The following is a 93,819-nucleotide window of genomic DNA, read 5'->3' as shown; positions in this document are numbered from 1 at the left end:
GCCGCTTGGAGCGGCGAGCCGCCATTGGATGATCTCGCCTGGCCTCCCGGCGGCCGGGCGGCTCCGGCAGGCCACTCTTGGCCTCCGAGCAGGTCAAACGCGGATGAGCCGAGTGTCGTTGAACGTAAAACCAACTGGTCAGTGCCGATCCGTGTTCAGGTGATCTCTGCTCGGTGAATCATCTTGACTTGCGGCAAGAACCTGCCCAAATGTCGCCACAAAGCGCATCTCCGATGGCAAAAGCGCCCAGTTGCGTGGGCTAGTCGTCGCTCTCGGTGACGGGTACGGTCTGCCAACGCCGCCCCCGAGATCACCTAACCCTCGCCGGCGGTTTCTCTCACCCTTTCATCGAGGAGACACTTCGTGCTTCAGCGCCTGCGAGCCGCTCGTAAGAACCAGAACGGCTTCACCCTCATCGAGCTTCTGATCGTCATCGTGATCCTCGGCGTGCTCGCCGGTGTCGTCGTCCTGGCCGTCAGCGGCATCAACGACCGCGGCGTCACTGCGGCCTGCGACGCGGACAAGCGCACCGTGATGACCGCGGTCGAGGCCTACTTCGCCGAGAAGTCCGCCTACCCGGCCGGCGCCACCGACGCCGCCCGCCTGGGCGCGCTGGTGACCGAGGACTTCCTCAAGGAGGCCCCGTCGAACAACAAGAACTACCACATTTCCTTGGACACCAACGGCGACGTGAAGGCTTTCAAGTTTGCCGCCGACGGAGTGACCCCCGATACCGCCGTCGAGGCCTGCTGACGACTTCTCACCCCGGTACCCGGGAAGGCCGCTGGCGCCAGCGGCCTTCCCGCACTGGCTTTCCGCTGAAGGGTTTAACCAATGCATGAGCGACCGGTCACCGGTCCGGGAATCGACGGCCTGCTCGACGCCGTCTGGTCCGCGGGCGCCACCGATCTGCTGCTGACCATGGGCCGGCCGCCTCAAATGCGGTTGCACGGGCAGCTTTGTTCGGTACCAGGCGCGCCTATGCTCACCGGCAGCGAGACCGACGCCCTGCTCGCCGAGTTGCTCACCGAAGCACAGGCCGCCTCGCTGGACGTGCGCCAGGAGTACGACTTCTCGGTGACCTGGCGCAACATGGCCCGGGTCCGCGGCAACGCGTTCAGCCAGCGCGGCTTCACCGCCGTGACATTGCGGATCATCCCGATGGAGATCCCGACCATGGACGAGCTGGGCCTGCCGAAACCGTTGCGCGAGTTCACCTCTATGCACCAGGGCCTGATCCTCGTCACCGGGCCGACCGGCTCGGGCAAATCGACGACGCTCGCCGCGATGATCGACCAGATCAACTCCGAGCGGGCCTGTCACATCATCACCATCGAGGACCCGATCGAGTACCTGCACAAGCACAAGCGGGCCACGATAAGCCAGCGTGAGGTGGGCACCGACACGGTCTCGTTCGCCGACGCGCTGCGCGCCAGCATGCGCAACGACCCCGATGTGGTGCTCGTGGGCGAGATGCGTGACCTGGAGTCGATCCGGTTCGCGCTCACCATCGCCGAGACCGGTCATCTGGTGCTCGCCTCCTTGCACACCAACGACACCGCCCAAGCCCTGGCCCGCATCATCGATGTCTTCCCCGCCGATCAGCAGGCCCAGGTGCGCACCCAGCTGGCCGCCGCGCTCACCGGCATCGTGTACCAGCGCCTGCTCCCCAAGATCGGCGGCGGTCTCGTTGCCGCGCATGAGGTCATGGTGGCCAACACCGCGATCCGCAACCTCATCAAGGAAGGCAAGACGCACCAGCTGCGCAACGCCCTCGTCACCGGCCAGCGGGAAGGCATGATCACGTTCGAGCAGTCGCTCAACGCCCTGATCCGCGCCCGCACGGTCTCCTACGACGACGCGGTGGCCCGCAGCCTCTACCCGCGCGAAGTGGAACCGTCATGAAGCTCGGATCGCGTGGCCGCCAACCGGTTCCAGCCGCGCCGGAGGCGCCGGCCATGGTCGCGCCGCGGCGGCCGGCCGAGATGTCGGTGCACGCGGGCGGGCAGCGGCTGGGCGAGATTCTGGTCGACGCGAAGCTGGCCACGGCCAAGCAGGTGGTCGCGGCGCTGACCGCATCGCAGCGCGGAGTCCCGCGTTTCCTTGGCGAGCAGCTCATCGAGGCCGGGGTGCTCGACGAGCGGGTACTGACGGCGGTGGTGGCGCGGCAGCGCCGCCTGGAGCTGGTCGATCTGCGCGAGGTGACCCCGTCGCCGCAGGCCACCGCGCTGCTGGACGAGGCCGGCGCCCGCGAGCTGCTCGCCATTCCGCTTGCCCTGCGCGGCGACGCGGTCGAGGTGGCGGTGGCGTTCCCGGTGGAGGGCCTGGCGGCGTTGCTGCGCGACGCGCTCGGGCGGCCGGTGCTGATGCGCATGGCCACCCGCTCGGACATCCTGCGCGCGATCGGCAACAGCTACCGCGCATTGACGGGTATCGACTCACAGGTGCGCGCTTTCGAAGCGACGCATACGCTTCGCCGCGACAGCAAGCCCAACGACGACGCCAGTGACGATGCGCCGATCGTGCGGGTGGTACAGATGATCATCACGCAGGCGTTGCGGGACAGGGCATCCGACATCCACATCGAGCCCCACCCGGAGCGGGTGCTGGTGCGCTACCGCATCGACGGCGTGCTGCACGACGTGCTCGACCTGCCGAGCTCGATGGGCCCGGTGGTGGTCAGCCGCGTCAAGATCCTCGCGGGGCTCAACATCGTGGAGCGCCGCCGCGCCCAGGACGGCCAGATCAGCATGGAGATCGAGGGCCGCAGCGTCGACATCCGCGTCTCCACCACCGCGGTCATCGAGGGCGAGAAGGTGGTGATGCGGTTGCTGGACAAGAGCCGGCAGCTGTACCGGCTGCCCCAGCTCGGCATGCCACCGGAGATGGTGGAAAGCTACGCCAGGATTCTGCGCGCGCCCTACGGGATGGTGATTTGCGCCGGGCCGACCGGAAGTGGCAAGACCACCACTCTTTACGGCTCGCTCGGTGAGATCAACAGCCCCGAGCGCAACGTCATGACCATCGAGGACCCGGTCGAGTACCGCATCCCCAACACCAACCAGATTCAGATCCACGAGCAGGCCGGCATCACCTTCGCCGGTGGGCTGCGCTCGATCCTGCGCCAGGATCCGGACGTGATCCTGGTCGGCGAGATCCGCGACGTGGACACCGCCCGCATCGCCGTACAGGCCGCGCTCACCGGTCATTTCGTGCTCTCCTCACTGCACGCCACCGACACCGCCGCCGCCCTGCAACGGTTGCTGGACATGGGAATCGAGGGTTTCCTCATCGCCTCCTCGGTGACCGCGGTGCTCTCCCAGCGCCTTGTCCGCCGGATCTGCGAGCACTGCCGCGAGGTCTACCAGCCACCGGCGGAGGAGCTGGCGCTGCTGCGCGCCATCGACGGCCATGCGCCGATCGGCGGCTTCATGCGCGGGCACGGCTGCAACTTCTGCGCCCAGACCGGTTTCCTTGACCGGGTCGGCGTCTACGAGCTGATGCCGGTCAGCGACCGGATCCGCGAGCTGGTCGTGCAACGTGGCTCGCACGACGAAATCCTGCGGGTCGCCCGGCTGGAAGGCATGCGCACCCTGCAGCAGGAGGCGGCCCGCCTGGTCGAATCCGGCGTCACCACGCCGGCGGAAGTGTTGCGCTCCATCTACGTCTTAGGAACCTAGAGATGACCAACGTGCTCAAATTCGAGATCGTCGCCTCGCGGGTCAAGCGCGACGAGCTCATGCACCTGTCACGCCAGCTCGGCGCCTTCGTGCGGGCCGGTCTGCCGCTCATCGAGGCGGTACGGATCCTTGGCGAGGAGGCAAAGAATCCGACCGTGAAGAAGGTGATGGCCGACGTCGAGGCCGGCCTGCACCGCGGCGAGCGCCTTTCCGACTGCCTGGACCGCCATCCCAAGGTGTTCCCCGACTACTACCGGGGCATCATGCGCTCGGCGGAGCTGACCGGGCAGCTGGATGTGGTGCTGGCTCAGCTGGCCGCCTACCTGGAGCGCGACCTGGAGGCCAGGCGCAAGATCTCCTCTGCGCTCATCTATCCCCTCGTCATCGCCGCCATGTCGATGGTGACCGTGGTCGTCATGGCGGTTTTCGTGCTGCCCAAGTTCCGGGTGTTCTTCGACGGCTTGAACGCGGAGCTGCCGTTGCCGACGCGGATCCTGTTGGGGGTCACCAACTTCTTCGCGCAGTGGTGGTGGGCCGTGCTCGGCGGCGCCGCCCTGCTCTGGCTCATCTCCTTCGTGGCCACGCGCAGCTCCGGCGGCCGCTATGTGCGGGACAGCCTGCTGCTGCGCCTGCCCGTGCTCGGGCCCACCCTCCGCTTCGCTTTGGTGGAAAGGTTCTGCCGGGTCCTCTCCTCGATGGCGTCGGCCGGGGTGGCCCTGCCCGAGGCGCTTCACGTGGCCACGCAATCCTTGCGGAACAGGGTCTTCATGCGGTCTCTCGGCAGTGTCGGCGAGGCGATGATGCAGGGCGAGGGTCTGGCCCGGCCGCTTTCGGCCACCGGTCTGTTCCCGTCCACCGCCGCCCGGATGATCCGCGTCGGCGAGGAGACCGGCACCCTGGACGTGCAGCTCGAGGTGACGGCGCGCTACTACGAGGGCGAGCTCGACTATCGGCTCAAGCGGCTGACCGCCTTCTTCGAACCGGCGGTCATCATCGTGATGGGCCTCATCGTGGGCTTCGTCGCGATCGCCATGGTGTCGGCCATGTACGGCATCTTCGATCAGGTGAAGTAGATGAAGCCTGTGTCCACACACGACGATCGCGGGGAGAGCCTGATCGAGCTGCTGGTGGCATTGACCATCATGGCCACCGCGGTTGTGGCGCTGGTGGGGGCGATCGCCACCAGCATCCGCACCTCCGATCTGCACCGCCGCCAGACGGTCGCCGGGGGCTATGTGAAAGAGTTCGCCGAGGCGATCCAGAGCCGGGTCGCGCAGCGCCCGTCCGGCTACGCGCCGCGCGACTGCGCCTCCGATCCGGCGACGACCTATGGCAACTTTTACGACATACCAATGCCGGACAGGTCGCTCTACGCCCGCTCGGTGACGGTGAAGTATTGGGACAGCGCCCAGTCGAAGTTCGTGGCGGGCTGTTCGGGTACCGACCACGGTGTTCAGTTGCTTTCGTTGGTGGTCAAAGCGAAAGACACCTCCCGCGCCACGGTCGAGGAGAAGCTGGAAATCACCATCCGCCAACCCTGCCGGCCGAAGAACACCACCCCGCTGCTGGACCCGCCGGCCACCCCCGCGGAGGATGCGCCATGCAGCTGAGAAACCCGCTGACGGGCCGCGACGACCGCGGTGTCACCCTCATCGAGCTGCTCATGGCGGTAGTGCTGCTGACCATCATCATGGTGCCGTTGGCCAACGCCCTGATCGTCTTCTTCAAAAACACCGACGCCACCAACGATCGGCTCGCCGCCTCGCACGACGCGCAGATCGCCGCGGCTTACTTCGCCCAGGACGTGCAGAGCATCGGCGCGCACGACTGGTCCGACGCGCCCTATGTCTTCAGGCAGTCGGTGGCCGAGAACTCCAAGACGTTGCTGGGCAATTCCTGCTTTCTGACCGGCGCTGCGGACCCACGGATCCTGCTGGCGGTCGACAACCCCACCACCGCCACCTCGACCCCGCCGGTGGTCGTGGTCGCCTACGTGGTCAAGGGACAGGAGCTGCATCGGCTTCGCTGCGACGCGAGCGATAAGCAAGACATCGTCGTCGCGCACAACCTTGCCGCCAGTCCGGTGACCGTCACCTGTAGAGACTTGGCACGAGCCGTTCAGCAATGCGCCGGGGCCGGGCTGCCGGTGCCGCAATCCATCGAGATGCGGCTCGAAATCCAGGTCTCCGGTAGTGACGACACCCTCACCGTCAACCTCACCGGCCAGCGGAGGCAGACATGACGCTCAGGCAACGTTTTCGGGCCGCCCGCGACAGCGGTGACAGCGGGGCCGCTCTCGTCATCGCGCTCATCTTCATCACCGTCGTGGCGGTGACCATCGCCTCCGTGCTGGCCTACGCGGATGCGAACATCCGGGCCACGGTGGCGCTGCGAAGGCAGGCCTCCACCGCGGCCGCCGCCGAGGCCGCGGCCCAGGTGGCCATCAATGCCCTGCGCAAGGGCGAATACATCGGCGACACCGGGCAATGCTTCGACGCTGGAACCAGGTGGACGCTGGACAACTTCCACCCCGCCGCCGGGACGAAGTCGGACTCGGTGGTGGTGGACTGCCAGCTCGACACCACCACCAGTCAGAGGTATGTCACTGGAAACCCGTCCAGCTGGGCGCTTCTGGCGCTGCAGGACAACTCCGCGGCCGAGACCGCGATCGACATCAAGGCCAATGGCTCGGGACAAGGAGTGAATGTCGCCGGTGATGTCGGCTCGGCCAGCAACCTGGTGATGGACAAAGGCAAGCTCAACGTCACCGGCAAGGTCGAGGCGAAGAGCTGCAGCGGCACCATCGTCGCCACCGTCAGCAAGGTGTGTGGGCCGTCGGCGCCCGCCCAGACCGACCCGGGCTTCGCCTCGCCCGCGACGCCGACCAAAGCCGGGAAAATATCCGCTTGTGCCGCCAAGCGCACCTTCGAGCCGGGCGTCTACACCAGCCTCAAGGACCTCAACGAGGCCTGGTCCAAGTGCTCCGCCGCAACGGTTTTCGAGTTCCTGCCCGGCACCTACTATCTGGCTTTCAATGGCGTTTGGGAGATAGACCGGGCGACCATGGTGGCCGGGTCGGCCACGGCACTGACCGCGACGCCGCCGGCGATTCCCAGCAACTGCGTCAAGCCGGCGAGCCCCAGCACTCCCTACGGCGCACAGTTCGTCTTCGGCGGCGAGGCCCAGCTTAAGGTGACCGGCACCGCCCGGGTCGAAATCTGCGCCCCGCCTTCCGCCGACAGCAACAAACCGGCCATCGCCCTCTACGGTCTGCGATCCACGCTCGCCCCGGGAACCCCGCTTGAGGTGCCCGCGCAGACTGGCTGCGTGACCCGGTTCAGCGGCAGCGGAACCAGATGCAGCGTGATCCTTACCGACAACCACTCCACCAACGTGGTCTTCTACTTCCAGGGCCACGTCTACATGCCGCAAGCGAAGGTGGATCTGGATCTGCGCAAGTCCTCCGACCAGTATTTCAGCCGCGGGCTGACTGTCCGCTCGCTCAGCCTCTTCTCCCCCGCCAGCGCCACGCTGCCCACGCCGTTGAGTTCCGGCGCCATCGTCGAGGAAGTACCCGGACGCACGGTGGTCCTGCTGAACATCTACGTATGTCCGGAGAAGGCCACCTGTGCCGTCGACCCGAAAGCGTTGCGGCTGCGGGTGAAGGTCGGCCTCGACGACCCGGACGGCGAGCCGGTCGCGGGCAAACGCGGCGTGACCATTTACAGCTGGAGCGTGCAACGCTAGCGCCCCAACAGGTCCAGGTACCAAGCCGCGACCGGCTCGCCCACGAAAATGGCGAGCAGGGCACCGGCGATCATGAACGGGCCGAATGGCAACGCGGTCCGGCGGTCACCCCGCCGGGCCGCGATCACCGCCAGACCCGCAACCGCACCAAGCAAGAACCCGGCGAAGGCGCCCACGGCGAAGACCGACCACGACAGGTAGGCGGTAACGCCGCCGACGATCCCGGCCAGGCGGACATCGCCGAAGCCCATTCCGGCCGGATAGATCAGCACGAGCACCAGATAGAGGCCGAACAGGGCCAGGCCGCCAACCACCGCCCACAGCAGCGGCCACCAATCGTGTTGCCACGCCGCCGAAATCGCGAGCAGCCCGGCCAGGACAGGGTAGGACGGCAGCACTATCGCGTTGGGCAGCCGTCGCACATCCAGGTCGATCGCGGCCAGCGCCACCCCGATCGCGGTGAAGTAGAGGTAGGCGGGGATCGCGCTGCCCAGGCTCAACCCAGCCAGCCGCCAGGTGACCGCCGCGAAAAGCACGGCAGTCACCAGCTCCACCAGCGGGTAGCGAACGCTTATTGGCGAGCCGCAGTTGGCGCACCGGCCACGCAACACCAGCCAGCCCAGCACCGGGACGTTGTGCCACGGCTTGATCGGCGTGCCGCAAGCCGGGCAGTGTGACCCGGGGTGGATCAGCGATTCCCCACGCGGTACCCGATGGATGACCACGTTGAGAAACGAGCCGACCACGAGACCGAGCAGGCCCGCCCCGAGCACGACCCAGGTCACGCCGCGAGCGCTCGGACCGCCGGGATGATGGTCTCGCCGTAGGCCTTGAGCGTGTGCTCCTTGTCGTCGTGCTGCAGATAGACCGCAAACTGGTCCACGCCAAGCTCTTTGAGCGTGGTCAGCTTGTCGATGTGAGCCTGGGCCGGACCGAGGATGCAGAACCTGTCCACGATCTCGTCGGGCACGAACTCCGCATGCGTGTTGCCGGCCCGGCCGTGCTCGGAGTAGTCGTATCCCTGCCGGCCTTTGATGTAGTCGGTAAGCGCCTTGGGCACCGCGCCCGAGTCGCCGTAGCGGGCAACGATGTCGGCGATGTGGTTGCCCACCATGCCCCCGAACCACCGGGTCTGTTCCCGGGCGTGATCCAGGTCGTCACCGACCAGAGCCGGGGCCGCGACGCAGAACTTCACCGCGGCGGGGTCGCGCCCGGCCTTGGCGGCCGCGGCGCGCACCGCTTTGATCATCCACTCGGCGATGTCGGGATCGGACAGTTGCAGGATGAACCCGTCGCCCACCTCCCCGGTGAGCTTGAGCGCCTTGGGGCCATAGGCGGCCACCCAGATCTCAAGCTGTGAGTCGGTGACCCACGGGAACTGCAGCTTGGTCCCGCGATAGCTGATCTCGCGGCCGTTGGCCAGCTCGCGGATCACCTCCACCGACTCGCGCACCTCGGCGAGATCCATCGGCGGCAGGCCGAGCGTGCGGCGGGCCGAGTCGCCGCGGCCGATGCCGCAGATGGTGCGGTTGCCGTACATCTCGTTGAGCGTGGCGAAGGTGCTTGCGGTGACGGTGGCGTCCCGGGTGCCGGGATTGGTCACCATCGGGCCGACGATCACCTTCTCGGTGTTGGCGAGGATCAGGCTGTAGATGACGTACGGCTCCTGCCACAGCAGGTGCGAGTCGAACGACCACACGTGACTGAAGCCGGCCGCCTCCGCTTTCTGCGCGAGCTCGACGACCTTCCTGGCCGGTGGGTCAAGCTGGAAAACGACGCCGAAATCCATCGCCGGATCCTTTCGTTTGTTGGTGGTGGGCTAGACCAGGTAGGTGGACAACCCGCGTGGCAGATACCGGCCGTGGCCCTTGCGGCCGTGGTACTGGCCGTCGGCCACCACGACGGATCCACGGGAGATCACAGTGTCGACCTTGCCCGCGATCTCGTACCCCTCGTAGGCGGAGTGGTCCATGTTCATGTGATGCGTGTCGACGCTGATCCTGGTGCGCCCGTTGGGGTCGTAGACCACGATGTCGGCGTCGGAGCCGGGCGCGATGACGCCCTTGCGCGGGTAGAGCCCGAACATCCGCGCCGGGGTGGTGGCGATGGTCTCCACCCAGCGCTGCAGCGAGATCTTCCCGTCGACGACACCTTGGTAGAGCAGATCCACCCGGTGCTCCACGCCGCCGATCCCGTTGGGAATCTTCGAGAAATCACCCAGACCGAGCTCCTTCTGGTCCTTGAAACAGAAGGGGCAGTGGTCAGTGGAGACGATGGCCAGGTCGTTGGTGCGCAGACCGCGCCACAGATCCCGTTGGTGCGGCTCGTGTTTGGTGCGCAACGGGGTGGAGCAGACCCACTTGGCGCCCTCGAAGCCGGGCGCGCCCAGCTGGTCTTCGAGCGTGAGGTAGAGGTATTGCGGGCAGGTCTCGGCGAAGACGTTGCGCCCGTTGTCGCGCGCCTCCGCGACCGCGGCCAGTGCCTCGTAGGCGGACAGGTGCACGATGTAGAGCGGCGTGTCGCCGGCCACCTTCGCCAGCGAGATGGCCCGCCTGGTGGCCTCGGCCTCCAATTCGGACGGCCGGGTCAGCCCGTGGTTGATCGGGTCGGTCTCGCCGCGGGAGAGCGCCTGCTGGATGAGAACGTCGATGGCGATGCCGTTCTCGGCGTGCATCATGATCATCGAGCCGTTCTCGCGCGCCTTCTGCATCGCCCGCAGGATCTGGCCGTCATCGCTGTAGAACACGCCCGGATAGGCCATGAAGAGCTTGAAACTTGAGACACCTTCGTTGTCCACCAACGCATCCATCGCCTTGAGCGAGTCGTCGTCGACTCCCCCAATGATCATATGGAACCCGTAGTCGATGTGGCAGTTGCCATCCGCCTTGGCGTGCCAGGCGGCCAGTCCTTCGTGGACGTTCTTCCCGGTTCGCTGGACCGCGAAGTCGATGATGGTGGTGGTTCCCCCAAAAGCCGCTGCCTTGGTACCGGTGTCGAAAGTGTCCGAGGCGAAAGTGCCCCCGAACGGGAGCTCCATGTGGGTGTGCGCGTCAATGCCACCCGGGATGACGAACTTGCCGGACGCGTCGACGACCGTGGCACCGTCGATCGCCGGGGCGAATCCGGGTGCGAACAACGCGGCGATCGACTCACCTTCGACCAGCACGTCGGCGGCATGGGATCCGGTGGGCGTGATGACGGTGCCGCCGGTGATCAAAATGGACACGAGTGCCTCCTGGATTGGCGGATCAGGCTTGGGTCAGCGGGCCGTAGGCGTCCGGGCGCCGGTCACGGTAGAAGGCCCATCGGTCGCGCACCTCCGCCAGCAGTCCCATGTCCAGATCGCGCACGATCAGCTCCGGGGAGTGCGCGTCGGCCGGCTCGCCGACGAACTTGCCCTCCGGGTCGACGAAATAGGACGTGCCGTAGAAGTCGTTGTCCCCAAGCTCTTCGATGCCCACCCGGTTGATGGCGCCGATGAAGTATTCGTTGGCCACCGCCGAGGCGGGTTGCTCGAGCTTCCACAGGTAGGCCGACAACCCGCGGTGGGTGGCCGACGGGTTGAACACGATCTGGGCGCCCGCCAGCCCGAGCGCGCGCCAGCCTTCTGGAAAGTGCCTGTCGTAGCAGATATAGACACCGATGCGGCCCACCGCGGTGTCGAAGATCGGGTAGCCCAGGTTGCCCGGACGGAAGTAGAACTTCTCCCAGAAGCCTTTCACCTGAGGGATGTGCGTCTTGCGGTACTTGCCGAGATAGCTTCCGTCGGCGTCGACCACGGCCGCGGTGTTGTAGAGGACTCCCGGCTGCTCCTGCTCGTACACAGGCAAAATCATCACCATGCCGAGCTCGGCGGCCAGCGCCTGGAAACGCTCGACGGTCGGCCCGGGGACCGACTCGGCGTAGGAATAGAACTGTGGGTCCTGCACCTGGCAGAAGTACGGGCCGTAGAAGAGCTCCTGGAAGCAGATCACCTTGGCGCCCTGCGCCGCGGCCTGCCGCGCGTACTCCTCGTGGGCCTTGATCATGGACTCCTTGTCCCCTGTCCACGATGTCTGGACCAGGGCAGCGCGAACGATGTTCGCCATGGGCAGCGCCTCCTCTTCGTCGGATCCGGCGTTCTTCCAGATAAACAGAAATAACGGGTCACTGCTTGTTGGGACAGGCATGATGCCGTAGAACATTTAATGACACACGATTAGCCGTACAATGATGGAATTGTCAAGGATCAGTTCTCGAAGGCCGTGCCAATGCTTCAGTTGATCTCGACCGCGGTGACGGACAGGGGCGCGCGCGGCATTGCCGTGGCGGTCAGCCAGCTGATCCACAGCGGCGAGCTGGCACCCGGGGCACGCCTTCCCACGGTCCGCGATCTGGCGCGCGAGCTGGGCACCAGCCCGACGACGGTGAGTGAGGCCTGGAGTTCGCTGACCCGCGCCGGGCTGATCGCGACCCGCGGCCGCTCCGGCACGATCGTGCTTTCCGGCGAGCGGCTGCGCGCCCGCCTGCGCTATTCGCACATGTCCGGGCTGCTGGGCGGCGCGGCGCAGGACCTGTCCACCGGCGTGCCCGACCACGATCTGCTCCCCGACCTGACCGACACCCTGCGCAGGCTCGGCGACATGCGGCTGACCACCAGCTACCTCGACGACCCGGTGCTGCCCGCGCTGGAGGAGCATTTGCGGGCAAGCCTGCCCTACCCCGCCGACCAGCTCATCGTCGTGGACGGGGCGCTGGACGCGCTGGATCGCACCATCGGTGTCGTGGTGCGCTTCGGCGAGCGCGTGCTCGTCGAGAATCCCACCTTCCCACCCATCCTCGACCTGCTGGAACAAACCGGCGCCGACCCGGTCGGGCTGCCGATGGACAGCAGCGGGATCGTGCCCGAGGCGCTCGCGGAAGCGCTGAGACGCGAAGTCCCGGTCGCCGTGGTGCTGCAGCCGCGCGCGCAGAACCCGACCGGGGTGAGCATGAGCGCGCAGCGCGCAGCGCAGCTGGCGGAGGTGCTGTCCGGTTATCCAGACGTGATCATCGTCGAGGACGACCACGCGGCCGGCATCGCGAGCGCGCCCGTTGTCAGCCTCGGTGTCCATTTGCCGCATCGCACCGTTCACATCCGCAGCTTCGCCAAGAGCCTCGGCCCAGACCTGCGCCTGGCCGCGGTCATCGGCCCGGCGCAGGTGATTTCACCACTGGCCGATCGGCGGCTGCTCGGGCCGGGCTGGTCCAGCCGGCTGCTGCAGAACGTGCTGCTCGATCTGCTGACCGCGCCGAGCACGGCGGCACTGCTGGAGCAGGCGCGGTCCGAATATGCGCGCCGCCGCGCCGCATTGCTCCAAATCCTTGCCCAGCAAGGGATAACGGCCACCGCCGACGACGGGATCAACCTGTGGCTAGAGGTGGCCGATCAGCAAGCGGCGTTGGTGAGCCTGGCCGCCAACGCCATCGCCGTGGCACCGGGCACCCCTTTCGAGGTCACCCCGCTTGCCACGGCACACCTTCGGGTCACCGCTGGTCTGGTCCGTGAGGGATTCGACGAATTAGGAAAACTTCTGGCCGACGCCGCCCGGGCTGGGGGCCCGGAACGAGCGTCGAGCCGCCTCAATCGTGGGTTGCCTCGCGGCCCCCGCTGAATAGGAGTGTTGCTGTGAATGATGACCTGCTGGCTCGGCACCGCGCGGTGCTGCCGTCGTGGATCAGTCCGTTGTACGGCGAGCCGATCGAAATCGTGTCGGGCTCAGGATGCCGGGTCACCGATGCGCAAGGCCGCACCTACCTCGACTTCTTCGGCGGGGTGCTGACCAACATGATCGGCTATGACGTCGCCGAGATCTCCGATGCCGTGCGCGCCCAGCTCGACACCGGCATCGCGCACACCTCCACGCTGTACCTGATCCGCAAGCAGGTCGAGCTCGCGGAGAAGATCGCCAAGCTGTCGGGGATAGAAAACGCCAAGGTGTTCCTGGCCAACTCCGGCACCGAGGCCAACGACACCGCGCTGATGCTGGCCACCCAGTTCCGCCGCTCCAACCAGATTTTGGCTATGCGCAACAGCTATCACGGGCGCAGCTTCGCCGCGCTCGGGGTGACCGGCAACCGCGGCTGGTCGGCGACGTCGCTGACCCCGGTTGCGGTGAGCTATCTGCATTCCGGCGACCGGATCCGCGGCGTCTTCGCCGGGCTGTCCGATCGCGACTACATCAACCGCGCGGTCGCCGATCTGCGTGAGGTGCTCGCCACCACCACCGCCGGCGACGTGGCATGCCTTATCGCCGAACCGATCCAGGGCGTGGGCGGATTCGTCGCCCCACCCGACGGCTACTTCAAGGCCGTCAAAGAGGTGCTCGACGAGCACGGCATCCTCTGGGTGAGCGACGAGGTGCAGACCGGCTGGGGCCGCACCGGCAGTCACTTCTGGGGCTATCAAGCCCATGATGTGGTACCAGACATGATCACCTTCGCCAAGGGGGTCGGCAACGGATTCGCCCTGGGCGGTGTCATCGGCCGGCCCGAGGTGATGGACTGCCTGACCGCGACCTCCTTCAACACCTTCGGCGGCAACCCGGTTTCCGCCTCGGCCGGCGCCGCGGTCATCGATTACCTGCTCTCCCACGACCTTCAGGCCAACGCCGCCCACGTCGGCGCGGTTCTGCACCACGGCCTGCGCGACCTGAACGCCCCGAGCATCGCCGAGGTGCGCGGCAAGGGGCTGATGCTCGCCGTCGAGTTCGTCAAACCGGGCACCCTGGAGCCCGACCCGGCCGAAACCCTTCGCGTGGTGGAAGCCTGCAAGACCGCTGGGCTGTTGGTAGGCAAGGGAGGTCTCTACGGAAATGTGATCCGGATGGGCCCGCCGCTGACCCTGACCGAAGCCGAAGCAAAAGAAGGACTGGAGATCCTGTCATGCGCGATCCAGTAACCCATTTCGTCGGGGGCAAGCCCTGGACTCAGGGCGCCGCCCGGCAGGGCCCGCTCTACGATCCGACCACCGGCGAGAACAGCGCGATGGTGGACTTCGCCTCCGCCGCCGATGTGGCGGCCATCGTCGAGGTCGCTTCGGCGGCCTCGGCCTCGTGGAAGAACGCGTCGCTGGCCAAACGCACCACCATCATGTTCGCGTTCCGGCAGCTGCTGCACGAGCGGCGCGACGAGCTGGCCGCCGTGGTCAGCGCCGAGCACGGCAAGGTGCACTCCGACGCGCTCGGGGAGGTGCAGCGGGCGCTTGAGGTCGTCGAGTTCGCGTGCGGGATCCCGTCGGCGATGAAGGGCGGATTCTCCGAAAACGTCTCCACCGACGTGGACTCCTACTCGATCCGCCAGCCGCTCGGGGTGGTGGCGGTGATCTCGCCGTTCAACTTCCCGGCCATGGTGCCGCTGTGGTTCGTGCCGATCGCCATCGCCTGCGGCAACACGGTGGTGCTCAAGCCGAGCGAGAAGGACCCTTCCGCGTCGGTGATGCTGGCGGCCTGGTTCGCCGAAGCCGGGTTGCCCGACGGCGTCTTCAACGTGGTGCACGGCGACAAGGAAGCCGTCGACGCGCTGCTGACCAACCCGACGGTCAAGGCCGTCTCGTTCGTCGGGTCCACCCCGATCGCCCGCTACGTCTACGAAACCGGCACCGCGCACGGCAAGCGGGTACAGGCGCTGGGCGGGGCGAAGAACCACATGGTGGTGCTGCCCGACGCCGACCTCGATCTGGCCGCCGACGCGGCGGTCAACGCCGGGTTCGGCTCGGCCGGCGAGCGGTGCATGGCCATCTCGATGGTGGTGGCCGTCGATCCGATCGGCGACCAGCTCGTCGCGAAGATCGCCGAGCGGGTACGTGAGATCAAGCTGGGTAAGGACATGGGCCCGCTGGTCACCGAGGCGCACCGGGACAAGGTGTCGTCCTATATCGACGCCGGCGTGCAGTCGGGCGCCGCGCTGGTCGTGGACGGCCGCTCGGAACAGGCGCGGGAAGGGTTCTGGCTCGGGCCAACACTTTTCGACCACGTGACGCCGCAGATGTCGATCTACACCGACGAGATCTTCGGGCCGGTGCTCGGGGTGACCCGGGTGGCCGGTTACGACCAGGCGCTGGAGTTAGTGAACTCCACGCCCTACGGCAACGGGACAGCCATCTTCACCAACGACGGTGGCGCGGCACGCCGGTACCAGCATGAGGTCGAAGTCGGGATGGTGGGCGTGAACGTGCCCATCCCGGTGCCGATGGCCTACTACTCCTTCGGCGGCTGGAAGTCCTCGCTCTTCGGCGACACCCATGCCCACGGCGCGGAAGGCGTGCACTTCTTCACCCGCGGCAAGGTCGTCACCAGCCGCTGGCTCGACCCGAGTCACGGCGGAATCAACCTCGGCTTCCCCACCCACACCTGACCGGCGGGTGGCGCTGGCCCGTCGGCTCCACGTATTCTGCCTCGCTGACGTCGAAATCCGGCGATGAGGAGGCCACCGGTGAGGCGACGGGGAATACTGCTGCTCGGAATCGTCGGGCTGCTGTCCGGCATGCTCGCTCTGGGCTCCGGCCTGCAGCTGGCCCGGGATGTGCCCGCGATCGGCATGCAGCTCGCCGCGCCGGCGCTGACCGCCCTGCCCGGCGCCGCGCCTGTCATCCCGTGGCCCACCGAGGGGCAGGCCGTGCTCAACGTGGCCGGCGTTGGGCGTTTCGGTAGCTTCGGCGAGGCCAAGTCCACTCCGATCGGCAGCGTCGCGAAAGTGATGACCGCCTACGTGGTGCTGAAGAAGTATCCGCTCGGGGTCGGCGAGCCGGGGCCCAAGATCACGATTACCCAGGCGGACGTCAACGACTTCAAGGCGCGGATCCCGTCCGGGCAGTCGCTGGTGGAGGTGCGGGTCAACGAGGTGCTCACGCTGCGCCAGGCGTTGCAGGCCCTCATGCTGCCCAGTGCCAACAACATCGCCCAGACCCTGGGCCGTTTCCACTCGGGCACCCCGGCCGCGTTCGTGGCTCAGCTCAACGCGACGGCCACCGAGCTCGGCATGACCAACACCCGTTACGCCGACGCGGCCGGGTTCGACCCCGACACCGTCAGCAGCGCCGCCGATCAGGTGATCCTTGCCGAAAAGGTGATGGCGATGCCCGCCTTCGCCGAAATCGTGGCCCTGAAGTCGGCGAGCATCCCGGTAGTCGGCACGATCAAGAACTACAACGATCTGCTCGGCGTGGACGGCGTGATCGGCATCAAGACCGGCTCGACCGACCAGGCGGGCGGAAACCTCCTCTTCGCCGCGCGCTACCCGGTCGGCACGCGTGAGGTGACCGTTTACGGCGCGGTCTTCAACCAGCCCGGACGGGACACCCCCAGCCAGCTGGCGGCGACCAACACCGCGGTCCGCAAGCTGCTTGGCGCGCTGCGGTCAGCGCTGCAGATCTTCACGGTGGTGGCCGCCGGGACGGACCTCGGCCCGGCTACCTCAGCGTGGAAGCAGTCGACCAGGGTGAAGGTCGCCACGGCGGTCGAGGTGCTCGGCTGGCCGGGCATGCCGGTGACGGTGTCCCTGCAGACCGTCTCGGCGGGCACGCAGCTGACGGCCGGCCAGGTGCTCGGGGTGGTCACGATTACCGCCGGGGAGGCGACCGCCACCGCCGATCTGCACGCCGAAGGCGCCATCGCCGAGGCGACACCGTGGTGGCGGCTCACCCGCACAACCTGACGCTTCGGTCTCAGTCGCGTTCGATGAAGGCTGCCCGGAGCCGTTCCACGACGCTTCTGTCCAGCTGCAACCCGTCGTAGAAATAGCCTTCGATGGAGCCGAACCGTTGCCGCATCTCGTCAACTGTGGTGTCGAGGTACTCGGCTTCCACGCTCAGAATCGGTTTGAGGAGACTGGGGTTGCCGCCGGCGGCGACAAAATCGTCCACGATCGGCTGCAACGCGGGAAGCAGCTGCTTGTTGGTGAGCAGATAGTCGGCGTAGACGTCGTCCTCGGATACGCCCAGGAGCAGCAGCAGAGCCGCCGAGGCCCAGCCGGTGCGGTCCTTGCCCGTGGTGCAGTGGATCACCGAAGACCCGCCTTCGGACTCGGCGAGATCAATGAACAGCTGGCGATATCCGGCTAGAGCACTCGGCAGGCTGATCATGCTGCGGAAGCTCGCCTCTATCCGGGCGGCGGTGTCAGGGCTGCGCAGAATCATCTCGACGGCTTCCGGGTCCGACATCGCGTTGACCAGCCGTGCCGGCCCCGCCGCGCTGTTGAGATCGCTCAGCACATCGATGGAGATGTAATCGACGCCGGGCGGAACCTTGTCTGGTTCCAGTTTGCGCTCGTCGGCCGTGCGCAGATCGTAGATGTAACGGACCCCGAGTCTGGAAAACGCCTCCGCCTGCTCCGCCTGGCGTGCGGTGATGGAAACCGTGCGAAAAAGCACCCCGCTACGGACTTTGCCGCCACGCGCCCGCCAGCCCCCAAGATCGCGCAGATTCGGCGCATCCTTGACGCCCAGATCCGCACCGGGTCGCCGACTGATCGCCACCACAGATGCCTTCTCTCATATATGGCATATCCACTGTTGATCATACGCCGGTACAGGGGGTGTGACCTGCGGACAGAGCACATGTGAACCCGCCAGGCCGGAGCCTGGCGGGCGCGGGGGTGCTAGAGGTGGGGCAGGGTCAGGTCGTAGGTCAGCTCATACTGCGCATCGCCGTTACTGAATTGCCTGGTCTGGTTGGTTCCCGACGGGCCGACGCCGCACAGCAGCTGCTGAGGCTGTGGCGGGACATCGACATTTGGCCGCGGCCAGGGCTCGTCCACGACCACGTTGAGGCCGAAGCTGCGCACGATGATGTTGGCCGACGCGGTGGGATAGTCGAACGCCGCCGCGGTGTGCACGCTGTTGAGGAAGAACTTGATCGACTTACCGCCGCCCGGCCAGTTGCGTCCGTCAGTCTGAAAGTAAACAAAATCGGAGTCGCCGTCGTCCCAAAGATTGATGGCCTTCAGCGATTTGAAGGTGAATTCGCAGTGCGGCAACGGTGGCGGCGGATCGCCGGCGGAATCCGCGTAGGCCGGTGCCGCGGTGGCGATGATGGCTGCGGCCAACACCGCTGCGGCGGCTTTCGTTCTGATGTTCATCGTTTCTCCTTATCTGGTTTCGATATCGGCGGACAGGTAGTAGAACTTCGGGCAGGACACCGGTGAGCGGCCCGTGGGATCGGCCCAGGGACCAACTTTGGCGTATTCGCTGATGTCTTCCGGATCACCGATCCCGGCCCAGAAACACCAGCCGTCGGCTCGGTGCTGATAGCCGGTGCCGGATTGGCATTGCGAATAGCCAGCGTTGTCACGCAGATACACGAACTCACACGACGCCGAAGTGGTGGCTGCCGGCATGTGCAGGCCGGCGGCCAATGTCATCGCTGCGATGAGAAGCTGCATGCCTTCGACGCTATGGGCGTTCCAGCGCCGCCACATCGGAGTGATCTCCTTAGATCCGGGCGATAGCTCCTTAGATCGGCGGTGTCAGGTTCCTTACCCTGTAACGTTTCCGCAGGCCCCGGCTAGCGCATGCGATAGATAATCCGATGATGAGCGCTCTGCTGGTGGCCGGTCAGGCCCGGGTGGCGATGTTGTGGTCCAACCACGGTGAGGCTTTGCGCTTCGGCGGTCAGGCGGTCGCCTCCGGCGTGCCGCTCGCCGTGGTCCAGGGACGCATCGCGGTGGGCATCACCCAGATCAAGATCGGTGACATCGGCGCCGGCCTGGACCAGTTGCGCCAGGCCCGCAACGATTGCGCCGCCTTGGCCGACCCCGACCCGGACCAGCTGCTGGTGTCCTACGTCAACCTCGCCTGCGGGCTGCGCCTGGCGGGCAACCTCGACGAAGCCATCAAGGTGAATCTGGAAGGCCACGAGCTGGCCACCGTCATCGGCGAAAGCCGCGGCCGGGGCGACCTGATGCTTGCCAACGCCGCCGAGGCGGAGTTCGCCCTTGGCCATTGGGACAGGGCGCATTGCCTGGCCGGCCAGATCACCGGACGCGCCAGCGATCCGATCGCGGTGCGCGCCGCACAGCGGCTGCTGGGCCGCATCGCGATTCAGCGCGACCCGCTCTCGGCGCACGCGGCTCTGGGCGCGGCCGCCGACGGGGTGGCCGCCGGACACTCGCGCCCGGCTTCCTCTGTGGACACGCGCATCGCGCAGGCCGAGCTGACGATGTGGGCCGGCGACGTCGCCGCGGCCAGGCGGCTGCTCATCTCGGCCTGGGAAGCCGTGTGTGGTACGGGTGAGGCCGCGCACTCCGGCCACCTGCTGACGCTGCTGGCCCGCACCGGGTCCCATCCGCAGGTTTGCCTGGCCGCGCTTCCCGAACAGCAGGCCTACGCCAGCCAGTGCCAAGCCGAGCTGACCGACGACCCCGACGCGTGGCAGGAGGCAACCCAGCAGTGGACAGCCCTGCGCCGCCCTTACCAGGCAGCCTATTGCGGCTGGCGCTCGGCGGCAGCCCTTGTCGCCCAGGCCACATCGTGGGCGGGTGCGGACGCCGCGGTGCGCCGCAGGGTGCAGGAGATGCTCGCGATCGCGGCGCACCAGGCCTCGGCGCTCGGCGCGCGCACGCTGCTCAACGAGATCGAAGCCGTTGCCCGTCTACACCGGTTGCCGATCTCGGCCCCGTCCGCTCCGGCGCAGGCTCCCGCTTTCGGCTTGACCAGCCGGGAATCCGAGGTGCTCGCCTGGATCACGGCGGGCTGGTCCAACCGTCAGATCGGCGAGAAGCTGTTCATCAGCCCCAAAACCGTGAGCGTGCACATCAGCAACATCCTGCGCAAGCTCGAGGTCACCAGCCGCTACGAAGCGGCGGCGGTGGTGCGCCACCACGGCTTGCCCCGCAACGGTTCGGCCACCGGCGGCTAGCCGCGCCGCACCACCGCCACCCCACGCGGGGCGAGCACGCCCGGCTCGGTGCCGGACAGCGGGTAGAGGACAGTGCCCTCGATCCCTTCGACGCCGGCCGGATCGTCGGTGAGGTTGATGAGGAACCAGAACTCGCCCTGATCGCCCTCGCGGATGGCCAGCTCGACGCGCCCCCGGGCCGAGGCGGGCAGCTCGCTGTGCACGTCGGCGACCGCCAGAAAGCGTTGCAGGAAAAGGGAAAGGCCGTGCGGGCCGAGCCTGGCCGACACGTAGCTGGCGCTACCCCCGGCGACGGGCCGGTGGGTGATCGCCGGGCGGCCCGAGTGCTCACCGGAGGTGTAGCGGGCAAACACCTCGACACCCGGGTCGGTCAGGTCGATCCGATCGGTCCAAAGCGTTGCGGTGCAGCCGTTGTCGAGGTCAGCCGACTCGCCGTCGCGCAGCGGCGAGAACTCCTCGATGCGGATGCCGAGCAGGTCGCGCAGCGCGCCCGGGTAACCGCCGAGAATGATGTGGTCGGATTCGTCGACTATGCCGGAGAAGTAGGTGGTGACCAGGTGGCCGCCGGCGGTGACGTAATCGGTGAGGCGTGTCGCGAGGGCGGGCGGGACGACGTGCAGGATGGGCGCCACCACGACGGCGTAGCCGTCAAGCGCGGCCGACGAGGGGACCACGTCGGCGCGCACACCCAGCTGCTGCAACGCTATATACCAGTCGAGGGCCTCCTGCTTGTAGCGGAGCCGCTCGGTCGGATGGGAGTCCTGTTCACAGGCCCACCAGGAGGGCCAGTCCACCAGGATCGCCACCGACGCGGGCTTGCGGCGGGTGGAGGCGACCGGCGCGAGCGCCCGCAACGCCCGCCCGAGGTCGGCCACGGAACGGAACAGGGCGCTGTCCGTACCCGCATGAGGCACCATCGCTGAGTGATACTTCTCGGCACCGGCGCGGGCGGCCCGCCATTGGAAGAAGCACACCGCATCCGCGCCATGGGCGACGTGGGAAAGTGAATCGCGGGCCAGCTCACCGTCGCGTTTGGACACGTTGATGGGCTGCCAGTTGACCGCGCTGGTGGAGTGCTCCATCAGGAACCACGGCCGCCCCTGGGCGAGGTTGCCGGTGAGGTTGGCGCAGAAGAGCAACTCCGGAAAGCCTTGTGTCACATAGTGATCGTTGGCGAGGAAATCCACCTCCCCGGCCCAATCGGCGTAGTCCATGCCGTTGATGTCGCCGGTCACCATGAAGTTGGTGGTGACCGGGATGTCCGGGGTGATCGCCCGCAGCACTTCACGCTCGGCGCGGAAGTAGTCCTTGAGCGCGTCGGAGGAGAAGCGCTTGAAGTCCAGCTGCTGGGTGGGATTGGGGAAGCTGGCGGCCAGGCGCGGAGGAATGATCTCCTCCCAGTCGCTGTAGCGCTGCGACCAGAAGGCGGTGCCCCAGGCCTCGTTGAGCTGCTCGACGGTGCCGTAGCGCGCTCGCAGCCAGGTGCGAAACGCGGCGGCGGCGTCGTCGGAGTAGTCATAGACGTTGTGACAGCCCAGCTCGTTGGAGACATGCCAGGCGGCCAATGCCGGATGCCCGCCGTAGCGGGTGGCCATCGCCTCGACCAGCCGCAGGGCGTAGCCGCGAAAGACCGGGGAGGTGGGTCGCCAATGCTGGCGGCCGCCGTGCCACAGCGTCTCCCCCCGCGCGGTGACGGGCAGGATCTCGGGATGCAGCCTGGACAGCCAGGGTGGCGGGGAAGCGGTGGCGGTGGCCAGATCCACGGCGATTCCGTTGTCGTGCAACAGATCCATCACCTCGTCGAGCCAGCCGAAAGACCAGGTGCCGGCGGTGGGCTGCAGCTGCGCCCAGGAAAAGACCCCCAGCGTCACGATGTTCACCCCGGCTTCGCGCATCGCGCGAACGTCTTCCGGCCAGGTTTCGCGCGGCCACTGCTCGGGGTTGTAGTCGGCGCCGAACGCCAAGCCCGCCTCTTGCAGGGCGGCCGGCCAGCGCAGCCAGCGTGGGCCGGTCATCGGGCGAGCCAGCCGCCGTCGACCGGCACCACCGCGGCATGCATATAGCGCGCCGCGTCGGAGGCAAGGAAAACCACCACCCCCATAAGCTCCTCGGGGGTACCCCATCGGCCGGCCGGAATTCGCTCCACAATGGACCGGGCACGGTCGGGATCGGAGCGCAGCGCCTGCGTGTTGTCCGTTGCCATGTAGCCGGGGGCGATGGCGTTGACGTTGACTCCCGCCCCGGCCCATTCGTTGGCCAGCGCCTTGGTCAGACCGACGACAGCGTGCTTGGCGGCGGCATAGGCGGGCACCCGGATGCCGCCCTGGAAGGAGAGCATCGAGGCGATGTTTATGATCTTGCCGCTGCCCTGCGCCACCATCACCCGGCCCGCCGCCTGGCACAGGTGGAAGACCGCGTCGAGGTTGACGGTGAGCACCTCGTCCCAGTCGGAGGTTGGGTAGTCGAGGGCGTCGGCGCGCCGGATGATGCCGGCGTTGTTCACCAGAATGTCCAACCGCCCCAAGCCATCCACCACCGAGCCGACCGCTGCCGCGAGATCTGCCGCGGTGGCACCGCTCAGGTCGCATGGCACCCAAAAAGCTCGGCGTCCCAGCGCCTGCACCCGCGCCAGCGTTTCAGCGGGCTCGGTCCGGTCGAGCAGCGCCACGTCAGCGCCCGCCTCGGCGAGCGCGATCGCTCCGGCCTGGCCCAGGCCGCGGTTGCCGCCGGTGACGATGGCCACCCGGTCGTCCAGGCGGAAACTATCCAAGATCATGATCAGAGCCCTAGCTTGCGCAGGGTTGGCACGGTGCCGCCGACCCAGGCCAGGTTGGCGTCCTCCAGCGCGCCCTGGGTGCGCTGAGTCCCGGCCAGGAACCAAAGGTAGTAGGTGGTGTAGCCGGGCGCGCTGACGACCGTGTGGTAGCCCGACGGCATCATCTGCATGCTGTGGTCGCGAGCGGTGAAGTTCTCCTCGTAACCCTCGTCGGTGTAGACCCGGCTGATGCCGAAGCCGCCCGGCGCGCTGACCCGGAAGTAGTACATCTCCTCGTGCGCGGCTTCGCCCGGAAGGTTGTCCTCCTTGTGCCGGTGCGGCGGATAGGTGCTCCAGTTGCCCGACGGGGTATACGTTTCGCCGACGATGAGCCGGCCCGCAGGCAGGCCCGGCTGGGCGACCTCGGTGAGGATCTGGTGGAAGTTGCGCCCGAAGTTGGCCGCGCCCCACCGGCCGGTGGCCACCGCTTCCGGCTCGATGACGTAGGGATCCACGGCCAGATCGCTTGGCGCGCTTGGCAACGCGATTTCCACCGGCTCGAGGGCCTCGACCGTGACCGTGCTGCCCGCCGGGAGGTACACCGAATGCGGCTTGCCGGAGAACACGTCGGCGCGGCCGCCGACGCCTTCGAACCTGTGCTCGCCCACGGTGAAGGTGGCCCGGCCGCCGAGGATGACGGCGAGGATCTCCCGATCGCCCGACTCCCCCGACCAGGACTGCCCCGCGTCGAGCTTGAGCAGCGTGAAGTCGAGCAGCTGGCACGGGTTGACCGGCAACGTGTTGCGGCCGTTGTCCGCTGGGATGGTGCAGTGGTAGCGGTAGGTCATGGCAGGTCTCCTGATCACCAGTGACTGATCCAGTTCGGGCTGACGGCGCGGGTGAGGGCCTCCAGATAGAAGTAGTCGCCCCACAGGCACCCCTCGTCCACGCCGGCCGCCTTTGGCTTGTCGTAGACGCCATGCAGGATAAGCGCATTGGACTGCGGATGGCCCGTTGCGGAGTAGTTCGTCACAAGCGAGTCCAGGATCCGCCTGGCCGCGGCGCGGTAGCCCGCCCCGCGCGCATCGCCGCCCAGCTGCTCGGCCAGCTCGATCAGTCCACATGCGGCGATCGCCGCGGCGGAGCTGTCGCGCTCCTGGTCGCTGCCGTCGGTATAGACGAGATCCCAGTAGGCCACCCGGTCGGCGGGAAGATGGGCCAGAAAGTAGTCGGCGCAACGCATGGCGGCTCGCAGCAGCGACCCGTCGCCGGTGTGCCGGTGGTTGAGGGCGAAACCGTAGATGCCCCAAGCCTGTCCGCGCGCCCAGCAGGAATCGTCGGCGCTGCCCTGCTCGGTCGCGCCGCGCAACGGCTCGCCGGTGGCCGGATCCCAGTAGAAGGTGTGGAAGGTGGTGTCGTCGGGCCGCAGGATGTGGTCGCGCAGCTGTGCGGCATGACGCCGGGCCACCTGCGCGTAGCGGGGATCACCGCTGATCCTGCTCGCCCAGAACAGCAGGGGCGTGTTCATCAGGCTATCGATGATGGTGCGCCCGCGCTGGCTGGGGTCCTGAAGGTCGCCCCAGGCCTGGATGATCCCGGCCGGCTCCAGCACCCGGGTCATCAGGTGATCGGCGGCGGCGAGGGCGGCCTGTTTCGCGGTCTCGTCGCCTGTGCGCTGCCAGGCGGCCACGCAGGACAGAGTGTAAAGGAAACCGAGGTCATGGGTGTCGAGGCCGATCCGGTTCTCGACCCGCCGAGCGAAGCTGTCCACATGCGACGATGCCGCGGCCAGATATCGTTCCTCGCCGGTCAGATCGTGGGCCAGCCAGAGCACGCCCGGCCAGAAACCGGTGGTCCATCCCACGTTGGAGCCCTCGGGGAGATCACCCGCAGCCGGGCGCAGCGGATAGATGTTGCCCGCGGTCGTGTCGTCCGGGTAGAGGCGGCCGAACGCCGAGATGTTCGCGTCGACCGTGCGCAACGCGCGGGCAGCCGCCTTCGCCTCGGCTTCGGAGCTTGGGCCGACGCGGCCCAGGAGTTCACCCGGCGGCCCGCCAACATCGCGGATCTGCCAAGCGCGGGCTCCAAGGCCGTCGATCGCTGTCATGGATGTGCTTCTCCCTTATGAGCTTTGGTGGTGCCACGGGGGTGCGGCTAAGCGTGGTGCGCCAGCGGGCGTGAGTCGGGCAGGGCCGTGCGCAGGGTGAACCGGCTGTTGGCCCACACCACGTACAGCAGCGGGGCCGCGGCGAGCCCGAGGGCGATCGCGGGCCGGGTGACGATGAGCTGGGCGAGCAGGGCTAGCACGGCTAGCGAGACAGCCGTGAGGTACCAGCGCCGCACCGCGAGATAGGCGCCCGCCCGCGCCACGTCGCGCAGCCGTGCCGCCGGGGCCTCGGAAAGCGCGACCAGGCCGAGCAGTGTGGTCGCCACCGTCAGCGCGATCAGGGTGGCGAGCACCGGAATGGCCAGCGCCCCGGCGGTGCGCCCCCACGCGAAGCGAATGTCCACCGCCAGCACCACCACGGCGGCGGAGCTCAACGCGGCCAGGGCTGTCGCGCGCCGCCACGACGCACGCCAAACCCGGCCGAAGGTGGACAGCACCGCGGTGGACCGGCCGCCGGAAAACTCGCTCAGCACGGCGAACACGCCGCACAGCCCCGGCGCGCACAGCGGCGCGATCGCGGCGAGCAGCGGCCAGGACCGCGCCGGGTCGGTCAGCGCCAACCCCGCCAGCAACGGCAGGAATCCGGCGATGAACAGAAGGTTCGCCGCCAGTCCCACGTAGACGGTGTCGAAGATGGTGGCGAAAGTGTTGTGGCGAAAGCGCATCTCAGGTCACCCCTTCAGACCGGTGGACGTGATGCCCTCGACGAAGTAGCGCTGGCCGAACAGGAACACGATGGCGATCGGCAGCACCGACAGCACCGATCCCGCCATGATCAGCGCGTATTCGGCGTTGTACTGGGAGATGAACGTGCGCAGGCCGAGCTGCACTGTCCACAGGTCGGGCTTGCGCAGGTAGATCAGCGGGCCTAGGTAGTCGTTCCAGGTGCTGACGAACGTGAGCAGGGAAAGGCTGGCGATCGCGGGCTTGGACAGCGGCAGGATGATGCGCCAGTAGATGCCGTACTCGCTGAGGCCGTCGAGGCGGGCCGCTTCGCTGAGCTCCTCGGGAATCGTTTCGTAGAACTGTTTCATGAGGAACACCCCGAACGCGCCGAAGGCCTGCAGCGCGATGATCGAGAACAGGGTGTTCGACAGGTGCAGCTTCGACATCAGGATGAACTGCGGGATCATGTAGGACTGCCACGGCACCGCGATCGTCGCGATGTAGGCCAGGAACAGCACATTGCGCCCGCGGAAGCGCACCTTGGAAAAGCCATACGCGGCAAAGCTTCCGGTGAGCACCTGCAGCAGGGTGACCGTGACCGAGAGGGTGAGCGTGTTCGTCAGCCACGTCGTCATCCCCGACTTGGCGAAGATGTCGCCGTAGTTGCGCCACATGAAGGTGTCGGGCACCCACTTGAGCGGGATGGTGAAGACGTCGTTGTTCGCCTTCAGCGACGAGGAGACCATCCAGTAGAACGGCAGCAGCAGGGCGGCGGCGGCGATGATCAGCCCCGCATACAGCAGCACGCGGCCGGCAGTATTGCGTTTCATCAGTCGTTCCACCGCCTGTTGACGAAGTACTGGAAGATGGTGACCAGGCAGCAGATCGCGAACAGCACGATGGAGACGGCCGACGCGTAGCCGAACTGGTTCTCCACGAAGCCCTTCTGATAGATGTACTGCGACAGCACCAGGGTCGACTGGCCCGGACCGCCTTCGGTCATCAGCAGGATCAGATCGAAGACCTTGAAACTGCCGATAGTCATGATCACGACAACGAAGAACGTCGTGTGGCGCAGCCCGGGGAGTGTGACGAAAAGGAAGCGCTGCCAAGGGTTCGCGCCGTCCACCCGGGCGGCTTCGTAGAGCTGCGCGGGGATGGTCTGCAGGCCGGCGAGGAAGAGCAACATGTAGTAGCCCATCTCGCGCCAGGTACCGACGAAGATGACCGCGGGCATCGACCAGTCGGCCGACGTCGTCCACCCCGGCGGGTTGGCGATCCCGATGAAGCGCAGGAAGCTGTTGATGGGCCCGTAATCGGGGCTGAAGAGCATGTTCCACACGTAGGTCAGCGCGACCATCGACGTGATGTAGGGGAAGAAGGCGGCGGTGCGGAAGAAGGCCACTCCGCGCAGCGAACGGTTGAGCAGCAGCGCCAATCCCAGCGAGGCGCTGAGCGTGAGCGGGATGTGCAAAGACGTGTAGTAGAGCGTATTGGTCAGCGCGGTCCAGAAGCTGGCGTCGTGCCACATCCGGATGAAGTTGGCTGTCCCGGTCCAGCGCGCCTTGCCGAAGACGTTCCAGCTGGTGAAGGCGACGTAGAAGAGCACGATGACCGGTGCCAGGGTGAGAGCGGCGAAGCCGGCGAAGTTGGGCAGGATGAAACTCCATCCCACCAACGCGTTGCGCCGCTTCAGCGGTGTCGTTGCCATAACGGCCTCCCGAGCTGGGCGAGCCCGCCGGTGGTTCCGGCGCGGCCGAAGCCGGAGGCCGGAACCACCGTACGGGTCACTGGTTGAGGACCTCGTTCTTGGCCTGGGTCTGCGCCGCGGTGATCGCGTCGTCGATGCCCTTGCTGTTGGAGAGCACCGCCGAGTGCAGGGTGTTCAAGACGTTCTGCAGTCCGGCCGTGTGCTTGGACACCGGGTTCTCCGGCTTGGTGTCGTGCTTGCTCCACGCGAACTTCGACAGCGCGTCTCCCGGTACCCCGTCCAGCGCGAAGAACGTCGCCGCCACCGCGTCGGAGGTGTTGGCGGGGGTGATGCCGATGCCCGCGAGCGCCTTGGCGGCCGCTTCACCGGCGGCGTAGGCGAGGAACTCCTTGGCCACGGTCACCTTGCCGCCGTCGCTGATGGCCGGGTTGATGCCCAGGCCGGTCGGGTCGCCGAAGGTCACCGGAGTCTTGGAGGTGCCGGTGGTGCTGGAGTCGAACTGCGGCGCCGGGGCGATGCCCCAGTTGAACTTGTTGGCGTCGCCGGTGCTGCGCTGCTTGATCAGCGTGGCGATGTACCACGTGCCCATCGGCAGCATCGCCGCCGACTGCTTGCCGAACTGCGCCTGGTAGGTGAGCTTGTTCGTGGTCACGGTGCCGAAGTTCGGCTGCGCGCCCGAGGCCTGAAGGTCGGTCACCCGGTTGTAGTAGGGCTTGACGTAGGAGAAGTTGCCACTCTCCAGGCTGGCGCCCGCGGTCTGGGCAAGCGCGAAGCCCTGCACCGTGGACTGCCACGAGTGCTGGTAGGTGCCGACGGCGGTGGATCCGGCCGCCTTGAGCCCGGTGGTCAGCTCCTTGGCCTTCTTCGCATAGTCGTCCCAGGTCCAGCTGCCGTCTGGGTAGGCGACCTTGGCCTGGTCGAACAGGTCCTTGTCGTAGTACAGCACCCACGAGTCCTGGCGGTAGGGAACCGCATAGGACTTTCCGTTGACCTGATAGCCCGACAGGCCACCGACGGTGTTGCCGAGCTTGCTCGCCACGTCGGAGACGTCGGCCAGCTGACCGCCGTCCTGGTAGGTGGTGAAGTTCTTCAGGTTCTTCAGCACGTAGACATCGGGGGCTGTTCCGGCGGCAAGGTCGGCGGTCATCTGCGTGTCATAGTTGGCCGCGTCGTACTCCTTGAGCTCCACCGTCACATTCGGGTGCAGCGCTTTGAAGCCGTCGGCCAGGGTCTTGAACTCCGGAGTCGTCGACAGGCTCCAGCCGGCCAGCGAGATGGTCACCGGCCCGGTCGGGAAGGGCTTCGCCTCCGGGAGATCCTCCTCGCTGCTGCAACCGGCGAGGACCAGCGTGATTGCCGTTGCGACGCCCAGGGCGGCCGCGAACGTGCGCTTCATCCTTGCTCCTTCTCTTCAATCGGGGCCCGAGGCCGGGCCCGTATGTTGGTGGGCCGCGCCGATGGCGTGCCCTGGGTTATTCGTGTTTTCAAGGCAGGTCAGCGTCTGGACGCCGTCCGGCCAGTCGATGCGGACGTCCAGGTCGTGCTCGCGTTGCGTGAGCACGACTCGGCAGCCCTGCCGGTCCGGAGGCTGATCGCCGCCGGATAACTCGATCAGGCAAGCGATCCAGGCGCCAAGGCGCACCGGATACTCAAGCCAGGGAACCGATACGCGTCCGCCGAGCGGCCCGCCGTCCGCGCGCCGGGTGATTCCGGCGACGCCTTCTCCCGTGGCGCAGTGGGCTCGCGAGGTGAGGCCGTCGCCGGTCGCGGTGACGCTGCCGGTCGCGATCCGCACCTCACCGCGGCCCGCGACCGGCCAGCCGCCCACTCGCAGGCGCAGCGTTTTGGCTTCGACGCCCGCAGCGAGTGTGTCCACTCGCGACAGTCGCAGCTCCCATGCCCCACGGGCGAGGGAGAAGACGGTGAGGCATCCGGCCGCTTGGACGTCGCCCTTGCGGCCGCTGCCGTGGTCGGGCTGACCCGGATGCGGGTCGACCCAATGCGCCTGCGTGGTCGAGCCGACGATGCCCAGACCGTCTTGCAGGCGCGGCGGCACAGTGCTCATGCCCGCCCGATGGGTCGCCCGGCCCGCGTCGTCGACCAGGGTCACCGATTGGTCCAGCGGCGTCACCCAGCCGCTTTCGTCCAGGATCGGGCTGGTCGCGGTCGAGTAGCCAAGCCGTGCATAAAGGGGCGAGTCGCCCCCGGTGGAGCCTTCGACGGCGTGGTCGGTGCCGTGATTGAGCACCCGGACGATGCCGTCGGCGCGGGTGGCGCTGATCAGCCAGCCCGGTGCGCCCACCGTGCGCAGGGTGTCGCCCTCCTCGACCGGCAACGGCAGCTCGGCGGAGGTCCACACCGGATGGTCGGCCGGCAGCGCCAGGCCGAGCAGTCCTTTGCTTGCCCAGTAAGGCGAACCCGGCCCGGAGTAGGACTGGGCCAGCCGTGGCCACGCCCCGTGCCAGCCGAGGGTGAGCAGCCCGCGCTCGTCGGGCACGCTGTGTGCGGTGAAGTGGCTCAGCACGCCGGTGGCGGCCCGCCGCAGCAGACCCGGGCTCAGCGATGGCACCTCGGCAAGGGCGCCCACCCAGAACGGCGCCGCGGCGGCGAACCGGTAGATGAGGCTGCGGCCCTGGATCAGCGGGGAGCCGTCGGCGCCCACCAGCGCCACGGCATCGAGCAGGAAGCGGTCGAGCATCGCGACATCGCGCTCGCGGCGCGGGGCGGCGAAGTCGGCCGCGCCCGCCATCCGTGCCCACAGCGCTGGATAGAGGTGAAGCGCCCAGCCGACGTAATGGTCGTAGGAGCGTTCCGGTCCGTCCGACATCCAGCCGTCGGCGCGCTGGAAGGTGTCATGGGTGGCCAGATCCTCGGCCATCTCCCCGGCCGACCAGGGGCCGCCCACCGAGCGCAGGAAGGTCTGCACGACGAGGCGGAACCACACCCAGTTGATCCGCGGGTAGGTCGGATCGCCGACGGCCGGGGACAGGTACTCGACCACCCGCTCCTGCACCTCGGGCTTGAGCCTGTCCCAGATCCAGGGACGGGTCAGGTCCAGAATCAGGGCGATGGAGGCGGCCTCCACCTTCGCCTGGGGATGTTCGTCGAGGCGCACCCAGCGCTCGGGCGATGCCGGGTCGGTGCCGGCGGCGATGCCCGCCATGTACCGGTCGGCAAGCTCGTCGAGGCCTGCGCCTCGTTCGCCCGCGATGCGGAAACCGGCCAGCAGGAAGGTGCGGGCGAATCCCTCGAGCCCGTCCACGTCATGCCCATAGCCACCTTGCGGGCCGGGGAACGCGATCCGAGCGTGCCCCGGCGACGCGAAGGGCGCGGCCGCGGCCAGCATGCGGTCCGCGAGATCGACCCAGTGCTGCCGGGTAGTCATGAGGGGCCTTCTTCATCCGGGGTGGGGTGGTCCCGAAAGTTAAAACGATCAAAAGCGCTCATGTCAAGACTGTTGCGAAACCGATACGATCACATCCGATCCTGACGCGCGCTCGAAACAACCCACTGCTGGGACTATTCGGACTCTAAACGATCTGATACGTTCACAAACGTTCACGATCGAATACCGCGAGGGAGTCATGGGTACCCAAGAGCAGCGCTTCGCCGGCCCGCTGGCCGCCGCCTGGCCGGCGATCGGCGTGAGCACCCTGCAGGAGTTGCTCCTCGCCCCCGCGCAGGCGTTGCCGGTCTCCCCCGCTTCGCAGCGCCAGGTGTGGGCGGCCCAGCACGTGCACGCCGAGACGCTGCAAGCTTTGCGTGAGCGAGCCGAAGCCGACCTCGCCTCGCCCTGGCCGCAGCCGCTGGCACACGACTACGCCCGCTACTTCCGCGACGGCGACCGCAATACCTACGAGCAAGCCGTTTTCGCCCGCCAGCAACGGCTCAGCCGCGCCACCGTTCTCGCCGCGGTCACCTTGGATCCAATGTGGATAGACGAGGTGACCGACGGCGTCACCTTGCTGTGCGAGCAGAGCAGCTGGTGCTGGCCCGCCCACGACGACACCAAACGGGTTCACGGCGCGGTGGTCCCCACCGTCACCGACCCCTATCTCGACCTCGGCGCGGGCGAGGTGGCCTCGCAGCTGGCCTGGCTCGACTACCTGCTCGCCGAGCAGCTCGACGAGCAGGTGCCAGGGTTGCGCGCCCGCATCCGCCACGAGGTGCGGCGGCGCGTGCTCGCCCCGTTCACAGCCCGCCGGGACTGGCATTGGCTCGGCCTTGACGGCGATGTGCACAACTGGAACCCATGGATCCACGGCAACGTTCTCGTCGCGGCGCTGCGCCTGGAGGACGACCTGAGCCGCCGGGCGGAGCTGGTGGATCTGGTCATCGAGGGACTCGATCGCTACGTGGCGTCGCTGCCGGCCGACGGCGCCATCGACGAGGGCTACTCCTATTGGTGGAACGGGGCTTGCCGCGCCCTGGAAGCCCTTGACGTGCTTGCCCACGCGACCGGGGGCGCGCTGACCGCCGCGCATGTGGTGGCGCTACGGGAAACAGTTGCCTTTCCACACCGGACCTATCTGGGCGGGCCGTGGTATCTCAACCACGCCGACGGCCCGGCGCGGCCCTCCGAGCGCCAGCCATGGGACGCGCTCTACCGGGCGGCGGGACAGGTGGGTGACCCGGCGGCGCGGGCGCACGCCGCCATGCACCGGTTGCCGGGCGAGCCGCTGTCCTACCCGGACCTTGGTCTGGGCCGGCTGCTGCGCGCGCTGACCGATCCAGACTGGGCCGCGGCCGCCTCTTGCCCGCCACCGCTGCCACGCGACGTCTGGTTCGAATCGACCCAGGTCCTGCTCGCCCGGTCACACGAGGGCAGCGCCGCCGGGCTGACCCTGGCCGCCAAGGGCGGACACAACGGCGAACACCACAACCACAACGATGTGGGCAGCGTCGTCGTGGCCCTGGGCGGGGTGCCGGTGCTCGTCGACGCCGGACGCCCCACCTATACCGCGCAGACCTTCGGGCCGGACCGGTATGACATCTGGACCATGCAGAGCGCCTGGCACAACGTGCCGCAGATCCTTGGCAGCGCCCAGGAGCCGGGCCCGGGTTACGCGGCGCGGGGCGTGGCGGCGGTCATCGGTACACAGACGACAATCACCCTCGATATAGCGCAAGCGTATCCACGTAAGGACATTCACGGCTGGAAGCGCGTCGCCTGTCTTGACCGCGAAGCCGAACGGATCGTCGTCACCGACTCCTGGCAGCTGGCGGCGGCCGATGGGCCGACCCGGGTGCAGTTCGTGGCGGCCGGGCAGGTGAGCATCGACTCCGGCCGGGTCGTGATCTCCGCCCTCGACGACGCCGGAGACATCGCCTTGACCTGGGAACCCGCGCACGTGCCGTGTGCGGCAACCGTGCGCGAGCTGGATGACCCTATGCTCAGCAATGTGTGGGGCAACCGATTGACACGCCTTGAGTTTGACGTGACCGCGCTGGGCCCGGCCGGCACGTTCGTCCTGACGGTTCGGGAGGGGCGATGACCACGCCGAACGCGCGCGGGCCGCTTCAGGTCGCCCGCCAGCAACAGCTCCTGGAAGCGCTCCAGCGCGATGGCTCGCTTCGGGTCTCGGATCTGACCGAAGCCCTGGGCGCGGCCGCGGTGACCATCCGCCGCGACATCGCCCAGCTTGCCGCGGAAGGGCTGGTGCGCCGGGTCCACGGTGGAGTGGCGCTGATCGGGCCCGGCGAGACCGCAGATGCCGCGGCCGCTGACGACATTGCGCCCAGCCCGCTGGAAACGTTGCGCGGCTGCACCATCGGCATGCTGGTGCCCTCGCTGGACTACTACTGGCCCGACGTGGCGCGCGGCGCCGAGGAGCTGGCCCGCGAGCTGGAGATGCGGGTCGTGCTGCGCGGCTCCTCCTACGAGACCGAGGACGACCGGCCGCAGCTGACCCGCCTGGTCGAGCAGATGGGCGTCGACGGTCTGGCCATCGCGCCGCGAATGGACGCCCCTACCGCCCGGCGCACCCTGGAATGGCTGGCTTCCACCGGGATTCCGGTGGTGTTGCTCGAACGCACCGCGACGGCCGGGCCGCACCACGCCGTCGTCGAGTCGGTGGTGACCGATCACGCACTGGGCGCGGAGATGGCCGTGCGGCACCTGCTCTCGTTGGGGCACCGCAAGGTGGGCCTGGTGCTCGACGAGCACAGCCCGACCCGGCCGCACGTGCGCCGGGGGTGGCTCGAGGCGGTGACCGATCACGGTATCGACGGCTCAGACACGGTGGATGTCGTCATCCCGGGTGCCCGTTCCCCGTTGCGGGACAAGGCTCTAGACGAGGTGCTCGACCGATGCCTAGCCACCGGCACCACGGCTTTGCTGGTGCACGCCGACGCCGAAGCGGTCGCCCTGGTGCAACATTGTGAAGAACGCCATCTCTCGGTACCGGGTGATCTGTCCATTGTGGCCTATGACGACGAGATCGCCGGCCTGTTCAGCCCGCCGCTGACGGCGGTGCGGCCACCGCGGCGCTCGATCGGGCGGGCCGCCGTGCGGATGCTCGCCGACCGCCTGCTCGAGCCGAACCGGCCCGCCCATCGCGTGGTCATCAGCCCGTCGTTGCGGGTACGCGAGTCGACCGCACCGCCGAGGCTGGCCACCCTCCCCCGCCAAAGCGACGACCGGCGTCGATAGCGGTGTCCGAGTTCGACTACTGTCCTTGGCTCTATTGGGAAAGGGCCACCGACGACGACCGCGCGCAGCAGGCCGCTTGGCAGGAAAAGTTGCGCGGCCACGGGTTGCGCGAAGCGGGCGAGCGCACCTTCCTCTCCCCGCTGGCCGCCATCTTCGACTTCCACCTGAGCATCGGCAGTGATTCCTACATCGCCGGGCACGCGTATGTCACCGGACAGGTGCGGCTCGGCGATCACACCACGCTGAATCCGTACACAGTGGTGCGGGGAAATGTCACGATCGGCGACGGGGTCCGCATCGGCGCGCACGCGTCGCTGCTGGGCTTCAACCACTCAGCCGACCCGGCGCTGCCGATCCACCGCCAACCCGTTGTCAGCAAAGGCATTGTCGTCGGCGACGACGTGTGGATCGGCTCGAACGCGATAATCCTCGACGGCGTCACCGTCGGCGCGCATAGCATCATCGGCGCGGGCGCGGTGGTGACCAAGGATGTGCAGCCGTGGTCGGTAATGGGCGGCAACCCAGCCCGCCTCCTACGCGACCGCCGAAAGCCCCGCCCGTCCAGCGGCTCGACCGACGGCTTGGGCGGCGGCGCGCCCAGCGGCTTGGGTGGCAGCGCGCCCAGCGGCTTGGGCGGCAGCGCGCCCAGCGGCTTGGGGGGCAGCGTCTCCGGCGGCTTGACCGGTGGCGCGTCCGGCGGCGACCTGGACGGGCGGCTGGAAGGCTTTGCGCGGCAGGCTCGCGATCAGGCGCCATCTCTGTTGCAGCGCTATTGGAGCGGTGACGGCTGGTTCCGCAACCTGCCCGGCCTGGCGGCGACGGTCAGGCCCACCTGCGACGCGGTGGAGGTGGCCGACCTGTTGCTGGGCACGGCACCGCCACAGATCCCGGCGCACGAGCTGATCGAGCGGCTCGCCGGTCTGCAGGATCGCACCACCGGGCTCAGTCCCGAGCTTGGCGAAACCGGCGCCACTGTCCACAGTGGATCGGCCTACCATCTCCTGGCCGTCGGCTACGCGCTCGATGTGCTCGGCGCGGCCCTGCCCCATCCGATCGCCGCGATCCAGCAGATCGACGCCGGTCAGCTGCAGAAAATCCTCGGCGATCTCCCGTGGCACAGCCACGCGTGGAGCGCCGGGGCCTGGGTGGACATGTACGCCACCGGCCTGTACTGGAACCGCCGCCTGTTCGCCGTGGACGGCCCGCTGGAAACACTGCTGGGCTGGCTGTTGACAAGGCAGGACAAATGGTCGGGCCTGTGGGGCGGCCCCACCCCGCAGGAGGGCCGCCGGCAGCCGGTCAACGGCTACTACCGGCTGACCCGTGGCACTTTCGCCCAATTCGGAGTTCCGGTTCCGCGGCCGGAGGCGGTCATCGACAGCGTCCTGGCGCACACCCGCGACCCCCGCTGGTTCGCCGACGGCCGGGGCACCGCGTGCGACGTTCTTGACGTGATCCACCCGTTGTGGTTGTGCGGAAAGCAGACCGGCTACCGCCGCGGCGAGGTGCAATCGTGGGCGCGGGAAAGGCTTGCCGACGCGCTGACCAGATGGCACACCGAGGCTGGCTTCGCCTTCAGCCCGATGCCCACCACCGGCCGCGAGCACGAGCCCAGCCTGATGGGCACAGAGATGTGGCTGGCGATCATCTGGCTGCTGGCCGACGTGCTCGGCGAAAGCGGGGCGCTGGGTTACCGCCCGCGCGGCGTGCACCGCCCCGAACCCGCCCTCGATCCAACGTCACTGGCAAATATTTGAATCCTTCGGTTGAATGGCCTACGACCACACTCGCCATTCCACACCAAGGAGGCACCCGTGCGCACCTCACCCCGTGCGTTCACGCGGACAACTGCATTCCTGGTCGCCGGCATCGTCGTGCTCGCCTTCGGATCCGGAGGCCAGGCGGCGCCGCCACAGGCTGGGGTCCGGGTCCAGACCGATACGGCACCCGGGGACCACGTCACCACAAAGATCAAAGACAACCGTCCCAGCAAGATCGAGCCCTCGGCGAGCCAGCGCCAGCGCGCGGGCCAGCTCAGCGCCCGAGTGCGCTGGAATGCGCTTGGCACACCGGCAGTCCTGGCGTCGACCGGCGCACCGCTGGCCACCGGCCTGCCCGCCGATCCGGCTCAGGCCGCCCTGGCCTATGTGGCCGCCAACCGCGATGTTCTTGGGCTGACCGAAAGCGGGGCTGCCGCTCTGGAGGTGCTGACCGTCGCGCCCATGGGGCTCGGCTCGGCCGTCCTGCTGCGCCAGCGTTTCGGCGAGCTGGCCGCCGCCGTCGACGGCATGATGTCGATCGGCGTCCGCGACGGCTCCGTCTGGTACCTCACCTCATCGCTTGCCCCCGACGGAAAAGCACCCGAGCCGGCGACGCTGACCGCCGCCGACGCCGAACGCCTCGCCAAGACCGACGCGCAGGCGCCCGACGCCACGATCGCCTCCACCAAGCTGGTCGCCGTCCCGACCTCAGACCGCGGCGCGCGCGCCGCCTACGAGGTGGTGCTCGCCGCGGACCTCACCGGCGCGGAACCCATCGCCTACTCGACCTATGTCGACGCACGCGACGGCACCGTGCTGGTGCGGGAGAACCTGGTCGACTCCGACAGCGACAACCCCGAGTGGGAAGTCTTCCCGAACACCCCGAAGCTGGACTACTCCTCCCGCGACACCCGCGATCGCTGGTGCCTGACCCGGGCCCGCGGCTGCGACGAGACGATCGGCTCCGCTTGGGATATTGACCCGGCCACCGGCACGACGACCCAGACCACCAAGGGCAACAACGCCATCGCGGTGCACAACTGGTTCAGCAACAACGGTGGCACCGTCGGCACGGAGACCGCCACCGCTCGCCCGGACCGCGACTACAGCTACCCGTGGACCAACCAGTGGCAGACCCAGCGCTGCGACCCGGCGACGTTCACCTCGCCGCAGGCGGCCGACATCGACGCCGCCCGCGCCAACCTTTTCGCCATGCACAACCGCATGCACGACTGGTCCTACCACCTCGGTTTCACCGAGGCGACCTTCAACATGCAGCAGGACAACTTCGGCCGCGGCGGTCTCGGCGGCGACTTCGAGCAGGGCAACGCCCAGGCCGGAGGCGTCAGCGGCGGCCCGCCCACCTTCGCCGCCCGGGACAACGCCAATCAGTTCACCCCGCCGGACGGCCTGCCGGGCATCTCCAACATGTACCTGTGGCAGCCGATCGCGGGCTCCTTCTACGCCCCGTGCGTCGATGGCGACTTCGACATGACCGTGATCGCGCACGAGTACACCCATGCCATCACCAACCGGATGATCGCCGGACCGAACGCGGGCCTCAGCTCGCCCCAGGGCATGAGCGAAAGCTGGTCGGACCTGCTGGCGATGGAATACCTCAACGAGAACGGCTATGCGCCGCGCGGCAAACAGGCCTTCGCCATCGGCCCCTACGTCACCGGCGATCAGGTCACCGGGATCCGCAACTACAACATGAGCGACAGCGACCTCAACTACAGCAGCGTCGACTACGACTTCGTCGGGCTGCAGGTCCACTCCTCCGGCGAGGTGTGGTCGGCGACCAACTTCGACATCCGCCAAGCCATGATTAAGCGGTACGGCGACGGCAACCCGCGGCTGCAGAAGTCCTGTGCCGCAGGCGAAACGCCGGTCACTTCGTGCCCGGGCAACCGCCGCTGGGTGCAGCTGGTGTTCGACTCCTTCCTGCTCATGGCCAACAGCCAGAACAGCCAGGTGGACGCCCGCGACGCCCTGCTCGCCGCCGACATGATCCGCTTCGGGGGCGCGAACCAGGACCTGCTGTGGAACGCCTTCGCCAAGCGCGGCTTGGGCGAGACCGCTTCCAGCAACGGCGCCGGGGACGCCAATCCTGTGCCAGGCTTCACGTCACCGCACGCCACCGAGGCCACGATCACCTTGCGGCCGGCCGGTGACGGAGGCCCGATCGCCAATGCCGAGCTGTTTGTCGGCCGGTACCAGGCCCGCGCCGTCCCGGTGGCCGACACCGACGCGGCCACCCCGCTCACCGACACGGTAAGCCTTGTCCCCGGCGTCTACGAGTTCGTCGTACGCGCCCCCGGCTACGGCCACACCCGGGTCGGCCCGATCGAGGTCAAGGCGGGCCAGCTGCGCGACCTACCGGTCAAGCTGCGGGCCAACTTCGCCTCCGCCGCCGCTGGCGCCACCGCCACCGGCGACGGCATCAACCTCGACAAACTCATCGACGGCGACGAGGTCACCAACTGGGCCTCCCTGGGCGCCCCCGTCGCCGGAAGGCAGATCACCGTCGACCTCGCCGGTGACACCGCCCAACACGTGCGGCGCATCCAGGTCAGCGCAATGCTGCGCCCGCAGATCACCACCGACCCGGACAGCGGCCCGCAGAGCCGTTTCTCGGCCCTGCGCCAATTTCGGTTGTGGGCGTGTGAGGCCAAGGGCACGGTCACCTGCGCCGACCCGGCCGACTTCCACGCCGTCTACACCAGCAAACCCGACGCGTTCCCGTCGGTGGCCCCACGCCCCAGGGCGCCGGAGCTAATCATCGAATCGTTCGATATTCCACGGACGAAGGCCACGCATCTGCGCCTCGAAGTGCTGACCAACCAGTGCACCGGCGGCCCTGGCTACGCCGGTGAGCAGGACAACGACACCCGCGCCAACACCGACTGCGCCACCACGAGCCCGCAAGCGCTCAACGTGCGCATCGCCGAATTCCAGGCCTTCGAACACTAACCGCCATATCAGTGGCCGCCGGCTGATTCGCTTGCCGGCGGCCACTTTCACACCCCGGCTACGCGACCACCTTCACGATGCGCGTCACCCTCAGCGCGCCACGCCGACCTTGCCCGGATCCGGCAGGTAAAGCGCCAGCTTCTTGCGAATGAGCCCGTTGTAGGCATATCCCCACCACCGGGTCCCCCGGAACGTGTGCACCGCCCCCTGCGCGACATCCACGATCGCCGGATGCGCCATAGCCGCGAACCCGCCCATGTTCAGCCGGAACGCCTTCGCCATCAACGCCACCGCGCCCGCATCAACACTCTCCGACACAAGCACCGGCATCGCCAGCACTCCCGACTGCGCCCCGCGCCAGGTCCCCTTACGCACTTTGGCCAGATCCACGACGCTGCTCGTAAACTCCAGAACCGCAGCCTCGTCCACCTTCTCCCGCACCGCCACCACCGTGAACGTGTGCATCCTGGTGGCCGCCTTGGCATTCCCCCTATACCCGACCGTCACGGCGTCGCCGGCCAACAGCTCCTGCGACACCTCACACCCGTCCCCCACCAACGCCCCCCGCACCGCCTCGACATACTGCTCAACCGTCGCCATCGCGCCACACTCCCCGTCGCTCGCCCTGATGCGGACCACCCGTCACCATAAACCGCGACGAGACTACGGTTTCGCCCCAGCCCCACAAGAAGGCCTTCCTTCAATACATTTCGCGGACCCGCCGCGGTTCGCTAGGCATTCCAGCGGCCCGCGATCTGTTCCGGCCTTACGCGAAACTCGCAGATGTCGTCCTCGATCGCCTCGACTTCGGCCCGCACCACCAGAATTTCATTGCCCTGACTATCTAGCCCAGATTGCAGAATTTCGCATCTACCATTGCCCATCACTGGCAATGGCGTGGAACCCGTTGGCTCGTCTTGGTCGAAGAACATCGGCGTCTTCTCGGCAAAATGCCACGTGTTCCCATCAGCATCAACCAAGCGAGCCTTCACCCATGGCGGCCACCCGTCGTCGACGAACTCGTAGCATTCGACCGTCAGCAGGTACAGCGGTTGGGTGTCATGCATTCGCGGCATACGTTGTCCTTCCTGTGACGCTCGCAAGATACGCCACGCCACCGTTCCGGCCAGCAGTGAGCCTTCCCAACTCGGTACCATCACCTGCTCATTTGTCTGAAATATCAGCGCCGTTCATCGGGTCGAACGGCAGCGTCCAAGTGCATCGAGACAACCGCCTCGCAGTACTCAAGAGGAGGGCAGTATTCGTGCACCTCCATGTAATGCGCTACAAGTACGGGCGAGAAATAGCAAACTCCATCGAGCCCCGTCACCAAAATCTCGCCATTGCCGAGAGCGCCTAAGTCGCGAAGTTGGCGCACAAGTGCACGCGAATCGACCTTATGATTCCTGAGGTGATCCACGCAAAATTCGCACGCATGATATCCGCGCGTGAGATTAATCGGGTTCTCCACCAGTACTTTGACTCTTGACATCACTGCGCGCGAGATCGCGCCCATTACAAATGGTGCCGAGAGGGCAAGCCAGCCGACAGCTAATGCTCCTGTGCAGCTCTTCGGCCGCTCCCCGTAGGTATATTCGCTAAGGTCATCGAAGTGCACAAGAAAGGACCTCTTCCTTCCTGGCAGCGCGCCGCTGGCTAACCGGAGAATGCCACTTACTTGCCCTTTGCGCAGGAAATGACTCAACCTCGGCCAGCGCTTCGGACTCCATCGATCACAGCGCAAACGGCTTGTACTCTAAAGCCTTTTCCACCATCTCATCGTCGGACAACTCCGGATCCGAGTTGAACAGCAGGTCGGAAACCCTCGGGTATCCCAGCAGACGTTCGAGTTCGGTGAGTAAGGCGTCAGCCGACTCATCGGGCAAGGTCGGGTCACGTAACTGTCGAATCAGCAGGCGAGCCCTCTCGTTCGCTGCGCTATCTGGAGCCATGATCAGCCGTTCCATACTGGTAACTGAGCTTGAGAATCTGCGAATGATACAACGGGGCTGCCATAACTAAGTTGTCCACATCGTTCGGCACCCGCCAAGCGGGCCAGCCGCGACCAGAAGACTGCGAAATAGACACCTGCCGCCCAGTGTCAGGTCTCATGATCCGGTGACGGATCGTTATCGAGACGTGGGTGACACGTCCCGGCTAGACGACATCGGGCCGGGAGCGTCGAGCCGCGTGGCAGCCTGGGGGTTGTGGCCGAAGCCCCTGTACCGATACCCCCCTGACGGCGGCCAATCAGGTATCGGGATCATGGGTTTGTGCTGGTGATACGAATGAATGATGGTGCCGCGGCTGGTCTGGGAGTGCTAGCGGGCGCCGGCTTCGCGATGCCCTCGGGCGGGCTCTCAGCGGGACTGCGGGCGATGGTCGTGGACGGCATCGAACTCCGTGAGCAAGTGGTGGTGTGGAACGGCGGTGCGCTGTGGGCGGCACCTCCTCCGGGCAACTTTGGCGACCTCACAGGCTGGGAGTGCTTCGTCAACAGCTTCCACCTTGAGGATCTGGTCCCGGTGGATGTGGCGCTCTCTGAGGAGGGAGAACCGTCGATCGGTGAGGTGGACCAGGTTGTGCTCTTGCGACACGGTGTGGCGTTCGCGTTGGAGATCTGCCGGTTGGTAGCTGACATGGAAGACCCGATTCCGGTGCGGTGCATAGTGTCCACGAACCGAACGAACGGCACGTTCCGATTCCACAAGATCCGCGATGGTCAGTCTGGGGTTTATGAGAATCTTGACGTCTACCGGGAAGAGAAAGTGGCGGTCGTTGACTTCCAACCAGCCGGTTGATCAATCGATGTGACTGGATCCCGGTGATCAGGTCCATCTGATCTGGTCCCCTGGTGACCAAGATCCGGGGTCCAGTCAGATGGCTTTGCCTTACGCCGCTGCGCCAGTTGGGTTCGCCTGCCGCGCGGAGTGGCCGGGGCGCAGGTGGGCAGCTTTTGTTTTCTGTGATGAAAAATCAGGGCGACTGGGCAATCCAAGTCGATCATTGTGTGCCCTTTATGGAAGGTACTTGACGGCAACCCAGGCCACCGCCACGACCTTCACCACATTGCGCAATACTCTCGGTACGCAGCGTAGCGCGCAAGCGGACACGCCCTTCCCCCGAGTTGGGTTATGCACAGCGCCGATCGGAGGCTGATCAAAGCTTCAATCGCATCGACTCAAGGAATGCGTTGGGTCGATTGGCGTAGTGGTCTTGGATGCGGCGTTCGATATGAACCGCCGCCCAGACTGCACTCCGCTCCAGCCCAATACATTCCGCCGGACTAGCCTTTCGTGTCACTCCAGATGCCTCGACGATTTCACAGTCGTCTGCGCGCATCACATTCTGGCGATAGAAGGACGGGATCTGCGGCAGATCCCGTTCCCCCAAACGGAATAGGACTGGTCCCCAGCCGCCGCCGGAATAGGCATTCTTCTGCACGGCAACCACAAACAGAGGTCGCCCGCTTGGCGGCTTGTGATCAACCAAACCGTCATCCTCGCCGTAGAATGCCACATACGGGAATGTAGCAAGCATGACAGCGTAGGCGACCTCTTCGCCTGGTAGCGGCACTCTCAGAACACCACCTGACACGAAACGCACTGCCATCTCGTTGCCTTCCGTCCTCGCTCAATCCCTGCGGCCTCACCGGATTCTACCGTCGGCCTGAACCGCCAAACGCTACATTAGCAGCGTTCATGAATGTATCAAGTAATGGGTTGTCTGCCGCAATTCCTCGAATTGCATTTCCAGATGTTCCGCCATCGCTTTGCGATCCCCCAAAGAAGTCTATCAACCCTTGTTCGCGACCTCGAATAGCTTGGTACGCAGGATCGCTGTGACGACTGGCGTGAGGGAGTGTCGCGTCTTGGAATTGATCCAGCACAGCGGGGCCGAAGCCCTTGTCATTCATGTGATGACCAGCGTCGCGCGCCGCCACGATCTGCTCTGGTGTACCCGTTCCATATGAGCGTCCGGTGTACACCTGGCCTGTCTCCGGGTGCGTCTTTGTATAGGTCACATACTTCTCACCGCAGTTGTGCACCAGGACCGGCGTATTCCCTGCGACCACGTAGTACGTGTGCAGAGCGGCGACGGTGAGGTCGCGCATTTGTTTGACGCCGACGACCTCGTGCAAGGCCGTGACGTGCACGGTCTGGCCGTCAGGGCCGACGAGGGTGGAGTTGCCGGGGCGCAGTTGGGCGGCGTTTACCCACTGCTTGGCGGTGCTGTCCCAGAACGGGTGGTGATCGGTGGTGTGCAGCGTCGCGGTGGGGCCGCGAGTGCTGCGGTCGCCGTTGCCGACGCCATTCCTTTCAGAGGCCTCCGGCTGGTCGAGGCTAACTGTGACGTCGATCAGGTCGTTGTCGAGGTTGACGTGCAGAGCGGTGACCAGCTGGGCGGTGGTCTGCTCGGTGGTGGGGTCGGTGGCGGTGACTTCGTCGCCGACTTTGATGTCCTTGAGCGCCTTGGTGGTGCCGTCGGCCATCAGGACTTCAGTGTCGGGACTGAAACTGTGCGCTGTCGCGGCGGCGGAGGCACCGGCGGTGACTGCCTGAGCGGCGGTGGCCACGGTGCACTTGCCGAACTTTTCTTCGGCCTTGGCCACCAGGCCACGGGCAGCGGCGGTGATACGACCCAGTGCGGTGTTGGCCAGTTTGGCGCCGGCGTTGGAGACGCTGGAGCGGATGGCGCCGCTGAACGCCTGCCCAGCCACGGTGCCCAAGCCCTTGCGGATGAGGACACCCAGACCTGCACCCAGGCCGAGGGTGACCAGCCCGACCGCGGCGCCGATGAGACCGTCGATGGCGGCACCAACCCACAGCTCTGCGCCATGTTTGCCTTGCATGGCACCGGTGGTGAGGCTGCCGACGAAACCGCCCACCAAGCCGCCGAGCGCCCCGCAGAATATCGAGCCAGCTCCGGCAGTGACCGCAAGGCACACCGCACCGGCGATGGTTCCCGCTACCGCGCCTACGACGGTACCGACCCAGCCTGCGTTGCGGCAGGCCCAGCTCGCCTGACAATCGGCGGCGGATTTGGCGTCGGTGTTGCGCTGGTCGAGGTCGGCCTGGCGTTGAGCTGCGACGTTGATCGCTTGCTGCAGGACGACGCCCATCAGGATTTGTGCAGTGGTCGGGTCGTCGCCGTAGCCTCCTCGTCTGCCGACCGCGAGGTCGAGTTCAGAGCCGAACAGCACTGGGCTGACTCCGCCCATTTGCTCTTTGGTGAAGCACATCTCCACTTCGTGGGTGACGTCGGCGACACAGCTGAAATTGCCGCCGTTGTAAGTACCGACGCCGGTGCAGTTTTCGAAGATCCAGTCATAGTTGCCGTGGGCACAGCCGTTGACAGTATTGCCGGTGCGCCCCGGGAAACCCGGATTGCCCGTGTTGACATCGCGAGTTGGGCTCGTCACGCAAGGAGGTGCTAGGCCACCACCGTGGCGGTAGTACCAGTCCGCGGACCTCCGACACGGGTCCAGGCCTTCCTCGTTCTCGGCTGGGTCCACGCTCCAGCCGCCACCACCGGTTACGTCGGAGGCGTGTCCGGTGGGGTCGACTCTGGTCAGCGGGTTGGCGTTGGCGTAGGCGAAGCGGTTGGCGTTGATGGAAGCGGGCAGCGGGCTTTGTGAGGTCGTGTCGCGCGAGTCGAATTGGCCGGTGTCGGTGTTGTACCAACGGGCGTGCATGTTGACACGCTTGGTTTGCGGGTCGGTCCACGCTGACTGGTAGCCCAGGTTGCCCTGCGTTCCCCCGGTGGCGGTGACTTTGCCGAAGGGTTCGTAGGTGGTCGACCCGGCCAGGGTGGTGCCGGTGGCGGTGAACTGGGCGACGACGTCGGTGTGCAGGTCGGTCCAGGCGTAGGTGGCGTTCGCTCCGGTCTTCGAACCGAGCAGCTCACCGCCGGGGCCGCGGATGTAGGTGGCGGCTGGATCTGCGGCCAGGTCGTTGCCCGTGCCCGAATAGGCAAAGCCGGCCTGAAAGACCCGGCCGAAACCGTCGTAGCTGTAGTCGCTGTATTGGGTGGCGGTTGAATACTGGCGGGTGACCTGATTGAAGGCGTCGGAGAGAGTGTCCGTCGACACCGTGCCAACTGTCGTGCGGCTCAGAGTGCCGCGGGCCGTGTATTGGTAGGTGGTGCCGTCCGAGGCCGACTGCAGGCGGTTGGCTGCGTCGTAAGTGAAGGTCTTGCCACCGGCCTGGGTGCGGTTGCCCGACTTGTCGTAGGCATAGACGGTCGCGTTCCAGGACACGATGCGGTCAGCCCAGTCGTAGGTATAGGTGTTGGCGCTTGAGCCTGCGAAACCGGTGGTGGTCTTCGAGGTTTCGTTGTCGTTGGCGTCCCAGCCGTAGGTGATTTTCGCGATCGACGTTCCAGCGGCGGTTTTCAGTTCGTCGCTTTCGAGCCGGTGCAGGGTGTCGTAGCCGAGGATTCGGCGGTTTTGGTTGCTGCCATAGGTGATCTGGGACGGCTGGGAGAGGTTGTTGTAGGTCAGGGCGAGATTTAGTCCGGCGGAGGAGTTGGCGGCGGTCGCCAGGCGGCCAGCCGCATCGTAGGTGTAGGAGGTGGTGGCGGCGGCATCGGTGCGAGAGGCCAGAAGGCCATCCGCGGTCCAGCTGAACGACGAGTTGCCCGACGGCCCGGTCACCGAGGTCGGCAGGCCGCGGTCGTCGTAGGTCAGGTTGTTGGACCCGCCGCTGCCCGACACCGAAGTAACCCTGCCAAGGCTGTCGTAGCCGTAGGTCTTGTCCACTGTGGACACCTCGGCGCCGGTGCCGGTGACGCTGGTGAGGTTACTCATCAGGTCGTAGTGGTTGGTGAGTCTGACCCCGCCCGGGGAGAGGGTGTTGTCGACTCGGCCCAGGCTGTCATAGGCGGTGAGGAAGGTGCTGTTGCCGGGGTCGACTTGCGCCTCGGGCAGATTCCAGCTGTTGTATGTGGTGCGGAAGGTGTTGTTGCGACCATCGGTGAATCGAGTGCGGGAGCCGTTGGCGTCATACCCGAAAGAAGCGGTGATTGAATCTGTGGCCGAAATTGGTTGCACGGCTTGGGTTACCCGGCCAAGGGCGTCATAGCTGAATGACTGGACGGTGCCACGGCCATCGGTAGCCGACAGCACATTGCCGTTCGCGTCGTAGGTGACCGAGTTGGTGCGAAGCACCGCATTGGCCGCGCTCAGTTCTTGCTGAGCAATAGGCCGACCGGTGCCAGCATCCACGATCGTTTTGCGTTTGGAGCCGTCGGGAAGTGTGGTGAGCACCTTGCGCCCTGCGAAGTCATAGGCGCATTGGGTCACGTTGGTGACCGCGTCGGTGGTGCTGATGACCTCGCCGACATTGTTGTAGCCGTTGATGGTGGAGCCGCGCGACGGGTCTGGCGAGACCGCCTTGAGTAGCCATCCGCCGGTGGTGTAGAGATACGACTCGGTCAGGCTTTCAGTGGCCTGGCCCGGATGGCGCAGTAGGATTCGCTCCGCTGCCACATGGGATTGGGGTAACGGCGTGAGGACAAGGCTGCGCACGCTACATGCAGCCGGGCGCGCGTTTGTCTGGCGGGCTGAGATTCGTCACGTGCAGGGTGAGGCTGGCTGTCACCGGTGTATCCGGGTGCGGATCTGGGGCGCGGGAAGGACCAGCTGCGCCGCTCAAGCCGATCTGTTGTCAAAGTCATGGCCAGCCCCGTGGGGCGCATGCGCGACGGACAGCGCCTACCCGACACCTTCTGATGTACGGGCCATTATCGAGCGCGCGCTGGCCGCAGGATGGGATCCCGGCATCATCGGCGGAACATTCCAACTCACCGAGGCTACCGGGTGGGAGTTACCCGCGTTCCTGCTCACCGACCGGCTGAACGATCCCACCGCGGCCGACCCCTCCAGAAGAGTGATCGATGCGCATCGGCGAAAAGCTCTGGAGCAAGACAGCTAAGGGCAGTGGCCCGGTTGTGCGAGGTATCCCGTGACGAAGGATCGCACAGACTCGAGCCATTGCGCGCAGTCCCAGCGCGGAGCAATGAAGAGCGACCGTCTCTGCATCACGTGTCGGATGCAGAGATGGAGGTACTCGCGACGAGCAGTCGTGCCTGGGAGAGAGCTTGGAGATGATCTAGCGGCTGCGGGCTGACGGCGTAGCCGCCCGGCGCGGCGAAGCACGCATGGATGTGCAGCACTGAGGAGGTGGTGGCGGCGGCATCGGTGTGAGAGGCCAGGAGGCCGTCCGGCTGAACGATGACGAGTTGCCACCCAGGGAATGAAGGGGCACCCCTCGGCGATCAGCGGTTGAGGTTCCGACGAAAAAATCTTGGTGCGTGATGTCGAAGGAGTGGGGGCTCGTTCGACGTGGGGGTATGAAGATTCTGTTGTGGATAGTGTCGGCGATTGCCGCCTTCTTCTTCGTGACCACGGGACTGTCGAAGCTGGTGGTCTCCACGGCCGAGCTGGAGGCCGTGTATCACGCCATTCCGGTGGTGCTGCTGAGGATTGCCGGGGTCGCCGAGGTGCTCGGCGGGGTGGGGCTTATTGTCCCGGCGGCGACTAGGGTTCTGCCGGGTCTGACGCCGGTGGCGGCGGGCGGGCTGGTTTTGACGATGGTCGGGGCGATAGTCACCAACATCGTTATCGGTGAGTATGCCACGATCCTGATTTCGCTGGTGTATCTGGTTCCGGCGGCGGGGATTCTGTGGGCCCGCACGACCCGGTACCCGATAGCGGCGCGAGGCGTCAGCCGGTGAAGCCGGTGTCGCGGGCGAGTAACGCGGCTTGCACCCGGTCGGCGACTTCGAGTTTGGCGAACACGCTGGAAAGCTGATTGCGCACGGTTTTTTCGCTGACGCCGAGTTGGCGTGCGATGCGTGCGTTGCTTTCGCCGTTTGCCAGCAGGGTGACGATGTCGCGTTCGCGCACGGTGAGGCGGTCGAAGGGGGCGGGGACCTCCGTCGGGGCCCGGCGCAGGGTGGACAGGACGGAAGGGCCGATCCTCGGGCCTAGGACGACACCGCCCACAGCAACGGTGTGCAGGGCCTCGACGATGGTGTCGGGGTCGGTTTCCTTGACCAGGTAGCCGCGGGCGCCGGCGCGCAGCGCGCGGGCGATGATTTCCTCGTCGTCGGCCATTGTCAGCATGAGGACTTTAGCCTCAGGGCGGGCGGCGAGGATCCGGGCGACGGCCTCGACTCCGTCACCGTCGGGAAGGGAGACATCCATTGATACGACATGGATTCCGCGGCTGACGACCTCGCGCAGCGCCTCGGCGGCGGTGGCGGCTTCGCGTACCTCGCTGACCCAGGGTTCGCCGTCGAGGAGAGTCCGCAATCCGCGCCGCACCACGGGATGGTCGTCGACGACCAGAACCCGGAAGCCGCCGGAGGTGGAGGTGGGCTCAGCCATCGGCGTGTTCCAGGGGAAGGGGAAGCCGGACCCGGATGGCGGTGCCGTGCGGCGAAGCTTCCCCGATGGTGAACTGGCCGCCCAGCTCCGCGGCGCGTTCTCGCATCGAGTCCAGGCCAACGCCGCGCAGGGCGGGTGAGGCGATGCCCACGCCGTCGTCGAGGATCTCCAGCTTCAGCGATCGCTCCCGGTCGACGGTGACCCGGCAGGTGCGCGCCTGGGCGTGTCTGGCCACATTGGTCAGTGCCTCAGCCACCACGCGGTAGGCGGCGACCTCCACCGCCGCGGGGAGCCCGTCCATCCTTCCGCTCGCGCGCAGCTGAACCGCAAGGGTGGTGCTGGCGAAGCGCTGGCATTCGTTGCGCAGCGCCGCCACCAGACCCGCGTCCAGCGCGGGCGGGCGCAACTGGTCGACCAGGCGGCGCACTTCCCCGGTACACATATGAAGGTCTTCGGCGATAGCGGTCAGGATGTCGCTGACCCGGGGATGGCCCGTCACAAGCTTTTGTGCGGCACGCACCTGCATCGCCATCCCGGCCAGGGTCGGGCCAAGCCCATCGTGCAGGTCACGGCGGGCGCGGCGGCGTTCCTCCTCGCGGGCCATCACCAGCCGCTCACGCGAGTTCTGCAGGTCCAGCACGAACCGCGTGGCCTCGACGGCGACGGCGGCCTGGACCGCCAGGTCGCCCAGCAGCCGCCGCTCACGCTGGGTGAACCGGCTGGTGGGGCTGCGATTGGCGACGATCAGGCGGCCGAGCCGTGCGCCGTGCGCGACCATGTCGAAGGTGTCCACTGTGGTCGTAGCATGCCCATGTTCGGCCAGCAGAACGAAATTCCCGTCGCCCTCCTCCTTCTGTACGGCAACGTAAGGCACCTGAAGCGAACGGGCGATGGTCTCGGTCAGCTGAGGAAGGACGGCACGCGGCTCCACCGTGCGGCCCAGCAGCTCGCCGAGCCGGGCGATGACCCGGTAGGGGTCGTCGCGATCGCCGTAGACAAGCCGGTTCACGACCCGTTGCACGCGCTGGCGCAACGGCTCGAAAGTCACCGCGATGAGCCCGGTCGCGACCAGAGAGGCGGAGGAGACGCTGCCGCCGAGCACCGCATCGCGAAGCAGCGTAACGATCGCGATGAACCCCACGATCACCAGCAGGGTCATCAACAGCCACACGATGGTCCTGTTGACGACCTGGTCCAATCCGTAGAGCCGGTATCGCAGGATGGCGACGCACATGCCCAGCGGCAAAGCCACCGCGATCACCACGTAGCCGCCCGAGATGTCGAGCGGATCCAGTACAGCCAAACCGAAAACGAACAGAATCGCAGCCGGCAGCAGACAGGCCAGCTGGTGCCGGGTGTCTCCGTCGGCCCGGCGCCAGCGCAGCCACAGCGCCCACAGGGTCGCCAGCAGCCCGCCGACGGCGGCCAGCGCGGCGACCGCTGCCACCCGGATGAGCAGCTGAGCACGCGGGGTGAAGTCGATGACGCTGGTGAGCAGGTTACGCGGGTGATCCAGCGCGGCCAGCGCCAAAGCCAGGCTGGCCACCGCCGTGCCCACCGCGATGGAAACGGCCACCGGCCGCCATCGCGGGGAGGGCAGCCGGCCGTCCGGAAACACCAACAGCGCCAAGGTAATCAGCCCGAACGGGGGCCACCAGGCCCATTGACTCAGCCAGGCCGCGGGAAGCCACGCCGCCCAGCTGTAGGCCAGCAGCGCCACCGCCGCGGCCCCACCCGCCGCCACCATCATCCGGCCCACGAGGTGGCCGGGAACCCCGGTGAGCACGACGGCTCCCATGATGGCGTAGGCCACCATCGGAGCCGTCAGCGCGGTCGCCCGGCCGGACACCTCCCCGGCGCTGACCAGATTTCCTACCAGCACAAGCAGCAGCACTGTGATTGCCATGCCGGCCACGGCCAGCCGGCGCATCCCCATGACGAACATCGGCGGGCTCCTGCTGTGTCGGTGGGCGTCGGCGTTTAGAAGATGCCGTGCACCCAGAAGTTGTGCCAGGGATCTGCCGAATGCGATCCCAGGAAGTGACCGAGCACCTGGGCCCAGGCCTCAAGCGCTGCTTCCAGCGATGCTCCCTGCATGCTTGGCAGCCGGGCAAGCCCGTCATCGACATTCAGCCCGGCGCTCTCGACCGCTTCCAGGTTGGCGCGCAGGTCGCTTCGCATGTGGCGGACGGTCGCGCGCAGCCGGTGCAGCACCACCTCGGGCTGGGCCTTGTCATTGGTCTCGACCAGGTCCAGCAGCCGCCAGTTCGGGCCGAAGACCGGTGCCAGCCGGTGCCCGGCGGTGCTGAAGAACTCCACCGCGCCGGGGTTGCCCGTGGCGCCCGGTGCGGAGCTTCTCAGGAGCTGTTCCATGTCCCGAAAAAGGTGTGCTCGGGTGTCATCGCTGCGGATGACCACGATGCCTAACGCTCTCTCCTCTTGCATTAGTTGTCCTCCCCCTGCCGTCTCCGGCACGCCGAGCATAGGGCGGCGTTCACCCATCGACGCTACGGAATCTGTTGTCCGGGCTGTCGGGATAGTGATTGCGACGGCCCCCCTCGGCCATGATGGACGGTGCTGAGTCCCGAGAGCATGGGCGTCGTTCCCACACATTCGGGATATCCGCCCATTGATCTATACTCCCGAATATTCAAGTAGAGGAGATGGGTTATGGACCGGTGGGTGCGCCGCTGCAGTCTGGCCTTGGTCGTGAGTGTCGTCGCCGCGGGTGCGGCGAACCCGGCGCAGGCCGCGACGATGACCTATACACAGCTCGATGCCCTGCGCGATCGTCTTGTCCGCGAAGCGCCGGTGGACAGCATGGCCTGGGTGGATCGCAAGGCCAATCGGGTGGTGCTGCGGCTGACCGCCCCAGCGCCGGCCGCGGTGTCGGCCATGCTCGCCGATCATCTCGCGAAGGTCGACGTGAAACAGACCTCGCCCGCGAAGAATCTTGAGAACCTCTACAGCGGTCACGGCATGCAGGGCCAGCGCCAAACCGTCCACTACTGCACCACCGGCCCGATGACCTCGATCGGGTCCACCACCTACATCCTCACCGCCGGGCATTGCGTCAGCACCTCGGCGCACTGGGAACGCAAGGGCAACTACCTCGGGCAGCGCACGGACGACTGGGTCTACGGCCCGGACGGCGACTTCGGCCGGATCACGGAAAAGGGGGTCACCTTCACCCCGCAGTACGCCGTGAACACCAACCTTTCCATCGGCTACCCCAAGCCCGGCATCATCCAGCTGGCGTTGGGCGTCGCGACCGCGGAGGTCGGCCAGACCCTGTGCAAGATGGGCAACACGACGAAGTACACCTGCGGAGTGGTGACCGCCATCGATGCCAGCCAGAACAAGCCGGGGTTCGTGATGGAAGGCCTCATCCGCGCCGAGATCTGCTCCGAGCCCGGTGACTCCGGCGGCCCCCTGATGACGCCGGTCCAGGTCGGCCCGACCGTCTACGCCTGGCCCGTCGGGATCACCCTCAACGGCAACGGCGACTGCAATGAAGCCGAGATCTACACCAACTTCGAGCCACTACAAAAGATTCTCGACTGGTACGGGCTAGAGCTCGGCCCGGCCCGTTCCTAACCCTGTCGAGGTGACGAAAATGCCTTGCCACCGCGGCGATCGGCCCGCCAGTCTGGTCTCATGGTGCTGCCGGTGATCGAGTTGGTGGTCGCCGCCGCAGGCTATGGCAAGACGAGCCTGCTGCGCCAGCGATACCCCGCTGCGACTTGGCATAGCGGCGTCGCCGGGCTCACCGGCGGCGACACCGTCATCGATGATCTTCCGATGCTGACGCCCGATGCGGCGCAGGCCTTGTTCGCCAGCGTCGACGCGCTGCCGTCCGGGGCCCGGGTGGCGATCGCGTCGCGGTTCCCGCTGCCCGTCCTGCCGGCCCGGCTGCGCGGGCTGGCCCAGGTGCGCCCGGCCGAGCTGGCCCTTTCCGCCGAGGCTGCTACCGAGCTGCTGGAAAACGAGTACGGGCTGCGCGATCTGGATCTGTCGGATCAGGTACACACAATGACCGGCGGCTGGCCCGCCCTGGTGCGCCTGGCCGGGGAGGCGGTGGCCGCGGGGGAACCTGTGCTGCCCGAGCCCGGCTCCGCATTGTGGAGCTTCGTCAGCGAGGAGGTGCTTGCGCCGCTCCCGCAGGAGGTGCGGGCGCTGCTGGTCGATCTCGCGGACCTCACCCCGGTCTCGGCGGGCCTCGGCGAAGCGCTCGGCCACGCGGAGGCCGCCTCGTGGCTTCGCATGCTCACCGCGATGGGCCTGCTCTGCGACGACCGGGTGATCCCGATAGTCGCGCATGTCGCCCGCGAGGACGCACCGGGCAACGGCCTGGCGATGCTGGCGGCGCGCTGGTACGAGGAGGCGGGGCACCCCTGCGCCGCGCTGAAGGCCTTCGCCCGAGCGGGCGACTTAGTCCAATGTGGACGGCTGCTGGATCGGCACGGGCAGGAGATCCTGGCCGAAGGCCACGGCTCACTCATCATCGACATCCTGACCAAGAACACCAACCGCAGTCGCCAGCAGCAGCTGCTGCTCGGTGACGCGGTGCGCACCTCCGGATCATCCCTGGCCGCAGCGCAGATCTACGGGATCGTGGCCGAAGCCGAGCCGGTGTGGGACGCCGCGATCGCCTGGCGGATGGGAATGCTGCACTATCACCGGGGCGATTCGCGGGCTGCGCTTGAGACGTTTGAACGCGCACGCGACGACGCCGAGCCGTCCACCGACCAGGCGATGCTGTCGGCCTGGCGGGCGAGCGCCCGGCTGCAGCTCGGCGAGATCGACACCGCGGTCGCCCTGGCAAACCTGGCCTGCCAACAAGCGAGCGCCGTCAACGACGACCTCGCCCTGGCCACCGCCCACGTGACGCTCGCGCTGTGCGATAGCGTCTCCGGTCGCGACGCCGACAGCGAGGAGCACAACCTTCGGGCGCTCGAGCTGGCGGAGAAGGTGGGCAGCGCTCTGCTGCGGGCGCGCATCCTGGCCAGCCAGACCTTCCGCCACCTGTGCGAGGCGAAATACGTTGCGGCGCTGGCGACCGCTCAGCAAAATGCGCACTTCGCTGCGCTCGCCGGCCACTCCAACCTGCGCGCTGTCGCCTACTGCAACTCAGGCGACGCCCTGATGATGCTTGGCAAATACGACCAGGCGATCCGGCAGTTCCAGCGGGCCGAGGCGATATTCCGCCGGGTCGGCCCGCGCCGCGCGGCACCCGCGCAGCTGGGCCTGGGCGAGGTCTATCGCCGCCGCGGCTGGGCCGAGCAGGCCCGCGCCGCCTTCGAGAGCGCCCTGGAGCTGGCGCAAGAGGCTGGCACACACCATGTTCAGGTGTCCGCGCTGTGCGGCCTGGCCCGGTTGTTCGCCCCCGAAGATCCGCAGCACGCCGCCACCTTCGCCCAACGCGCCACCGAGCTCGCCTCGGACCGGGTGGTGGTGGCCGCGTTGCTGGCCAGCGGCTGGGTTGCCCATCACGCCGGGGACAGGGCGACCGCCACCAAGCTCGCCACCGAGGCGGCCGAAAGGGCAAGCGCCGAGCGCGACCCGGCCGGCCTCGCCGACTCGCTTGAGTTGCGCGCGATCGCTGAGCCCGACCCGGCTCGGGCCAGAAACGCGCTGCGCGAAGCGTTTGCGGTGTGGACCCAGGCGCAGGCGGACGTCGAAGCGGCCCGGGTCGGCCACCGCCTCGGGCATCTCGTCGGTGCCGGGGTGGGCGACCGGCTCGGTGCGCTGGAGGCGGCCGAAACCCTTGCCCGGGCGGGGGTCGCCCCCGAGACGGCCGACACCGCGGCGGTGACGGTGCGGGCCTTCGGCCGGTTCGAGGTGTGGCTCGACGGGCAGCCGGTGCCGGCCGCCCGATGGCAGTCCCGCCGGGCGCGAGACCTCCTGCGCATCCTGGTGGCGCGGCGCGGCCGGCCGGTGCCCCGCGACGAGCTGCGTGAAATGCTTTGGCGGGGCGAGGATTCCAGCGGGCACCGGCTCTCGGTGCTGCTGTCGATCATTCGCCGGGTGCTGGATCCGGAGCGCGTGCTCGCCTCGGATCACTACATCGTGGCCGATCAGGCGAGCGTCGGGCTGGACATCGGGCGGCTGCGGGTCGACGTCGAGGACTTCCTCGCCGACCTGGTCCACGCCCGCCGGCTGCGTGAGCGGGGCGCTCTGGACGAGGCGGAGCGCCTGCTTTCAGCCTGTCTGGACCGCTACCGCGCCGATGTCTTCGAAGACGAGCCCTATGCGGAATGGGCTGTGGCGCTTCGGGAAGAGGCCCGCGGCGGATACCTGAGCGTGTTGCGCATGCTCGCCCAGATCAGCCGCAAACGCGGGCGTCCCGGTGTCGCCGTCGGGCATCTGCTGCGCCTGCTCAGCGCCGACCCCTACGACGAGGCCGGCCACCGCGCCCTAATCGAGGCGCTGGTGGCCGGCGGCCAGCACGGCGAGGCGAAGCGGGCCCGGGACCGCTACCTGAACGCCATGCGGGCCATAGGCGTCAAACCCGCCTAGTACCACGTGCCGATGCAGACCCCGTAAGCCGTCACCGTGTCGTCGTCCTCGGTGCCGGCCATGGCTTTCGCGGTTTTCGCGGCCACCCCCGTTCCGCGGGACATCCGGGCCCACCCACCGTCGAGCGCGGGTGAAGGTCCGAGCGCGTCAATGAACATGCCTGGCCGGGTCGAGCTCGCGCCCGCCCCGAAGATCCAGTTGACTCCAGCGATCGAGATGTGCGCCTTGTCCGCGGTCGCGGTGGTGGTGGTCCCGGCGGCTACCGGCACGGTGTCCTGGGTGCGCTGCTTGTAGAACGGGTAAGGGCCCGGCATCCGGAAGCCGCACAGCGCGACCGCCTTCACCTCCACCTGGCCGAACAGGACGCCGCCGCCGTGAACTTCCACCGACGACAGATCGAAGGAGGGCACCACCGAGTCGATGAAGGGGTTTCCCGAAGTGGAGGTCACGACGAACCCGGTGGAATAGACAATCTTCTCACCCTGGCAGGACGCCGTTGCCGAAGCCGTGCCATTGGTCGTGACAACCCGGTGCAGCGCAAGGTTTCCGGGTGCCCAGCAGCTGGCCACGGCCATCACCGACCAGTTGCCGGTCCAGCCGCCGCGGGCCTGCGCGACCACGGTCACGGCGGTGAGCCCGATGTTGGGAAGGATGGAGGTGAGCGCGACCTGGCCATCGCCGTCCTGGGTCGCGCCGCCGAAACCGTAGACGATCTGCCCGTCAGGGCAGGTCACCGTGATCGTCTTGGGCGACGAACTGTCCGAAGCCGACGTTTCGGTGAGGTAGTGGTCCGCCACGGAGGCGGCGGCGGGAACGGACGGGAGCAGGGCCACGGTTAGCGTGGCAATCAGACCGGTGAGCAACAATCGCATGCCGTCCATAGTGGGAAGCGGCTGTCACGGTGGCATCACGGCGCGGGCTTCGCCACCGGTGTCTGCCACAATTCCGACTCTGCGAGACTGGCCGGATCGCGGCGAAGGAGAGGCGACATTGATGATCGACGAGTTGACGGCGGCGCTCAATCAGCGGCTGTGGCCCGACTACGTGATTGGGGAGCTTGGGGAAAGGGTCGGTGACGCGGTCACGCCGTTCCTGCATCCGGTGGTGGGGGCGGCGATGGCGGAGCCGTCCGAGGGGCCGTTGCCGGTCGGGGTGTCCAAGGTCGGCGGGTTGCCGCATGTGGACGAGGCTTTCGTGTGGCCGGTGGAGGACGACACCGACGAGCCGCTGGCGCTGGTGTGCCAGATCAACCTCGACGACGTCCGCAAGACCGGGGTGGCGGGAAGCGCTGGGCTTGCCGGAATGATGTACCTGTTCGCTATCTACGACAGCGACCGCGCCTATGGGTACGAAATAGATGCGGCCACGGCGAAGCTGCTTCACGTGCCACGGCCGGGCCTGCTCACGGTGGCGCAGCGCCCCGATGGGCTGGCCGACGACGGCCTGTTCGCCGAGCGGAAGCTGCGGCTGGGTCCTTCGTTCGTCGCGCAGGAGCGCGATGAGAACGGGCCAAGTTCCAAGCGGTTCGACTACGAGGTCGAGCGCGCCATCGACGAGGAGCTCTCCCTGCTGGGCGGGGTGCCCTGCGGCGTGGTGCAGCTGCTGGGCAGCCCACACCCGTTCCGCGAGGAGACCCGCGAGCAGCTCGATGACCTGGGCTCACCGCAGCTGCTGCTCTACGTCAACGGCTATTCGGTGCAGCGCTACGCTTTCGGCGAGGGTGATTTCCTGGTGGTGGTCGACGAGGCCGAGCTGGCCGCCGGAAAGCTCGACAACGCGGAGATCCTGTTTGAACCCGGCACCTGAGTTTCGAGATTCACCGGAGGTATGGCGATGGCCGACGCCGATGACGTGAGGCGTCTCGCGCTGGCCCTGCCCCACGTCGTCGAGATCGAAAGCGACGGCTTCGATTTTCGGGTGGGCAACAGGGGTTTCGTCTGGTCCTACCCGGAGCGCTTGCCGGGAAAGCCACGGGTCATCCGCAGCGACATCGCGGTGCTCTATGTCGGTGACGAGGCCGAGAAGCAGGCCCTGCTGCTGGGCGAGCCGAAGCTGTTCTTCACCGCGCCCGGCTACGACGGCGCGCCGCTGGTCATGCTGCGCCTGGCCCGGGTGAAGGTGGACCGCCTGCGCGAGCTCATCACCGACGCGTGGCGGATGCGCGCCCCAGCCGAGCTCGCCGCCGACCTCGACTAGCCGGCGCCCGCCACCAGACTTCGGGCGAAGCCACCGGCCGCGGCGTCAGGTCGACAGCGAGCCGGCGACGCCACCGGGTTTCGGGCAAGCCGCCGGCCGCGGCGTCAGGTCGGTAGCGGGCCGGCGACGCACAGGAGTTCGCCATGCACGACCGAGAACCAGGCGCTCGGGTCGTCGGCCCAGGCCAGCCAGGCTGCGCTGAGACGGTCGAGGTCGGCCTGGGTGGCGTGGCCGGACTCGAGCGCCTGGGTGGCGATCGACGAGTTCTTGATGCGCTGCGCCCACATGCCACCCCAGAACTGCCGCTCCTGGGGCGTGGCATAGCACCAGGTGCTTGAGCCGGCGCTGATATCGGTGAAGCCGGCCTGCCTGGCCCAGTGCAGCAGCCGCCGCCCGGCATCCGGCTCACCGCCGGCGCGGCGGGCCATGGCGCGGTAGAGGCGCAGCCACTCGTCGAGTTCGGGAAGCATTGGGTACCAGATGAATCCCGCATAATCGCTGTCGCGAACCGCGACGAGCCCACCCGGCCGGCAGACCCTCCCCATCTCCCGCAGCGCGCGCACCGGGTCGGCGACGTGTTGCAGCACCTGGTGGGCATGCACGACGTCAAAGGTGTTGTCGGCAAAGGACAGCGCGTGCACGTCGCCCACGGCGAAGGTCACGTTGGGCGAGGTGACCTCGCCGCGCGCCAGCCCGAGCACCTCCTCGCTGGTCTCCAGCGCGGTGACGTGGCCGACGAGATTGGCCAGGTCGGCGGTGATGGTGCCGGGGCCGCAGCCCACGTCCAAAAGCGACTGGTGCGGTTTCAGATGCGGCAGCAGGTGACCGGCGGAGTTCTCGGCCGTGCGCCAGCGGTGCGAGCGCAGCACCGACTCGTGATGTCCATGCACGTACATGCCCAGAGCCTAGCGAAGGCGTCTCACAAAGCAGGAAGAAAATCCCATTGCGTGGACAGGTAGATCCGGCGCGGGCCAGGGCATAGCATTTACCAATGGAAGTTGCGCTGACGCCTCTGGAGTTCGCCCGCCGCACCAGGCAGCTGCACGGCGCCCGGGAGGCTGTGGTCGACGGCGCGCTGCGATTGTCTTATGCGCAGTTCTTCGACCGGTGCGATCGATGGTCGGCCGTGCTGCAGAAGGACTTGGCGGTGGCGCAGGGCGAGCGCGTGGCCACCATCGCCCCCAACGTGCACGCCCAGCTGGAGGCGTTCTACGCGGTCCCGCAGCTGGGTGCGGTGCTCGTGCCGATCAACTATCGGCTCACCCCGCAGGATTTCGTCTACATCATCAACCACTCTGGCGCCGTGGTGGTCTGCGCGTCCGGCGACTACCTCGACGCGATCGACGCGGTGCGCGAAGAGCTGCCGCAGGTGCGCCACTTCGTCGCTTTCGACTCAGGGGCGGATCGGCCGGGCTGGCTCGACTACGAGTCCGCGGTCGAGCAGGCCACGCCCGACTTCGCCGCGCCCGAGATCGGTGAGCGGGACCTGCTGACGATCAACTACACCAGCGGGACGACCGCCCGGCCCAAAGGCGTGATGATCACACATCGCAACGCGGCGATGAACATGATCGGGACGCTGCTGCACCTGCCGATGGCGGTCGGCGAGCGCTACCTGTGGACGCTGCCGATGTTCCACGCCAACGGATGGACCTATACCTGGATAGTCACCGCCGCCGCCGGAACCCACGTCTGTCTGCCGAAAGTCGAACCGCCCCAAGTGTTTCGGCTCCTGCGCGAAGAGGGTGCCCGCCTGTTGTGCGCCGCGCCGACGGTGCTGATCTCACTGGCCAGCGCGCCGGCCGAAGCGCGCGGCGAGGTGCCGAGCGGGGTAAGGGTGGTCACCGCCGGAGCGCCGCCGGCCGCGGCGACCATCGAGCGGATGGAGGGCGAATTCGGCTGGGAGGTGACCCAGGTCTACGGCCTGACCGAGACCGCCCCGTTCATCACCGTCTGCGCGCCGCTGCCCGAGCACCGCGACCTGTCACTCGCGCAGCGCGCCATCGTCAAGGCACGGCAAGGGGTGGAGCTGCTGACCTCCGGCGAGCTGCGGGTGGTCGGCGACGACGGCGCGGTGGTGCCCGCCGACGGTCAGACCCTCGGCGAGATTGTGGTGCGGGGCAACGTGGTGATGCACGGCTACTACAACGATCCGCAAGCGACACAACAGGTTATGGGCGACGGCTGGTTCCACACCGGCGACGCGGCGGTGGTGCATCCGGATGGTTACGTGGAGATCCGCGATCGCCTCAAGGATGTCATCATCAGCGGCGGCGAGAACATCTCCTCGGTGGAGGTGGAAGGCGCGCTGCTGCGCCATCCCGCCGTGCAGGAGGTGGCCATTGTCGGTCTGCCGCATGAGAAATGGGGCGAGACCCCGCACGCCTTCGTGCTGCTGCGCGACGGGGCCAGCGCCACCGAGGAGGAGATCATCGCCTTCGCCCGTGAGCATCTTGCCCACTTCAAAGCGCCGCGCGGGGTGAGTTTCGTCAAGGAACTGCCCAAGACGGCCACCGGCAAGATCCAGAAGTACGTGCTGCGCGGCAACGCTCCAAATCTCGCCCGGCAGTGATCATATTCCCAGGTCACCTCATGGTGAGAACCTGATCATGGTGGGCTGTCGTCTTGCTGGGTGTGACAGGCAGGATAGGCGCCGTGACCTCGATGGACGAGGAGCAGCTGGTGCGTCGCGTGGCTCGCGGCGACCGGGGTGCTTTCGATGAGCTTTACCGGCGAACGTCGCCGTGGCTGGGTACCCGGCTGCGCCGACGCTGCGCCGACGACGACCTTGTCGCCGAGGTGATGCAGGAGACGTACCTGGCGGTGTGGCGGGCGGCTGCCGCGTTCGCGGGAGCGGCCGTCGGCGGCTCCGCTGTCGGCTGGATGTGGACGATCGCCGCCCGGCGGCTGGTGGACGGGTTGCGCCGGCGGGCACGGGAAGCTCAGCCGCCCCCGGCCAGCCTGGTTTCGCGGGCCGCGCCCGCGGCCGAGGAGCAGGTGGTTGAGCCGGTGCTGGGCGACGCCATGGGTGATGCCCTGCGCAGGCTGTCGCCGGAGCTGCGCCAGGTGCTGCAGGCCATGGTGCTCGACGGTCTCACCGTGCGGGAGACGTCCGTGCTGCTGGGCCTGCCGGAAGGAACGGTGAAGACCCGCGCGCGGCGGGCCCGGATCGCGTTGCGGGAGGCGCTGTCATGAACCCTTCGGACCACCTCTCGGCGACAGCTTTGCACCACTATGTGGCGGGCGACGTCGCTGTCGCCGCGGATGTTCTCTGGGCGATCGAGGCCCACCTGGAAAACTGCGCACCCTGCAGGGCGCGCCTCGGCGACACCGTGATCCGGCAAAGCCCGAAGACGGTGTCGTTGCTGGCCCGCGTGGAAACAGATCTGGCGGTCTCGTTGGCCCGAAGCCCGCAGATGCCCGTCGCGAGGCGGCACCGCCGGGTGGGCCGGTGGGCGCCGCCGGGCCTGTGGCCGCGACTGGCGATGACGGTGCTCGTGGTCGCGGCCGCGCTGGGGCTGGACCTGGCCGGTGGCGCTCGCGTGTGGCCGTCGCTGGTGCTGCTGGTGGCACCGGTGGCGCCGCTGCTGGGGGTGGCCGCGCTCTGGTCGGCCGGGCTGGACCCGGCGCACGAGCTGGTGGTGGCCAGCCCCCGGGCGGGCCTGTATATGGTGCTGCGCCGCACGCTCGCGGTGCTGGTGGTGATCGTCCCGGCGCTGGCCGTGGCCGGTTGGCTGACGGGCGCGTCACCGGCGGCATGGCTGTTGCCGTGTCTGGCGTTCACGGCTGGCGCTCTTGCCCTGGGCGAGCTGATCGGGCTGCGCTGGGCGGCAGCGGCGCTCGGCTTGGCGTGGACAGCCGCGGTGATCACCCCGAGTCTGCTGACCCTTCGCGTCCCCTTGCTGTTGCAACCGGTCAGCCTGCCCTACTGGGCAGCGCTGATCGCCATGATCGCGGTCGCGCTGGTGGTGCGCCGCGATGCCTACACCGGATTGAGGAGCACCCCATGGTTCGTGCGGTGAGCACTGCCGAGACCGCGCCGACTACCTACGGCTGGACTATTCAGGCCGAAGCGCTGCGGGTCCGTGCCGGGCGGAGGATGGCGGTCGACGGGCTCGATCTTTCGGTGGATGCCGGGGTGCACGGCCTGCTCGGCCCCAATGGAGCGGGCAAGACCACGCTGATGCGCTCGATCGCCACCGTGCTGCGCCCGGCCGGCGGAACATTGACACTGCTGGGGGAAAAGGTCAGCGGACGCCTCGACCTGCGTGGCATACGCCGCCAGATCGGCTATCTGCCACAGGAGTTCGGCTTCTACCGCCGCTTCACCGTGCGGGAGTTCATCGAATACATCGCCTGGCTCAAGGAGATGCCCGCCGCCGAGATCCCCGGCGCGGTGCAGCGCGCGATCGAACGGGTCGGGCTGACCGACCGGGCGCAGGACCGGATGAAGACTCTCTCCGGTGGCATGGTGCGCCGGGTCGGGATAGCCCAGGCCATCGTCAACGACCCGGCCATCCTGCTGCTGGACGAACCCACCGCCGGCCTGGACCCCGAGCAGCGCATGCAATTCAGGGCGCTGCTTCGTGAACTTGGCACCGACACCTGCGTGGTGGTCTCCACCCACCTGGTGGAGGACGTCGCGGCCGCCTGCACCGATGTGGTGCTCATCGACAACGGGCGGCTGGTGTTTCAAGGCGTGCCCGCCGACCTGTCGGCCGCCGCGGGCGATGAGGCCGGCGACGGGGACAGCGCAGCCGAACGCGGGTACTCGGCCATTCTGCGCCGCCACCGCGACAAGCAGGTGAAGTGATGGGCGGCCGGATTCTGCGCATAGAGCTGCTCCGCTCGGTGGCCCCGCTGGCCGCGTTGCTGATAGCGGCGGCGGGCCTGTTCGTCATCTACGCCGGCAACCTGCCGGAGGCGTCATGGATGGACCTGGTGGTAAGGCAGCGCACGCTCCTCGTGCTGATTCTGCCGCTGGCGCTGGGCGCCGGTGCCTGGCAAGGCATCCGCGAGCGACGCTCCAAAGTGGAGGAACTGTTCCACACCACGCCACGGCCCCGCTGGCGGCGCGTCCTGCCGACCGCGGGGGCGATGGCGATCGCCGCGGTCGCCACCTACCTGGTCACGCTCGCCGGCGCCACCGGCCACCTCCAACACGCCAATGGCTACCTGCCGGCTTCGGCGGGCCCGCTGATCGCGATCGGAGCGCTGTCCATGGTCGCCGCGGTCTGGGTCGGCCTGGCCGTGGGCGCGCTGCTGCCCTCGCCGCTGACCTCACCGATGGTCGTGGTCGCCGGGTTCGTGGCGCTGACCCTGGTGCCAAACATGATCCATCCAACGGGCCCGGGTTCACCCGGGAGTCCGGGCGGCTATCTGTTCTTTCCCAATTTGCAGGTACCAGACCTGAATGAGGGCAAGGTGGATACCGGTGCCGCGTTGCACATGCTCACCGGCCGAGCCAACCTGGCCCAGGCGCTGTGGCTGCTGGCGCTTGCCGTCGCCGGGCTGGCCCTGCACGCCGCCGCCCGGCCCGCCACGAGGCTTGCCGCGCTGCTGCCGATCGCGCTCGGCGCGGTGGTCGCGGTGGCGCTCCTGCCCGCCAACCTCGCCGCCGCCTGGGTCGACAACCCGCACGCCACCGAGCTGACCTGCACCACCGACCAGCCTCGGATCTGCATTCCGCGGGCACAGTCCCACATGCTTGACAAACTGCGCGATCCGGCCGGGCAAGCACTGTCCATTCTGGACTCAAAGCTGCCTTCGGCGCCCGTCGCGGTGACGGTGCAGATCGACGAACGTGCCGACGACACCCGGCCGGCGGCCGACACCCTGCTGCTGCGCCTGGAGCTCAACGCCTCCGACGCCGCGCTGACCCGCGACAGGCTGCTGGCCCGGATGCTCGAAGGTGGTGGGGTTCCGCTCTGTTTGAGCCTGATGGGCCGGGAGCCGACATCGGAAACGACGACGCGGTACATGGCCGCACGCCTGGCCGTCGTGGGATGGCTGCTCGACCGCGAGCCGCCGCAAAGAGGTGGCCCCGAAGGGGCTCTGGCGATAGCTGCCCTCGGCGCTCTGCGAGCCTTGCCCGCCGACCAGCAGCGCGCCCGGGTGACCGCCCTGCGCGACGCCGAGCGCGGCTGCCTCACGGGCGACCGGCTGGATCTGCTCACGGGTTCTGGTACCAACGGATGAGAGCACTGGCCCTTTACCTTCGCTCGCGGGCGGTGCCCGCCACGGTCGCGGTGGTGCTCGGCTGCGCGGTGGCGCTGTGGGCGCTCGGCCGGACAGTCGACCATCCCCTGGCCCGTGCCCTCGCCGCCATTCTGATCACCTTGGCCGCCACCACCGCCATCAGCCACGGGCTGGCCGGGCCAGACCACGATCTGGACACCACCGCCGCCATCGCCTGGCCGCCCCGACGCGCAGCCCACATCATCGTGGCCGGCGCCGCGGTCCTCGGGCTGCTCGCCGCGGCCGCGCTCGCGGGCGAGCCGATGACCAGCATCGGTCAGCTCCTGCGCAACGTGGCCGGGCTGACCGGATTGGTGGCGTTCGGGGCGGTCGTCCTCGGCGCGGCCAGAGCACCGCTCATCCCGGTGCTCTGGACCCTGCTGGTGCTGGGGTCGGTGCCGGAACCGCCCGCGCGGCCCACGTACAAAGTGATATTCACATGGATGGTTCAGCCCACTGACAACCGGACAGCCATGCTCGCAGCTACAGCCATCGCCGTAAGTGGAATCCTCGGCTATGCCATGCTGGGCAGCCGACGCTAAGTCGCACAGGGCTGGACACCTGCGCCCGGAAACGGATCGGCGTAAGCTCATATCATGATCAACAACCTTGATCCAGGCTCGGCGAGGATTCGCGACATGGGCGCCGCTGCGGTGCAATGGATGGCGGCCCACGAAGACGGCCTGCGTGATCTGCCGGTGGCCCCGCAGGTCAGCGCCGCAAGGCTTGCCGAACAGCTCACCGAGCCGCTACCGCGCGCCGGACGCGACTTCGCGACTCTGCTGGCCACCTTCGACGAAGTGATCGCCGCCGGCAGCCGCCACAACGGACATCCTCGGTTCTTCGGCTACGTCTCCGCGCCCGGCACCGCCATCGCCTCGATCGCCGATCTGCTGGCGTCAGCGCTCAACGCCAACCTGCCCGCGTGGCGTTCGGCGCCCGCACCGACCGAGCTCGAACATGTCACCATCGATTGGATCAAACAGGCGATCGGACTGGATCCAGCCGCGGGCGGGTTGCTGCTCAGCGGCGGATCCATGGCCAACCTGTGCGCGCTGGTCGCCGCGCGGCATCGCCGGTGCGGCGACACCGTGGCCCAGCATGGAATCACCGCCCAGTCCCGGCCGCTGACGGTCTATGTTTCGGCCGATGCCCATCATTCGATTCACAAGGCGGCGGCGCTGATCGGCATCGGCAGAGCCAACGTGCGGCAGGTGGCGCTGGATTCTTTGCTGCGCATGGACGTCGCCGACCTGACCCGCCAGATCGACGCCGACCGCGCCGCCGGCGCCGATCCGCTGTGCGTGGTGGCGACCGCCGGCACCGTCGTCACCGGCGCGGTCGACCCCCTCGCGGCGATCGCGGCGATCGCCCGCGATCAGGGGATGTGGATGCATGTGGACGCGTGCTACGGCGGGTTCGCCCGGCTGGCGCCTTCGGCCGCGCCGCTCTTCGACGGGATCGAGCAGGCCGACTCGGTGGCGCTCGATCCCCACAAATGGCTCTATCTTCCGGCCGATTGCGGCTGCCTGATCTATCGCGATCCCGGCGCGGTGGCCGGCGCCTTCACCCTCGGCACCGCCGACTACGTCAGGATCATGCAGGACGATGCCGCGGAAGCATTTGCTTTTTGGGAGTACGGGCCGGAGCTGTCGCGGCGTTTCCGCGCGCTCAAGGTCTGGATGACCATCGCTCATGTGGGTGCCGACGGGCTCGCCGAGGCCATTGACTCCAATATGGACTGTGCTCGGTATCTCGCGGAGCTGGTCGACCAGAGCGAAGACCTCGAGATGGTTGCGCCGGTGGGTCTGTCCATCTTCTGTCTGCGGTACCTGCCACAAGCGATGCGCAGCAAGGATTTGTCAACGGAGCAAGAGCTTGAGCTCGACCGGATCAACGAGCAAATCATGCTGCAGGTTCAGCGCGACGGCAGCTCCTATCTGAGCAACGCCACGGTCGCGGGCCGGTTCGCGCTTCGCGGTTGTGTCCTGAACTACCGGACGACCCGCAAAGACATGGAAGTCTTGCTGCACGATGTGCGGCGGGCAGCGGCTCACCTCGGCTACCGCTGATGCGATTGGCAGCGGTGGCCGAGGTGAGCGGCTAGGGCTACGCGAGGGCCTCGAAAGCGCCCACGTCGTAGTCGTTTCCACCGGCCGGCGCCACATCGATGACCGCCGTGTCGTCGATGTCGGTGGCGTGGCCGCTGAGCAGGTTGCAGCGGTCAAGGCTGGAAGCACCCGCGACCGGCATGTAGTCGGTGCGCGTCGTCGCGGTGAAGGTGATGACCGCGACCAGCAGGCCCGGGAAGTCGGCGGCGACAGCGCCGATGTTGCAGTTGCCCGCTGGAGTCGCCACCAGGGTAAGGGTGCCGGTCGTGGTCAGCACCCGGCTGGTGGTCGCGGTGGCGGTGTCGTCGGTGTCGAGCAGCGCCTCCGTCTGATCGGCGGAGGTCACCCCGACCAGGGTGATCGACGACGTGTCGTGGCCGGTGACCAGAGCCTCGCCGCCGAAGGTCGTCTCGGTGTTCAAGATGATCAAAGCCGCCTTGACGCTGACCACCGCGTCACCGAACGCGATGATGACGGCCGCGTTGGCCGCGCTGTTGCCGATGAATCCGGTCTGCACCGCGGTGAAGTCGCCGCCGCCGGTGTAGACCGCGCCGCCGGTGGTGCCGGCCGTGTTGTCGCGGAACTCGTTGCAGTAGTGCTCCTTGGTGAAGGTGGCAGGCCCGCACGCGAGGTTCTCGGTGATCGTGACCGAGCCGGTGGCGCCCAGGTACAGGCCGCCGCCTTCGGTTCCCGAGGTGTTGTCCACGATGTGCACGGTGTCCAATGTGGAGGTGTTGACGGTGTAGATGCCGCCGCCGAAGGTGCCGGCCGTGTTCCCCGAAATCTCGACCGCCTCCGTCCCGCTACCGTCCGCGTCGAGGGTGGCGGTGTTGAAAACGCCCACGCCGCCACCGAATCCGGTCGCGGTGTTGCCACGGATGGCTGCGCCCGCGTTGAGGTCGGCCAGCGCGCCGCTCGTGACCAGGACACCGGCCCCGTTGCTCGTGGTGGTGTTGGCCGTGACCACGCCACCGCTGTCGACACGCAGGGTGGTTCCGGCGCCGAGGCCGTACATGCCTGCACCGAAGCCGCCGCTGTTGGCGTTGACCGTGCCGCCCGAACCGACCGTCACGGTCGACCCGCCCTGGGCGAAGATGCCGGCACCGAGGTTGGCGGTGTTTGCCTTGGCGGTGAAGCCGACATAGGTCGCCCCGCCGGTCACCGACAGCGTCGACCCGGTGTCGACAAAAGCGCCACCACCGCGGGAAACCGCGTCGTTGTCGATGATATCGGCGTTGTTGGACAGAACCGCGGTCGCGTTGTTGATGGCGTACAAGCCGCCGCCACTGCCCGAGGCCGTGTTCAGCTCGACGTTGGTCAGGTCGTCGATCGTCACGGCGCCGTCGTCGACGTAGATGCCGCCACCGGACACCGCGGTGTTGTTCTCGATCTGCGCATCGTTGATCGTTGTCAGCGAAGCCGTGGCGTCGCTGACCCGGACGCCGCCGCCGCCGACCGTGGCCGAAGGATTGTTGCCGTTGCGCACGATCGCATCGTCGAGGGTCACATTCGCGCTGCCCGACACGAACAGGGTGCCTTCGGCCGAGTTGCCGCCCTCGATGGTGATCCGGTCGAAGCGCACGACGGCGGTGCCGAACACCTCCATCACCGCGTCGACGGTCGAGCCCGCGTTGCGCTGCAGGACGACGTCGGTCGAGGCTCCACCGACCGTGGCCACGCAGGCAGAAGTACCCTTAACAAGATTTAAATTCTTCGAGATGTTGAAGTCGACATTCGCCGTCGTGGCCACGTAGGTGCCGGGCGCGATAAAGATCGTCGAACCGGCCGCGGCCGAGGCGATGGCGTCCTCGATGGTGTTGTAGGTGCAGCTGACCCCGTTGTCACCGGCGATCGGGACGTTGATGCCCGCCCGGCCCGCGGGTGCGGCGGGCGCGGCCAGCCCAGCGCCCTCACCGGCCGTTTCCACGGCCTTGGTGTCGCGCACCGCCGGGGTTTGCGGCACCAGCGGTTTGCCTACGCTGCGGTCCTTGGTCGCGGCGCGATCGGCGGCGTTGTTGTCGGCGGCCGCCTTCTCGTGGCGGTCCGGCCCGGCCAGCGGCGTGGCCGCGGCGAGGGTGCCCAGGCCGTCGCCACTGTCCGCGGCGACGACCGCGCCGCCCGGGGCTGCGCCGGCGGCCGGCACCCCGATCGGCAAGGCGGCCACCATCGCGATCACTACCAGAGCTGTTCGGAATCTTGTACCTTTGCGCATCGTCGGATCCCTTCGCCTGTCGATGATCCAGCGGTGCTCATAGACGAACACCGACGCCCACCGTCGTCGACGGGGTCACGGTCGCGTCACGGTTGGCTCTCGGCCGCTCCCGCGCAGCCAGTTTGGCGCGGACCTCAGCCCGCCTCATGACGGCTCGGATGCTCAAAGATCGCCAGCGCCGATCGACCCTTCGAACGGCACCGGATCACTGCAAACCCCAAAGGCTGCTACGTCGTGGCCGACTTTGCTATGCGGCACAGCGGATCTACCTGTACCCGGGGGCGCACCTGCCGGCCGACCGCGGTCAGGATCGAATCTTCGACGTGATAGCCACGCAGCCGGATGGCAGTGGTGGGCAGCTCCTCCGGCGTGGCGCACAGCACGGTCGGCCCGACGTCATCGAGCGGCAGGTAACGCACCCCGCCCTGCTCCTGAAGGATCACCAGGTGCAGATCGTCCACGCTCACCACGTGCCCTCGGATGAACTCGGGCCGCTCAACCGGCCTCCCCTTCAGCTCGATGACGACCAGCGGCAGGATGGGAGTCCGGACGGCATAGAAGAAGCCCGCGGTGGCGATCCCGATGACCGCGAGCAACGCGATCGGTGAGAAGGTGCGGGCGAACCAGCCAGGGATCGGGCCGGCGACGCCCAGCGCAATCAGAGGTGGAAGAACAAGCAGCCAAGCCACCAAATATTCGCTACCGCGCCAGGCCTGCATCACGGCCGGACCGATCAGCCAGCCGTAACCGCCCAGGGCCGCCAAACAGAACCCGGCCGCCAGCCAGCGCGGCGGCAGCCGCCATGGCGAGAACTGGAACGCCGCCATCGCCGCCGGCAGCAGGAGGGGAAGGTAAACGATCCGCCAGGTCAAGATCGCCATTAGGTAGGCCGCCGCCATGAACCACACCGGCGTGGCCACGAACACCCTTGCCAACACTGGCGGCCGAAGGCGCAGCGAGCTTGCTGAAGGCGCGGCCTCGACCGCCGCCCGCAGAATGCCCCCGGCGCTGAACAACGCGATCAACACCACGGTGGCGACCTGAGTGACGGTGGCGAACAGCGCGGCAACGAGATTCAGCGGGCTCACATTGGACACCAGCAACAGTGTTATCTGGAGATCGCCGCCCGACTCCACCCAGAGCCGCAGCACCGATAGCGCGGCCGGCAGGCCCACCACGAGACTCCAGAACGCCGCCTTATGATCTGTGCGCCTTGGCAGAGCCTCCTGCGTCATCTCGGCTGCGCTTTGGAATCGTAGTCGACAAGAACCGGCGGTTTGTCGACCCTCGGCTGTGATCGGTACTTGGCTTCCAGGTGCGGTCCGATGGTGCGGTCATAGGCGCGCATCCAGGGACTGGGCTGCGGTCCGATGAGCCAGCGATTGAGGAAGTAGGCGACCAGGTCGCGTAGCGCGGTGTCACCCTGCGGCACGGCGACGCCTATCCGCTCCTCGGCGTCGGACACGAGCAGTTTGAGGATCTCGAACTTGTCCGGGTCTCGCGCCAGGACACTCGCCAGAACCTGCAGGTCGCTGCTGTAAGCGTCATACTTGTTCGACGTCATTCCGTCTATACACATCAGGCCGTCGTTGACCAGCTCCGGCTTGATTCCCTTGGCCTCCAGCGCTTTCGCCGAGGTGCTCGAAATGCCGACACAGGTCTTGAAGTCCGGCGCCTTGAGATCGGCAATGCTCTCCACCCGTTTGGTCCGCTGTTTGTGTACCAGAATCGCCTGCGGCATAACCAGATAAGGTCCCGCGAAATCCACCGGGCGATCGGGTGCCATGGTCAGGCTGGCCACCACGATGTCCGCCTGGTTCGCCTGCAGCACATGCATTCTGCTTTGGACATCGGTCACCGGCACCCAGTCAATCTTTTCCTCGGTGAAACCCAGGTCCGAGGCGATACCCCGGGCGAGTTCGACCTCGAACCCGCTGCGGATACCCGTGCTCGGGTCGCGGTAGCTGAGAAACGGCAATGTTTCCCGCACTCCGATCCGGAGCCTGACCTTGTCGCGCAGGGTCGGCGACTTCGCGCGCAACGACTGCACCGACTCCTTCGGATCCTTGTTCTCCACACACGCGGCCGCTGCGCCGGTGATGAGAAATGCGCCAATGCACAACACGGTTAGAGCGTCGCGAAGTTTCGACACGCCACGAAATGTACCAACATCATCAACTGATTAGCCAGATGAACTAACTCGATCCGGGTAGACCGATGAGTCATGTCGCAGCTTGCGATCGCCTGGGATACTTCTACTCTGGTTGATCCCGGAATCCTGGGAGTCCTTTGTGCATAAAGCAATGAGGATCGCAGTAGCGCTGTTCAAATACGGATTCGGCGGTGCGATCCTGATCCTGATCGCCGTTTACCTCTGCGGCGCGTTTCTCACGCGGGAGATCGGCGTCGAGAAGTACGAGAAGGAGTTCCTGGCCGCCACCCTCTTCTGGCTCGTCGGCCTGGCGCTGGCACAGGCAGCGAGCGCGGCGGCAGGCAAACGGTCGCTCGCCGCCGCGCAGGCCGACCTGGCCACGTTGGCACGCGTGGCAGCTGAGGCCGGGACAGCGCCCGAAGTGCGCTTCTACGAAGGCGACGAGGTGTACGAAGCCACCCGCCGCGCGGTCAGTCAGGCCCGCAAGCGGGTTTGGGTGACCTATCTACGCGGGGAAGGCCCGGCTCGCTCCGCGGCGGCCGAAAAGCACTTCCAGGCGTGCCGCGAATGGGCCATGCGGTTTCCTGGACGCAGCTTTCGCCGCATCATCCTCTACTGCGACACCCCCGCGATGAGCGACTTCTACGCCATGGAGCTGCGGACAGCGTTGGAGGCCGACGACCGTAAGCGCAGTTACCACGTGCGGTTGCTCGACGGATCCGTGCATGCCACCGAAGCGTTCAGCGTGGGGATCTACGACGATGTGGTGATCTTCACCCACAACGACGGCCCCGACCACGTCTTCGCCTTCAGCATTCGCAGCGAGAAGCTGGCCAACCAACACATTCGCGAGTACTACAACCGGTTGTGGAACCTGGAGGTGACCCGGCCCATCCAGGAGGTCTTCTCCGCCGACGACTACGCACGCCGCTAATCCGCCGGGCGCACCCCTTCCGATCGGCGCGCGTATCCTCTATCTTCAATGCCACGGGCATACTCGCACTCTGTTGTGGAGGTGTCCCGTGACCTTTTTCGTGCGGCTTCTCGCCGTCCTACTCGCGACCAGCTCCTTTTTCGTGGTGCCGCCCGCCACTTCCGGCGGTGCCGTTGGGGCGCTGGCGATCGACGATCCCCTTGACCCGCAACGCTGGCAGGACCAGCAGGACATGACCTGGGCCGACTACCGGCCCGTTCCCGGCGCCACCTGGGCCGACCCCGCGCGCGTGCCCACCCAGCGCAGGCTGAAGATCGCTTTGGTCGCGGTGGACTTCAGCGACCAGGCCTTCGTCATCACCCAGCCCAAGCAGGGCGATCCGTTCGGCAACCCCCAGATCGATCCGATCGCGCGGGCTAATGTCGCCCAGTTCTACGCCAGCTTCTGGGGCACCCCAAGCACTCTGAACCACGGGCACACCGTCAACGAGTACTGGATGGAGCAGACCAACGGCCGCATCGGCGTCACCTTCACGCCTTTCGGCCCCTACCGGATGCCCCGCCCGCTCTACGAATACGGCCTCAACGACATCGGTGGCCAGCAGGCCAACTGCCCGGCCGGCCACACCTGCAACGGGTCGCTCGAGCCCGACGCCGACGCGCTGTGGCGAGCCGCCGCGGGCAGCAACATCGCCGCGCAGTTCGACCTGGTGCTGCGCATCTACGCCGGCTATGACGAGACGTCGGTGTGGCAGGAGTTCGGCGAGATGAAGTTCCAGACCAGGGAAAGCGTTCCCGACTCGTGGGGCCCGCCGGACCCGAACCTGCCCAACTGGGCGCCCACCCGGTACGTGCCGTGGACCTCGTGGCGAGCCGGAGCCCAGCTGTGGGGCAGCTCCAGCATGCGGCAGGGGGAAAGCTCGGGAACCATCACCCACGAGATCGTGCACACCTTCGGCATCGCGGACAACAACAACAATCCCTACGCCCAGCCCTACCATCGCGTGGGATCCGGGCCGTGGGACGTGATGGACCGCGGCTCGTTCAACGGCCCCGGCGGCCCGCACATGCGCTGGGTGGTCCCGGCCACCATGGGCGCGGCCATGCCGGCCGGGCAAACGTTGCGCAGCAAGACAAAGCTGGGTCACATCGCCGAGGCGCAGGTGCTGCGGATCTCCCGCGACGCGCTGGCCTCCACCGGAATGATCGTGGCCACGGTGAAGGCCCGCTCGGCCATTCCTAACCCGACAGATCTGCAGGGCATGCGGGTCGAGCTGAGCCAGGACCGGACGCCGGCCTGCAGCACCAACACCAATCCGCTCTGCGCGGGCAGCTCGGTCTACAACTTCTACTCCGTCGAAACCGTGCAAAGGATCGGCGCGGACTCCTTCACCCCGGACAATGGAGTTCTCCTCGCCAAGAACAAGAACGCGGAAACCAGCACCTGTGGGTACCTGTGCTTCACCTGGGTCATCGATGCCAACCCGCAGGACATCAACCGGGTCGACTTCACGCGGCCCGACGGCACCCCGGTCATGCGCTCCATCGCCGACTACCGCCAGCTCAACGATGCGCTCTTCCACGCCGGCACCAACTCGGGCAGCCAGTACGAGTTCGTCGACAGCGCTAACCGGCTGCACTTCTACATCCTGTCGCGTTCCACCGACGCCAATGGCGTGCTGTCCTACCGGATGGGCGTTCGCTCGCTCGACGGGCGCGGCCCGCAGCCGCGCGGGGTCTCGCTGACCGCCGGCCAGCCCAGCGGCCCGGCCACTCCCGGCGCCACGTGCACCTTCCCCTTGCGCAACACGGGAACCGCGGCCGGAAACGGGTCCGGTCACCCGGAGAACGTACAGGCCTATCTCAACTCCGATGTCTACCGGCTCACCGCGTCGGTGACCGGAACCGGCTATCGAGTGGTGCTGCCCAACGCGTTGGCCAGCGCTTCGTTCGGGAACACCACCAACGTCACGGTCAACGTGGCCGCCGCGACTGGGGCCGCCGCGACTGGCACGGTCACGCTGCGCGCGACGTCGGAAAGTGACCCGTCCAAGACCGCCACGGCAACCTGCGCGGTCACCCGGTAACCGGTAACCGCATCGAGGCGATTGACGCCCAACGGCCATTGATGACCGATTGCTGCCTGATATCGCCTCGGTGCGGCCGCGCAACCTGCCGCGTTCCCGCACCGGGGCGCCCGAGTGCCACCTAGCCTGAAGTGCGTGACCGAAATTCGGCTCGCCCCGCGCCTCTCGGGGGCGCCGATCGCCGATCATGCGCTTTTGTCCGACTGCCATTGCGCCGCTCTGGTCACCATCGACGGCTCGGTGGACTGGCTGTGCTTTCCCCGTTTCGACAGCCCTTCGGTTTTCGGCCGGCTGCTCGATGCCGACGCGGGGCACTGGTCGATCCGGCCGGCGGATCACTACACGGTCAGCCGGCGCTACCTTGACCGCACCCTGGTCCTGGAGACCACGTTCAGCTGCCCGGCGGGGACGGTCGTGCTCACCGACGCGCTGGCGATGGGCCCGGACAACCGCGGCCACGCCCTCGGCAAGGGTGCCCCCAGGCTGATGATCCGCTCAGTGACCTGCACCGAGGGGACCGTGCCGGTCGAGGTGTCCTACGCCCCGCGCCCGGAGTACGGGTTGCTCCGCCCGCTGCTGTCCACGGTGGACGGTGGGGTGACGGCCCGCGGCGGTGCCGAGTGGCTCGTGTTCTCGGCACCGGTGTCGATGGACATCGCAGGCTCCACCGCCACCGCACACCTGCCGATGTCGGCCGGCCAAACCCACTACTTCGCGCTGCATCGCTCCACATTGGAGGAGGAGCCGGCCTGGATCTGGTCGCAGGCCCAGCTCGCCGACCGGCTGGACGCGACCGTCGAGGCCTGGGAGTCGTGGTCCGAAATGCATCAGCACTATCAAGGCCCGTGGCGGGAGCTGGTCCACCACAGCGGCCGGGTGTTGCAGGGCTTGACGTTCCAGCCGAGCGGCGCGATCGTCGCCGCCGCGACGACATCGCTGCCGGAGGCCATCGGCGGCGAACGCAACTGGGACTACCGTTTCTCGTGGGTGCGCGATGCCAGCTTCACCATGGAGGCGCTGTGGGTAGCCGCCTGCCCGGACGAGGCGAGCGACTTCTTCGAGTTCATGACCACCGCGGCCGCGGGCTCGATCGGCCCCGGCACGCCGCTGCAGATCATGTTCGGGGTGGGCGGCGAGCACGACCTCAGTGAGCGGACCCTGCCACACCTGGCCGGCTGGCGCGACAGCCGCCCGGTGCGGGTCGGCAACGGCGCCTGGGTCCAGCAGCAGATCGACGTGTACGGAGAGCTGCTCGGCGCGGCCCACCGGCTGGCCGATCAGATCACCGAGGTCGACGACGAGACGCTCGCTTTCCTGACTGCGCTTGCGGAAAGCGCCGCGCAGCGGTGGCGGGAGCCCGATCAGGGCATCTGGGAGGTACGCGGGGAGCCCCGCCATTTCCTCTACTCGAAGGTGATGTGCTGGATGGCCCTGGACCGCGCGATCAAACTGGCCGGCGCGCTGCGCGCGGGCCACCGGGTCGATGCCTGGCGGCAGATCCGCGACGAGATCTGGCAGACCGTCATCAGCGAAGGCTGGAATGACAAGGCGGGCGCCTTCACCCAGTACTACGGATCGTCCGATCTGGACGCCGCGAACCTGATGATGCCGATCGTCGGATTCCTGCCCGCCGACGACCCCCGCATGCTGGCCACCATCGACGCGATCGCCGACCGCCTTACCGACGACCGCGGCCTGGTCTACCGGTACAGCACCGAGGCCGGGGTGGACGGCCTGGCCGGCACCGAGGGCGCCTTCCTGCTGTGCACCTTCTGGCTGGCGCAGGCACTGGCCATGGCCGGGCAGGTCAGCCGCGCCCGCGCGGTGTTCGAGCGGGCCGCCGCCTACACCAACGATGTCGGCCTGCTCGCCGAGGAGGTCGACACCGAGTCCGGCGAGCTGCTCGGCAACTTCCCGCAGGCGCTGAGCCACATCGGCCTGATCAACGCCGCCTGGGCCATCAGCCAAGCCGACTCGACAGCCTGACCCCGACGCCGTAGCGGCGTCGCCGTGGCGCGGCCGACCTGCCCCCAGGGTCGTATTGCGGCGCCTGACGTAAGACCCAGGGGTTAGGCGCGAAGTCCGATCGCTGCCGGACGCGCGCAGGTACCCTTGCCGCCGACCATTTCTGCTATGTCCATCTTCGATTGGCGACGCGCCGCTCTCGCGTCACTCGTGGCCATGAGCCTGGTCGGCCTGGCCACCACCCCGGCACTCGCGGGCGAGAAGCCCACCCCCATCAGCGATGACCTTCCCGACGGCGCGAAGCTCATCATCGCGCAAGCCCCACTGGTCGACCTGGCGCAGGCGGTCAGCGAGGTGGACCCCGAGCGGGCGAATCTTGGCGGCATTCAGCTGGAGGTGGAACGGCGGGCCGTGCACATCTACTGGAAGGGCGACGTTCCCGACGACGTCTACCGGCTGGTCGAGCAAGCCCGTGGCAACGGCATCGACGCGACCATCGAGGAGGCTCGCTATGCCGGTGTCGAAATGACCAAGGCGCAGACCGAGGTCATGGACAAACGCGACGCCTATAGGGGTCTGACCAGTGTGGGGCCGATGCCCGACGGCAGTGGCCTGCGGGTCGGCGCGCGCGATCCGGAGGCGTTGCGGAGCGAGACCTTCCCGCTCGAAGTCACCGTCGTGCAGGAGGACGAGATCGTTCCGACGGCGGGCCGGCAGGACGACACCCGTCCGTTCTGGACCGGCGGCGCGGCCCGGCGCGGGTCGGCGTTCTGCAGCACCGGCTTTGCGGTGGCCCACTACACCTGGTGGGGTGCGGAGATCGATCGCGGCCTGCTCACCGCCGAGCACTGCGCGCCGGGCGGCAACGCGACCTATCTCACCGGATCCTTCAAGCCGCTGGGCACCTCCGGCCCGTCCGGCCCCAGCTTCCTGGCGCCCTTCTCCGACACGCAGTTCATCAAAACCTCCTCCGCGCCAAGGGCTTTCACCGGCGGCACGAGCAGCACCGGCAGCCGCGCCGTGGCCGGCTGGACCCCGGTCTGGCCCGGGATGGTGGTCTGCACCTCGGGCGCCTCCACCGGTGAACACTGCACCAACCTCGTCTACGCCGTCGGCGTCTTCGCCATCACCGGCTCGGGCCTGGTGCTGGGAATGGACTACGCCTTCGACTTCAGCGGTGGCGCGGCCTCGGGGACAGGCGACAGCGGCGGCCCGGTCTACACGCTGGCCTGGTGGGACCCGACCCGCAAGGTGCTCGCCGCCGGAATGATCGACAACGGTCTGTTCGGTGTCACCTGCCCGCCGGGCTCCAGAACCACGGCCTGCTTCCGCAACGTGGGATTCGTCGACATCCACTACGCGCTCCTGGCCCAGAACGCGGGGCTGCTCATCTCGCCCTAGCCGCACACAAACAAAGGGGGCTCCCTCCACTATGGAGGGAGCCCCCTTTCAGCTAGTTCTTGAGCTCGAATCGCCTTGCCTGCGACCAGGTTCCGGGCGCACCGCCGCTGGCGTTGGCGCGCACCCGCCACCACATCCGCTGCGTGGGAAGCCCACTCGCCGTGTGCTGTGACACGACGACGGTGAGATCGAGGGTGAGCGGTGAACCGAAAGTGTCGCTGTCATCGATCTGGATGGTGTAGCTGGCCGCTCCGGTGACGTCGGCCCAGTCGAAGGCGACCACCGCGCCGGGGGCGAAGCGGGCATCACTGGCCGGACTGAGCAGTGCCGGTGCGGGCAGCGGTCCCCCCGGCGGGGGCGACGGCGAAGGCGAGGGAGGCGGCGCGGCCTGCACCGTGATGGTGCGAACCTGGGACCACGGCCCCGGGGTGCCGGCCGGGTTCACCGCCCGTGCCCGCCAGAACCAGGTGCCCGCGGGCAGCGCGCTGGTGGTGAAGGCGGAGCCGGTGGTGCTGGCGGTGAGAATCAGCGGCGCGCCGAAGGCGGAGATCTCATCGACCTCGATGGTGTAGGACGCTGCCCCGGTGACGTCGGTCCAGTCGAAAGTCACCGGCTGGGCGAGGGTGGCACCGTCGGCCGGAGCCAGAAGTGTTGGCGCGGCAGGAATCGGCGGCGGTGGCGGAGGCGGCGGAGGCGCACCCGGGCCGACGGCGAGCTTGGCCACCCACGCGTCGGCGCCGAAGATGAACGAGTCGCCGCTGTAGACCCGGTCGAAGGCCCCGGCGGTGGTCGGGAAGTCGGCCGAGCGGGTGCTCCCGGTCATATAGACGTTGCCGGCCGGGTCGAGCGCCAGGTCGGCGATGCCCTCGTTGTCGGTGCCGCCGAGGAAGGTGGCATAGACCAGAGCCGTGCCGGTGGGGTTCAGCTTGGCCAGGTAGGCGTCCGTGGTCCCGCCGCTGAATTGACTGTCCCAGGCGTCGGGGGTGAGGAAGGCCGACGGACCCGCGCCACCGCCCAGCCAAACGCTGCCATCGGCGGTGATGGCGCCCAATCCCGCGCCAGCGCCGCGCAGGAACGTCGAATAGATCAGCGCCGAGCCGGCCGGGTTCAGCTTCGCGGCGAACGATTCGCTTGTCCCGTCGAAGACCGGGTCGAAGGTGCCTGGTGTGGTGGGGAATGCCGGGGACATCGTGCCACCGCTGAGGTAGGTGTTGCCGGCCGCATCGAGGATGACCTCGCCGACGCTGTCCTGCTTGTTCCCGCCCAGGAAGGTGGAATACACCAGCGCCGAGCCCGCAGGGTTCAGCTTGGTGACAAACCCTTCAAACAAATCAAGAAAATCCCCTCCACTGTGTACCGGTTGCAGCGACCCAGGCGTCGTCGGGTAATCCGCCGACCGGGTGGCGCCGCCGATCACCGCGTTGCCGGCCGAGTCGACGTCGATCCCCCCGGGCAGCTCGTTGTCCGCCCCGCCCAGCCGGGTCGAGTAGACCAGCGCCGAGCCGGTCGCGTTGAACTTGGCCACGAACGCGTCGTAGCCACCGTTGGCCGTGGTGTCGAACGCGCCCGCGGTCATCGGGAAGTTGCTCGACACCGTCTGCCCGGCCACGTAGGCCTGGCCGCTGCCGTCGATCGCCAGGGACAGGATGTCGTCGATGTCGAACCCGCCGAGGAACGTCGAATAGACCAGCGCCGAGCCGGTCGGGTTCAGCTTGGTGACGAAGGCGTCGTACTGGTCGATGCCGCACCGCGGGCAGGTGTCCACATTGAACGTTCGGTCGAAGGCGCCGCCTGTGGTCGGGAAGTTCGACGACTTCGTCTGTCCGGCCACGTAGGCGTTGCCTGCCGCGTCGATCGCGAGGTCGCGGCCCCACTCGAAGTTGGTTCCGCCCAGGAAGGTCGAGTAGACCAGCGCCGTACCCGCCGGATTGAGCTTGGAAATGAACGCGTCCAGGTCATTGGAAGCCGACCCGGTGCGGTCGAACGCGCCAGGCGTCGTCGGGAACGTCGGGGATTGGGTGAAGCCGGTGACGTAGGCGTTGCCCGCCGCGTCGACCTCGATCGCCGCGCCGGACTGGTTGCCGAAGCCGCCGAGGAACGTGGAGTACTCCAGACCCGGGTCGATGACCAGCTCCCGCGCCGGGTCGTAGCCGTCGACCGCGAAGCCGTAGGACTGTTCGCCCGCAAGCAGATAACGGCTCGACACCGGGATCCGCTTGCCCTCGATCACCTGGTACGACACTGGCGGCGTATCGCGCAGAGCGCCGATCGCCGTGTCAACCACGAGCCCTCCCCCGGTCTCGTCGACCGTCAGGCCTTCGGCGCCGCGATAGGCCAGCCTGATGTCGTCGACACCCGCGCCGGGCGCGACCCGGAACTCGTACTTCAATACGCCGTCAGTTCCGGTGACGGCCATGTCCACGCCCGGCCACAGGTCCTGGTAGACGATCTCGCCGAAGGTCGGCAGCCCGGCCGGAGAACCCGGGCGCAGATAGCTGGCCAGGCCGGGCGCCTGGTTTGCCGCCGCGACCGCGACGTCCGGGTTGGCGCCGACGAAGTCCAGGCACAGGTTGACCCCGGTCGCGCCGTCGCGCTGCAGCAACGACATCACCAGCGAATCGGGCGTGAAGAAGAACCCGTAACGGGAGCCGTGGGCCAGATAGCGCACCCGGGCGTCGGCCTGACCTCGATTCTGCACAAAGGTCAGCGGCAGGCGGGCGTAGGCGTCCGCTGCCCGATATTGGCGCTGCCGCAACGACTCCGCGTCGTCCGGCGCCACGGCGACCTGCACCATGGCGGCGACACCGATCAATGCCGCGACCGCGCCGACGGCGATGGTCAAGCGGCCTCGGTCCATGCCCAAGAAACGTCCCATGCCCAACAGCACGGCGAGGACATCCAGACAGTTCACTGCCGGTCTTGACACGCAACCTATGTTTGCTTCAAAACTATGTGGATAACTCGCCGGGCCGGTTGATGGAGTCGACATGACGATCGTGATCGTGGGCGCGGGGATAGGTGGCCTCGCCGCCGCCCTGAGCCTGCACGAAGCCGGATTCCGTGACGTTCGCATCTTCGAGCGGGTCGCGCAGCTGCGGCCGCTCGGGGTCGGGATCAACCTGCTGCCGCACGCGGTCCGCGAGCTGACCGAGCTGCGCCTGGGCGACCGGATGGCCGGGGCCGGGGTAGCTCCCGGCACACTGTCCTATTTCAACCGTTTCGGCCAGCAGATCTGGAGCGAGCCACGCGGGCTCGCGGCCGGCTACCGATGGCCCCAGCTGTCCATGTATCGCGGACGCCTACAGGCCGAACTCCTCCAAGCCGTCCAGGAACGCCTGGGCGAACAAGCCGTGCAAACAGGCCACCGCCTCATCGCCGTGGAGCAACGCGGCGCGACCGGCAAAAGCCCGGCCGGGACAGCCGTCGCGCCCGGGCCTGACACGGCCCAGAGTGACAGCTCGGCCAACCACAGCGGCGCGGCCGAGGGGGCGGTGGCTCGGTTTGCCACGGCTGAGGGTGAGGTGGGGGTGGAGGCCGAGCTGGTGGTCGGGGCCGACGGCATCCATTCGGCGCTGCGCCGCCAGCACTATCCGGACGAGGGCCAGCCGATCTGGAACGGCCTGACCCTGTGGCGGGGCACCGCGACTGTCCCCGCCTACCTGGACGGCAAAACCATGATCATGGCGGGCGATGGGTGGCAGAAGTTCGTCGCCTACCCGGTCGGCCCGCCCGGCCGCGACGGACGCGCGCTGATCAACTTTATCGCCGAACGGCGGCAGGCGGACGCGGACGGCGACACCGTCGACTGGAACCGCAGCGTTGACCCGGCACCGATAGTGGACCTGTTCGCCGACTGGCGCTTCGACTGGCTGGACGTGCCAGCCCTCATCGCCGCCGCCCCGGAGATCCTGGAATATCCCATGGTGGACCGCGATCCGTTGCCGCAGTGGACCTTCGGCCGCTGCACGCTGCTAGGCGACGCGGCTCATCCCATGTACCCCAACGGCTCCAACGGTGCCTCCCAAGCGATCCTCGACGCGCGCACCCTCGCCTACCACCTCGCGACAGCGCCCACGATCGATGCCGGGTTGCAGGCCTACGAAGCCGACCGGCGGCCCGCCACCACGGCGCTGGTGCTCAGCAACCGGCGGCAGGGTCCCGAGCAGGTGATGGTGCTGGCCCACGAACGCGCGCCGCGGGGTTTCCGCGACATCGACGAGGTGTTCGCCCCCGGCGAGCTGGCCGAGATCGCGGCCGGTTACAAGCGGGCAGCCGGCTTTCACCCCGACGCACTCAACACCCGCGCCTCACTGACCCCGTGAGCGCGCTCGATCCGGCCGGGCTGGCGGCGGTCATCTCGCCGTTGAGGCGTGCGCTGCTTGCCGCGGCCCGGGCGGCCGAACACCTTCCGGAGATCCCCGACGCACAGATCGAAATCATCCGGGCCCTCCCCCGGGGCACGGTCGCGGCGCCCGGCGAATTGGCGCAGCGGCTGGGTTTGAGCCGTTCGACGGTGAGCAACCTGCTGCGGGCGATGGAGGCCAACGGGTTGATCGCCCGCCAGCAGCGCCGCGATGACCGGCGGCAGGTCGCCGTGCTGGCCTCCGCGCGAGCCTTGGACCTGTTCGGCCGCTTCGATCGCGCCAGCGCCCGGCTCGTCGCCGACGCCGCCGCCACACTGTCCACACCGGACCATCATGCCCTCGCCGCCGCACTTCCCGCGCTGCAACGGTTGTGTGACGCTGTCAACGCGCAGCGGCTCATCGCCGGTACCACCAAATCGGAGGAAGAGAAATGAGCACCTTTCGGCAGCGGATGTCGCGTTGGCTGCAGGCCCGGATGATCCGAGGGCTGACGCCGGGGCCTTACGACTTCACCCTTCGCAAGAACCTGGCCGTGCCCATGGACGACGGCGTCGAGCTGCTCGCCGATCTGCGCACCCCGGTGGGTGAGGTGAACCCGCCGCTGCCGACCATTGTCATGCGCTCGCCCTACGGGCGGCGCGGCCTGACCACCCAGGCCTCCGCGCTGGCCCGAGAGGGGTTCACGGTGCTGGTGCAGAGCTGCCGCGGCACCTGGGGATCGGCCGGGGTCTTCACGCCGCAGCTCGACGAGCAACGCGATGGCATCGCCACGCATCGGTGGGTACGCCGCCAGCCATGGTTCACCGGATCGCTTGCCACCTATGGGCAAAGCTACCTCGGCTACACCCAATGGGCGGTGGCCGGGCGGCTGCAGCGCGAGGATCCCGGCACCGCACCCGATGCGCTGTGCCTCATCACCACGATGCCCGACTTCGGCGCGATCACTTGGGACAATGGGGCTTTCTCGCTGCGCAACGCGCTCGGCTGGACCCAGATGATGGACCGGATGCACCGCCGGGCCATGGTGCCGCTGATCCTGTCTCAGTTGCGGCCCGATCCCAAGCTGGAAAAGGCTTTCGGCGTGTTGCCGCTGCGCGGCGGGGACACCGCCGCGGCGGGCCACCCGGTCGGCTGGTATCAGGATTGGCTGGCGCACGAGAAGCTCACCGACGAGTATTGGACCCAGCAGTCGCACACCGCCTCGGTTTCCGACGTCACCGCCCCGATCTACATGATTTCCGGCTGGTACGACATCTTCCTGCCCTGGCAACTGCGTGACTACGCCCAGCTGGCCGCCGCCGGGCGCCCGCCGCGGCTGACGATCGGGCCGTGGGGTCACGTGTCGGCGGGCATGGGCGCGCCCGCAGTTTCCGAAAGCGTGGCGTTCCTCAAGGAACATCTCGTGGGCGCGAAAAGCAACCGGGTCGCGCCGGTGCGCGCCTTCCTCACCGGCGCAGAACAATGGCACGACCTTCCGGCGTGGCCGCCACCGGGCTCGCAGGCCCAGCCGTGGCACCTGCACGCGTCGGGTCTGCTCGATCCCGCGGCCGCCGAAGGCGGGGTCACCCGCTATTCCTACGATCCCGGCGACCCCACCCCGGCCGTGGGCGGGCCGAGCCTGCGGCCCCATTCGGGTCCGGTCGACAATGTCGCCCATGAGCGGCGCGACGACGTCGCCGTGTTCCGGAGCGAGCCGCTCGCGGCGGCCACGGTGGTCGCCGGGGAACCGGTCGCCCGCATCAGGTTTCGCTCGTCGCGGCCAAGCGCCGACCTGTTCGTACGGCTCTGCGACGTGCACCCGGACGGGCGGTCGATGACCGTCTGCGACGGAATCCGGCGCATCGGCAGCATCGCGACGGCCGCGACCGATCCGCAGCCCGACGCCGAGGGTTTCCGTGAGATCGAGGTGCGGCTCTGGCCCACCTTCCACCGCTTCGACGCCGGTCACCGCATCGGTGTGCAGGTCAGCTCGGGTGCGCATCCGCGTTACGCGCGCAACCCGGGCAGCGGTGAGCCGTCGGCCACCGCGGCCACCTTGCTCCGCGCCGACCAGGAGATCTCGCACGCCACCGCCGCGCCTTCCCGAATCGACCTGCCGGTGTGGGTGCCGGACGGGTATGCGTCAGTCATAGTGGAGGAATGACGGCTACTGATAGCTCAGATCAGTACAAAGAGGTCCCTCCGAGCGAGGCGCCCAAGCTGGTCCCGTGGACAGAGGACAGCAACTACCTGTCCCCGGGCGGTTTCGTGGCCGGCGTCTCGGCCTTCGCCGATGCGGCGACCAGTTCCCATCGCAGCCGGGGTGCTGTGATCTTCACCCGGATCGTCGTCGTGGTCATGCTGATTTCCGTTCTCGCCGCCTCGGTGTGGCGCATGGGCGGCGGATTCTGACCCGATCAGGGTGGGCAGTGCAGGCGTGGTGCGGAGGGGGTAGCTATCCGCGCCACCCGCTGCTGCTGTGCGGTGACGATCCAATCGGCCGAGCCGGTCACGGTACCCGCCACATCGAAGGCGGCCCCGGTGCTCAGGTCGAGGACGGAGGAGGCGGTGCCGCCGTACCACAGCAGAAATCCCCCGGCGAGGTGAAGAAACTGGAAGGCGTGGTGACGGTCGGCAACAGTGAAGCTCTTGCGCTGCTGCGTGCCGAAGTGCCACACGTCAAGACGGGAAAGATCCTGGCTGCTCCACGCCAGGTAGTCGGGCGATCCGCTCAGATAGGCCACGGAAGCGGGATGGCGAAGCGGTTCAGGCAATTCGACGCTGCGCAGTGTCTTCGCGTCGACCGCGTGCAGGGTGTAGCTCATCGCCGAATCCACCTTGGCCCACAACAGATATGGACCCGCGAAGACCGGCGAGCTGAGCCGCCCGGTGTCCAGCGTCGTGACACCCCGAGCAGCAAGATCAAAAGATTTCAGTTCTGATTCCACGGTACCGGCAGAGCCGCGCACCGGTTGCGCCCACGCGACGATGCCGTGCGCCAGCGCCGGAAGCGGCTGCTGCCCGGCAACGTAACCGCCATCGGGCCCCGCAGAGGTGGCCACCACCAATCTGTCCCCGGTGTCCTGATTGAACGCGTGCACACTCCAGTCGGACAGATTGGTCTTCGAGTTCAGCTGCTCCCACACGATCCACGGCGACTCGGCGGCCATCGCGCCCAGCCCGGACACGCCGGGCGCGTAGTCGCCGATGGTGGTGAGCTTGCCCGATCGGGGATCCAGCGCGCCCACCCCGCGGCCGGCGCTGGAATGGAACTGTCCAAACACGACCTCGCCCGCGACCGCGTGCACCCCGAAGGTCAGGCCTTGCGATGTCGTGGTGGCCACCGCTTGCGCCGCCCATTGGGCCGGCTCGGGTCCGAAGCACACCTGCTGGCTCAGGCCTTCCGGCGCGGGGTCGGGCGCCGGCGGGGCGGAGCAGCCGGTGCCCCACCCCGTCAGCGCGACGACGGCCAGCGCGGCCAGGTATTTACCAGATGTAGCCCGCGCCACCGAGAATGACTCCCATCGTATTCATGTCGAACCATGAGTAGGCGGGCACCGAACTCCACACCGTGGTGGCCGGGTCGGCGTACCAGACCTGGCTCGGGCTGGTGTTGTAGCCCCCGATTTCGATCCAGTGCCCGATCTCCTGGCTGACCGGATGACCCACCAGATGCGGGCCGTAGGGCACCTCCCAGGCCAGCCCCGCGATCGGCGAGCTGACGCCCACGTCGGAGACAAGGTTGTTGTAGAACGTGGTCCGCTGCTGCTGGGTCGGCGGATCCGACAGCCACGCCATCCCGTAGAAGGACCACCCGAAGTCGGGGATGCCGACGAAGTTGTTGAGCCCGTTGGTTTCCATCGACCAGCTGGTGCCGCCCGCGCCGGGCGTGCCCATGTAGTTGGCCACCGTCCACTGATCGAGGTTGTACGGGCTGGATCCCGGCACGGTGGCGGAGAACATGGAAACCACCGCGGGGCCGCAGAAGTAGTTGGTGACCTGGCCGTAGTGGTACATCCAGCTGATCTGCCCGGACGCGTTGGTGGAGAACCCCGCGCACGGCACTGCCGCGCGTTTGATCTCACCCTTGCGGAACATCTCTTCCTTGCGGGCCTGGTGCGCCGCTGAGTCCGCGAGCTGCGCCGCGGTGGGCCGGTCGGCGGCGAAAAGGTCGTGCGCCGCCTTGTAGCTGGAGACCGCAGCCACGACAGCATCGCTGAGCGGGGTGGTCTTTTCCCCCTTGCCGAAGTTCAAGTCATGTGGCGCAAGCAAGTTTGCGCAGACATCCTTGTCGGGCTTGGCGAACGCAGCCGCCGGCGGTGCCCCCAACAGGATGACCGAGCCGGCTACGAGGCCGGCCAACAATTGTGCAACTGCTGATCTGGCTGAACGCATCACCAGGCGAGTGTGCGGCCTGGATAGTGATGAACGCAGATTTCTTGCGATGATTGTGCGGGGTTGCAAGAAAGGTAGTTGTCTATATTCTCCGGGCATGAGGGATGCCCGGGGGCGACGGCCCGATCCAGGACCGTCCGCCCCGCCGGTCACCGCGAGCCAGGGCTGCGAGACAGTGATCGCCTGGCTGTTGCGGGTCAACCGGATCTATGGCAAGGACGAAAGTCTCGCCGTCGCGGCCAGGTTCATTCGAGCTTTCAGCGGCGGCCCGGAGGGCATACCGGCCTCCGAATCGCAGATCAGCCGCTGGGAGCGCGCCACATTGCGGGTCACCCCCGGCGTCATCCGGCGCTACGAACAGGTGCTGGATCTGTGCGACGGCCGCATCGGCGCTGTCGCCCATACCCTTTACCGCGAGTCGCTGGGCCGGCTCGGCCCTCCCGCGCTGCGCGCTGCCGTGAACGCCGACGACGGGGCCGCCCGCGACGGCCTGAGCCAGCTCCTCGACCGGGCACTCGGCGCGGAGGTGATGTCGGGCCGCGACTGGGACGAGCTTTCGGCCGGCCTGTGGACCGTGCCCGTACTGCTGCACCCGCGGCGGCTGTTCGATCAGCTGGCCGACCGCCTGCTGGGCGAAATGCTGATCGCCGAAGGCACCGCCTGGCTACTGCGCTGCGAGGCCATCAACCGGCTGCTCGGCGTGCGTGACGGCACGTTCGCGGTCATCGAGGCCTGCACCACCGTCATCGAAGATCATCGCAGCCAGATCCTCATCGAGCCGATGGCGCTGCTGGAGATGACCCCACACCCGGCCGCCGCCAGCCAGCTGCTGCGACAGATCGATTGCCCCGGCAACGATCACGCGTTGCGCGCGGCCTGGTGGGCCGTGGCCGAGAAAGCCGGGCGGGGACACTTCCGCCCCGAACAGCTCCACCAGCTCTCCAGCGCGGCCGCAGACACGTTGCAGGACAACAGCTCCCACCTGGCATGCCGGGTCGCCGCCGCCGAGACCGTGCGCCAGGTGCTACCGGCCGCCACCCCCGCCACCCGCCGCATGCTGACCAAGGCCACCAAGGACGACCTGGTCACCAACAACGTCCTCCGGTCCGGAAGGACCTGCGCGCGGGAAACCGTACAGGCCGTGGCGCACCGGCTCGGCGACTCCGCGCTGGCGTTGATGCATCAGGGAATCCTGCGGCGCGACCCGGTCCTCACATGGCTCATCACCGAAATGCTCTTCCACCCCCAGGGCACCCGCCGCGTGGTAGCGGCCCAGGCCATCGCCGCCACGCCCTACCGCCCCGCGCTGGCCCGCGCGATCGCGCACGAGCTCGGCAAGAGCGCGACCCTGGCCAACCCCACCCTGGCCACACCCCTCGTCCAAGCGCTGGGCCACCTCGGCGGCGCCCCCGAAATCCCCCTGGTATGGCGGCTCCTGCTCAGCCGCAACCTGCCCGCGCCCATCAGCGAGTCAGCAGCCTGGATCGTGGGTCACCTCCGCGCCGAACCCGACACCCACCCCTGGCCGCACGCGGTAAGCCGCCTGCTCCGCGAGCGCGACAACCCGCTTCGCTGTGACGCCAAAGCACTCCTCTACAGCCTAGGCACCGCAGGTCGCCGCCACGACCTGACCAACCTGCTCACCGCCCCCGACCTCCATCCCGACCTGCGCACGGCGGCGCAATGGTGGCTCAACATCCCCGAAATAATCCAACGCAGCGCCCAATCCTGACCCGCCCGCCCCAATTCGTGCCAAGGACGTCATCGAACTGCGCCGGATCAAGCTCAATCCGGCGCCTCCCAGAGCACCAGCACTGCCCACCCACAGCCCCACTACCACCTACATCTCTGCATCACCCAGCCAACACAGAGATGTAGGCCCCACAAAGACACCCCACATCCTCGCCACCACCTACATCTCTGCATCAGCCAGCCAACGCAGAGATGCAGGCCCCGCGAAGACACGCACGTCTTCCTGGAGATCGAACAGGTCGGCAGAATCGAAGTGCCTCGACTGCCAAGAGAACTACAGCGGTCGAGTCGGTGAAGCCATTGAGCGAAAGCCGATCAACAAAGTCACCAGATTGGCGATCGAAAATTTCGACGACCCAGGTCCAGGTCAGCACCGCGTCCTCGTCGGCGCTGTGTCCGGCCGCGGGAGGCGGGTGGTCAGTAGGTGGCGGATGCCTAGGATCAGGCCCGCTGCGGCGGCTGCGGCGCAGAGCCAGAAGAGGAGGTCTAGGCCGAGTAGGTAGATGTTCAGGGACCAGCCGTCGCGATCGAGGATCCAGGAGTAGGGATAGCCGAGGGCGAGTGGGCAGCATTGCTCGATTTGCCGTGCCAGGAGGCCTAGCCCGGTGCCGGTCAGGGTTGCCAGCGCTATGGCGGCCCAGACGAGGCGTCCTTTCAGGAGGATGGGCGCAATGGCGTCGAGTCCGAGGACGATCGATCCGGCGAGGTAGATCGGCCATGTCGCGGGGCTGCCGGGGCTGTCCAGCGAGGGAACGATGGCCAGTGCGGCCAGCAGCGCGGCGAGGCAACAGGCGACCTGAAAGAAGCGCTTGAACACAGGCACGACTATCGCACACACATCCTAACCTCGCGATCTAGGCAAACATTGATCTCAGTGCGCGGACGGAACTAAGGTGAGGGAATGGACCATTCCGTGGCCACAGCGCGCCTGCAGCGTAGTTATAGTGCTTTACCTGCGGATTCTCCCGTTCGGCTGGCCAAGCGCACGTCGAATCTGTTCCGCTTTCGAGCCGGCGACCCAGCGACAAGGCTCGATGTTAGCGAGTTCGGCAAGGTACTGAAGGTCGACGCGCGTGAGCGCACCGCCGACGTACAGGGGATGACCACCTATGAAGACCTGGTCGCCGCCACCCTCGCCCATGGGCTGATGCCCTACGTGGTGCCGCAGCTCAAGACGATCACCATCGGTGGTGCGGTCACGGGTCTGGGCATCGAGTCGACCTCGTTCAAGCACGGGCTGCCCCACGAGTCTGTGCTCGAGATGGAGATTCTTACCGGAGATGGGCGGATAGTCATAGCCCGTCCCGATAACGAGCATGCCGCGCTTTTCGATGCTTTTCCCAACTCCTACGGCACGCTCGGCTACGCGCTGCGGCTGAAGATCGAGCTCTTGCCGGTCAAGCCTTACGTCAAGCTTCGCCATGTTCGCTTCGACGATGCGGAGCAGGCGTTTGCGGCGCTGGTCAAGGAATGCGCGAACGAATCCAACGACTTCGTCGACGGAACGGTGTTCAGCCGTGATGAAATCTATTTAACCTTGGCCGAATTCACCGACGAGGCGCCAGCCACCAGCGACTACACCGGAATGGACATCTACTACCGCTCCCTGCAGACCAGGCAGACCGACTATCTGACGGTGTCGGACTATCTATGGCGCTGGGACACGGACTGGTTCTGGTGTTCGCGGGCATTCGGGGTGCAGAACAAGTTCGTGCGGGCGCTTTGGCCGCGGCGCTATCGACGCTCCGACACGTACCACAAAATAGTGGCCTTTGACCGGAAGCATCGCCTCACCGACCGGGTCCGCAAGGCTCGCGGCCAGCAGGCCGAGGAGCCGGTCGTGCAAGATGTCGAGGTGCCGGTGGGACACGCGGCCGAGTTCCTCGACTTTTTTCACCGCGAAGTGGGCATCACGCCGGTGTGGCTCTGCCCGCTGCGCCTTCGCGGATCGAAAACGTGGCCGTTGTACCCATTGGAGCCGGAATCCCTTTACGTCAATTTCGGTTTCTGGTCGAGTGTGTCATTAAAACCAGGAATGTCAGTTGGGTACTACAACCGCCTCATCGAAGACGAGGTGACCTCGCTGGGCGGGCACAAGTCGCTGTACTCCACCGTCCACTACGGACGCGAAGAGTTCTGGCGGCTCTACCACGGCGATGCCTACGCCCCGATCAAAGCGGCTTACGATCCAGCGGGAAGACTTCCAGACCTGTACACCAAATGCACAAATGCGAAGTGAGGACGACAGCTATGGGATTGGCTGAAATTCTTGCGGATGGCACCGGACTCACCGATCAGATTGAGGTCCGGGCCTTTGACGGCAGCCGTGCGGGCTCGCCGGATGCAGGGGTGGCCATCGAAATCAAATCGCCGCGGGCGCTGGCCTATGTCGCCCAGGCCGGTGGCGACCTCGGCCTGGCTCGCGCCTATGTCATGGGCGACCTGGAAATTCACGGGGATGTGCACACCGCCCTGGCCCATGCCGGCACCCTGGATCTGGGCACCACGCTGAGGCGCAAAATCGAGCTGTTCCGCAAGCTCGGTGGGCTCAAGCTGCTCAAGCGGGTCCCTGTGCCGCCCGAAGAGGTGCGGCACCTGCCCGGCCGGCGGCACTCCAAGAAGCGTGACCAGGCCGCGATTTCGCACCATTACGACGTGTCCAACAAGTTCTACAGCTGGATTCTGGGCCCGTCCATGGCCTACACGTGCGCGGTCTATCCGAGCGAGGAAGCCACCCTCGAGCAGGCGCAGTGGGCCAAACACGATCTGGTCGCGAAGAAACTCGGGCTGCGCCAGGGAATGCGGCTGCTCGACATCGGCTGCGGCTGGGGCGGCATGGTCATGCACGCCGCCGAGCATTACGGCGTCAAGGCGCTCGGCGTCACGCTTTCGTTGCGGCAGGCGGAGTGGGCGCAGAAGGCGATCGCCGAGCGCGGCCTCACCGAGCTGGCCGAGGTGCGCCATCTGGACTATCGCGACGTCGCCGAGACGGGCTTCGACGCGATCAGCTCGATCGGCCTGACCGAACACATCGGCAAGGCCCAGCTCCCCGGATACTTCAAGTTCCTCTACGGCAAGCTCAAGCCGGGCGCCCGGCTGCTCAACCACTGCATCACCCGGCCCAACAACCTCGAGCCGGCGGTGCGGGAGAACTACTTCATCAACCGCTACATCTTCCCCGACGGCGAGCTGGAGGGTCCCGGCTACCTGCTGTCCCTCATGACCGACACCGGTTTCGAGGTGCACCACGAGGAGAACCTGCGCGAGCACTATGCGATGACGCTGGCCGCCTGGTCGGCCAATCTCGACGAGCACTGGGAGGAAGCCGTCGCGGAGGTGGGCGAGCGCAAGGCCAGGATCTGGAAGCTTTACCTGGCCGGGTCGCGGTGGGGCTTTGACCGCAACAACATTCAGCTCCACCAGATCCTGGGGGTGAAACTCGGGCCGGACCACCGGTCGGGGATGCCGCTGCGCCCGGATTGGTGAGGTGACGCCAGTCTTTTGTGGACGATGAAGCCGCAGGTCGGCGGCCGTGTCCGTTTCGCACACTGGAACGCCGTCACGGCACAGGTCTAGGCTCACGCCCATGTTGGTGAATGTCTTGGCAACGGGGATGTCTTGGGCTGTGCCGGCCGACGAAACGGCACCTCCGACGGTCAGTGTGGGCCTGGCGGTGGAAGACTTCGTCCCTACGCTACTGGCGTTCCTTGGCTTTGTGCTGCTCGCACCGTCGGTGCTGGGCCGCCTCGGCGCTGTCCTCATGGGCGCTGGGGGCGCGGCGAAGTCGACCTGGAAGCTGCTGCACGCCGCCTGGGGCATGGACGTGCCCTGGCTGGATGATCTGCTGTTCCCCCTGCTGGCGGCCGGTGGGCTGCTGCTGGCGGTGTCGCTGCACCGATCCTTGCGCTGGTGGTCCTCCCCGCTGGTCATCGCGGGCGCGCTCGTCGCGGCGCTCGCGGTGGTGCAACGTTCGGTGCAGCCGACCTTCGTCTTCGCCACCGTGGCGGTGGTGTGGATCAGCATCCTGGGCACTGTCCGCGCCGCAAAGCACGGCAGCGGCCTGGGTGCGGCGCTGTTCCCGGTGAGCATCCTCGCGGTGATGGCGCTGATCCCGCTGCGCGGGCACGCCGCCAGCGGATCGCTTGCCTTCCAATGGGTTCAGCAGGGCATGAACACCATGGCGCAGGCCGTCTTCTGCATCGCGGCCGTGCTGACCTACCGCGCGGTCAGGCGCAGCCGAACCGATCAGGCGCAGCCGGACTGGCCGAGCAGCCGCGACCTGAGAGCCAACCTGGCCCGGGAGGACGCCCGACACCGCCTGTAACCCCGACCGGGGCTCAGCCTTTCCGCTGAGCCCCGGGATAACCGGCGCCGCGCCGCTGGTGGCCGGTAGTCTGTTTGGTGTTCGCGTCGCTACGACGCCGCCGGCCGGCCGCCGATGAGGGCAGCCGGCAAGGGCAAACCTCACCAACACGCCAGGATCGCCCAATCGGCGAGGTAAGGCGCTGTCTGTCTCTACCCGCCGACTGGAGAGCAGGGGGATGCACGATGAGCACCGGCAGGGTAACCACCAAGGACGGAACAGAAATCTTCTACAAGGACTGGGGCACCGGACAGCCCGTGGTCTTCAGCCACGGCTGGCCGCTGACCGCGGATGCCTGGGACGACCAGATGTGGTACGTGGTCTCCAACGGATTCCGCGCGGTCGCCCACGACCGGCGCGGCCATGGCCGGTCGAGCCAGCCGTGGGACGGCAACGACATGAACACCTACGCTGACGACCTCGCTGAGGTCATCGAGCGGCTCGATCTGCGCGACGTCGTCCTGGTCGGCCATTCCACCGGCGGCGGCGAAATCACACGTTACATGGCGCGGCATGGCACCGGGCGGGTCGCCAAGGCCGTGCTCGTGGGCGCCATCCCGCCACTCATGCTGCAGACCGACGCCAATCCAGATGGCTTGCCCCGCACGGTCTTCGACGACCTGCGCAGCAACGTCGAGCGCGACCGCTCGCAGTTCTGGCAGGACCTCAGCGCTCCCTTCTACGGCGCCAACCGCAAGGGCTCCAAGGTGAGCCAGGGACTGCGTGACAGCTTCTGGCTGATGGGCATGACGGTCGGTTTCAAGGCCGCCTACGACTGCATCAAGGCCTTCTCCGAGACCGACCTGACCGAGGACTGCAAGAAAATCGACGTGCCCACACTCATCATCCACGGCGACGACGACCAGATCGTGCCCATCGTCGCCTCAGCCAACAACTCGTCCAAGCTCATCAAAAACAACACTCTTCATGTGTACCAAGGCGCGCCGCACGGCCTTACCGCCACGCACCAGGACGAGTTCAACGCCGACCTGCTTGCCTTCCTCAAGGGCTAGAGGGCCGCGCAGTCGCCGGTCTTCGCGCCGCGCACCGTGTTGGGCGCGCCGAAGTCCTTGACCGCGGCGCTGTTGCCCGAACAGCTCAGCGCACCGTTGACCCGGTTGCCGACCAGCATCGGCCCGTAGGCCCCGGCGAGCCGGGAGTAGCGCTCGTTCGCCGAGACCTGCGTGTTGCCGGCCAGGACAACGGCACCGTTGAAGGTGTTCCCGGCGAGCGTCACGTCCTGGCGCGTCATCGTGAGCGTGACAGCACCATTGACGGTTGAGCCGAAGAGCTGCACGGCTTGGGCGCCCACCGAGACCAGCGAGCCGCTGATGGTGCTGTCCCGCACCACGAGCGACGCTCCCGCACGCACCGTCACCTGCCCGGCCACCTGAGCGTTCGTCAAGCACGTCACGCCGGTGCTTGCGGTCACCCTGTTCTGGCGGCCGGTCAGCGTGGTGGTGCACGCCGGGGATGCGCCGGGCAGCACGGTGGCCCGGTAGCTGTCGGCGGGGCCGATGTTCCCCGACGGGTCGATGGCGCGGTGCTCGACCAGATGCGTCCCGAAGCCGGGAATGAAGCCGCCGCTGGGGTGGTCGTCGGGCAGGGTCTGCTCGAACGTCGCCCGGGAAAGCCCGCCGGTGCCGAGGTTGCCGTAGGTCAGCGCCTTCACGTTGGTGCCGGAGTGGCGGAACTGGAACGGCGAGGAGGGCATCGGCCTTTCCGGGAAGCCGAAGTAGTTGAACCAGCCGTCGTGGTCGAGCCGCAACTGCCCGACAACATGCCGCTGCCCGGCATAGCTGGTGAGGTCGTCCTGTGGCTGCAGCAACATGTCCCAGCCGTCGAAGTACACCGGATGCTCGATCGCGCCGGGCAGGGTAGTCAACGGTGTAGACAGGGTACGGGGTGCGGTCGGCGCCGAGTTGTCGATCGTCCACTCGACACGGTCGGAGACGCCGCCCGGGTCGGCCGGGTCGGTCACCGTGGCGGCCAGCTGATGCGAGCCCGCGCTCAGCGCCAGCGCGCCGAGGTCGAGGTTGCGGCTGTTGTCCGGGTTCGGCAACGGTGAGCCGTTCAGCGACCACACCACGTTCAGCACCCGGTCGGCCGGATGGCTGGTCTCCACGAAGACGACCTCGTCGCCGGCGACCGGCTGGCTCGTCATCGTCGACGCGGTGATCTCGGCGGTCGGCGGTTCCGGCGTCACACCTGGCTCGCCGACCGTCCACTCACGACTCTGGACGAACCGGGGCCCGTTGTAGCCGGAGTTGGTTGACGTGTTGCCGTCGGACGGATTGCGTACCCAGTCGATTCCTTGCGGCCCAACGGGATCGCGTACCTCGACCCGGATCACCGTGCCGGGCGGCAGGTTGAGCGAACCCAGATCGAGGCTGCGGCTGCCGTGGGTGTCAAGGACGGCGCCGCCTGCGCTCCAGGTCACCAGGAGCTCGTGATAGCGCGGGTGCCCGGTTTCCACCCACAGCACGCCATCGGCCGGTACTGTCCCGAGCGCGGTGTGCCGCAGGCTCATCTGGCCGGCGTTGCGCATGCCGGTGAGCCGGGCGACCATGTGCTCGCGCCCGATCTGGTCCCAGTCGAAGCCGATCCACCGCATGATCGAATGCTCGCTGGGCCGGCGCTGGCCGCAGGGGAACGTGCCGCCGCCCTCGTGCAGCCCGATCGTTCCACCGGACAGGCTTTCCTCGCCCAGCCAGCGCCACCACTTCTGCTGATCGGCGACCATCTGCTCGGTGCTGGTGTAGACGGTGTGGTGGAAGCT

At 67.4% G+C, this 93,819-nt stretch carries 76 protein-coding genes and 2 pseudogenes (1 of these 78 only partly in view); 43 read left to right on the top strand and 35 right to left on the bottom strand.

All coding sequences use genetic code 11. The annotated features are described in order from the left end of the window. The first annotated feature begins 363 nt into the window (after positions 1-363). From Rhe02_RS17905 to Rhe02_RS17875, 7 genes are all read left to right on the top strand, one after another. Positions 364-753, top strand: a complete 390-nt coding sequence (locus tag Rhe02_RS17905; protein WP_203909377.1) for a competence type IV pilus major pilin ComGC — start codon at positions 364-366, stop codon at positions 751-753. Positions 754-834: 81 nt separating this feature from the next. After that, positions 835-1,905, top strand: a complete 1,071-nt coding sequence (locus tag Rhe02_RS17900) for a type IV pilus twitching motility protein PilT (RefSeq protein WP_203909376.1) — start codon at positions 835-837, stop codon at positions 1,903-1,905. Next, on the top strand, positions 1,902-3,680 hold the full coding sequence (locus Rhe02_RS17895; protein ID WP_203909375.1) for a GspE/PulE family protein: 1,779 nt from the start codon (positions 1,902-1,904) through the stop codon (positions 3,678-3,680). The genes Rhe02_RS17900 and Rhe02_RS17895 overlap by 4 nt, the downstream gene beginning before the upstream one ends. Before the next feature lie 2 nt (positions 3,681-3,682). Further along, positions 3,683-4,753: a type II secretion system F family protein gene (locus Rhe02_RS17890; RefSeq protein ID WP_203909374.1), complete on the top strand. Its 1,071-nt coding sequence runs from the start codon at positions 3,683-3,685 to the stop codon at positions 4,751-4,753. After that, on the top strand, positions 4,754-5,290 hold the full coding sequence (locus tag Rhe02_RS17885) for a type IV pilus modification PilV family protein (RefSeq protein WP_203909373.1): 537 nt from the start codon (positions 4,754-4,756) through the stop codon (positions 5,288-5,290). Further along, positions 5,281-5,922 (top strand): PulJ/GspJ family protein, encoded by a 642-nt coding sequence (locus Rhe02_RS17880; RefSeq protein ID WP_203909372.1) that lies wholly within the window; start codon positions 5,281-5,283, stop codon positions 5,920-5,922. The genes Rhe02_RS17885 and Rhe02_RS17880 overlap by 10 nt, the downstream gene beginning before the upstream one ends. Continuing rightward, positions 5,919-7,427: a hypothetical protein gene (locus tag Rhe02_RS17875; RefSeq protein ID WP_203909371.1), complete on the top strand. Its 1,509-nt coding sequence runs from the start codon at positions 5,919-5,921 to the stop codon at positions 7,425-7,427. Before Rhe02_RS17880 ends, Rhe02_RS17875 begins: the two co-directional genes overlap by 4 nt. Here Rhe02_RS17875 and Rhe02_RS17870 read toward each other — a convergent pair. From Rhe02_RS17870 to Rhe02_RS17855, 4 genes are read right to left on the bottom strand one after another with little or no spacing between them, the layout of a single operon-like run. Then, positions 7,424-8,212: a prepilin peptidase gene (locus Rhe02_RS17870; protein ID WP_203909370.1), complete on the bottom strand. Its 789-nt coding sequence runs from the start codon at positions 8,210-8,212 to the stop codon at positions 7,424-7,426. The genes Rhe02_RS17875 and Rhe02_RS17870 overlap by 4 nt on opposite strands. Beyond that, the gene (locus tag Rhe02_RS17865) at positions 8,209-9,216 is read right to left on the bottom strand and encodes a TIGR03842 family LLM class F420-dependent oxidoreductase (RefSeq protein WP_203909369.1); all 1,008 of its coding nucleotides are present in this window, start codon (positions 9,214-9,216) and stop codon (positions 8,209-8,211) included. The genes Rhe02_RS17870 and Rhe02_RS17865 overlap by 4 nt, the downstream gene beginning before the upstream one ends. 30 nt (positions 9,217-9,246) lie before the next feature. Continuing rightward, positions 9,247-10,653: a dihydropyrimidinase gene (gene hydA / locus Rhe02_RS17860; protein ID WP_203909368.1), complete on the bottom strand. Its 1,407-nt coding sequence runs from the start codon at positions 10,651-10,653 to the stop codon at positions 9,247-9,249. 22 nt (positions 10,654-10,675) lie between these two features. Then, a complete protein-coding gene (locus Rhe02_RS17855; protein ID WP_203909367.1) occupies positions 10,676-11,515 on the bottom strand; it encodes a nitrilase-related carbon-nitrogen hydrolase in 840 nt (279 codons plus the stop codon). A gap of 162 nt (positions 11,516-11,677) precedes the next feature. Here Rhe02_RS17855 and Rhe02_RS17850 point away from each other — a divergent pair, with 162 nt between their 5' ends. From Rhe02_RS17850 to Rhe02_RS17835, 4 genes are all read left to right on the top strand, one after another. Beyond that, a complete protein-coding gene (locus Rhe02_RS17850) occupies positions 11,678-13,060 on the top strand; it encodes an aminotransferase-like domain-containing protein (RefSeq protein ID WP_203909366.1) in 1,383 nt (460 codons plus the stop codon). Between the two features lie 14 nt (positions 13,061-13,074). Then, entirely contained in the window at positions 13,075-14,346 is a 1,272-nt protein-coding gene (locus Rhe02_RS17845) for an aspartate aminotransferase family protein (RefSeq protein WP_203909365.1), read from the top strand. Next, positions 14,331-15,800 (top strand): CoA-acylating methylmalonate-semialdehyde dehydrogenase, encoded by a 1,470-nt coding sequence (locus Rhe02_RS17840; protein ID WP_203909364.1) that lies wholly within the window; start codon positions 14,331-14,333, stop codon positions 15,798-15,800. The genes Rhe02_RS17845 and Rhe02_RS17840 overlap by 16 nt, the downstream gene beginning before the upstream one ends. A 78-nt stretch (positions 15,801-15,878) precedes the next feature. Then, the gene (locus tag Rhe02_RS17835; RefSeq protein WP_203909363.1) at positions 15,879-17,099 is read left to right on the top strand and encodes a D-alanyl-D-alanine carboxypeptidase family protein; all 1,221 of its coding nucleotides are present in this window, start codon (positions 15,879-15,881) and stop codon (positions 17,097-17,099) included. Positions 17,100-17,109: 10 nt separating this feature from the next. On the opposite strand, the gene Rhe02_RS17830 is transcribed toward Rhe02_RS17835, so the two are convergent. The 3 genes from Rhe02_RS17830 to Rhe02_RS17820 all read right to left on the bottom strand — a co-directional run bounded on the left by Rhe02_RS17830 (position 17,110) and on the right by Rhe02_RS17820 (position 18,824). Next, positions 17,110-17,922 carry a tyrosine-protein phosphatase gene (locus Rhe02_RS17830; protein WP_203909362.1) on the bottom strand — a complete coding sequence of 271 codons (813 nt, stop codon included), beginning with the start codon at positions 17,920-17,922 and terminating at the stop codon, positions 17,110-17,112. A gap of 119 nt (positions 17,923-18,041) precedes the next feature. Next, entirely contained in the window at positions 18,042-18,521 is a 480-nt protein-coding gene (locus Rhe02_RS17825) for a hypothetical protein (RefSeq protein ID WP_203909361.1), read from the bottom strand. A gap of 9 nt (positions 18,522-18,530) precedes the next feature. Beyond that, positions 18,531-18,824: a hypothetical protein gene (locus Rhe02_RS17820; RefSeq protein WP_203909360.1), complete on the bottom strand. Its 294-nt coding sequence runs from the start codon at positions 18,822-18,824 to the stop codon at positions 18,531-18,533. A gap of 149 nt (positions 18,825-18,973) precedes the next feature. Here Rhe02_RS17820 and Rhe02_RS50535 point away from each other — a divergent pair, with 149 nt between their 5' ends. After that, entirely contained in the window at positions 18,974-20,299 is a 1,326-nt protein-coding gene (locus Rhe02_RS50535; RefSeq protein WP_275412622.1) for a helix-turn-helix transcriptional regulator, read from the top strand. On the opposite strand, the gene Rhe02_RS17810 is transcribed toward Rhe02_RS50535, so the two are convergent. The 9 genes from Rhe02_RS17810 to Rhe02_RS17770 form a co-directional block, all read right to left on the bottom strand. After that, the gene (locus Rhe02_RS17810; protein ID WP_203909359.1) at positions 20,296-22,314 is read right to left on the bottom strand and encodes a beta-galactosidase; all 2,019 of its coding nucleotides are present in this window, start codon (positions 22,312-22,314) and stop codon (positions 20,296-20,298) included. The two genes, Rhe02_RS50535 and Rhe02_RS17810, sit on opposite strands and share 4 nt — an antisense overlap. Then, on the bottom strand, positions 22,311-23,075 hold the full coding sequence (gene kduD / locus Rhe02_RS17805; RefSeq protein ID WP_203909358.1) for a 2-dehydro-3-deoxy-D-gluconate 5-dehydrogenase KduD: 765 nt from the start codon (positions 23,073-23,075) through the stop codon (positions 22,311-22,313). Before kduD ends, Rhe02_RS17810 begins: the two co-directional genes overlap by 4 nt. Positions 23,076-23,077: 2 nt before the next feature. Next, a complete protein-coding gene (gene iolB, locus Rhe02_RS17800) occupies positions 23,078-23,902 on the bottom strand; it encodes a 5-deoxy-glucuronate isomerase (RefSeq protein ID WP_203909357.1) in 825 nt (274 codons plus the stop codon). Between the two features lie 14 nt (positions 23,903-23,916). Continuing rightward, on the bottom strand, positions 23,917-25,161 hold the full coding sequence (locus Rhe02_RS17795; protein WP_203909356.1) for a glycoside hydrolase family 88 protein: 1,245 nt from the start codon (positions 25,159-25,161) through the stop codon (positions 23,917-23,919). Positions 25,162-25,208: 47 nt separating this feature from the next. Beyond that, positions 25,209-25,886 (bottom strand): hypothetical protein, encoded by a 678-nt coding sequence (locus Rhe02_RS17790; protein WP_203909355.1) that lies wholly within the window; start codon positions 25,884-25,886, stop codon positions 25,209-25,211. A 6-nt stretch (positions 25,887-25,892) separates the two neighbouring features. Next, positions 25,893-26,717, bottom strand: coding sequence for a carbohydrate ABC transporter permease (locus Rhe02_RS17785; RefSeq protein WP_203909354.1), 825 nt, complete (start codon positions 26,715-26,717; stop codon positions 25,893-25,895). Next, positions 26,717-27,598 carry a carbohydrate ABC transporter permease gene (locus Rhe02_RS17780; protein WP_203909353.1) on the bottom strand — a complete coding sequence of 294 codons (882 nt, stop codon included), beginning with the start codon at positions 27,596-27,598 and terminating at the stop codon, positions 26,717-26,719. Before Rhe02_RS17780 ends, Rhe02_RS17785 begins: the two co-directional genes overlap by 1 nt. A 76-nt stretch (positions 27,599-27,674) precedes the next feature. After that, positions 27,675-28,994 carry an ABC transporter substrate-binding protein gene (locus tag Rhe02_RS17775; RefSeq protein ID WP_203909352.1) on the bottom strand — a complete coding sequence of 440 codons (1,320 nt, stop codon included), beginning with the start codon at positions 28,992-28,994 and terminating at the stop codon, positions 27,675-27,677. Between the two features lie 15 nt (positions 28,995-29,009). After that, positions 29,010-30,983, bottom strand: coding sequence for a DUF2264 domain-containing protein (locus Rhe02_RS17770; RefSeq protein WP_203909351.1), 1,974 nt, complete (start codon positions 30,981-30,983; stop codon positions 29,010-29,012). A 199-nt stretch (positions 30,984-31,182) separates the two neighbouring features. On the opposite strand from Rhe02_RS17770, the gene Rhe02_RS17765 reads away from it, so the two are divergent. From Rhe02_RS17765 to Rhe02_RS17750, 5 genes and pseudogenes are all read left to right on the top strand, one after another. Beyond that, a complete protein-coding gene (locus Rhe02_RS17765) occupies positions 31,183-33,093 on the top strand; it encodes a heparinase II/III domain-containing protein (protein ID WP_203909350.1) in 1,911 nt (636 codons plus the stop codon). Continuing rightward, entirely contained in the window at positions 33,090-34,250 is a 1,161-nt protein-coding gene (locus tag Rhe02_RS17760) for a substrate-binding domain-containing protein (protein ID WP_203909349.1), read from the top strand. The genes Rhe02_RS17765 and Rhe02_RS17760 overlap by 4 nt, the downstream gene beginning before the upstream one ends. A 2-nt stretch (positions 34,251-34,252) precedes the next feature. Continuing rightward, positions 34,253-34,555, top strand: a pseudogene (locus Rhe02_RS50925) (acyltransferase); the annotation flags it as partial. A gap of 81 nt (positions 34,556-34,636) precedes the next feature. Then, positions 34,637-34,795, top strand: a pseudogene (locus tag Rhe02_RS50920) (DapH/DapD/GlmU-related protein); the annotation flags it as partial. A gap of 1,269 nt (positions 34,796-36,064) precedes the next feature. Continuing rightward, positions 36,065-38,983, top strand: coding sequence for a M36 family metallopeptidase (locus Rhe02_RS17750; RefSeq protein WP_203909347.1), 2,919 nt, complete (start codon positions 36,065-36,067; stop codon positions 38,981-38,983). Positions 38,984-39,073: 90 nt separating this feature from the next. Here the strand turns inward: Rhe02_RS17750 and Rhe02_RS17745 are convergent, their stop codons facing one another. From Rhe02_RS17745 to Rhe02_RS17735, 4 genes are all read right to left on the bottom strand, one after another. Then, positions 39,074-39,583 carry a hypothetical protein gene (locus Rhe02_RS17745; RefSeq protein ID WP_203909346.1) on the bottom strand — a complete coding sequence of 170 codons (510 nt, stop codon included), beginning with the start codon at positions 39,581-39,583 and terminating at the stop codon, positions 39,074-39,076. 131 nt (positions 39,584-39,714) lie between these two features. Next, entirely contained in the window at positions 39,715-40,050 is a 336-nt protein-coding gene (locus Rhe02_RS17740) for a hypothetical protein (protein ID WP_203909345.1), read from the bottom strand. 113 nt (positions 40,051-40,163) lie between these two features. Continuing rightward, positions 40,164-40,601 (bottom strand): DUF7919 family protein, encoded by a 438-nt coding sequence (locus Rhe02_RS51135; RefSeq protein ID WP_444544525.1) that lies wholly within the window; start codon positions 40,599-40,601, stop codon positions 40,164-40,166. A 115-nt stretch (positions 40,602-40,716) separates the two neighbouring features. After that, positions 40,717-40,950, bottom strand: a complete 234-nt coding sequence (locus Rhe02_RS17735; RefSeq protein ID WP_203909344.1) for a bacteriocin immunity protein — start codon at positions 40,948-40,950, stop codon at positions 40,717-40,719. 306 nt (positions 40,951-41,256) lie between these two features. Between Rhe02_RS17735 and Rhe02_RS17730 the strand changes: the two genes are divergently transcribed. Next, positions 41,257-41,784: a PM0498 family protein gene (locus tag Rhe02_RS17730; RefSeq protein ID WP_203909343.1), complete on the top strand. Its 528-nt coding sequence runs from the start codon at positions 41,257-41,259 to the stop codon at positions 41,782-41,784. A 358-nt stretch (positions 41,785-42,142) separates the two neighbouring features. On the opposite strand, the gene Rhe02_RS17725 is transcribed toward Rhe02_RS17730, so the two are convergent. Both Rhe02_RS17725 and Rhe02_RS17720 read right to left on the bottom strand, forming a co-directional pair. Beyond that, entirely contained in the window at positions 42,143-42,595 is a 453-nt protein-coding gene (locus Rhe02_RS17725; protein WP_203909342.1) for a hypothetical protein, read from the bottom strand. Between the two features lie 46 nt (positions 42,596-42,641). Then, positions 42,642-46,472 carry an RHS repeat-associated core domain-containing protein gene (locus Rhe02_RS17720; RefSeq protein WP_203909341.1) on the bottom strand — a complete coding sequence of 1,277 codons (3,831 nt, stop codon included), beginning with the start codon at positions 46,470-46,472 and terminating at the stop codon, positions 42,642-42,644. 863 nt (positions 46,473-47,335) lie between these two features. Between Rhe02_RS17720 and Rhe02_RS17715 the strand changes: the two genes are divergently transcribed. Further along, positions 47,336-47,719 (top strand): DoxX family protein, encoded by a 384-nt coding sequence (locus Rhe02_RS17715; RefSeq protein WP_203909340.1) that lies wholly within the window; start codon positions 47,336-47,338, stop codon positions 47,717-47,719. On the opposite strand, the gene Rhe02_RS17710 is transcribed toward Rhe02_RS17715, so the two are convergent. Genes Rhe02_RS17710 through Rhe02_RS17700 form a run of 3 tightly spaced genes read right to left on the bottom strand, consistent with a single transcriptional unit; the run spans position 47,709 to position 50,819 of the window. Beyond that, positions 47,709-48,374, bottom strand: coding sequence for a response regulator (locus tag Rhe02_RS17710; RefSeq protein ID WP_203909339.1), 666 nt, complete (start codon positions 48,372-48,374; stop codon positions 47,709-47,711). The genes Rhe02_RS17715 and Rhe02_RS17710 overlap by 11 nt on opposite strands. Further along, the gene (locus Rhe02_RS17705; RefSeq protein WP_203909338.1) at positions 48,367-50,319 is read right to left on the bottom strand and encodes a sensor histidine kinase; all 1,953 of its coding nucleotides are present in this window, start codon (positions 50,317-50,319) and stop codon (positions 48,367-48,369) included. The genes Rhe02_RS17710 and Rhe02_RS17705 overlap by 8 nt, the downstream gene beginning before the upstream one ends. Before the next feature lie 35 nt (positions 50,320-50,354). After that, a complete protein-coding gene (locus tag Rhe02_RS17700; protein ID WP_203909337.1) occupies positions 50,355-50,819 on the bottom strand; it encodes a hypothetical protein in 465 nt (154 codons plus the stop codon). Between the two features lie 225 nt (positions 50,820-51,044). Here Rhe02_RS17700 and Rhe02_RS17695 point away from each other — a divergent pair, with 225 nt between their 5' ends. Together Rhe02_RS17695 and Rhe02_RS17690 are read left to right on the top strand one after the other, a co-directional pair. Then, the gene (locus tag Rhe02_RS17695; RefSeq protein WP_203909336.1) at positions 51,045-51,971 is read left to right on the top strand and encodes a S1 family peptidase; all 927 of its coding nucleotides are present in this window, start codon (positions 51,045-51,047) and stop codon (positions 51,969-51,971) included. A 60-nt stretch (positions 51,972-52,031) separates the two neighbouring features. After that, the gene (locus tag Rhe02_RS17690) at positions 52,032-54,893 is read left to right on the top strand and encodes an AfsR/SARP family transcriptional regulator (protein ID WP_203909335.1); all 2,862 of its coding nucleotides are present in this window, start codon (positions 52,032-52,034) and stop codon (positions 54,891-54,893) included. Here the strand turns inward: Rhe02_RS17690 and Rhe02_RS17685 are convergent. After that, entirely contained in the window at positions 54,890-55,765 is an 876-nt protein-coding gene (locus tag Rhe02_RS17685) for a hypothetical protein (protein ID WP_203909334.1), read from the bottom strand. The genes Rhe02_RS17690 and Rhe02_RS17685 overlap by 4 nt on opposite strands. 121 nt (positions 55,766-55,886) lie before the next feature. Here Rhe02_RS17685 and Rhe02_RS17680 point away from each other — a divergent pair, with 121 nt between their 5' ends. Together Rhe02_RS17680 and Rhe02_RS17675 are read left to right on the top strand one after the other, a co-directional pair. Beyond that, positions 55,887-56,699 carry a DUF1963 domain-containing protein gene (locus Rhe02_RS17680; protein WP_203909333.1) on the top strand — a complete coding sequence of 271 codons (813 nt, stop codon included), beginning with the start codon at positions 55,887-55,889 and terminating at the stop codon, positions 56,697-56,699. A gap of 27 nt (positions 56,700-56,726) precedes the next feature. Beyond that, positions 56,727-57,089: an MmcQ/YjbR family DNA-binding protein gene (locus Rhe02_RS17675; protein ID WP_203909332.1), complete on the top strand. Its 363-nt coding sequence runs from the start codon at positions 56,727-56,729 to the stop codon at positions 57,087-57,089. Positions 57,090-57,193: 104 nt separating this feature from the next. On the opposite strand, the gene Rhe02_RS17670 is transcribed toward Rhe02_RS17675, so the two are convergent. Continuing rightward, the gene (locus Rhe02_RS17670; protein ID WP_203909331.1) at positions 57,194-57,985 is read right to left on the bottom strand and encodes a methyltransferase domain-containing protein; all 792 of its coding nucleotides are present in this window, start codon (positions 57,983-57,985) and stop codon (positions 57,194-57,196) included. Positions 57,986-58,080: 95 nt separating this feature from the next. On the opposite strand from Rhe02_RS17670, the gene Rhe02_RS17665 reads away from it, so the two are divergent. The 7 genes from Rhe02_RS17665 to Rhe02_RS17635 all read left to right on the top strand — a co-directional run bounded on the left by Rhe02_RS17665 (position 58,081) and on the right by Rhe02_RS17635 (position 65,398). After that, positions 58,081-59,661: a long-chain-fatty-acid--CoA ligase gene (locus Rhe02_RS17665; RefSeq protein ID WP_203909330.1), complete on the top strand. Its 1,581-nt coding sequence runs from the start codon at positions 58,081-58,083 to the stop codon at positions 59,659-59,661. A 92-nt stretch (positions 59,662-59,753) separates the two neighbouring features. Beyond that, complete coding sequence (locus tag Rhe02_RS17660; protein WP_203909387.1) at positions 59,754-60,284, top strand: RNA polymerase sigma factor; 531 nt, start codon at positions 59,754-59,756, stop codon at positions 60,282-60,284. Beyond that, a complete protein-coding gene (locus tag Rhe02_RS50525; RefSeq protein WP_275412621.1) occupies positions 60,281-61,111 on the top strand; it encodes a zf-HC2 domain-containing protein in 831 nt (276 codons plus the stop codon). Before Rhe02_RS17660 ends, Rhe02_RS50525 begins: the two co-directional genes overlap by 4 nt. Further along, positions 61,096-61,902 carry an ABC transporter ATP-binding protein gene (locus Rhe02_RS17650; RefSeq protein ID WP_203909329.1) on the top strand — a complete coding sequence of 269 codons (807 nt, stop codon included), beginning with the start codon at positions 61,096-61,098 and terminating at the stop codon, positions 61,900-61,902. The genes Rhe02_RS50525 and Rhe02_RS17650 overlap by 16 nt, the downstream gene beginning before the upstream one ends. Continuing rightward, a complete protein-coding gene (locus Rhe02_RS17645) occupies positions 61,902-63,287 on the top strand; it encodes a hypothetical protein (RefSeq protein ID WP_203909328.1) in 1,386 nt (461 codons plus the stop codon). The genes Rhe02_RS17650 and Rhe02_RS17645 overlap by 1 nt, the downstream gene beginning before the upstream one ends. Next, positions 63,284-63,868, top strand: coding sequence for a hypothetical protein (locus Rhe02_RS17640; protein WP_203909327.1), 585 nt, complete (start codon positions 63,284-63,286; stop codon positions 63,866-63,868). Before Rhe02_RS17645 ends, Rhe02_RS17640 begins: the two co-directional genes overlap by 4 nt. 54 nt (positions 63,869-63,922) lie before the next feature. After that, positions 63,923-65,398 carry a pyridoxal phosphate-dependent decarboxylase family protein gene (locus tag Rhe02_RS17635; RefSeq protein ID WP_203909326.1) on the top strand — a complete coding sequence of 492 codons (1,476 nt, stop codon included), beginning with the start codon at positions 63,923-63,925 and terminating at the stop codon, positions 65,396-65,398. A 37-nt stretch (positions 65,399-65,435) separates the two neighbouring features. Here Rhe02_RS17635 and Rhe02_RS17630 read toward each other — a convergent pair whose 3' ends face one another. The 3 genes from Rhe02_RS17630 to Rhe02_RS17620 form a co-directional block, all read right to left on the bottom strand. After that, complete coding sequence (locus tag Rhe02_RS17630) at positions 65,436-67,649, bottom strand: beta strand repeat-containing protein (protein ID WP_203909325.1); 2,214 nt, start codon at positions 67,647-67,649, stop codon at positions 65,436-65,438. A 227-nt stretch (positions 67,650-67,876) separates the two neighbouring features. Further along, positions 67,877-68,884, bottom strand: coding sequence for a hypothetical protein (locus Rhe02_RS17625; RefSeq protein ID WP_203909324.1), 1,008 nt, complete (start codon positions 68,882-68,884; stop codon positions 67,877-67,879). Next, entirely contained in the window at positions 68,881-69,801 is a 921-nt protein-coding gene (locus Rhe02_RS17620; protein WP_203909323.1) for a transporter substrate-binding domain-containing protein, read from the bottom strand. The genes Rhe02_RS17625 and Rhe02_RS17620 overlap by 4 nt, the downstream gene beginning before the upstream one ends. Positions 69,802-69,952: 151 nt before the next feature. On the opposite strand from Rhe02_RS17620, the gene Rhe02_RS17615 reads away from it, so the two are divergent. From Rhe02_RS17615 to Rhe02_RS17600, 4 genes are all read left to right on the top strand, one after another. Continuing rightward, entirely contained in the window at positions 69,953-70,735 is a 783-nt protein-coding gene (locus tag Rhe02_RS17615) for a hypothetical protein (protein WP_203909322.1), read from the top strand. A gap of 88 nt (positions 70,736-70,823) precedes the next feature. Then, positions 70,824-72,821 (top strand): metallopeptidase domain-containing protein, encoded by a 1,998-nt coding sequence (locus Rhe02_RS17610; RefSeq protein ID WP_203909321.1) that lies wholly within the window; start codon positions 70,824-70,826, stop codon positions 72,819-72,821. Between the two features lie 135 nt (positions 72,822-72,956). Next, positions 72,957-74,807 (top strand): glycoside hydrolase family 15 protein, encoded by a 1,851-nt coding sequence (locus tag Rhe02_RS17605; protein ID WP_239123888.1) that lies wholly within the window; start codon positions 72,957-72,959, stop codon positions 74,805-74,807. Positions 74,808-74,954: 147 nt separating this feature from the next. Beyond that, a complete protein-coding gene (locus Rhe02_RS17600) occupies positions 74,955-76,187 on the top strand; it encodes a hypothetical protein (RefSeq protein WP_203909320.1) in 1,233 nt (410 codons plus the stop codon). Between the two features lie 52 nt (positions 76,188-76,239). Here the strand turns inward: Rhe02_RS17600 and Rhe02_RS17595 are convergent, their stop codons facing one another. Continuing rightward, the gene (locus Rhe02_RS17595) at positions 76,240-79,113 is read right to left on the bottom strand and encodes a DUF7948 domain-containing protein (RefSeq protein ID WP_203909319.1); all 2,874 of its coding nucleotides are present in this window, start codon (positions 79,111-79,113) and stop codon (positions 76,240-76,242) included. A 61-nt stretch (positions 79,114-79,174) separates the two neighbouring features. Here Rhe02_RS17595 and Rhe02_RS17590 point away from each other — a divergent pair, with 61 nt between their 5' ends. The 4 genes from Rhe02_RS17590 to Rhe02_RS17575 are packed head-to-tail and all read left to right on the top strand — an operon-like array spanning position 79,175 to position 82,942. Continuing rightward, positions 79,175-80,509 carry a flavin-dependent oxidoreductase gene (locus Rhe02_RS17590; protein ID WP_203909318.1) on the top strand — a complete coding sequence of 445 codons (1,335 nt, stop codon included), beginning with the start codon at positions 79,175-79,177 and terminating at the stop codon, positions 80,507-80,509. Then, positions 80,506-80,985, top strand: coding sequence for a MarR family transcriptional regulator (locus Rhe02_RS17585; protein WP_203909317.1), 480 nt, complete (start codon positions 80,506-80,508; stop codon positions 80,983-80,985). Before Rhe02_RS17590 ends, Rhe02_RS17585 begins: the two co-directional genes overlap by 4 nt. Further along, positions 80,982-82,694, top strand: coding sequence for a CocE/NonD family hydrolase (locus tag Rhe02_RS17580; RefSeq protein ID WP_203909316.1), 1,713 nt, complete (start codon positions 80,982-80,984; stop codon positions 82,692-82,694). The genes Rhe02_RS17585 and Rhe02_RS17580 overlap by 4 nt, the downstream gene beginning before the upstream one ends. Next, a complete protein-coding gene (locus Rhe02_RS17575; protein ID WP_203909315.1) occupies positions 82,691-82,942 on the top strand; it encodes a hypothetical protein in 252 nt (83 codons plus the stop codon). Before Rhe02_RS17580 ends, Rhe02_RS17575 begins: the two co-directional genes overlap by 4 nt. A gap of 5 nt (positions 82,943-82,947) precedes the next feature. Here Rhe02_RS17575 and Rhe02_RS17570 read toward each other — a convergent pair whose 3' ends face one another. Further along, positions 82,948-84,039 (bottom strand): hypothetical protein, encoded by a 1,092-nt coding sequence (locus tag Rhe02_RS17570; protein ID WP_203909314.1) that lies wholly within the window; start codon positions 84,037-84,039, stop codon positions 82,948-82,950. After that, the gene (locus Rhe02_RS17565; RefSeq protein ID WP_203909313.1) at positions 84,017-84,802 is read right to left on the bottom strand and encodes a C39 family peptidase; all 786 of its coding nucleotides are present in this window, start codon (positions 84,800-84,802) and stop codon (positions 84,017-84,019) included. The genes Rhe02_RS17570 and Rhe02_RS17565 overlap by 23 nt, the downstream gene beginning before the upstream one ends. Before the next feature lie 220 nt (positions 84,803-85,022). Between Rhe02_RS17565 and Rhe02_RS17560 the strand changes: the two genes are divergently transcribed. Beyond that, the gene (locus Rhe02_RS17560) at positions 85,023-86,657 is read left to right on the top strand and encodes a hypothetical protein (RefSeq protein WP_203909312.1); all 1,635 of its coding nucleotides are present in this window, start codon (positions 85,023-85,025) and stop codon (positions 86,655-86,657) included. A 387-nt stretch (positions 86,658-87,044) separates the two neighbouring features. Here the strand turns inward: Rhe02_RS17560 and Rhe02_RS17555 are convergent, their stop codons facing one another. Next, a complete protein-coding gene (locus tag Rhe02_RS17555; protein ID WP_203909311.1) occupies positions 87,045-87,494 on the bottom strand; it encodes a hypothetical protein in 450 nt (149 codons plus the stop codon). Between the two features lie 84 nt (positions 87,495-87,578). Between Rhe02_RS17555 and Rhe02_RS17550 the strand changes: the two genes are divergently transcribed. From Rhe02_RS17550 to Rhe02_RS17535, 4 genes are all read left to right on the top strand, one after another. Beyond that, a complete protein-coding gene (locus Rhe02_RS17550) occupies positions 87,579-88,916 on the top strand; it encodes an FAD-binding oxidoreductase (protein WP_203909310.1) in 1,338 nt (445 codons plus the stop codon). Positions 88,917-88,927: 11 nt separating this feature from the next. Continuing rightward, entirely contained in the window at positions 88,928-90,163 is a 1,236-nt protein-coding gene (locus Rhe02_RS17545; protein ID WP_239123887.1) for an SAM-dependent methyltransferase, read from the top strand. 100 nt (positions 90,164-90,263) lie between these two features. Then, positions 90,264-91,001 carry a hypothetical protein gene (locus Rhe02_RS17540; RefSeq protein WP_203909308.1) on the top strand — a complete coding sequence of 246 codons (738 nt, stop codon included), beginning with the start codon at positions 90,264-90,266 and terminating at the stop codon, positions 90,999-91,001. 224 nt (positions 91,002-91,225) lie between these two features. Further along, complete coding sequence (locus Rhe02_RS17535) at positions 91,226-92,053, top strand: alpha/beta fold hydrolase (protein ID WP_203909307.1); 828 nt, start codon at positions 91,226-91,228, stop codon at positions 92,051-92,053. Here the strand turns inward: Rhe02_RS17535 and Rhe02_RS17530 are convergent. Then, positions 92,050-93,819, bottom strand: the 3' portion of a protein-coding gene (locus Rhe02_RS17530; RefSeq protein ID WP_203909306.1) for a M64 family metallopeptidase. 810 nt of this gene lie beyond the right edge of the window; only the last 1,770 of its 2,580 coding nucleotides appear in the window; its start codon lies beyond the right edge, outside the window — the gene reads right to left on this strand; the stop codon is at positions 92,050-92,052. The genes Rhe02_RS17535 and Rhe02_RS17530 overlap by 4 nt on opposite strands.

Origin of the sequence: Rhizocola hellebori (assembly GCF_016862955.1) — a bacterium.
GTDB lineage: Bacteria > Actinomycetota > Actinomycetes > Mycobacteriales > Micromonosporaceae > Rhizocola > Rhizocola hellebori.
Note: the sequence above shows the minus strand (reverse complement) of the source record. Positions and strands in the feature narration are given on the sequence as shown.

What these genes read in the sequence shown, in the direction of transcription:
- Rhe02_RS17900 (WP_203909376.1), top strand. Translation starts at nt 835, where the DNA reads ATGCATGAGCGACCGGTCACCGGTCCGGGAATCGACGGCCTGCTCGAC.
- Rhe02_RS17895 (WP_203909375.1), top strand. Translation starts at nt 1,902, where the DNA reads ATGAAGCTCGGATCGCGTGGCCGCCAACCGGTTCCAGCCGCGCCGGAG.
- Rhe02_RS17890 (WP_203909374.1), top strand. Translation starts at nt 3,683, where the DNA reads ATGACCAACGTGCTCAAATTCGAGATCGTCGCCTCGCGGGTCAAGCGC.
- Rhe02_RS17885 (WP_203909373.1), top strand. Translation starts at nt 4,754, where the DNA reads ATGAAGCCTGTGTCCACACACGACGATCGCGGGGAGAGCCTGATCGAG.
- Rhe02_RS17880 (WP_203909372.1), top strand. Translation starts at nt 5,281, where the DNA reads ATGCAGCTGAGAAACCCGCTGACGGGCCGCGACGACCGCGGTGTCACC.
- Rhe02_RS17875 (WP_203909371.1), top strand. Translation starts at nt 5,919, where the DNA reads ATGACGCTCAGGCAACGTTTTCGGGCCGCCCGCGACAGCGGTGACAGC.
- Rhe02_RS17865 (WP_203909369.1), bottom strand. Translation starts at nt 9,216, where the DNA reads ATGGATTTCGGCGTCGTTTTCCAGCTTGACCCACCGGCCAGGAAGGTC.
- Rhe02_RS17855 (WP_203909367.1), bottom strand. Translation starts at nt 11,515, where the DNA reads ATGGCGAACATCGTTCGCGCTGCCCTGGTCCAGACATCGTGGACAGGG.
- Rhe02_RS17850 (WP_203909366.1), top strand. Translation starts at nt 11,678, where the DNA reads ATGCTTCAGTTGATCTCGACCGCGGTGACGGACAGGGGCGCGCGCGGC.
- Rhe02_RS17840 (WP_203909364.1), top strand. Translation starts at nt 14,331, where the DNA reads ATGCGCGATCCAGTAACCCATTTCGTCGGGGGCAAGCCCTGGACTCAG.
- Rhe02_RS17825 (WP_203909361.1), bottom strand. Translation starts at nt 18,521, where the DNA reads ATGAACATCAGAACGAAAGCCGCCGCAGCGGTGTTGGCCGCAGCCATC.
- Rhe02_RS17820 (WP_203909360.1), bottom strand. Translation starts at nt 18,824, where the DNA reads ATGCAGCTTCTCATCGCAGCGATGACATTGGCCGCCGGCCTGCACATG.
- Rhe02_RS50535 (WP_275412622.1), top strand. Translation starts at nt 18,974, where the DNA reads ATGAGCGCTCTGCTGGTGGCCGGTCAGGCCCGGGTGGCGATGTTGTGG.
- Rhe02_RS17810 (WP_203909359.1), bottom strand. Translation starts at nt 22,314, where the DNA reads ATGACCGGCCCACGCTGGCTGCGCTGGCCGGCCGCCCTGCAAGAGGCG.
- kduD (WP_203909358.1), bottom strand. Translation starts at nt 23,075, where the DNA reads ATGATCTTGGATAGTTTCCGCCTGGACGACCGGGTGGCCATCGTCACC.
- iolB (WP_203909357.1), bottom strand. Translation starts at nt 23,902, where the DNA reads ATGACCTACCGCTACCACTGCACCATCCCAGCGGACAACGGCCGCAAC.
- Rhe02_RS17795 (WP_203909356.1), bottom strand. Translation starts at nt 25,161, where the DNA reads ATGACAGCGATCGACGGCCTTGGAGCCCGCGCTTGGCAGATCCGCGAT.
- Rhe02_RS17790 (WP_203909355.1), bottom strand. Translation starts at nt 25,886, where the DNA reads ATGCGCTTTCGCCACAACACTTTCGCCACCATCTTCGACACCGTCTAC.
- Rhe02_RS17785 (WP_203909354.1), bottom strand. Translation starts at nt 26,717, where the DNA reads ATGAAACGCAATACTGCCGGCCGCGTGCTGCTGTATGCGGGGCTGATC.
- Rhe02_RS17780 (WP_203909353.1), bottom strand. Translation starts at nt 27,598, where the DNA reads ATGGCAACGACACCGCTGAAGCGGCGCAACGCGTTGGTGGGATGGAGT.
- Rhe02_RS17775 (WP_203909352.1), bottom strand. Translation starts at nt 28,994, where the DNA reads ATGAAGCGCACGTTCGCGGCCGCCCTGGGCGTCGCAACGGCAATCACG.
- Rhe02_RS17770 (WP_203909351.1), bottom strand. Translation starts at nt 30,983, where the DNA reads ATGACTACCCGGCAGCACTGGGTCGATCTCGCGGACCGCATGCTGGCC.
- Rhe02_RS17765 (WP_203909350.1), top strand. Translation starts at nt 31,183, where the DNA reads ATGGGTACCCAAGAGCAGCGCTTCGCCGGCCCGCTGGCCGCCGCCTGG.
- Rhe02_RS17760 (WP_203909349.1), top strand. Translation starts at nt 33,090, where the DNA reads ATGACCACGCCGAACGCGCGCGGGCCGCTTCAGGTCGCCCGCCAGCAA.
- Rhe02_RS17745 (WP_203909346.1), bottom strand. Translation starts at nt 39,583, where the DNA reads ATGGCGACGGTTGAGCAGTATGTCGAGGCGGTGCGGGGGGCGTTGGTG.
- Rhe02_RS17740 (WP_203909345.1), bottom strand. Translation starts at nt 40,050, where the DNA reads ATGCATGACACCCAACCGCTGTACCTGCTGACGGTCGAATGCTACGAG.
- Rhe02_RS17735 (WP_203909344.1), bottom strand. Translation starts at nt 40,950, where the DNA reads ATGGAACGGCTGATCATGGCTCCAGATAGCGCAGCGAACGAGAGGGCT.
- Rhe02_RS17725 (WP_203909342.1), bottom strand. Translation starts at nt 42,595, where the DNA reads ATGGCAGTGCGTTTCGTGTCAGGTGGTGTTCTGAGAGTGCCGCTACCA.
- Rhe02_RS17715 (WP_203909340.1), top strand. Translation starts at nt 47,336, where the DNA reads ATGAAGATTCTGTTGTGGATAGTGTCGGCGATTGCCGCCTTCTTCTTC.
- Rhe02_RS17710 (WP_203909339.1), bottom strand. Translation starts at nt 48,374, where the DNA reads ATGGCTGAGCCCACCTCCACCTCCGGCGGCTTCCGGGTTCTGGTCGTC.
- Rhe02_RS17705 (WP_203909338.1), bottom strand. Translation starts at nt 50,319, where the DNA reads ATGTTCGTCATGGGGATGCGCCGGCTGGCCGTGGCCGGCATGGCAATC.
- Rhe02_RS17700 (WP_203909337.1), bottom strand. Translation starts at nt 50,819, where the DNA reads ATGCAAGAGGAGAGAGCGTTAGGCATCGTGGTCATCCGCAGCGATGAC.
- Rhe02_RS17695 (WP_203909336.1), top strand. Translation starts at nt 51,045, where the DNA reads ATGGACCGGTGGGTGCGCCGCTGCAGTCTGGCCTTGGTCGTGAGTGTC.
- Rhe02_RS17690 (WP_203909335.1), top strand. Translation starts at nt 52,032, where the DNA reads ATGGTGCTGCCGGTGATCGAGTTGGTGGTCGCCGCCGCAGGCTATGGC.
- Rhe02_RS17685 (WP_203909334.1), bottom strand. Translation starts at nt 55,765, where the DNA reads ATGCGATTGTTGCTCACCGGTCTGATTGCCACGCTAACCGTGGCCCTG.
- Rhe02_RS17680 (WP_203909333.1), top strand. Translation starts at nt 55,887, where the DNA reads ATGATCGACGAGTTGACGGCGGCGCTCAATCAGCGGCTGTGGCCCGAC.
- Rhe02_RS17675 (WP_203909332.1), top strand. Translation starts at nt 56,727, where the DNA reads ATGGCCGACGCCGATGACGTGAGGCGTCTCGCGCTGGCCCTGCCCCAC.
- Rhe02_RS17670 (WP_203909331.1), bottom strand. Translation starts at nt 57,985, where the DNA reads ATGTACGTGCATGGACATCACGAGTCGGTGCTGCGCTCGCACCGCTGG.
- Rhe02_RS17665 (WP_203909330.1), top strand. Translation starts at nt 58,081, where the DNA reads ATGGAAGTTGCGCTGACGCCTCTGGAGTTCGCCCGCCGCACCAGGCAG.
- Rhe02_RS17660 (WP_203909387.1), top strand. Translation starts at nt 59,754, where the DNA reads ATGGACGAGGAGCAGCTGGTGCGTCGCGTGGCTCGCGGCGACCGGGGT.
- Rhe02_RS50525 (WP_275412621.1), top strand. Translation starts at nt 60,281, where the DNA reads ATGAACCCTTCGGACCACCTCTCGGCGACAGCTTTGCACCACTATGTG.
- Rhe02_RS17650 (WP_203909329.1), top strand. Translation starts at nt 61,096, where the DNA reads ATGGTTCGTGCGGTGAGCACTGCCGAGACCGCGCCGACTACCTACGGC.
- Rhe02_RS17645 (WP_203909328.1), top strand. Translation starts at nt 61,902, where the DNA reads ATGGGCGGCCGGATTCTGCGCATAGAGCTGCTCCGCTCGGTGGCCCCG.
- Rhe02_RS17640 (WP_203909327.1), top strand. Translation starts at nt 63,284, where the DNA reads ATGAGAGCACTGGCCCTTTACCTTCGCTCGCGGGCGGTGCCCGCCACG.
- Rhe02_RS17635 (WP_203909326.1), top strand. Translation starts at nt 63,923, where the DNA reads ATGATCAACAACCTTGATCCAGGCTCGGCGAGGATTCGCGACATGGGC.
- Rhe02_RS17630 (WP_203909325.1), bottom strand. Translation starts at nt 67,649, where the DNA reads ATGCGCAAAGGTACAAGATTCCGAACAGCTCTGGTAGTGATCGCGATG.
- Rhe02_RS17625 (WP_203909324.1), bottom strand. Translation starts at nt 68,884, where the DNA reads ATGACGCAGGAGGCTCTGCCAAGGCGCACAGATCATAAGGCGGCGTTC.
- Rhe02_RS17615 (WP_203909322.1), top strand. Translation starts at nt 69,953, where the DNA reads ATGAGGATCGCAGTAGCGCTGTTCAAATACGGATTCGGCGGTGCGATC.
- Rhe02_RS17600 (WP_203909320.1), top strand. Translation starts at nt 74,955, where the DNA reads ATGTCCATCTTCGATTGGCGACGCGCCGCTCTCGCGTCACTCGTGGCC.
- Rhe02_RS17590 (WP_203909318.1), top strand. Translation starts at nt 79,175, where the DNA reads ATGACGATCGTGATCGTGGGCGCGGGGATAGGTGGCCTCGCCGCCGCC.
- Rhe02_RS17580 (WP_203909316.1), top strand. Translation starts at nt 80,982, where the DNA reads ATGAGCACCTTTCGGCAGCGGATGTCGCGTTGGCTGCAGGCCCGGATG.
- Rhe02_RS17575 (WP_203909315.1), top strand. Translation starts at nt 82,691, where the DNA reads ATGACGGCTACTGATAGCTCAGATCAGTACAAAGAGGTCCCTCCGAGC.
- Rhe02_RS17560 (WP_203909312.1), top strand. Translation starts at nt 85,023, where the DNA reads ATGAGGGATGCCCGGGGGCGACGGCCCGATCCAGGACCGTCCGCCCCG.
- Rhe02_RS17550 (WP_203909310.1), top strand. Translation starts at nt 87,579, where the DNA reads ATGGACCATTCCGTGGCCACAGCGCGCCTGCAGCGTAGTTATAGTGCT.
- Rhe02_RS17545 (WP_239123887.1), top strand. Translation starts at nt 88,928, where the DNA reads ATGGGATTGGCTGAAATTCTTGCGGATGGCACCGGACTCACCGATCAG.
- Rhe02_RS17540 (WP_203909308.1), top strand. Translation starts at nt 90,264, where the DNA reads ATGTTGGTGAATGTCTTGGCAACGGGGATGTCTTGGGCTGTGCCGGCC.
- Rhe02_RS17535 (WP_203909307.1), top strand. Translation starts at nt 91,226, where the DNA reads ATGAGCACCGGCAGGGTAACCACCAAGGACGGAACAGAAATCTTCTAC.